93 protein-coding genes and 2 pseudogenes are annotated in these 105108 nt (G+C 60.8%); 47 read left to right on the forward strand and 48 right to left on the reverse strand.

The annotated features are described in order from the left end of the window. The first annotated feature begins 165 nt into the window (after positions 1-165). From AC1DVH_RS00005 to selO, 3 genes are read left to right on the forward strand one after another with little or no spacing between them, the layout of a single operon-like run. Positions 166-1908, forward strand: a complete 1743-nt coding sequence (locus tag AC1DVH_RS00005) for a potassium/proton antiporter (protein WP_477752130.1) — start codon at positions 166-168, stop codon at positions 1906-1908. 34 nt (positions 1909-1942) lie between these two features. After that, a complete protein-coding gene (mscK, locus tag AC1DVH_RS00010; protein WP_477752131.1) occupies positions 1943-5293 on the forward strand; it encodes a mechanosensitive channel MscK in 3351 nt (1116 codons plus the stop codon). 48 nt (positions 5294-5341) lie between these two features. Continuing rightward, complete coding sequence (selO, locus tag AC1DVH_RS00015) at positions 5342-6805, forward strand: protein adenylyltransferase SelO (RefSeq protein ID WP_477752132.1); 1464 nt, start codon at positions 5342-5344, stop codon at positions 6803-6805. 6 nt (positions 6806-6811) lie between these two features. Here the strand turns inward: selO and AC1DVH_RS00020 are convergent, their stop codons facing one another. Next, positions 6812-7213, reverse strand: coding sequence for a helix-turn-helix domain-containing protein (locus AC1DVH_RS00020; protein WP_477752133.1), 402 nt, complete (start codon positions 7211-7213; stop codon positions 6812-6814). Then, entirely contained in the window at positions 7210-7506 is a 297-nt protein-coding gene (locus tag AC1DVH_RS00025; RefSeq protein WP_108216275.1) for a type II toxin-antitoxin system HigB family toxin, read from the reverse strand. Before AC1DVH_RS00025 ends, AC1DVH_RS00020 begins: the two co-directional genes overlap by 4 nt. Before the next feature lie 194 nt (positions 7507-7700). Between AC1DVH_RS00025 and trxC the strand changes: the two genes are divergently transcribed. Further along, on the forward strand, positions 7701-8135 hold the full coding sequence (trxC, locus tag AC1DVH_RS00030) for a thioredoxin TrxC (protein ID WP_477752134.1): 435 nt from the start codon (positions 7701-7703) through the stop codon (positions 8133-8135). A 110-nt stretch (positions 8136-8245) separates the two neighbouring features. Here trxC and AC1DVH_RS00035 read toward each other — a convergent pair whose 3' ends face one another. Continuing rightward, the gene (locus tag AC1DVH_RS00035; RefSeq protein WP_477752135.1) at positions 8246-9016 is read right to left on the reverse strand and encodes a ParA family protein; all 771 of its coding nucleotides are present in this window, start codon (positions 9014-9016) and stop codon (positions 8246-8248) included. Positions 9017-9373: 357 nt separating this feature from the next. Here AC1DVH_RS00035 and AC1DVH_RS00040 point away from each other — a divergent pair, with 357 nt between their 5' ends. The 20 genes from AC1DVH_RS00040 to AC1DVH_RS00135 are packed head-to-tail and all read left to right on the forward strand — an operon-like array spanning position 9374 to position 27571. After that, on the forward strand, positions 9374-10099 hold the full coding sequence (locus tag AC1DVH_RS00040; RefSeq protein WP_477752136.1) for a beta-ketoacyl synthase chain length factor: 726 nt from the start codon (positions 9374-9376) through the stop codon (positions 10097-10099). Continuing rightward, the gene (locus AC1DVH_RS00045) at positions 10075-10884 is read left to right on the forward strand and encodes a lysophospholipid acyltransferase family protein (protein WP_477752137.1); all 810 of its coding nucleotides are present in this window, start codon (positions 10075-10077) and stop codon (positions 10882-10884) included. Before AC1DVH_RS00040 ends, AC1DVH_RS00045 begins: the two co-directional genes overlap by 25 nt. Next, the gene (locus AC1DVH_RS00050; RefSeq protein WP_095943238.1) at positions 10865-11125 is read left to right on the forward strand and encodes a phosphopantetheine-binding protein; all 261 of its coding nucleotides are present in this window, start codon (positions 10865-10867) and stop codon (positions 11123-11125) included. The genes AC1DVH_RS00045 and AC1DVH_RS00050 overlap by 20 nt, the downstream gene beginning before the upstream one ends. A gap of 9 nt (positions 11126-11134) precedes the next feature. Then, positions 11135-11389, forward strand: a complete 255-nt coding sequence (locus AC1DVH_RS00055) for an acyl carrier protein (protein WP_007992314.1) — start codon at positions 11135-11137, stop codon at positions 11387-11389. Further along, on the forward strand, positions 11386-11931 hold the full coding sequence (locus AC1DVH_RS00060; protein WP_477752138.1) for a COG4648 family protein: 546 nt from the start codon (positions 11386-11388) through the stop codon (positions 11929-11931). Before AC1DVH_RS00055 ends, AC1DVH_RS00060 begins: the two co-directional genes overlap by 4 nt. Continuing rightward, the gene (locus AC1DVH_RS00065; RefSeq protein ID WP_477752139.1) at positions 11928-13607 is read left to right on the forward strand and encodes an ApeI family dehydratase; all 1680 of its coding nucleotides are present in this window, start codon (positions 11928-11930) and stop codon (positions 13605-13607) included. The genes AC1DVH_RS00060 and AC1DVH_RS00065 overlap by 4 nt, the downstream gene beginning before the upstream one ends. Then, positions 13600-14334, forward strand: a complete 735-nt coding sequence (locus tag AC1DVH_RS00070) for a glycosyltransferase family 2 protein (protein ID WP_477752140.1) — start codon at positions 13600-13602, stop codon at positions 14332-14334. Before AC1DVH_RS00065 ends, AC1DVH_RS00070 begins: the two co-directional genes overlap by 8 nt. Beyond that, positions 14331-15272: an LpxL/LpxP family acyltransferase gene (locus AC1DVH_RS00075; protein WP_477752141.1), complete on the forward strand. Its 942-nt coding sequence runs from the start codon at positions 14331-14333 to the stop codon at positions 15270-15272. The genes AC1DVH_RS00070 and AC1DVH_RS00075 overlap by 4 nt, the downstream gene beginning before the upstream one ends. After that, a complete protein-coding gene (locus AC1DVH_RS00080) occupies positions 15253-16797 on the forward strand; it encodes an HAL/PAL/TAL family ammonia-lyase (RefSeq protein ID WP_477752142.1) in 1545 nt (514 codons plus the stop codon). The genes AC1DVH_RS00075 and AC1DVH_RS00080 overlap by 20 nt, the downstream gene beginning before the upstream one ends. After that, positions 16790-17215, forward strand: coding sequence for an acyl-CoA thioesterase (locus AC1DVH_RS00085; protein WP_477752143.1), 426 nt, complete (start codon positions 16790-16792; stop codon positions 17213-17215). The genes AC1DVH_RS00080 and AC1DVH_RS00085 overlap by 8 nt, the downstream gene beginning before the upstream one ends. After that, positions 17212-17916: an outer membrane lipoprotein carrier protein LolA gene (locus AC1DVH_RS00090; protein ID WP_477752144.1), complete on the forward strand. Its 705-nt coding sequence runs from the start codon at positions 17212-17214 to the stop codon at positions 17914-17916. Before AC1DVH_RS00085 ends, AC1DVH_RS00090 begins: the two co-directional genes overlap by 4 nt. Further along, on the forward strand, positions 17900-20239 hold the full coding sequence (locus AC1DVH_RS00095; protein ID WP_477752145.1) for an MMPL family transporter: 2340 nt from the start codon (positions 17900-17902) through the stop codon (positions 20237-20239). Before AC1DVH_RS00090 ends, AC1DVH_RS00095 begins: the two co-directional genes overlap by 17 nt. Next, positions 20239-21396, forward strand: coding sequence for a sodium:proton antiporter (locus AC1DVH_RS00100; protein WP_477752204.1), 1158 nt, complete (start codon positions 20239-20241; stop codon positions 21394-21396). Before AC1DVH_RS00095 ends, AC1DVH_RS00100 begins: the two co-directional genes overlap by 1 nt. Further along, positions 21383-22630 (forward strand): NAD(P)/FAD-dependent oxidoreductase, encoded by a 1248-nt coding sequence (locus AC1DVH_RS00105; RefSeq protein WP_477752146.1) that lies wholly within the window; start codon positions 21383-21385, stop codon positions 22628-22630. The genes AC1DVH_RS00100 and AC1DVH_RS00105 overlap by 14 nt, the downstream gene beginning before the upstream one ends. Continuing rightward, entirely contained in the window at positions 22627-23352 is a 726-nt protein-coding gene (locus AC1DVH_RS00110; RefSeq protein ID WP_477752147.1) for a class I SAM-dependent methyltransferase, read from the forward strand. The genes AC1DVH_RS00105 and AC1DVH_RS00110 overlap by 4 nt, the downstream gene beginning before the upstream one ends. Beyond that, positions 23352-23969: a hypothetical protein gene (locus AC1DVH_RS00115; RefSeq protein WP_477752148.1), complete on the forward strand. Its 618-nt coding sequence runs from the start codon at positions 23352-23354 to the stop codon at positions 23967-23969. The genes AC1DVH_RS00110 and AC1DVH_RS00115 overlap by 1 nt, the downstream gene beginning before the upstream one ends. Next, entirely contained in the window at positions 23966-25162 is a 1197-nt protein-coding gene (locus AC1DVH_RS00120; RefSeq protein ID WP_477752149.1) for a beta-ketoacyl-[acyl-carrier-protein] synthase family protein, read from the forward strand. Before AC1DVH_RS00115 ends, AC1DVH_RS00120 begins: the two co-directional genes overlap by 4 nt. Then, on the forward strand, positions 25159-25617 hold the full coding sequence (locus AC1DVH_RS00125; protein ID WP_223447458.1) for a hotdog family protein: 459 nt from the start codon (positions 25159-25161) through the stop codon (positions 25615-25617). The genes AC1DVH_RS00120 and AC1DVH_RS00125 overlap by 4 nt, the downstream gene beginning before the upstream one ends. Next, complete coding sequence (fabG, locus tag AC1DVH_RS00130) at positions 25617-26345, forward strand: 3-oxoacyl-ACP reductase FabG (RefSeq protein ID WP_095943253.1); 729 nt, start codon at positions 25617-25619, stop codon at positions 26343-26345. Before AC1DVH_RS00125 ends, fabG begins: the two co-directional genes overlap by 1 nt. After that, on the forward strand, positions 26345-27571 hold the full coding sequence (locus tag AC1DVH_RS00135) for a beta-ketoacyl-ACP synthase (RefSeq protein WP_477752150.1): 1227 nt from the start codon (positions 26345-26347) through the stop codon (positions 27569-27571). Before fabG ends, AC1DVH_RS00135 begins: the two co-directional genes overlap by 1 nt. Before the next feature lie 253 nt (positions 27572-27824). On the opposite strand, the gene AC1DVH_RS00140 is transcribed toward AC1DVH_RS00135, so the two are convergent. The 4 genes from AC1DVH_RS00140 to AC1DVH_RS00155 all read right to left on the reverse strand — a co-directional run bounded on the left by AC1DVH_RS00140 (position 27825) and on the right by AC1DVH_RS00155 (position 31993). Further along, positions 27825-28091 (reverse strand): DUF6124 family protein, encoded by a 267-nt coding sequence (locus tag AC1DVH_RS00140; protein WP_477752151.1) that lies wholly within the window; start codon positions 28089-28091, stop codon positions 27825-27827. A gap of 904 nt (positions 28092-28995) precedes the next feature. Further along, positions 28996-30072, reverse strand: coding sequence for a type II toxin-antitoxin system antitoxin DNA ADP-ribosyl glycohydrolase DarG (darG, locus tag AC1DVH_RS00145; RefSeq protein WP_477752152.1), 1077 nt, complete (start codon positions 30070-30072; stop codon positions 28996-28998). Between the two features lies 1 nt (position 30073). Beyond that, entirely contained in the window at positions 30074-30694 is a 621-nt protein-coding gene (gene darT, locus AC1DVH_RS00150) for a type II toxin-antitoxin system toxin DNA ADP-ribosyl transferase DarT (protein ID WP_477752153.1), read from the reverse strand. 402 nt (positions 30695-31096) lie between these two features. Further along, positions 31097-31993, reverse strand: a complete 897-nt coding sequence (locus tag AC1DVH_RS00155; protein WP_477752154.1) for a LysR family transcriptional regulator — start codon at positions 31991-31993, stop codon at positions 31097-31099. A 73-nt stretch (positions 31994-32066) separates the two neighbouring features. Here AC1DVH_RS00155 and AC1DVH_RS00160 point away from each other — a divergent pair, with 73 nt between their 5' ends. After that, positions 32067-33392: an MFS transporter gene (locus AC1DVH_RS00160; protein ID WP_477752155.1), complete on the forward strand. Its 1326-nt coding sequence runs from the start codon at positions 32067-32069 to the stop codon at positions 33390-33392. Here AC1DVH_RS00160 and gspM read toward each other — a convergent pair. From gspM to AC1DVH_RS00275, 23 genes are all read right to left on the reverse strand, one after another. After that, complete coding sequence (gene gspM, locus AC1DVH_RS00165) at positions 33385-33816, reverse strand: type II secretion system protein GspM (RefSeq protein WP_477752156.1); 432 nt, start codon at positions 33814-33816, stop codon at positions 33385-33387. The genes AC1DVH_RS00160 and gspM overlap by 8 nt on opposite strands. Beyond that, complete coding sequence (gene gspL / locus AC1DVH_RS00170; RefSeq protein WP_477752157.1) at positions 33813-34919, reverse strand: type II secretion system protein GspL; 1107 nt, start codon at positions 34917-34919, stop codon at positions 33813-33815. The genes gspM and gspL overlap by 4 nt, the downstream gene beginning before the upstream one ends. Beyond that, entirely contained in the window at positions 34916-35767 is an 852-nt protein-coding gene (locus AC1DVH_RS00175) for a type II secretion system protein GspK (RefSeq protein ID WP_477752158.1), read from the reverse strand. The genes gspL and AC1DVH_RS00175 overlap by 4 nt, the downstream gene beginning before the upstream one ends. Beyond that, complete coding sequence (locus AC1DVH_RS00180) at positions 35764-36306, reverse strand: type II secretion system protein GspJ (RefSeq protein ID WP_477752159.1); 543 nt, start codon at positions 36304-36306, stop codon at positions 35764-35766. Before AC1DVH_RS00180 ends, AC1DVH_RS00175 begins: the two co-directional genes overlap by 4 nt. Beyond that, on the reverse strand, positions 36299-36682 hold the full coding sequence (gene gspI / locus AC1DVH_RS00185; RefSeq protein WP_477752160.1) for a type II secretion system minor pseudopilin GspI: 384 nt from the start codon (positions 36680-36682) through the stop codon (positions 36299-36301). The genes AC1DVH_RS00180 and gspI overlap by 8 nt, the downstream gene beginning before the upstream one ends. Next, entirely contained in the window at positions 36675-37142 is a 468-nt protein-coding gene (gene gspH / locus AC1DVH_RS00190) for a type II secretion system minor pseudopilin GspH (RefSeq protein ID WP_477752161.1), read from the reverse strand. Before gspH ends, gspI begins: the two co-directional genes overlap by 8 nt. A 3-nt stretch (positions 37143-37145) precedes the next feature. Then, entirely contained in the window at positions 37146-37601 is a 456-nt protein-coding gene (gene gspG, locus AC1DVH_RS00195) for a type II secretion system major pseudopilin GspG (protein ID WP_477752162.1), read from the reverse strand. A gap of 3 nt (positions 37602-37604) precedes the next feature. Then, positions 37605-38813 (reverse strand): type II secretion system inner membrane protein GspF, encoded by a 1209-nt coding sequence (gene gspF / locus AC1DVH_RS00200; RefSeq protein WP_477752163.1) that lies wholly within the window; start codon positions 38811-38813, stop codon positions 37605-37607. A 3-nt stretch (positions 38814-38816) separates the two neighbouring features. Next, the gene (gene gspE / locus AC1DVH_RS00205; protein WP_477752164.1) at positions 38817-40289 is read right to left on the reverse strand and encodes a type II secretion system ATPase GspE; all 1473 of its coding nucleotides are present in this window, start codon (positions 40287-40289) and stop codon (positions 38817-38819) included. A gap of 3 nt (positions 40290-40292) precedes the next feature. Beyond that, complete coding sequence (gspD, locus tag AC1DVH_RS00210) at positions 40293-42209, reverse strand: type II secretion system secretin GspD (protein WP_477752165.1); 1917 nt, start codon at positions 42207-42209, stop codon at positions 40293-40295. An 8-nt stretch (positions 42210-42217) separates the two neighbouring features. Then, a complete protein-coding gene (locus AC1DVH_RS00215) occupies positions 42218-42787 on the reverse strand; it encodes a type II secretion system protein N (protein WP_477752166.1) in 570 nt (189 codons plus the stop codon). Positions 42788-42845: 58 nt separating this feature from the next. Then, the gene (gene gbpA, locus AC1DVH_RS00220; protein WP_477752167.1) at positions 42846-44312 is read right to left on the reverse strand and encodes an N-acetylglucosamine-binding protein GbpA; all 1467 of its coding nucleotides are present in this window, start codon (positions 44310-44312) and stop codon (positions 42846-42848) included. A gap of 290 nt (positions 44313-44602) precedes the next feature. Then, the gene (gene hemE / locus AC1DVH_RS00225; RefSeq protein ID WP_477752168.1) at positions 44603-45670 is read right to left on the reverse strand and encodes a uroporphyrinogen decarboxylase; all 1068 of its coding nucleotides are present in this window, start codon (positions 45668-45670) and stop codon (positions 44603-44605) included. 253 nt (positions 45671-45923) lie between these two features. After that, positions 45924-47342 carry an FAD-dependent oxidoreductase gene (locus AC1DVH_RS00230; RefSeq protein WP_477752169.1) on the reverse strand — a complete coding sequence of 473 codons (1419 nt, stop codon included), beginning with the start codon at positions 47340-47342 and terminating at the stop codon, positions 45924-45926. 32 nt (positions 47343-47374) lie between these two features. Beyond that, positions 47375-51820, reverse strand: a complete 4446-nt coding sequence (gene gltB / locus AC1DVH_RS00235; protein ID WP_477752170.1) for a glutamate synthase large subunit — start codon at positions 51818-51820, stop codon at positions 47375-47377. 351 nt (positions 51821-52171) lie between these two features. Next, a complete protein-coding gene (locus AC1DVH_RS00240) occupies positions 52172-53764 on the reverse strand; it encodes an ExeA family protein (RefSeq protein ID WP_477752171.1) in 1593 nt (530 codons plus the stop codon). A gap of 10 nt (positions 53765-53774) precedes the next feature. After that, the gene (aroB, locus tag AC1DVH_RS00245) at positions 53775-54875 is read right to left on the reverse strand and encodes a 3-dehydroquinate synthase (RefSeq protein ID WP_007975598.1); all 1101 of its coding nucleotides are present in this window, start codon (positions 54873-54875) and stop codon (positions 53775-53777) included. 150 nt (positions 54876-55025) lie between these two features. After that, positions 55026-55544, reverse strand: coding sequence for a shikimate kinase AroK (aroK, locus tag AC1DVH_RS00250; protein WP_015093141.1), 519 nt, complete (start codon positions 55542-55544; stop codon positions 55026-55028). A gap of 4 nt (positions 55545-55548) precedes the next feature. After that, a complete protein-coding gene (locus AC1DVH_RS00255; RefSeq protein ID WP_477752172.1) occupies positions 55549-57621 on the reverse strand; it encodes a type IV pilus secretin PilQ in 2073 nt (690 codons plus the stop codon). Between the two features lie 13 nt (positions 57622-57634). Further along, positions 57635-58162, reverse strand: a complete 528-nt coding sequence (locus AC1DVH_RS00260; RefSeq protein WP_477752173.1) for a pilus assembly protein PilP — start codon at positions 58160-58162, stop codon at positions 57635-57637. Beyond that, complete coding sequence (locus AC1DVH_RS00265; protein WP_477752174.1) at positions 58159-58782, reverse strand: type IV pilus inner membrane component PilO; 624 nt, start codon at positions 58780-58782, stop codon at positions 58159-58161. The genes AC1DVH_RS00260 and AC1DVH_RS00265 overlap by 4 nt, the downstream gene beginning before the upstream one ends. Beyond that, entirely contained in the window at positions 58779-59345 is a 567-nt protein-coding gene (locus AC1DVH_RS00270; RefSeq protein ID WP_477752175.1) for a PilN domain-containing protein, read from the reverse strand. The genes AC1DVH_RS00265 and AC1DVH_RS00270 overlap by 4 nt, the downstream gene beginning before the upstream one ends. Then, positions 59345-60409 (reverse strand): pilus assembly protein PilM, encoded by a 1065-nt coding sequence (locus tag AC1DVH_RS00275; RefSeq protein ID WP_477752176.1) that lies wholly within the window; start codon positions 60407-60409, stop codon positions 59345-59347. Before AC1DVH_RS00275 ends, AC1DVH_RS00270 begins: the two co-directional genes overlap by 1 nt. 217 nt (positions 60410-60626) lie before the next feature. Between AC1DVH_RS00275 and AC1DVH_RS00280 the strand changes: the two genes are divergently transcribed. Then, on the forward strand, positions 60627-63068 hold the full coding sequence (locus tag AC1DVH_RS00280; RefSeq protein WP_477752205.1) for a penicillin-binding protein 1A: 2442 nt from the start codon (positions 60627-60629) through the stop codon (positions 63066-63068). A gap of 234 nt (positions 63069-63302) precedes the next feature. Here AC1DVH_RS00280 and AC1DVH_RS00285 read toward each other — a convergent pair whose 3' ends face one another. The 3 genes from AC1DVH_RS00285 to rpmE all read right to left on the reverse strand — a co-directional run bounded on the left by AC1DVH_RS00285 (position 63303) and on the right by rpmE (position 65796). Further along, positions 63303-64571 carry a malic enzyme-like NAD(P)-binding protein gene (locus AC1DVH_RS00285; protein ID WP_053153375.1) on the reverse strand — a complete coding sequence of 423 codons (1269 nt, stop codon included), beginning with the start codon at positions 64569-64571 and terminating at the stop codon, positions 63303-63305. Between the two features lie 182 nt (positions 64572-64753). After that, on the reverse strand, positions 64754-65542 hold the full coding sequence (locus AC1DVH_RS00290; RefSeq protein ID WP_477752177.1) for a thermonuclease family protein: 789 nt from the start codon (positions 65540-65542) through the stop codon (positions 64754-64756). 35 nt (positions 65543-65577) lie between these two features. Beyond that, entirely contained in the window at positions 65578-65796 is a 219-nt protein-coding gene (gene rpmE, locus AC1DVH_RS00295; RefSeq protein WP_007975586.1) for a 50S ribosomal protein L31, read from the reverse strand. A 292-nt stretch (positions 65797-66088) separates the two neighbouring features. Here rpmE and AC1DVH_RS00300 point away from each other — a divergent pair, with 292 nt between their 5' ends. The 10 genes from AC1DVH_RS00300 to AC1DVH_RS00345 all read left to right on the forward strand — a co-directional run bounded on the left by AC1DVH_RS00300 (position 66089) and on the right by AC1DVH_RS00345 (position 79080). Then, positions 66089-68308, forward strand: a complete 2220-nt coding sequence (locus AC1DVH_RS00300; protein WP_477752178.1) for a primosomal protein N' — start codon at positions 66089-66091, stop codon at positions 68306-68308. Between the two features lie 209 nt (positions 68309-68517). Continuing rightward, positions 68518-70254: an arginine--tRNA ligase gene (gene argS, locus AC1DVH_RS00305; protein ID WP_477752179.1), complete on the forward strand. Its 1737-nt coding sequence runs from the start codon at positions 68518-68520 to the stop codon at positions 70252-70254. Between the two features lies 1 nt (position 70255). Beyond that, entirely contained in the window at positions 70256-70969 is a 714-nt protein-coding gene (locus AC1DVH_RS00310) for an SPOR domain-containing protein (RefSeq protein WP_007975583.1), read from the forward strand. A gap of 232 nt (positions 70970-71201) precedes the next feature. Next, positions 71202-71732 (forward strand): ATP-dependent protease subunit HslV, encoded by a 531-nt coding sequence (hslV, locus tag AC1DVH_RS00315; RefSeq protein ID WP_046031180.1) that lies wholly within the window; start codon positions 71202-71204, stop codon positions 71730-71732. Between the two features lie 55 nt (positions 71733-71787). After that, on the forward strand, positions 71788-73125 hold the full coding sequence (hslU, locus tag AC1DVH_RS00320; RefSeq protein ID WP_477752180.1) for an HslU--HslV peptidase ATPase subunit: 1338 nt from the start codon (positions 71788-71790) through the stop codon (positions 73123-73125). A 143-nt stretch (positions 73126-73268) separates the two neighbouring features. Further along, a complete protein-coding gene (locus AC1DVH_RS00325) occupies positions 73269-73646 on the forward strand; it encodes a gamma-butyrobetaine hydroxylase family protein (protein ID WP_477752181.1) in 378 nt (125 codons plus the stop codon). A 259-nt stretch (positions 73647-73905) separates the two neighbouring features. Beyond that, positions 73906-75585 carry a class II poly(R)-hydroxyalkanoic acid synthase gene (gene phaC / locus AC1DVH_RS00330; RefSeq protein WP_477752182.1) on the forward strand — a complete coding sequence of 560 codons (1680 nt, stop codon included), beginning with the start codon at positions 73906-73908 and terminating at the stop codon, positions 75583-75585. Positions 75586-75747: 162 nt separating this feature from the next. Continuing rightward, positions 75748-76602: a poly(3-hydroxyalkanoate) depolymerase gene (gene phaZ / locus AC1DVH_RS00335; RefSeq protein WP_347910147.1), complete on the forward strand. Its 855-nt coding sequence runs from the start codon at positions 75748-75750 to the stop codon at positions 76600-76602. Positions 76603-76717: 115 nt separating this feature from the next. Beyond that, positions 76718-78400: a class II poly(R)-hydroxyalkanoic acid synthase gene (gene phaC / locus AC1DVH_RS00340; RefSeq protein WP_477752183.1), complete on the forward strand. Its 1683-nt coding sequence runs from the start codon at positions 76718-76720 to the stop codon at positions 78398-78400. A gap of 59 nt (positions 78401-78459) precedes the next feature. Next, positions 78460-79080 (forward strand): TetR/AcrR family transcriptional regulator, encoded by a 621-nt coding sequence (locus AC1DVH_RS00345; protein WP_477752184.1) that lies wholly within the window; start codon positions 78460-78462, stop codon positions 79078-79080. Between the two features lie 193 nt (positions 79081-79273). On the opposite strand, the gene AC1DVH_RS00350 is transcribed toward AC1DVH_RS00345, so the two are convergent. The 3 genes from AC1DVH_RS00350 to AC1DVH_RS00360 form a co-directional block, all read right to left on the reverse strand. After that, complete coding sequence (locus tag AC1DVH_RS00350) at positions 79274-80095, reverse strand: phasin family protein (RefSeq protein WP_477752185.1); 822 nt, start codon at positions 80093-80095, stop codon at positions 79274-79276. A 10-nt stretch (positions 80096-80105) separates the two neighbouring features. After that, complete coding sequence (locus AC1DVH_RS00355) at positions 80106-80528, reverse strand: phasin family protein (protein WP_477752186.1); 423 nt, start codon at positions 80526-80528, stop codon at positions 80106-80108. Positions 80529-80774: 246 nt separating this feature from the next. Then, complete coding sequence (locus tag AC1DVH_RS00360) at positions 80775-81050, reverse strand: polyhydroxyalkanoic acid system family protein (RefSeq protein WP_429560593.1); 276 nt, start codon at positions 81048-81050, stop codon at positions 80775-80777. 155 nt (positions 81051-81205) lie between these two features. Here AC1DVH_RS00360 and ubiE point away from each other — a divergent pair, with 155 nt between their 5' ends. From ubiE to AC1DVH_RS00415, 11 genes and pseudogenes are all read left to right on the forward strand, one after another. Further along, positions 81206-81976: a bifunctional demethylmenaquinone methyltransferase/2-methoxy-6-polyprenyl-1,4-benzoquinol methylase UbiE gene (gene ubiE / locus AC1DVH_RS00365; RefSeq protein WP_477752187.1), complete on the forward strand. Its 771-nt coding sequence runs from the start codon at positions 81206-81208 to the stop codon at positions 81974-81976. Then, positions 81976-82599 (forward strand): ubiquinone biosynthesis accessory factor UbiJ, encoded by a 624-nt coding sequence (locus AC1DVH_RS00370; RefSeq protein ID WP_223457570.1) that lies wholly within the window; start codon positions 81976-81978, stop codon positions 82597-82599. Before ubiE ends, AC1DVH_RS00370 begins: the two co-directional genes overlap by 1 nt. Further along, the gene (ubiB, locus tag AC1DVH_RS00375; protein WP_477752188.1) at positions 82596-84200 is read left to right on the forward strand and encodes a ubiquinone biosynthesis regulatory protein kinase UbiB; all 1605 of its coding nucleotides are present in this window, start codon (positions 82596-82598) and stop codon (positions 84198-84200) included. Before AC1DVH_RS00370 ends, ubiB begins: the two co-directional genes overlap by 4 nt. An 81-nt stretch (positions 84201-84281) precedes the next feature. After that, entirely contained in the window at positions 84282-84683 is a 402-nt protein-coding gene (gene hisI / locus AC1DVH_RS00380) for a phosphoribosyl-AMP cyclohydrolase (RefSeq protein ID WP_477752189.1), read from the forward strand. Further along, positions 84676-85008 (forward strand): phosphoribosyl-ATP diphosphatase, encoded by a 333-nt coding sequence (locus AC1DVH_RS00385; RefSeq protein ID WP_007975564.1) that lies wholly within the window; start codon positions 84676-84678, stop codon positions 85006-85008. The genes hisI and AC1DVH_RS00385 overlap by 8 nt, the downstream gene beginning before the upstream one ends. Positions 85009-85033: 25 nt before the next feature. Next, positions 85034-85306 carry a twin-arginine translocase TatA/TatE family subunit gene (locus tag AC1DVH_RS00390; protein ID WP_108216223.1) on the forward strand — a complete coding sequence of 91 codons (273 nt, stop codon included), beginning with the start codon at positions 85034-85036 and terminating at the stop codon, positions 85304-85306. A gap of 10 nt (positions 85307-85316) precedes the next feature. Then, positions 85317-85769 (forward strand): Sec-independent protein translocase protein TatB, encoded by a 453-nt coding sequence (gene tatB, locus AC1DVH_RS00395; RefSeq protein WP_477752190.1) that lies wholly within the window; start codon positions 85317-85319, stop codon positions 85767-85769. Beyond that, the gene (gene tatC / locus AC1DVH_RS00400; protein WP_477752191.1) at positions 85766-86560 is read left to right on the forward strand and encodes a twin-arginine translocase subunit TatC; all 795 of its coding nucleotides are present in this window, start codon (positions 85766-85768) and stop codon (positions 86558-86560) included. The genes tatB and tatC overlap by 4 nt, the downstream gene beginning before the upstream one ends. Further along, positions 86557-87264 (forward strand): 16S rRNA (uracil(1498)-N(3))-methyltransferase, encoded by a 708-nt coding sequence (locus tag AC1DVH_RS00405; RefSeq protein WP_477752192.1) that lies wholly within the window; start codon positions 86557-86559, stop codon positions 87262-87264. Before tatC ends, AC1DVH_RS00405 begins: the two co-directional genes overlap by 4 nt. A 225-nt stretch (positions 87265-87489) precedes the next feature. Continuing rightward, a pseudogene (locus AC1DVH_RS00410) lies at positions 87490-88551 on the forward strand (methyl-accepting chemotaxis protein); the annotation flags it as partial. A 141-nt stretch (positions 88552-88692) separates the two neighbouring features. Then, entirely contained in the window at positions 88693-89406 is a 714-nt protein-coding gene (locus AC1DVH_RS00415) for a methyl-accepting chemotaxis protein (protein WP_477752206.1), read from the forward strand. A gap of 161 nt (positions 89407-89567) precedes the next feature. Here AC1DVH_RS00415 and mdoH read toward each other — a convergent pair whose 3' ends face one another. From mdoH to AC1DVH_RS00475, 12 genes and pseudogenes are all read right to left on the reverse strand, one after another. Then, a complete protein-coding gene (mdoH, locus tag AC1DVH_RS00420; protein ID WP_477752193.1) occupies positions 89568-92138 on the reverse strand; it encodes a glucans biosynthesis glucosyltransferase MdoH in 2571 nt (856 codons plus the stop codon). Beyond that, positions 92131-93945, reverse strand: a complete 1815-nt coding sequence (locus AC1DVH_RS00425) for a glucan biosynthesis protein (RefSeq protein WP_477752194.1) — start codon at positions 93943-93945, stop codon at positions 92131-92133. The genes mdoH and AC1DVH_RS00425 overlap by 8 nt, the downstream gene beginning before the upstream one ends. Positions 93946-94266: 321 nt before the next feature. Continuing rightward, positions 94267-94704 (reverse strand): D-aminoacyl-tRNA deacylase, encoded by a 438-nt coding sequence (dtd, locus tag AC1DVH_RS00430; RefSeq protein WP_477752195.1) that lies wholly within the window; start codon positions 94702-94704, stop codon positions 94267-94269. Continuing rightward, complete coding sequence (pip, locus tag AC1DVH_RS00435) at positions 94701-95672, reverse strand: prolyl aminopeptidase (protein WP_477752196.1); 972 nt, start codon at positions 95670-95672, stop codon at positions 94701-94703. Before pip ends, dtd begins: the two co-directional genes overlap by 4 nt. Positions 95673-95776: 104 nt before the next feature. Further along, on the reverse strand, positions 95777-96682 hold the full coding sequence (locus tag AC1DVH_RS00440; protein WP_477752197.1) for an alpha/beta hydrolase: 906 nt from the start codon (positions 96680-96682) through the stop codon (positions 95777-95779). A gap of 154 nt (positions 96683-96836) precedes the next feature. Further along, positions 96837-97793: a choline ABC transporter substrate-binding protein gene (locus AC1DVH_RS00445; protein WP_477752198.1), complete on the reverse strand. Its 957-nt coding sequence runs from the start codon at positions 97791-97793 to the stop codon at positions 96837-96839. Between the two features lie 264 nt (positions 97794-98057). Continuing rightward, the gene (gene hutG, locus AC1DVH_RS00450; protein ID WP_477752199.1) at positions 98058-98861 is read right to left on the reverse strand and encodes an N-formylglutamate deformylase; all 804 of its coding nucleotides are present in this window, start codon (positions 98859-98861) and stop codon (positions 98058-98060) included. A 10-nt stretch (positions 98862-98871) separates the two neighbouring features. Next, positions 98872-100077: an imidazolonepropionase gene (hutI, locus tag AC1DVH_RS00455; protein ID WP_477752200.1), complete on the reverse strand. Its 1206-nt coding sequence runs from the start codon at positions 100075-100077 to the stop codon at positions 98872-98874. Between the two features lie 17 nt (positions 100078-100094). Further along, a complete protein-coding gene (locus AC1DVH_RS00460) occupies positions 100095-101504 on the reverse strand; it encodes an amino acid permease (RefSeq protein WP_477752201.1) in 1410 nt (469 codons plus the stop codon). Positions 101505-101613: 109 nt separating this feature from the next. After that, the gene (hutH, locus tag AC1DVH_RS00465; RefSeq protein ID WP_477752202.1) at positions 101614-103146 is read right to left on the reverse strand and encodes a histidine ammonia-lyase; all 1533 of its coding nucleotides are present in this window, start codon (positions 103144-103146) and stop codon (positions 101614-101616) included. A 118-nt stretch (positions 103147-103264) separates the two neighbouring features. Continuing rightward, on the reverse strand, positions 103265-104788 hold the full coding sequence (gene hutH / locus AC1DVH_RS00470) for a histidine ammonia-lyase (protein WP_477752203.1): 1524 nt from the start codon (positions 104786-104788) through the stop codon (positions 103265-103267). Between the two features lie 150 nt (positions 104789-104938). Further along, positions 104939-105108: pseudogene (locus tag AC1DVH_RS00475) on the reverse strand (glycine betaine/L-proline ABC transporter ATP-binding protein); the annotation flags it as partial.

The following is a 105108-nucleotide window of genomic DNA, read 5'->3' on the forward strand; positions in this document are numbered from 1 at the left end:
CCCCTACACAGGGATGTGTGTTTTCCTGTAGGAGCTGCCGCAGGCTGCGATCTTTTGAGCAGCAAAAGCTTTTTGACAGCATCACATTTCAACAGGTTAGAATCGCTGGCACGCAGACTGCATGGTCAGTTTGCGCCCGCCTTTCAGCTTTCTGGAGTACTGCCTTTGAATGCGACGACCATCAACAGCCTGTTCTTGATCGGCGCGTTGCTGGTAGGTGCGAGCATTCTGGTGAGCTCACTTTCGTCCCGTCTCGGCATCCCGATTCTGGTGATTATCCTGGCCGTCGGCATGGCGGCCGGTGTCGATGGCGCCGGCATTCTTTTTGATAACTACCCCACGGCCTATCTGGTCGGTAACCTCGCGCTGGCGGTGATCCTGCTCGACGGCGGCCTGCGCACCCGGGTGTCGAGTTTCCGCGTGGCGTTATGGCCGGCGCTCTCGCTGGCCACGGTCGGCGTGTTGATTACCACCGGGCTGACCGGCATGGCGGCCGCCTGGCTGTTCAACCTGAACCTGATCCAGGGCCTGCTGATCGGCGCCATCGTCGGCTCCACCGATGCCGCGGCGGTGTTCTCGCTATTGGGCGGTAAAGGCCTGAACGAACGGGTAACCGCCAGCCTTGAAATCGAATCCGGCAGCAACGACCCGATGGCGGTGTTCCTCACCGTTACCCTGATCGACATGCTCGCCAGCGGCCAGACCGGCCTGCACTGGAGCCTGCTGACCCACCTGTTGCGCGAATTCGGCATCGGTGGCGTCATCGGCCTGGGCGGCGGCTGGCTCATGCTGCAACTGGTCAACCGCATCAACCTGGCCACCGGCCTGTATCCGATTCTGGTCATCGCCGGTGGCCTGGTGGTGTTTGCCCTGACCAACGCCCTGCACGGCAGCGGCTTCCTCGCCGTGTACCTGTGTGGATTGATGATCGGCAACCGCCCGGTGCGCAGCCGCCACGGCATCCTGCATATGCTCGACGGCATGGCCTGGCTGGCGCAGATCGGCATGTTCCTGGTGCTGGGGCTGCTGGTGACGCCTCACGATCTGCTGCCTATCGCCTTGCCAGCACTGGCCCTGGCGCTGTGGATGATTCTGTTTGCCCGGCCATTCTCAGTGATGGTTGGCCTGTTGCCGTTCAAGGCGTTCCATGGTCGCGAAAAAGCGTTCATTTCCTGGGTCGGCCTGCGCGGCGCGGTCCCGATCATTCTCGCGGTGTTCCCGCTGATGGCCGGCCTGCCCAACGCCCAGCTGTACTTCAACCTCGCCTTTTTTATCGTGCTGGTGTCGCTGCTGGTTCAGGGCACGAGCCTGCCGTGGGTCGCCAAGCTGCTGAAGGTGACGGTGCCCCCGGAGCCTGCGCCCATCTCCCGCTCGGCCCTGGAAGTGCATGTCACCAGTGAGTGGGAGCTGTTCGTTTATCGCCTCGGCGCGGAAAAATGGTGCATCGGTTCGCCCCTGCGCGAGCTGAAAATGCCCGAAGGCACCCGTATCGCCGCCCTGTTTCGTGGCCAACAATTGCTCCATCCGTCGGGTAGTACGGTGCTCGAAGTCGATGATTTGCTGTGTGTTATCGGCCATGAACACAACCTGCCGGCCCTCGGAAAACTCTTCAGCCAGGCGCCACAACGGGGCCTCGATCTGCGCTTCTTCGGCGACTTCGTACTCGAAGGAGACGCCCAGCTGGCCGCGGTTGCGGCCCTCTATGGCCTGAAGGTCGAAGGCATCGATCCGGACATGTCCCTGGGCCACTTCATTGCCCATAAGGTCGGCGGCGCGCCGGTGGTGGGTGACCAGGTTGAATGGAACAACACCATCTGGACCGTGGCGGTCATGGACGGGAACAAGATCGGCAAAGTGGGCGTCAGATTCCCCGAAGGAAGTCGCCCGGGTCCCGGACTCTTCCTCTAAACTGCTTCCACTATCACTTGCTTGACCGGTCTTTATGCCTAATCTGCGCTCCATCTTCGCCATCGCCCTGCTGGGTTTGAGTCTCTCTGTCAGTACTTTGCAAGCGGCCGAACCGCCTTCCAGCGAAGCCGTGCAGGCGAGCCTGGACAAGATCGCCGACCGCAAACTGCCGGAAGCCGATCAGAAGGCCCTGCAAACCGTCCTGCAAAGCACGCTGAACCAGCTCAACAACAAGCGTGACTACGAGCAGAAACTGACCGCGCTCAAGCAGCAATTGAACAATGCGCCCAAACAGACCGTCGAGAACCAGCGGGAACTGACCCGCCTCAAAGCCAGTAACGTGGTGCCGGTGGCGCAGCGATTCGCCAAAGAACCGATCCAGCAGCTTGAGCAAATGCTCACCGAGCGTTCCACCCAGCAAAGCGACCTGCAAAAAGCCCTGGCCGATGCCAACAGCCTGATCATCACCGCCCAGACCCGCCCCGAGCGCGCCCAGGCGGAGATCTCCAGCAGCCAGACGCGCATTCAGCAGATCAATACCATCCTCAAGAACGGCAAGGACGGCGGCAAGGCCTTGAGCGCCGAGCAGCGCGACCAGCTCAATGCCGAGCTTGCAGCGCTGAACGCCCTGATCCCGCTACGGCGCCAGGAACTGGCCGGCAATACCCAATTGCAGGACCTCGGCAACAGCCAGCACGACCTGTTGTCGGAGCGATCCGACCGCCTGGATCGGGAAATCCAGGAACTGCAAACCCTGATCAACCAGAAGCGTCTGGCGTTGTCCCAGGAAACGGTCACCCAGCAATCCATCGAAGCGCAGAAGGCCGGCGGCAGCAGCCTGCTGGCCACCGAAAGCGCGACCAACCTGAAACTTTCGGACTACCTGCTCAAAAGCACCGACCGTCTCAACGAAGTCACCCAGCAAAACCTGCAGACCAAGCAACAGCTGGACAGCCTGACCCAGAGCGACTCGGCCCTGGACGAGCAAATCAACGTGCTCAAAGGCAGCCTGCTGCTCTCGAAGATTCTCTACAAACAGAAACAGGCGTTGCCGCGCCTGCGGCTCGACCGCAACCTGGCCGATCAGATCGCCGACATTCGCCTGTACCAATTCGAAGTCAGCCAGCAACGGGAGTTGCTGAGCAATCCGACCACCTATGTCGAAAACCTGCTGTCGACCCAGCCGCCCGAGCAAGTCACGCCACAACTGCGCAAAAGCCTGATGGAGCTGGCCACCACCCGCACCGACCTGCTGGAACGCCTCAATCGCGAACTGAGCGCGGTGCTCAATGAATCCATCACCCTGCAACTGAACCAGAAACAACTGCTCAGCACGGCGCAAAGCCTGCGGGCGACGCTCGATGAGCAAATGTTCTGGATTCCCAGCAACAAGCCGCTGGAGCTGGAGTGGATCAGCAGTGTGCCGGATCGCCTCCAGCGGCAACTCGATTCACTACCGGTTCTTTCAAGCCTGAGCGAACTGACCGACGGCCTGACCCAGCGCCCGCTGCTGTTCCTGCCGCTGGCCCTGCTGATCGGCGCACTGCTGTGGCGGCGCAAGAATCTGTACGCGCGACTGAACAAGGTTCACCAGGACATCGGTCACTTCAAACGCGATAGCCAGTGGCACACGCCGCAGGCGATTCTGATCAATATTCTGCTGGCGATGCCGGTTTCCCTGGGCCTCGCCTTGTGCGGGCTGGCCCTGCGAATCGACGCCCGTGGGCAGAACGCCAATATGGGCGCGGCGCTGCTGCAAATGGCCGGGGCCTGGCTGGTGTTCTACACCGCCTACCGGATCCTCGCACCGGGTGGTGTGGCAGAACTGCATTTCCGCTGGGAAAAACCCCAGGTGGAATTCCTGCGCAGATGGGTCCGCCGCCTCGGCATAGTGGTGATGGCACTGGTGACCGTAGTCGCCGTTGCCGAACAGCAACCGGCGGCGCTGGCCGATGACGTGATCGGCATGCCGGTGGTGCTCATCTGCTACGCCTTGATGACCTTGCTGCTCAGCCGCTTGCTCATCAGCAGCCCGACCCACGAGAACGCCTCGCTGTTCCGCAAACTGGTGGGGATCCTGTTCACCGCCCTACCCGTCGCGTTGTTCGTGGCCGTGTGCTTCGGCTACTACTACACCGCGCTCAAGCTCAGCGACCGCTTGATCAACACCCTGTACCTGCTGATGTTCTGGCTGGTGATCGAAGCCACTTTCGTGCGCGGCCTCAGCGTGGCGGCCAGGCGTCTGGCCTACCAGCGCGCCCGGGCCAAACGACTGGCCGCCAAGGAGGCCGGCGATGGCGAAGCCGTGATCGAAGAACCGACGATGGACATCGAGAAGGTCAACGAACAGTCCCTGCGCCTGATCCGCCTGGCGTTGCTCGGTGGCTTCATGGCGGCACTGTATTGGGTCTGGGCCGACCTGATCACGGTGTTCTCGTACCTGGACAATGTCACGCTCTACGAATACACCAGCGGCACCGGCGCTAATATGAGCATGGTGCCGATCAGCATCGGCGACATGCTCGGCGCGCTGATCATCATCGGTATCACCTTCGCCCTGGCGCGCAACCTGCCCGGTCTGCTGGAAGTGTTCGTGCTGTCGAAACTCAACCTGGCCCAGGGCAGCGCCTACGCGACCACCACATTGCTGTCCTACGTGATCGCCGGCGTCGGTTTCGTCTCGACGCTGTCGACCCTCGGCGTAAGCTGGGACAAGTTGCAATGGCTGGTGGCGGCACTGTCGGTCGGTCTCGGTTTCGGCATGCAGGAGATCTTCGCCAACTTCATTTCCGGCATCATGATCCTGTTCGAACGCCCGGTGCGGATCGGTGACACCATCACCATCGGCAACCTGTCGGGGACCGTAAGCAAGATCCGCATCCGTGCTACGACCATCACCGACTTCGACCGCAAGGACATCATTGTCCCGAACAAGACGTTCATTACCGGGCAACTGATCAACTGGTCGCTGACCGACACCATCACCCGGGTGACCCTCAAGCTCGGTGTCGACTACGGCTCGGACCTGGACCTGGTGAAAGAGCTGTTGCTCAAGGCCGCGCGCGATAACCCGCGCGTCCTGAAAGACCCGGAGCCACACGTGTACTTCCTGAATTTCGGCGAAAGCACCCTCGACCACGAGTTGCGCATGCACGTGCGCGACCTCGGCGACCGCAACCCGGTACTCGACGAGGTCAACCGCTTCATCAACCGCGAGTTCAAGAAGCAGCACATCAACATCTCGTTCCGGCAGATGGAGGTCTACCTCAAGAACCTCCACGGCCAGGAATACAAGATGGTGCCGATCGAGCCGGAAGCGAAGACCATCGTGCCGTTGGTCGACGGCAAGGCATCGAAAGAGCCGCCCGCCGCCGAACTCGACTAACCGGCCTTTCCCCAGCAGAATGCTCGGACATTCTGCTGGAGCCGGCCCTTGAAAGCCCTCGACGAACTCACTTTCGATAATCGCTTCGACCGCCTGGGCGATGCGTTTTCCGCCCATGTGCTGCCCGAGCCCATCGATAATCCGCGCCTGGTCGTGGCCAGCCCCGCCTCCATGGCGCTGCTGGACCTTGACCCGGCCGAGGCCGAAACCCCGGAGTTCGCCGAACTGTTCAGCGGCCATAAGCTCTGGGCCGACGCGATCCCGAGGGCGATGGTCTATTCCGGGCATCAGTTCGGTTCCTACAACCCGCAACTGGGCGACGGTCGCGGCCTGTTGCTCGGCGAGGTGTACAACGAGGCCGGCGAACATTGGGACCTGCACCTCAAGGGCGCCGGCCAGACGCCATTTTCACGCATGGGCGATGGCAGGGCGGTACTGCGTTCGTCGATCCGCGAATTCCTCGCTTCCGAAGCCCTGAACGCCCTGAACATCCCGACCACCCGCGCCTTGTGCGTAATCGGCTCCGATACCCCGGTGTGGCGCGAAAAGCAGGAGCGCGCGGCCATGGTCCTGCGCCTGGCGCCGAGCCATGTGCGCTTCGGGCACTTCGAATATTTCTACTACACCAAGCGCCCGGAGCAGCAGAAAGAGCTCGGTGATCACGTGCTGGCCATGCACTTCCCGGAGTGCCTGGAACAACCAGAGCCGTACCTGGCGATGTTCCGCGAAGTGGTCGAGCGCAATGCCGAACTGATCGCCAAATGGCAGGCCTATGGCTTCTGCCACGGGGTGATGAACACCGACAACATGTCGATCCTCGGGATTACTTTCGACTTCGGCCCGTTCGCCTTCCTCGACGACTTCGACGCCAACTTCATCTGCAATCACTCCGACGACCAGGGCCGCTACTCCTTCAGCAACCAGGTGCCGATAGGCCAGTGGAACCTCAGCGCGTTGGCCCAGGCCCTGACGCCGTTCATCAGCGTCGAAGCCCTGCGCGAAACCCTCGGCCTGTACCTGCCGCTGTTCCAGGCCCATTACCTGGACCTGATGCGCCGCCGCCTCGGCCTGACCACTGCTGAAGACGACGACCAGAAGTTGCTGGAGGGCCTGCTGCAACTGATGCAAAACAGCGGCGTCGACTACAGCCTGTTTTTCCGTCGCCTGGGTGATGAAGCACCGCAACAGGCCATCACCCGCTTGCGTGACGACTTCGTCGACCTCAAGGGCTTTGATGCCTGGGGCGAACTCTACGTCGCCCGGGTGGCCCGTGAAGGCACGCTTGATCAACATCAGCGCAGCCAGCGGATGCACGCGGTCAACCCGCTGTACATCCTGCGCAACTACCTGGCGCAAAAGGCCATCGAGGCGGCGCAGAACGGCGACTACTCGGAAGTCCGCCGACTGCACGCGGTGCTGAGCAATCCGTTCGTGGAACAACCGGGGATGGAAAGTTATGCCGAGCGACCACCGGAGTGGGGCAAGCATCTGGAGATCAGTTGTTCGTCGTGATGCGGGTCAGATAAAGACCTCTGCCGACACACCAAAGCGCTCGGCCAGCCAGCGGATCTGTCGCAGGTTGAGCTGGCGCTTGCCACTCAGGATCTCGGAAACCACAGACTGAGGGCCGATGCCAGGCAGGTCACTCTGACTCAGGCCGTGTTCACGCATCAAGTAGCCAAGAACCTCGACCCCGCCAGGCTTCGGCATCGGGTGATGCTTATGGTCCCACTCCTCAATCCAGTCACCGATGATATCCACCAGACTCATCAGCGGGTGGGACTCATCATCGCCGGTCATCTCGAGCAACTCGTCCAGCGCATGCGCCAGCAGGTCATAGTCATCTTCGCTTTTCGGCTTTCGAAGCAGCGGTGAGACGAATTCCCAGTGCTCGGCAGCTCTTTTGATCAGGACACTCATGCTCTTTCCTCCTTCCATTTGCCGCGGTCATATTCGCGGTGATCCAGCACATGCTTGATATAAAGCTTTTGCGATCGATATCTGACAAAAGCTATCAGCCGCAACTTGTTACCACCGATATCGAAAACATGAAACTCACCTACCTTGTCGACAGCAGGGAATGTGGCTCTCATCGCTGCAAAATCCGGCGGTTTGCTTCCTTTGGCTAATTGATACCAATGATCCAGCGCGTTGGCTGCCATTGGCCATTTGGCCTTGGCTTCACGTACTCTTTTTTCGGTGAGAACATGCATGCAACATCCTTATCGCACTTTGCTATGGGGAGTTAATCACAGATCAAAAATATCGCAAGTTGCGATAATCCTTGGCAGACCAGCGGTGTGGCTTAGCACGACTCAGCCTAGTTTTATCGCCTGTCGCTGCACGATTGAAAATATGAGCAAACGTCTCCAACTAGGTGTTATCAGCTTCCCATTGGATCTTGCTCATGACCGACCCACTCCTCATCCCCTGCCCTCACTGCAACGGCCTCAACCGCATTCCCGCCGAGCGCCTCAATGACCACCCGAAATGCGGGCGCTGCAAGGCCGAAGTCCTGCTGAGCAAACCGTTCGAATTGAAGCAAGGCGACTACGCCAGCCAGATCAAGGGCGATCTGCCGCTGCTGGTGGACGTGTGGGCGGACTGGTGCGGGCCGTGCAAGTCGTTTGCGCCGGTGTTCGAGCAGGCAGCCGGGCAACTGGAGGGCAAGTGTCGGCTGGCCAAACTGGACAGCGAGGCGAACCAGCAGTTGTCGGCGCAATTGGGGATTCGCTCGATTCCGAGCCTGATCCTGTTCAAGAACGGCCGGGAAGTCGCCCGGCAGAGCGGGGCTTTCCCGTTACCGCAACTGATGGGCTGGTTGCGTAGCCAGGGGATCTGAAGCACCACAGACCCTGTGGGAGCGAGCTTGCTCGCGATGAGGGCTTCATATTCAACATCTCTGTTGACTGATAAACCGCTATCGCGAGCAAGCTCGCTCCCACAGGTTTTTCAGGCGTTTTCCAGCAAGTTGTGCAGCTCAACGAATTGCTGGGTCAGCTTGTGCCGCGGGTCGAGATGGATCAGCGGCGTGTTGGCCTGGTGGGATTCGCGCATGCGTACCGAGCTGGCCAGGTACACCGGCAACACCGGCAGGCCTTCGGCGATCAGTTCGTCGAGGATTTGCTGGGGCAGGCTGGCGCGGGCCTGGAACTGGTTGACGACGATGCCTTCGACTTCCAGGCCTTCGTTATGGTCGTCCTTCAACTCTTCGATTTCGGCCATCAGGCCGTACAGTGCCTGGCGTGAAAAACTGTCGCAATCGAAGGGAATCAACACACGATCGGCGGCAATCAACGCTGAAACCGCATAGAAATTCAGCGCGGGCGGAGTATCGAGGTAAATCCGGTCGTAGTCTTCGCCCAGTTCTTCAAGCAACTTACGCAGCTTGTTGATCTTGTGCTTGGCCTCAAGCTTTGGCTGCAAGTCCGCCAGCTCGGCGGTGGCGGTAATGACATGGAGGTTATCGAACGGGGTTTCGTAGATGTCGACCTGATTCTTTTTGGAGAACGGCCCGGAAGACAGCGTCTGCTTGAAGAAGTCGGCGATGCCCATCGGGATATCGTTACCGGTGAGCCCCGTCAGGTATTGAGTGGAGTTGGCCTGGGCATCGAGATCCACCAACAAGGTGCGAAAACCCTCGCTGGCACTGACCGCCGCCAGATTACAGGCAATACTGGATTTGCCAACGCCACCTTTCTGATTGAACACCACGCGCCGCATGTCAAAACCTCCGTGTACCAAAGAATGACCGAGTGTAGTGGTCCACCGCGTTGCTTCGCTACCTTGTCGGCACAGGGACTACACAGTCAGTTGCCTTCTCTTGCTTGAAAAGCCCTGAACGGCTCGGTGATTCGACGCCAGAACCGACAGACGGAGCAAAAAACCTTGTGAATAATTACCAATCGTTCAATTTTTTCGAGTCAGCCGCTTCATCTTATTGAGCAAAATGTAACCAGCATTTGCTACACGTTCCCGGCACCGGGATAATGCGCGCCACTCGGCGCCAAACGCCACGCAGGGTAAGTCTCGGCCCTCGGCCACTCCCCCGCGTCAAGTAAGCCCGTGAGGGTGGGATGAATGTCTGTGATCAACTTCAACATCGCCCAATGGCGCGCCTGGGCCCCAGGGCTTGAAAGCGTGAGCGATTGGCAGGCCTGGAGCCGACAACCGGCCGTGCTGCCGGACAGCGATGCCGCTCCCGACGTTTCTTTTCTGCCGGCCATGCAGCGCCGCCGGCTCAGCCGCCTGGCGCGGATGGCCTTCAGCGTCGGCTGGCCATTGGCCGAAGGTCGGCAGGATCTGCCATTGGTCTTTGTTTCCCGTCACGGCGAAACGCCCCGCACCGTCGACATTCTCAGTGATCTGGCCGCCGATCAGCCGCTGTCGCCGACCCGGTTCAGCTTGTCTGTGCATAACGCGATTATTGGCTTGTGGTCGATCATGCGCGGTGAAACCAGTGAAATGACGGCCCTGGCCGCCGCAGGTGATGGCCTGGAACACGGCATGCTGGAAGCTGCCGCGCTGCTGGCTGAAGGCGCTCGCGCGGTACTGCTGGTGGTCACCGAAGAGCAGCCGCCCGAGGCTTACTCAACCTGGATCGACGACGTGCCGTTCCCTTATGCCGTCGGCCTGCTGATCACCCCCGGTACCGACTGGCAGTTGTCCCTGAACAGCCCCTCGGATGTGTTGTCCAAATCCCGCTGGCCACACGCGCTGAATCTGTTGCGTATGCTGCTCGGCCAGCAAACCACCTGCCAACATGCCTGGAAAAATCGTGTATGGACCTGGCAACGCAACCCGTGACCGAGAAAAACCGCGACGCCTATTACTGGCGTTTGCTGGCCACCGCCGCGAGCTTTGCCCTGTTCGGGCTGGGCGGGCTGTGCCTGCGCCTGGTGATTTTCCCTGTGCTGAACTGCCTGCCGGGCGACGCCCGGACCCATCGGCTGCGGGCCCGGCAAACGGTCAGCCGCTGTTTCTGGATTTTCGTGCGTTTCATGGCCCGCACCGGCGTACTGACCTACACCATTGAAGGCGCGGAAAAACTCGGTCGCCCCGGGCAAATGATCATTGCCAATCACCCGTCGCTGATCGACGTGGTGTTTCTGATCGGCCTGGTGCGTCACGCCAACTGCGTGGTCAAGCAAAGCCTCTGGGAAAACCCTTTCACCCGCGGACCGCTGCGCTGCACCGAATACATCAGCAACGACGGCAGCATGGACATGCTCGACGCCGCTGCCGACGCGCTGAAAGACGGCCAGACCCTGATCATTTTCCCGGAAGGTACGCGCACCCAACCCGGCCAGGCGCCGGCCTTTCATCGGGGCGCCGCGGCAATCGCCCTGCGGGGTGCGAAAATCCTCACCCCGGTCATTATCAAGGTCAACCCGACCACATTGACCAAGGCCGAGCCCTGGTATCGCATCCCCAAGCGGCGCGTGCACTTCAGTTTCCGGGTCGGTGCCGATATAGATCCACAGACTTTCGCCACGCAGGGGCCGGCTCCGCAAGCCTCGCGCAAGCTCAACGATTATCTACATTCTTACTTTATTAAGGAGCTCGCCGAAGATGAGCGATCTGCACCGTGATATCAAAATGCTTATCATCGACGCCCTTGGCCTGGAAGACATCAGCGCCGAAGACATCGGCAACGAACAGACGCTGTTCGGCGAAGGCCTGGGCCTGGACTCGGTGGACGCACTGGAACTGGGCCTGGCCATCCAGAAAAAGTACGGCATCAAGATCGACGCCGATGCCAAGGACACACGTAATCACTTCAGTAACGTGGCGAGCCTTGCGGCGTTCGTCACCGCAAAACAGGCAGCTTGAGACCGGACCATGCAAACTCGTGACGACATTTTCAACACCCTGCGCGATGCCCTGGTCGAGCTTTTCGAACTGGACCCTGAGCGTGTGAGCCTGGAATCCAACCTGTATCAGGACCTGGAAATCGACAGCATCGATGCGGTCGACCTGATTGATCACATCAAACGTCAGACCGGCAAGAAAATCGCCGCCGAAGAATTCAAATCGGTGCGTACCGTCAGTGACGTGGTCGAGGCGGTCTACCGTCTGGTTCAACCGGCCGCATGAATCGACTGATTGGCCTCGGCCTGCTGCTGGCAGGCCTTTTGTATCCCTTTGCGGTGTATTTCGGCATGGAGCATTTCGCCCCGTGGCAGTTCGGTCTGCTGCTGGGCGGACTGTGGCTGGCCCGGGCACTGACCGGCAAACGTCGGCCTGGCAGYCTGTGGATGGCCACGGTGGCCATTGTGTTCTGCCTGTTGCTGGCACTGTTCGACAGCCCGGCGCTGTTGCGTTGGTATCCGGTGTTGATCAGCGCCTTCATGTTGGCGCTGTTCGGATCGAGCCTGACATTCGGCCCACCGATCGTTGAACGCCTGGCCCGGGTACGCGAGCCGCAATTGCCGGCCGAGGGCATTCGCTATACCCGTCAGGTAACCATCGCCTGGAGCGTTTTTTTTCTCTGCAACGGTGTGTGCGCCGCCGCCCTGACCCTCTGGGCGCCGCTGAGCTGGTGGACGCTGTACACCGGCCTGATTTCCTACGGATTGATAGGCCTGATGTTTGCCATTGAATGGCTGATAAGACTAAGGGTACGAGGCCGCCCATGAATTGGATAAAACTTGAGCACCTGCTGCTCAAGGCTCCGCCGGAGCGCGCCGTAGCGACCGCTCCGGCACTGGATCACGCCCAACTGTGCGAACAGGCGCTGCGCCTGGCCGCCGGCCTGCAAGCCCGGGGTGTCCGGCAGATGGCCGTGCACCTCGAGGATGCCGCCGATCTGGCGATCGCGTTGCTTGGCGCCTGGCGTGCCGGGGTCAGTGTGTTGCTGCCGTCTGACCTGCAACCGCAGACTCGCCAACGTTGGTCAGATGATGTCGATCTGTGGCTGACCGATCAGCCCGGCGATGCGCACCTTGGTGATTTCCAACAGCCGCCGCTCAGTGCCGCCGCGCTGGATCTCGATCAATGCAAACTCAGCCTGTGCACGTCGGGCTCCAGTGGCGAACCCAAGCGCATCGAAAAAAAACTGCGCCAACTGGCCAATGAAGTCGAAGCCCTGGAACAGCTGTGGGGCGCCGACCTGGGCCCGGCGTGCATCATTGGCAGCGTCGCCACCCAGCACATCTACGGTCTGCTGTTTCGGGTGCTGTGGCCGCTGTGCGCCGGGCGCCCGTTCGTACGTCGGCAGCTGGCCTTTCCGGAAGACCTGCAACGCGCCAGCCGCGAGTACCCGGCCTTCGCCTGGGTGGCCAGCCCGGCGTTGCTCAAGCGCATGGGCGACAACCTCGACTGGCCTGCCTTGAGCTCAGTGCGCCGGGTTTTTTCCTCCGGCGGTGCATTGCCGGTCGAGGCCGCACAGAGCCTTCACGAACGTCTGGGGCAATGGCCAACGGAAATTTTCGGCAGTTCGGAAACCGGCGGAATCGCCTGGCGTCAGGGCGCTGAACTCTGGCGGCCCTTTGCCGAAGTCACGCTGACTCAAGACAGTGATGGCGCGCTGTTGATCGCTTCGCCCTACTTGCCTGGCGGTCATGTCGAACAGACTGCCGATTCAGCACGCATCGCCGTCGATGGGCGCTTCGAATTGCTTGGGCGACTTGACCGGATCGTCAAGCTGGAAGAAAAACGCATCTCGCTGCCGACGCTGGAACAGGCTCTGACAGCCCATGAATGGGTCGTCGAAGCGCGGCTCGGTGTCATTCAGGAAAACCGTGCCTCCCTGGGAGCGTTGCTGGTGCTGAGCGATGCCGGTTTGCATGTGCTGCGCAATCAGGGTCGACGCAGTCTCACCGAGCAACTGCGCCAGCACCTGAGCCAACACTGCGAAGCCCTGGCCTTGCCAAGGCGCTGGCGTCTGCTGCGGCATCTGCCGCTGAACACTCAGGGCAAACTGCCCCAGGCCGACGTCAATGCCTTGCTGTTGGCACCGCGCCCCAAAGCGCCTGAGGTGCTGGAGCAAGTCGAAAGCCATGGCGAGTGGAGCCTGCAACTGGCCGTGCCACCGGACCTGGCCTATTTCAGCGGTCATTTCCCCACGGCGCCGGTATTGCCTGGCGTGGTGCAGGTGGACTGGGCGCTGAGTCTGGGCCAGCAACTGATGAACCTGCCGAAAAAATTCGCCGGCATGGAAGTCTTGAAGTTCCAGCAACTGGTGCGCCCGGGCGATGAGATCCAGCTGCACCTGCGCTTTGACCCGGTACGCGGCAAACTGTACTTCGCCTATCGCAACGAAACCGCCACTTGCTCAAGCGGGCGGATCTTGCTGGAGGTGGCGCATGCATAGCCCCTGCGCCATCATCCCGGTGTACAACCACGAAGACGCAATCACCACGGTGGTCGATGCCCTGATCGCCAGCCATCTGCCGTGCATTCTGGTGGACGATGCCAGCAGCCCGCGCTGCGCCCGGGTGCTGGATCGCCTGGCCCAGCGTGAAATGGTTTACCTGATCCGCCTCGCCGAAAACCAGGGCAAGGGTGGCGCGGTCATGACCGGCTTGCGCGAAGCTTCGCGCCTGGGTTTCAGCCATGCCTTGCAGGTGGATGCCGATGGTCAGCACGACTTGCAGGACGTCAAACGCTTCATCGAACAATCACGCCGCTACCCACAGGCGGTGATTTGCGGTTATCCGCTATATGACGCCAGCGTGCCGAAAGGCCGTTTATATGCGCGCTACCTGACCCACGTCATGGTCTGGATCAACACCCTGTCGTTGCAGATTCGCGACTCCATGTGCGGTTTCCGGGTCTACCCATTGCCACCGGTTCTGGCGTTGATCGAGTCAGCGAAAATCGGCAAGCGCATGGACTTCGACTCGGACATCCTGGTGCGCCTGGCTTGGCGCAATCTGCCGATGCAATGGCTGCAAACCAAAGTCCATTACCCGCTGGACGGCGTTTCGCATTTTCGGATGTTCCACGACAACGTGCTGATTTCCAGCATGCACACGCGGCTGTTCTTTGGCATGTTGCTGCGGGCGCCAGTGATCCTCTGGCGACGGTGGCGGGCATGAGCGCAGACAAACAACACTGGGCCGACCGCGAAGAACGAGGCAGTTTCTGGCTGATGAAGCTCACCGCCTTCGGCGCCAAAGTGCTGGGCCGTCGGGTACTGAGCCCCGTGTTGTACGGCATCGTCTTGTATTTTTTCCTGTTCGGTCGCAGCGCACGCAAAAGTGCCTGGCAATATCAACAACGCCTGGCCGACTGGAGCGGACGCAGCGAGCTACGCCCGAGCCATTGGCGGGTATTCGGCCAGTTCATGGCTTTCGCCGACTCCATGCTCGACAAACTCGACGTCTGGAACGGCAAGCTGAGCATCGAACAAATCGAAATCATCGACCCGGCGCTGCTGCGTGACCAGTTGCGCGGTGCCCGCGGGCAGATGCTGGTGGGCGCGCACCTGGGCAATCTGGAAGTCTGCCGCGCACTGGCGGAAATCGGCGAGAAGGTCACGATGAACGTGCTGGTGCACACCAAGCACGCCGAACAGTTCAACCGTTTGCTGGGCGAAGCCGGGGCGACCAATTTGCGCCTGATCCAGGTCAGCGAGCTCGACCCCGGGATCATGCTGCAACTGAGCGAGCGCCTGGAGCGTGGCGAGTGGCTGGCGATTGCCGGCGACCGCGTGCCGCTGCATGGCGGACGCAGCGTGACCGTGGACTTCCTCGGTCATCCGGCCAGGTTCCCCCAGGGCTCGTGGCTGCTGGCCGGTTTGCTGAAATGCCCGGTCAACCTGCTGCTGTGCCTGAAAAAGCCCGACGGCGATTATCGACTGAGCATTGAGCCGTTCGCTGAGGCAATCACCTGGAAACGCAGCGACCGCGAACAGGTCATTCATCAGTGGGCCTCCCGCTACGCCGAACGCTTGGGTCACTATTGCCTCGAAGCGCCCCAACAATGGTTCAACTTTTACCCTTTCTGGAAGACCGATGACGACGCCAACGCTTGAGCCGGTAACCTTCGGCGAACGCCCTTTGCGCATTGAAGATGTGCTGGCACTGGCCAACCGCAAGGTGCCGACGCAGTTGCAAAGCGATCCCGCCTACCGCGAGCGCATCGCCAAGGGCGCGCGTTTTCTGGACTCTCTGCTGGACAAGGAAGGCGTGATCTACGGCGTGACCACCGGTTACGGCGATTCCTGCGTGGTCGCGGTGCCACTGCATCACGTCGAGGCGCTGCCCCGTCATCTGTACACCTTCCACGGCTGCGGCCTGGGCAAACTGCTCGACGCCCAGGCCACTCGCGCGGTACTGGCGGCGCGTTTGCAGTCGTTGTGCCACGGTGTGTCCGGGGTGCGCGTGGAGTTGCTGGAGCGCCTGCAGGCGTTCCTTGAACACGACATCCTGCCGCTGATTCCGGAAGAAGGTTCGGTGGGCGCCAGTGGTGATCTGACGCCGCTTTCGTACGTTGCCGCCACGCTGTCCGGCGAACGCGAAGTGATGTTCCGCGGCGAGCGCCGGCAGGCCGCCGATGTCCACCGCGAACTCGGCTGGCAACCACTGGTGTTGCGTCCGAAAGAAGCCCTGGCGTTGATGAACGGTACCGCGGTGATGACCGGTCTGGCCTGCCTGGCGTACGCCCGCGCCGATTACCTGCTGCAACTGGCCACGCGCATCACCGCGCTGAACGTGGTCGCCCTGCAGGGTAACCCGGAGCACTTCGACGAGCGCCTGTTCGCCGCCAAGCCACACCCGGGGCAGATGCAAGTCGCCGCGTGGTTGCGCAAGGATCTGGCCATCGACGCGCCGACCGCCCCCTTGCATCGCCTGCAAGACCGTTATTCCCTGCGCTGCGCACCCCATGTGCTGGGCGTGCTGGCCGACAGCCTGAACTGGCTGCGTTCGTTCATCGAGATCGAGCTCAACAGCGCCAACGACAACCCGATCATCGACGCTGAGGCTGAGCGTGTGCTGCACGGTGGGCACTTCTACGGCGGCCACATCGCGTTCGCCATGGACAGCCTGAAAAACCTCGTGGCCAACGTCGCCGACCTGCTGGACCGGCAACTCGCGCTGCTGGTGGACGAGCGCTATAACCATGGCTTGCCGAGCAACCTGTCCGGCGCCACGGCTGACCGCGCCATGCTCAACCATGGTTTCAAGGCGGTGCAGATCGGCACCAGTGCCTGGACCGCCGAAGCGCTGAAAAACACCATGCCGGCCAGTGTCTTTTCGCGCTCCACCGAATGCCACAACCAGGACAAAGTGAGCATGGGCACCATTGCCGCCAGGGATGCGATCCGCGTGCTGGAGCTCACTGAACAGGTGGCGGCCGCCACGCTGCTGGCGGCCAATCAGGGTGTCTGGCTGCGCGGTCAGGCTGAAGATGCACGACCACTGCCACCCGCATTGGCCGCCATGCATGAAGCCTTGGCCAAGGACTTCCCACCGGTCATCGAAGACCGCGCGCTGGAAGGCGAATTGCGCCTGTGCCTGCTACGCATCRCCGAACAACACTGGAGGCTGCATGCGTAGCAAGGGATTTCTCTACACCGACACGGAAATCGTCGTACCGTTCTTTGACGTCGACAGCATGCACGTGGTCTGGCACGGCCATTACGTCAAATACCTGGAAGTCGCCCGCTGTGCGCTGCTGGACAAGATCGGCCACAACTACACGGCGATGAACGAGTCAGGCTACGCGTGGCCGGTGATCGACCTGCAATTGCGCTACGTGCGCGGTGCGGTGTTCGGCCAGACACTCAACGTGCGCGCCAACCTTGTGGAGTGGGAGAACCGCTTGAAGATCAACTACCTGATCAGCGACCTGCAAACCGGCGAACGTTTGACCCGGGCCATGTCGGTACAAGTCGCCGTCGACCTCGCCAGCCGCGAGATGCAACTGGCCTCGCCGACAGTGTTCACCGACGCCGTAGAGAGAGCTCTGCGATGATTTTCTACCCCTCCCGCTTCCCTGTAGGAGCGAGCTTGCTCGCGATGGTCGTTAACGATGACGCCGGGCACCTGACAGTCCGCGGCGCCCTCAGGTTTTTCGCGAGCAAGCTCGCTCCTACAGTGTTCTGCGTGCTACTGGGCATTCCTGGACTAGCCCATGCCTTCGACCTGCAACAACTCAGCGATCAACTGGCCAGGCCCGAGGTGATCCACGGCAGTTTCACCCAGGAAAAACACCTGCGCGCCCTGCCCCAGCCGCTGGTCAGCAAGGGCACGTTCGTCCTGGCAAAAAACCACGGCTTGTTGTGGTTGCTGAAAACGCCACTGCAACAGGACTATCGCATCACCGCCAAAGGCATTGCCCGGCGTGACGGCATTGTTTGGCAAATGCTGCCGGGCAAAAGCGCCGGTGCCGAGCAGAACCGTTTGTTCCTGGCCGTGCTGCAAGGTGACAGCAGCGGCCTGCAACGGGATTTCGAATTGTCCCTGAGCGGCGACGCACAGAACTGGAAGCTCACGCTGTTGCCGCGCTCAATGCTGCTCAAGCAGGTGTTCAACCAGATCAACATAACCGGCGCGGAACTGGTGCACAGCATCGAACTGCTCGAAACCCAGGGCGACAGCACGTTGTTGCGCATGCAGGACAGCACCGGCACCCAACCCTTGAGCGATGCGGAGCAACATGACTTTGCCGAGTGAACGGTGGTTGCCACGGCTGTTTCTGCTCCTGCTGCTGGCCGTACTGGCGCTCGCCGGTTGGCAATGGCGTGACGGCGCGCCACTGTCGGCCAACCTGATGGAACTGGTACCCGGCACGGCGCCCGATGCTCTGGAACTGCGCGCCGAACAACGCATGCAGGAACCGCTGAACCGCGAAATGCTGGTGCTGGTCGGCCACACCGATCGCCAGCAGGCCGTCGCCATGGCGCAGACCCTCGGCGAGCAATGGCAGGCCAGCGGACTGTTCGAAAAGGTCCAGTGGACCCTGCAAGCCGACTTGCCGGCGCTGCGCACGCAGTTGCTGCAAGGTCGCCTGGCGATGCTCCAGGCGGCGGACCGACAACTGCTGATCGAGCACCCCGGCACCTTTATCCAGCAACGGGTGCAGGCCTTGTTCGACCCGTTCAACGGTTACAGCCTGGTGCCGAGCCAGGACGACTGGCTGGGCCTGACCGGGCGCATCCAGAACAGCCAGCCACAACGCGGTTCGGTGCAACTGGACATCGGCAGCGGCGCCCTGGTCGCCGATGCCGATGGCAAGAGCTGGGTATTGCTGCGCGCGCGCACCACCGGCAACGCCTTCGACATGAACCTGCCGCTGCAAGTGGCCGACTTGCTCGAGCACAGTCGCGAAGAAGCCGCCCGGCACGACGTGCAACTGCTCGCCGCTAGCGGCTTGTTGTACGCAGCCAACGGGCAACAGCAGGCTGCCCGGGAGATGACCTGGGTCGGGGGCGGTGCCACCGTCGGGATTTTGCTGTTGCTGTTGTTGGCCTTCCGGCGCTGGCGCGTCTTGCTGGCGTTCGTGCCGGTAGTGGTGGGCATGCTCTTCGGTGCGGTGGCCTGCGTGGCGTTGTTCGGCCATATGCACGTGATGACGCTGGTGCTGGGCTCGAGCCTGATCGGTGTCGCGGTCGATTATCCGCTGCATTACCTGTCCAAGAGTTGGAGCCTGAAACCCTGGCACAGCTGGCCTGCCCTGCGCATGACCTTGCCCGGATTGACCCTGAGCCTGATCACCAGCGGTATCGGCTATCTGGCCCTGGCCTGGACCCCCTTCCCGGCGCTGACCCAGATTGCCGCGTTCTCTGCCGCCGGTTTGCTCGGCGCCTATCTGTCCGCGGTGTGCCTGCTGCCGGCATTGCTCAAGGGCGTAGACCTGCGCCCGGCGCAGTGGCCATTGCGTGTTTGCGAGCTGTTGCTGGACTGTCGTGAAGCGCTGCTCAAACAGGCGAAAACACCCGTCTTGCTGGCGCTGCTGATCGCCTTTTGCGTGGGCGGACTGTTACAGCTCGGCAGCAAAAACGACATCCGCCAGTGGATCAGCGCGCCGCAACAATTGACCGACGAAGCCCAGACCATTGCCCGGATCACCGGCTATCAACCCACCAGCCAGTTCTTCCTGATACGCGCCGCCAATCAGCAGCAGTTGCTCGAACGCCAAACCGCCCTGAGAGAGCGACTGGATCAATTGATTGGCCTGGAAAAGCTCCAGGGCTATCTGTCGCTCAATCAACTGGTCAGCCCGCCGAACGAACAGCAACAGGTGCGCGCAGCATTGAGCAAACTGCCGTCGTTCTGGCAACCGTTGCTCGACATCGGCATACCGGCTGAGGCGCTGCAAGCCGAGCTAACGAAGTTACAGGCATTGCCTGTCGAGGACATCGACGCCGCGCTGGCCGGCCCGTTGGCAGAACCCTACCGGGCCCTGTGGCTGGGGCCGACCGATGATGGCGTGGCGGCGATGGTCAGCCTGCAAGGTATCAACAACCCCGCCTTGCTGCGGCTCCAGGGTGAGGATTTACCCGGCGTGACACTGGTGGATCGACTGGGTGAATTGAACAATGTGTTCGCGGCCACCCAAATCAGTGCCGCGGAACTGAAACTCGCCTCCTGCGTGCTGATCGTGCTGGTGCTGATCCTGCCCTTCGGCCTCGGCGGCGCGTTGCGCATCGTGTCCCTGCCACTGCTGGCAGCGCTGTGCAGCCTGGCCAGCCTCGGCTGGCTGGGGCAGCCGTTGACCCTGTTCAGTCTGTTCGGCCTGCTGCTGGTGACGGCGATCAGTGTCGATTACGCGATCCTGATGCGCGAACAGGTCGGCGGCGCGGCCGTGAGCCTGCTGGGCACCCTGCTGGCGGCGTTGACCACCTGGCTGTCCTTCGGTTTGCTGGCGGTGTCGAGCACCCCGGCGGTGAGTAACTTCGGACTGTCGGTGAGCCTCGGCCTGATCTTCAGCTTCCTGCTCGCGCCGTGGGCCGGTCAACAGGTGCATGAGCCCACGGCCGTGGAGCGGGCAGCGTGATGGTCGTGCTGTTCTGGGCGATGGCGCTGGCGTTGTTCGCGGTGGCGACCCGTGTCGGCCGGCATTTCGGCCTGATTCCCATCGTCAGCCAGTTGTTGCTGGCGACCCTCGGCTTGCCACTGTTGATGTATTTCTGGATCGAGCCCCAATGGCAATTGAGCGGTGCGCTGCTGGTGTCGCCGGGCTGGCTGAAGAACCTCTACAGCCTGAGCTTTGCCCTGTTGCTGGGCTACATCCTCAGCGATGTGATCGACCTGCAACTGGATCGCCAGAGCCTGAAAATCGCCCTGCCCAGCTTTTGCCTTCCGTTTGCCTGCGGCCTGGCCACGGCGGTCTGGTTGTTGCCGGCGCAACCGTGGATCAGTTCGCTGGCCGTCGGCCTGTTGTTCGCCATCACCGCGATTCCGGTGTTGTACCTGTACCTGCGGCACATCGATTACCCACCCGCCGCCACCCGGCGACTGGTGCAAACCGCGATCCTCATCGACCTCGCCTGCTGGACCCTGTTCGGCATCGCCCAAGGCAGCCTGCACCTGAGCAGCCTGTTGCTGCCGCTGGCCGGCGCGTGCCTGCCGGTGCTGCTGCGGTTGCTCGGCTTGCGCCAGACATGGCTTTACAGCCTGAGCTTTTTCGCCCTGCTGGTCTTCGCCGAACACTTCAAGCTCAATGCGCTGATTTTCGGCATCGGCTATGTGTTGATCATGGCCGCACTGAAAGCGCCGCTGGTGCTGCCGTTGCCGGCCTTGTGGATGATCCGGTTGCAGACGTACATCGCCATCCCGCTGATCCTCACGTTCGGCATCGTGCAGATCAACGTGCACAGCGCGATCGACAGCCTCGGCTGGGGGCAACTGCTGGCCCTGCTGCTGTTGCCGATGCTGAGCAAACTGCTGGGTAACTGGCTCGGCCTCGGCTGGGCCGGAGCCTCGTTCCAGGGCGCCAGCCGTTGGCGGGAAAGTGTGCTGCTGAACATCCGCGGCTTGAGTGAGATCGTCTTTCTCAACCTGCTGCTGCAACAGCAACTCATCAGCCCGCCGCTGTACTTTGCCCTGATGCTGATGGGCCTGATCGCTACACTGCTGCCTGCCCTGACCGGCATGCACCGAATCCCCCTGAAAGCCGCTGTCCCGGCAAGGAGCCCCCATGCCAACCGTTGAAATGGAATGTCGCCAGGTCGTGGTCATCGGCGCCGGCCCTTCCGGTGCCATCGCCGCCGCGTTGCTCAAGCGCAAGGGCCACGATGTGCTGGTGATCGAGCGTCAGCATTTCCCACGGTTCTCCATCGGTGAAAGCCTGTTGGCCCATTGCCTGGATTTCGTCGAAGAAGCGGGCATGCTCGACGCCGTCAACGCGGCCGGTTTCCAGGTGAAAACCGGTGCCGCGTTTGCCTGGGGCGAGCGCTACAGCGCATTCGACTTCGGCGAGACGTTCAGCCACGGCAAATCGACGACGTATCAGGTCCAGCGCGCCGATTTCGATAAGCTGCTGGCCGATCAGGCCGCGCTGCAAGGCGTGGAGATTCGCTATGGCGAAACCATCGTCAGCGTCAACAATGCCCCGGAAAAACCGCAGCTCGGCGTGCGCCGCGAAGACGGTAGCGAATACCGCATCGAGGCTGATTTCCTGCTCGATGCCAGTGGTTACGGCCGCGTGCTGCCGCGCTTGCTCGACCTCGAGGCACCGTCGAATTTCCCGGTGCGTCAGGCCGTGTTCACTCACGTCGAAGACCGTATCGACCTCCCGGCCTTCGACCGCAGCAAGATCCTGGTGACCACTCATCCGTCCCAGCGCGACGTGTGGTTCTGGACCATCCCGTTCAGCAATGGGCGCTGCTCGGTCGGCGTGGTCGCCGCCGAGGAACGTTTCGCCGGCCGCAGCGACAATCTGGACGAGTGTCTGCGCGGCTTTATCGCCGAGACGCCAAGCCTGGCCAGTGTGTTGCAAAATGCGCAGTGGGACACCGAGGCCCGGACCATCGGCGGTTACTCGGCCAACGTCAAAACCCTGCACGGCCCGGGTTTCGCGCTGCTGGGAAATGCCGCGGAATTCCTCGACCCGGTGTTTTCCTCCGGCGTGACTATTGCCATGCGTTCGGCAAGCATGGCCGCCGGGGTGTTGCACCGTCAGTTGCAAGGCGAAGCCGTCGACTGGCAAACCGAGTTCGCCGAACCGCTCAAGCGCGGCGTCGACACGTTCCGTTGCTATGTCGAAGGCTGGTACGCCGGGACTTTCCAGGATGTGATCTTCCATGAGGGCAGTTCGCCTGAAATCCGCGGGATGATCAGCTCCATTCTTGCCGGGTACGCCTGGGACCGACGCAACCCGTTCGTCAGCGAAGCCAGGCGCCGGTTGAAGGTGATATCGGAGTTCTGTGCGATGGATGCGTCATGAACTACTTGAGCGACCACTACGTCGAAGAAACCCGTTTCGGTTTGTGGTTCCTGCGCAGCCGGATCTGGCAACACTATGTGCTGCGGTTGGCGATCGACGATTTGCGCAACCTGTTCAGCGAAGCGCTACCGGTTAGCCCGGTGTTGCTGGATGCCGGTTGCGGCCAGGGCAAGTCATTCCCGCTACTGCACCAGGCCTTTGCGCCCGGTCGTCTGATTGGCGTCGATGCTGATCCCCAGAGCCTGGACCAGAGCCGCGCAGAAGCGGCCCGCCAGGGCATGGCAGTGGAGTTGATCGGCAGTGACTGCGCCAGCCTCAACCTGCCGGACGCCTGTATCGACCTGCTGTTCTGTCACCAGACCTTCCATCATCTGGTGGAGCAGGAACAGGCACTGGCCGAGTTCTATCGCGTGCTCAAACCCGGCGGTTATTTGCTGTTCGCCGAATCCACCGAGGCTTACATTGATACCTGGGTGATCCGCTGGTTGTTCCGCCACCCCATGCATGTGCAGAAAAGCGCCCCGCAGTATCTGCAAATGATTCGCCAGCAGGGTTTCGAATTTACCGAGAAAAACGTGTCTTATCCGTACCTGTGGTGGAGTCGCGCCAAGGATTTCGGCCTGCTCGAACTATTGGGTGTGTGCAAGCCAAAGCCCTTTGGCCAACGGGAAGAAACCCTGGTCAATGTGGTGGCGCGCAAACCTTTTGAAGGAACTGTGTGATGTTCATTGCCAGCCGCTTGAAACACCAAACCTGTGGGAGCGGGCTTGCTCGCGATAGCGGTGGGTCAGCCAACGGATATGCCGGATTTGCCGCCGCCATCGCGAGCAAGCTCGCTCCCACAGGGGTAACCAGCATTCTGCGATTTCTGTTGGTCGCCGTGGTTGTGTTGCTGAGCGCCTGCGCCGGCCGGGCGCCGCTGCCCGAAAAAAATCCGGATCTGCCGTTGCCGCTGCAACTGCACATCCAGCTCTTACAGCCCGACGATCGCCAGGACTGGATACTGGTGATCCAGCGTGAAGAGGCGGGTATTCGCTGGTCGATGATGGACCTGCTGGGCATTCCCCAGGCCCGCCAGAAATTGGTCGATAAAACCTGGGAGTCCGATGGTTTCTTGCCACCCAATCCGCGAGCCCGCGAGCTGTTCGCGGCGCTGCTGTTTGCGCTGACGCCGAAAGACGAACTGGCGGCCAACTATCCCGACGCCTGGCAGCACGGCAGACAACGGTCCCTGCCCGAGCGCTGGGACATTCGCTACGCACAACCGCAGAATTTTGAATTGAAGTTTCCAAGTGGTCCGACCTATCAAGTCACGCCCCTGACGGGTGAAACGCCATGACGGCTTACCTCAATGCCCTCGGATTGGTCTGCGCGCTGGGCCGCGACAAGCAGGAAGTGGCCAACAAGCTCTTTGCCGGCGACTGCGGCGGCATGCGCGAACAGACCGGGTGGGTGCCTGAACGCACGCTGCCGGTCGGCGCGGTCCAGGGCAAACTGGCAAGCATTCCAACCGACATGTCACGCCATCACAGTCGCAACAATCAGTTGTTGCTGGAAGCCACGCTGCAAATCCGCGCGGACATCGACAGCGCGATCCAGACCTACGGCCGCGACCGCATCGGCGTCGTGCTGGGCACCAGCACCTCGGGCATCGACGAGGCCAGCCAGGGCCTGGCGCATTACCTGCGCGAAAAGCAGTTCCCTGCCGAGTACGACTATCAGCAACAGGAACTCGGGGCACCGGCGAACTTCCTCGCCGAGTGGCTGCAATTGAGCGGGCCGGCCTATGTCATTTCCACGGCCTGCACTTCCAGCGCCCGAGCCTTGATGAGCGCCCAGCGCCTGTTGGACCTGGGCATTTGCGACGCGGTGCTGTGTGGCGGTGTCGACACCTTGTGCAAACTGACCCTCAACGGTTTCTCGGCGCTGGAAGCGGTCTCGGAACAACGCTGCAATCCGTTTTCGGTGAACCGCAATGGCATCAACATTGGCGAAGCGGCGGTGCTGTTCCTGATGACCAAGCGTGCAGGCGACAGCCAACCGATTGCCCTGCTCGGCAGCGGCGCCAGTTCCGATGCGCATCACATATCCGCCCCAGAGCCGAGCGGGCGTGGCGCCCTGCAAGCCATGCGCAAAGCCTTGGGCCGCGCCAACCTGCAACCGGAGCAGATCGCTTATCTGAACCTGCACGGCACCGCCACCCAGCACAACGACGCCATGGAAAGCCAGGCCGTGGCGACACTGTTCCCGGCCGGCGTGCCCTGTTCGTCGAGCAAGCCCATGACCGGCCACACCCTCGGTGCAGCCGGCGCGCTGGAAGCGGCGTTCTGCTGGTTGAGCCTTTGCGCAATCAATCGCGAGCATGCCCTGCCGCCCCATGTCTGGGACGGGCAGCCCGACCCCGAACTGCCGCCGCTGCAATGGGTGACCTCGGCTACGCGCCTGACGTCCATTGCACCCCGCTACCTGATGAGCAATTCCTTTGCCTTCGGTGGCAACAACGTCAGCCTGATTATCGGAGACGCCCCATGATTGACTGGCCGCTCGCCGAACTGCTGCCCCACGCTGGCGACATGATCCTTATCGATCGGATCCTGGCGTTCGATGAAGAGCAGATTCACACGCGCCTGACCGTCAAGCCCGATGGCCTGTTCAACCTCCCCGACGGCAGCCTGCCGGCCTGGGTCGGCATCGAACTGATGGCCCAGAGCGTGGCCGCCTTCGCCGGTTGCCATGCGCGCCAGCGTGGCGATGCGGTGGAATTGGGCTTCCTGCTCGGCAGCCGAAAGTTCGAATGCAACGTCGAAAGTTTTCCGGCCGGCACCGAGTTGACCATCCACGGGATTCGCTCCCTGGAAGACGATAACGGCATGGGCGTGTTCGAGTGCCACATCAACGCCCCCGGCATTCACGTCACCGCTCGTCTGAATGTGTTCCGCCCTCCCCAGGCCGCTCAATATCTCCATGAACCCGAAGGAGTCCAGTGATGACTGAATCCGTACTGGTCACCGGTTCCAGCCGTGGCATCGGCCGCGCCATCGCCTTGCGCCTGGCCCAGGCCGGGCACGACATCGTGTTGCATTGCCGCAGCGGCCTGGCGGACGCAGAAGCCGTCAAGGCCGAAGTCGAGGCCTTGGGCCGTCGTGCGCGCATCCTGCAGTTCGACGTCTCCGACCGCGCCCGCTGCAAAGAAATTCTCGAAGCCGACGTGGAAACCCACGGCGCCTATTACGGCGTGGTGCTCAATGCCGGCCTGACCCGCGACGGAGCCTTTCCGGCCCTCAGCGAGGAGGATTGGGATGTGGTGATGCGCACCAATCTCGACGGTTTCTACAACGTGCTGCACCCGGTGATGATGCCGATGATCCGTCGTCGCGCCGCCGGACGGATTGTCTGCATCACCTCGGTGTCGGGGCTGATCGGCAACCGTGGCCAGGTCAACTACAGTGCCTCCAAGGCCGGTTTGATCGGCGCGGCCAAGGCATTGGCGATCGAGTTGGGCAAGCGCAAAATCACCGTTAACTGTGTCGCACCCGGCCTGATCGACACAGCCATGCTCGACGAAAACGTGCCGGTGGAAGAACTGATGAAAATGATCCCCGCACAACGCATGGGCACCCCTGAAGAGGTGGCCGGCGCGGTGAATTTCCTGATGTCGGCGGAAGCCTCGTACATCACCCGGCAGGTTCTGGCCGTCAACGGAGGCCTGTGCTGATGAAGCGCGTCGTCGTCACCGGCATGGCCGGCATTACCTCACTGGGCAGCGACTGGGAGACCATCGCCGGCAACTTCGCGGCCAACCGCAGCGGCATCCGCCGGATGGACGAGTGGGATCGTTTTACCGAGCTCAACACGCGCCTGGCTGGCCCCATCGATGACTTCAAGGTGCCGAGCCACTGGACCCGCAAGCAACTGCGCAGCATGGGCCGGGTTTCGCGGCTTGCTGTGGGTGCGTCGGAACTGGCACTGGCCGACGCCGGCCTGTTGGGCGACGAGTCGATCAAGGACGGGCGCATGGGCGTCGCCTGCGGCTCCTCCACCGGCAGCACCGACGAGATCAAGGCGTTCGGCAACATGCTGCTCAACTCAGTGGCCGAGGGCCTGAACGCCAACTCCTACGTGCGCATGATGCCGCACACCACGGCAGCCAATATCAGCATCTTCTTCGGCCTCACCGGCCGCCTGATCCCGACGTCCAGCGCCTGCACCAGCGGCAGCCAAGGCATCGGCTATGCCTACGAGGCGATCAAGTTCGGGCGCCTGCCACTGATGCTCGCCGGCGGTGCCGAGGAACTGTGCCCGACCGAAGCCATGGTCTTCGACGCGCTTTACGCCACCAGCCTGAAAAACGACACCCCACAACGCAGCCCGCGCCCTTACGACTCCGCACGCGATGGCCTGGTGATCGGCGAAGGCGGCGGCATGCTGGTGCTCGAAGAACTGGAACACGCCCTGGCCCGCGGCGCCCACATCCATGCCGAGATCGTCGGTTTCGGCAGCAACGCCGACGGCCAGCACACCACCCGTCCCGAACAAATCACCATGCGCCGGGCCATGGAACTGGCCCTGGAAGACGCCGGGCTGAAACCTTCGGACATCGGCTACGTCAACGGCCACGGCACCGCCACCGAACAGGGCGACATCGCCGAAACCCTGGCCACCAGCAGCCTGTTCGGCGAACACATGCCGATCAGCTCGCAGAAAAGCTTCCTCGGCCACACCCTCGGCGCCTGCGGTGCGTTGGAGTCCTGGTTCAGCATCGAAATGATGAACCGCGACCTGTACGCCCACACCTTCAACCTCGACGAAGTCGACCCGCACTGCGGCAAGCTCGACTACCTGCGCGGCGAGTTTCGGCAGATGAGCAATCGGTATGTGATGAATAACAACTTTGCGTTTGGCGGGGTGAATACTTCGCTGATTTTCAAGCGCTGGCCGTAACAAGGCAATTTGAAGAATTACCGGTAAGCAATGAATAACCTGTGGCGAGGGAGCTTGCTCCCGCTGGACTGCGCAGCAGTCCCCTTTTGGGGCCGCTACGCGACCCAGCGGGAGCAAGCTCCCTCGCCACAATAGGGTCTTTCTCAAACAGGTCGACTCAGCATCGACCTGTCTGGCTCTGCGATGGCTGGTTGCCCAGGATCCTCAGAGTCTCACAAGCCCCTTTCGGGAACGATCAGTTACCCGTGATTTACTAGCGCGAGTCGAGGTTATCCAACACCCGATTCACCGCCAGCTCCCCCAACATGATCGACTGCTGAATCCCCAACAATGTATTGCTCTGCGCTCCGTTCAGATTCCTCGCGAAATCACTCGCCATGGCATTGGCTGATGCCAGCGACACACAGGCGTATTCCAGTAGGGTGTGGTTGTCGATGTCGGGGGCTATGAGGAAGAGGGTACTAGGTTGGTGTGGAGCGTCCGGATCGGTATCCGGTGAATTTTGAGTCGTTTTGTCCATTTCCTGAATACCAAGTTATGCCGACCACTCCCAAGCTACTAAACAAGGGGGTGGTAGCTGTACGCAGGTTAGTAGACCGGGGAATCAGGAAGCCGGCGCGCCCAAAAGCGCCCTACGCACAGCCACCATAAAGTGCAGGAACTGAATACCTGACAGTCTGATGCGCCATACGCCCTGAAACCACGGGCTACTAAACCCGATCACTGACAATCAGTGACGCGATTCAAGTTACTGGCAGCCCCAAAGACGCACAAGCCGGCGAATTCTGACGTAGTTGTAGGCAACACCGCAAGGTGCTGTAGCCTCGCGGAAAGATGACATCTTTGCTCTTTAACATTGATTACCGGAGTCCATAGAAACCGACGTATACCGAACAATTACGCACACCGATCGATACCAATGCGCGCAACCGCGGCCTTCGCCGAAGACTGAAAGTCCGCTAACTCCTTCCCCTTCGAAATATCCTGAACTAAGAGGAAAACGGAACGAGATATTTCGGAAATCTCCCACAGTCAGCGCTGAATTTTCGTCGCACGCATACTCCCAACACACTTAAATTTGGCACGGAAGCTTGCTCGCGGTAAAAATATGTCTCGCYCTACCGTATTGCTCTTTCGGATCCGTTCCCTGCTCGCAAAGCCAAAGTCTATTTTTTTGTTCCCATGAGACTCGAAGCCACCTGCGACGCCCTAGACGTTCGGCTAACACATTTTTCGGGGGGGGGGGGGGTGAAGGAGCTAAACTTCCATGTGGCCAGCATGGCCACCTTAGCCAAGCTAGTTGAACCTAGGATTTAAGCAAACGAACAATGCCCCGTAGGTTACACAACTACGGGGCTTTCAATCGTTTGACTTGAGAGCGCAAAATGAAGAAATCTTGCGCTATATTAAGGTATCGATAGACACTAACTTATAGATGCACTGCTTCTCGATTCACTATCCCAATTCAGTTTTTTGAGTCGATTCCATGCACGTTTCAGATGTTCAGGTTTCATCTGAGATTTTTTTCGAGAACTCCAATCCTGCACCGCCCTGACCGCGACATCCGGATCATTATTGGCCGATGGCGTATGGCACATTACCCAATGAACAGTGCTTAGCAACTCCATACCATACGGATCTTCGAACCCTTCAATTAGCTTTGCAACTCGCTCCATTTTATTGTGGGTATCGACATCGTTTTTCAAAAACTCAACAGCCTCGGAAACCGCCTCTGGTTTTAGCTCAAGTGGTTTAGTTGGGGCGTCCTTACCATCGCCATAACCATAAATGAAGTGGCCATCAATCTTTATCAATACTTGACGCAAGTTTTTTGCATAAGGGCCAAACGGCTTCTGTTCGAACTGAAGTCGTAATGGTTTTCCGCTTTCTTGCAAAAAATACATAAGCTTATGCACTTCTAATAGACTGACGCAAGGATCCAAAAAACCCTTCAAGTACTGTTGCATCAGCACTACAAGAGCTGCTCGACCATCGGTCATTTTTGGACGCTCCGTTGCATTCAGCATTTCCTTAGCCGCAGGCGCACCGTTTGGCGGGTACAGTAAAACCTGAACTTCCGGCACAGTTGCAAACGCCTGCTCAATCGTTGGTTTCACTTCGCTCCAATCTAAACCGCCCAATCCACAGCCTAACGGCGGAATAGCTATAGATTTGATATGTAAGTCATTCACTGTCCGTACCAAATCTTCCAGCCCGAGCTGAATGCTTTCCAGCTTACTTTTTGACCGCCAATGACCCTTAGTTGGAAAATTAATAATCCACCGCGGCCCACCAACCAACCCACCTAAATCATAGACATGTACCTTTCCAAGTATGACTGTCTGATCCTTGCAAGCCTGCTGGTAGCTTTTATACATTTCAGGAAAAGCTTGCTTGAATTGCAACGCTATTCCTTTGCCCATCACGCCTTCGGTGTTGACTGTATTCACCAAAGCTTCCGCAGGCGCCTTGAGAAGATTGCCTTTGCTAAGTTTGATCATGTCAGTAGTACCAGTCATTTTTCACCTTTACTTCCGGCCGGTGGGCAGAGCGCTGCAAAATCGCACCTACCCGCTGCGCTACCTCTGCGTTATGACAACCGATGCCATGAAAGCGGTTCCATTGAAAGTGCTCCTCAACCAGAAACTCTGCCTGCTTCTCATGGGTCCTACCTTGCCAAAATCTGGCATTAATCGCTGACCAATCTAGGTCTACCATTGAGGTCAAGTCATCATAAAAAGAGGTATGGCATGCTCCTGCATTACCATCGCTGAAGGCCCAATCACGATCATCAGGCAACGCATTTCCAACAGTACTCACCAGATGGAGAATCTCTGTTTGGCAGCCCGCAGCCCTACCTGTATTACCAAGATTTATAGTGTAGAGCATAGGAGAGCGCGGACAAAAATAGAAAGGGACGAACTGCCCCACGTATTTTGAGTCGCAGCAATCCACCGTTAAGACTTCAAGTCTTCGCTGCTTGATGTGGGGATAGCCGATTATTTCATGCCCACCTCGGGCTGCCATGACAGCATCAGAAAGCAACCCAGACTCCATGATAGCTGAGAGGTTTGTGATGTCCGTGATGTGATAAATCAATTTTTCATGCGGATTGAATGTCATCAACAATCGCCTGTGCCTAGCATTTTAAAAGGCTTGACCTTCCCATCGTGAGCGCGAGACGAGGGGGCATAGTGTGCGGTGTCGTCGGTGCAGATACCTAATGATATGTGATACCTGTCAGACATGCGCTAGGGTATTTAATGGACACATTGTCATGCGAACAATACCGAGTGCAAAATGCCACCTCCGGCAGCTTCCTTCCTCTCTATAAGCGGAAATCGGACCCAGCAACAAAAAATCAGGCATGGCAGAGCACGACCATTTCGTCAGACGAACGGCCACGACAATGCATAGCGTACCTACCGCTCAACCCCACCATCTACACTCGCTCAAAAAAGCTGAATCCAAATCGCTTAATGGCGAGCGCCCATCAGGTGAGCACCAAGCTTTTCGTATTAACGATTATTTCCCCTCAACCTTCCGCGTCAACAACTCCACAAACGCCCTCGCCATCGCCGACTTCTGATCCTTGCGCTGCACCAGCCACACCGCCGACACTGCCGCCGGATCGAGCAGCGAGCGGTAGACCACACCGTCGATGCGCATCCGCTGATAAGACGCCGGCAGCACCGATACACCAAGACCTGCGGCCACAAGCCCAATGATGGTCATCGCCTCACCGGCCTCCTGGGCGAAGTGTGGACTGAAACCGGAGTCCCGGGCCAGGCTGAGCAACTGCGCATACAGACCACTGCCGTAGCTACGCGGAAAAAACACAAAGGGCTCAAGCGCCAGGGCTGACAGAAACAAGCCCTCCTCGCTACCCACTACCAACGGGTGCTTGGAGTTGAGCACTGCAACCAGCGGCTCGCGCATCAATTCGACCACGCTGAGGCAGTCCGGCAGCCCGAGCGGGCGCATGATCCCGACTTCAATCGATTCGTCCACCAGCGCATCGGCCACCTGGGTGCTGCTCATCTCCCGCAGGTTCAGATGCACCGCCGGGAAGCGCTGGCGGAAAGTGAAAATCGCCTGGGGAATCGTCGAGTTGAAGGGTGCCGACGAGGTGAAGCCGATTTTCAGCTCACCCAACTCGCCCAGTTGCGCCCGTCGCGCGACATCCGCCGCTTTGTCGACCTGTGCCAGCACCAGCCGCGCCTCTTGCAGAAACAGCCGACCGGCTTCGCTCAGCTCGACCCGACGATTGGTACGTTCGAACAGCCGTGCGCCGACTTCCTGTTCCAGCGCCTGAATTTGCTGGCTCAGCGGCGGCTGGGAGATGCCCAGTACCTGTGCGGCGCGGCCAAAGTGCAGTTCTTCGGCGACGGCGATGAAGTAGCGCAGATGTCGCAATTCCATGGAAACCCCATTAGGTCRTAAAAGCTATCAAATAGGTCGAACAATATATTGGATTGAATCATTAGCCAGCTATATGATTTTTTCATTGCCTGACCGGCTGCGTCCTCCGAGGTCCAACGTGAAAACTGCTGTCGCCCCACTCGCCCATGAAGTTCCTCCCGCAGCGCCGGACGCTATCGCCGCTGAGCTGGCGGAAATCCACATCGAAAAAGGCACCCCGGCGTTCATGCGCACGGTGTTGGCGTTGTTCTGCGGCGGCTTCGCGACTTTCGCCCTGCTCTACTGCGTGCAGCCGATGATGCCGCTGCTGTCCCACGAGTATTCCATCAACGCGGCGCAGAGCAGCCTGATCCTGTCTATCGCCACCGGCATGCTTGCCATCGGCCTGCTGATCACTGGCCCGATTTCCGACCGTATCGGGCGTAAACCGGTGATGGTGGCAGCACTGTTCGCCGCTGCGCTGTGCACCATGGCCAGTGCGATGATGCCGAGCTGGCACGGTGTGCTGCTGATGCGTGCGCTGATTGGATTGTCGTTGAGCGGTCTGGCTGCGGTTGCGATGACTTACTTGAGCGAAGAGATCCACCCACAGCACATCGGCCTCGCCATGGGTTTGTACATCGGCGGCAACGCGATTGGCGGGATGAGCGGACGCTTGATCACCGGGGTTTTGATCGACTTCGTCAGCTGGCACACGGCGATGCTGGTGATCGGTGGCCTGGCGCTGATTGCCGCGGCGGTGTTCTGGAAAATCCTCCCGGAATCTCGCAACTTCCGTGCCCGCTCGCTGCACCCGCGCAGCCTGCTCGACGGTTTCACCATGCACTTTCGCGACGCCGGCCTGCCGCTGCTGTTTCTTGAAGCCTTTGTGTTGATGGGCGCGTTCGTCACGCTGTTCAACTACATCGGCTATCGCCTGCTGGCCGCGCCGTACCACATGGAACAGGCCTTCGTCGGGTTGCTGTCGGTGGTGTACCTGTCGGGCATCTACAGCTCAGCGAAAATCGGCTCGCTGGCCGACAGACTCGGTCGCCGCAAAGTGCTCTGGAGCACCATCGCGCTGATGATCGCTGGCCTCGCTTTGACGATGTTCACGCCGCTGCCGCTGGTGATCATCGGCATGCTGGTGTTTACCTTCGGCTTCTTTGGCGCCCACTCGGTGGCCAGCAGCTGGATCGGCCGCCGCGCCACCAGGGCCAAGGGGCAGGCATCGTCGCTGTACTTGTTCAGCTATTACGCCGGTGGGAGCATCGCCGGAACGGCAGGCGGCGTGTTCTGGCATATGGGCGGGTGGAACGGGATCGGGTTGTTCATCGGTTCGCTGCTGGTGATTGCGCTGCTGATCGCGTTGAAGCTGGCGAAGTTGCCGTTGTTGCCGCAGAACACCTCGCCTATCTGAGCACCAGCCGCGCCTCCAGGGCATCGTCACGCTTCTCCAGCGTCAGGGATTGCAGCGCGACTCCACCGCGCTCGATCCCATCGAGCCACTGCATCAAGGGCTGCGCATTGCCATTGAGGGTCACGCGCAGCAGATCGCTGTCGCTCTCCATCTGACGGATTTCCAGCCCCGCCGCCGTGGCGCTTTCGCTGATGCGCAGTGACAGCGGTTGATCGGTGTCGACGGGGACATGGCTGCGCGGTAACGCCCGCTGCAGTTGCGCGGCCAGCCCCGCCTGCTGTTGGTATTGTCGCTCGACTGTTTCCAGCCTCTGCCGGGTCGGTTGCCAGATCAGGCTGAAAGCCACAACCGCCAGCAAAAAAGCCCCCAACACCTGCAACAGCCGTTGTTCGCGCACAGAAATGCGCCGCCATGCCTGCTTCATGCCTCGTCCTCCACGGTGAGGGTGGCAAGCACCCGGTCAGCGGCTTTGTTCGCGCTATCGAGACGGACGGGCATGCCTTGTTGTCGTCCGCGTTCACGCAATTGCTCCAGCTCGGTAAAGCCGCTGGCGGTCAGCTGGATTTTCCAGCCTTCGCCTGCTCGAAACTCGATGCGTTGGACCTCGACCGGACTGGCGCCGATCACCTGGTCAATCAACTGGACCAGCCCTGCAATGCGGGTGTTTTGCGAATCCACAGGCTGGCTTTGCAGGGCCTTGAGTTGCGCTGCCATATCGACGATGCGGCCTTGCTCAGGGTAAAGCGCCTTGAATCGCAGTTCATTCTGGGTGGTGAGACGGAGAGCTTCGCTGTCGAGGAAGCGGATCCGCGTTTCACTGGCACCCCAGGTCAACAGCGCCAGCATCAACAGCGCCCACCCGCCGGCACGCCAGGGCAGACGCTTGCCGCGCGGGGTGAACACGCCTTGCAGCAGGTTGATGGCCCGGGTTGGACGGTGGGTCAGGCATTGGTCGATGACAGCGGGGGCCTCACGCTCGTCCAGCCATTGCATGTCCTTGGGTAATAACCGGGCGAGCAGCGCCAGGTGGTCTTGCGACAATGCCAGGCGCGCAGGCAAGCCTGCACCCAACAACCAACGACCGAACCACCATGCACCGCATGGCTGATCGCCGGACAACACATCGGCATCGACGAACACCCCGCGCACCTCAATACCCGCCTCACGCAGCAAGTCGAGCACGGCGGCCAACCTTTCCCGGCCAATGACCATGACCGGGAAGCAGCCGTCACGATCACGAGCGCCGACGCTCAGATGCACAACTTCCAGCACTTCACCCAGTTGATCTTCGACGGCGTAGGCGATGGCCTGCGCCTCGGGTCTGCGCCGTGCCGGCCATGGCTCGCTGCGTAGCCAACTGCACATTTCCATGGGCAGTAGCACATCGACCGCCTGCCCCTGCAATGCCGAGGCCGCCTGATTCAGAGGCATCGGCAGGCGTTGACCGGTTGGCGACCACAGGACGCAGGGCCACAGGCCCGATGGCGCGTCCTGCCCCTCGGCGGTCAGGTAAAGCCAAGTGCTCATCGCTGCCTCTCGTGGCTATTCATGGGAAGAAAACGTCGTTGCAGCACCGTCAGTTTTCGAGTCTTGGAGTCGTGCCCGACATCCGTAGCCAGGTGCAGTTCGCGCCCGTCGCGGCTCACCTGCACGCTGATCCGATACCAGCGGCTATGGGTGCCAAGTCCGTGACTGCTCAAGCCCTGCCCGGAGAGCAATGGGTCCTGGGTAAACGCCTGGACACTCGCCCAAGGCGTTTTTGCGGCCTGAATCGCCAGCGCATCGGCGGTCGCGGCATCCACCTCGCCGAGCGTTCTCAACTGCAGCGCCGGTGCGGTGTTGATGTTCAAGGCTGTGTCGGTGGGCAGCAGCGCCACCCAGGGCTCCAGCCGCTGCAGCAAGCGAGCGTCAATGCCGGGCAGCAAGCGCAGCTGGCTGAGTTCCCGCAGCGGCCCGACCTGGCTCAGTTGCACAGGAGGCAGTTCGAGCAGCTCGAGCAGGCGCGCCCAACGGTTGAGGGTGACCTGATCCACCTGCCCCTGGCGTAACAACGCATTGAGATTGAAGCGCCCGGCGAGGTCATCGATATCGATGCGGATCTGCGCATCTTCAACCTCGAAACCTGGCGCCATGGCCATCCAGCCTTGAATCCGCTCGACGGGTTTTTTCGTGTCCTGTAACGCGTCGCGCAACAGCAACAACGCCCAGGTTTCCCCGCCCGATGCAAGTTGCCGTAGCTGTATCTGCTGCAACTGTTGCCCACTGCTTTGCAGCGACAGGTGATGGCTGCGCAACAAGCCACCGGTGATCAGCAGTGCCAGGCTCATGACCAGCAATACACTGATCAACGCAATGCCGCGTTGGTGCCCGTTCATGGCAATGCACCCGGCATTGGCAACACCCGACGGATCGATTCGAAGCGCCCGACAGAGACTTGCAACTCCAGCGCCAAGGGCGCCTTTGCATCCTCCCCGGCCGGCCAAAGGGCGACCCAGCCGGACGGGTTGTCGAACAGACGCCAGCTCAACTCGCGCACACCTTCCAGCAGTTTTTGCCGCTGCACGAACTCCGTACCTTCGCCCTGGCTTTCGCGCCACAGCACGCCGCCATCGAGTCGATAGGTCAGCGCCTGACGCTCACTGCGCGGTTGGTCCAGAGGATTGCGCCAGTGACTGCGCTGGAACTGCAAAAGCGCCGGTGCGAGCACCATCGGCTGTACGGTGATGTGCAGCAGATCCCGCTCGATCACCGCCACGGCCCGTTGCAGGCTCCTCAGTTCTCGCTCGTGAGCCGTCGCGCCCTGTTGCACTCGCAGCACGCTATCGAACAAGCCCCAGCTGGCCAGCCCCAGCACGGCGAAGATGGCCATGGCGATGACCAGCTCCAGCAAGGTGAACCCACGCTGCTTATTCATGAACCGCGAGTATCCAGCCGCTGGCACGATGCAAGGCGTGTGCACTGTTCGCCGGGCTGACCTGAATGTCGACCTGGAGCAAACGCGGATCGCGGGTGGCGCTGATGTGCTGTTGCAGCACCCAGTCGCGCTGATCCATCGACACGATCTGTTGTAGTTGGCCGGCCGCCAGGCCGGATTGCAGGCGCAATTCGTTCAACCGGTTATCCGCCAGCCACGCCGCGAACAGTCGCGCCTCAACGGCGCCGCGCTGCTTCACCGCGTATTGACTGGCCGACAGAACGGCTGCCGCCAATGTCGCGAAGACCGCCAACGCCACCATGATTTCCAGCAGCGTGAAACCGCCCATGGCGGATCGGGATCGCGGGCTAACCATCGATCGTTACCTCGCCGAGGCCATCGCCAGACAGGCTCAGCCAGGCCCTGTTGCCGGACTCGAATGTCAGGGTGAAGGCACTGGTTTCATCGTTGCTGAGTATCAGCAACTGCGGCGGTCCTTCGTCAGCGTCCAGCGCTACCGCATAGCCATCCTGCTGAAAACGTACGCGCACGTTCAGGGGCCAGCGAGAAAGCGCCGCCACCGGCTCCCACCCGCGCACTTCCAGGCGCATCGCCCGGTAGCCATCGGTACTGAGCCTTAGGCCGTACTCTTGACCTTCGAACACGGCGCGCTGACGCAACTGATGGATCACCTGCATCATCACCTCGGCTTCCTGCTTCACCTCACGCGCGGGACTGCCCCCACCGGCAAGGCTCACCATGCCCAGTAAGACGCCGACCACGACAATCACGACCATCAATTCCAGCAAGGTAAACCCTCGGCAGCGGTAGCCCACGGATCAATGGCCCCAATTGCCGATTTCGGCTGCAAACCCTTCGCCGCCCGCAACGCCATCAGCGCCCAGGGAAAAAAGGTCGTAAGTGCCATCTGCCGATCGCACACCCGGATTGAGGTACTGATAAGGCGTGCTCCACGGGTCGACCGGCATGCTCTTGAGGTAACCCTGAGGGTTCCAGCCCCGTGCCGCGGGCAGTCCGGAGGGACGCTTGACCAACGCTTCCAGGCCTTGCTGGGTCGAAGGGTAATGGGCGTTGTCGAGGCGATACATTTCCAGGGCGGTGGCGATGGCCTGGATATCGATTCTGGCGGCGGTGACCTTGGCTTGATCGGGGCGACTCATGAACTGCGGCACCACAATGGCCCCCAGCACGCCGATGATGACCACCACCACCATGATTTCGATCAGGGTAAAACCGCGTTGCGCGCGGGAAAGGTTTCTGCGGACAGTTTGCATGGGTCAATTCACCAATTGGTTGAGGCTGAGAATCGGCAGCAGGATGGCCATGACGATCAGCAGCACGACGCCGCCCATCAGCACCAGCATGGCCGGCTCGAAGAGGCTCACCACCAGCGCAATGCGCGCGGCGAGGCTGCTTTCCTGTTGTTCGGCGGCTCGGGCCAGCATGCGGTCGAGTTCGCCGGCACGTTCGCCGCTGGCGATCATGTGCAGCATCATCGGCGGGATGTCGCCGCTCAGTTCCAGGCCACGGGTCAGCGTTCCGCCTTCGCGGACGGAGCGGGCGACATCGACCATCCGCGCGCGGATGGTCAGGTTGCCGATGACCGCGGCGGCAATCTCCAGTGCGTCCACCAACGGCACGGCACTTTTGCCGAGGATTGCCAGGGTGCTGGCAAACCGCGCGGCTTCCATGGCACGCAGCACTTCACCGATGACTGGCGCACTCAGCACCCAGCGATGCCAGCGCAGGCGCCACTGCGGCTGCTGCCAGCTCCAGCGCCACAGGCCGAACAGCGTCGCCAGCACGCTCATCAACAACAGGAAATGGTTGCGCAGGCCGTTGCTCACGCCGATCAGCGCCCGGGTCAGCCAGGGCAACGGCTGGCCGCTGTCGACGAAAATCTTCACCACATCCGGCACCACATAACCGAGCAGAAAACCGACGATTGCCAGGCTGGCCAACATCAGGATCAACGGGTACACCAGGGCCATCTGGATCTTTTGCCGCGAGGCCTGGCGGGCCTGGGTGTAGGCCGCCAGTTGCTCCAGCACATGGCCCAGATGCCCCGAGCGTTCTCCAGCGGCCACGGTGGCGCGGAACAACTCGGGGAAGGCCCGGGGAAATTGCCCCAGCGCCGAGGCCAGGGCGTGGCCTTCCATCACCCGGCTCCTGACCGCCGAGAGCAAGCTCGCCACCTTGCGCTTTGAGCTCTGCTTCGCCACCGCATCGAGCGCTTCCTCAAGGGGCAGTCCGGCCTGGACCAGCGTTGACAGTTGCAACGTCAACAGCGCCAGATCAGCTGCGCTCAGGCTTCCTCTGCGAGGCTGCCTGCCAGTGCCACTGCCGACCCGGACTTCGGTCAACACACGTGGCCACAAGCCGCGCTCACGCAACAACTGTCGCGCATGGCGGGGTCCATCGGCCTCCAGTCGCCCCTTGCAGGAGCGTCCCAGGGAATCGTGGGCGCGGTAGTCGAAGGTCGGCACCGGTCAGTCCTCCTGCGTCACACGCAGCAACTCATCGAGGCTGGTCAATCCTTCCTGCACCCGCTGACGCCCGTCCTGGAACAGGCTGCGCGAGACCTTGCGCGTTTCGTCGATGAGGATTTGCTCACTGGCGCCCTGATGGATCAGCGCCGAGACAGCGGGGGTCACGTTGACCAGTTCGTAAATGCCGATGCGCCCCTTATAGCCATGCTGGCACTGTTCACATCCCGAGGCTTTGAACAGGGTGTGCGGCGTGGCCGTGTCGAGCCCCAGCCGTTGGCAGGCCGCCGCGTCGGCGATGTACGAAACCTTGCAATGGGGGCACAAGGTGCGCAGCAGGCGCTGGGCCAGAATGCCCACCAGTGAGGACGCCAGCAGATAGGCATCGACGCCCATGTCTACCAGCCGCGTGACCGCGCCGGCCGCGCTGTTGGTGTGCAGGGTCGAGAGCACCAGATGCCCGGTCAAGGAAGCCTGGACAGCGATCTCGGCGGTTTCACGGTCACGGATTTCGCCAACCATCACCACGTCCGGGTCCTGGCGCAAAATCGCCCGCAGGCCCCGGGCGAAGGTCATGTCGACCTTCGGATTGACCGGCATCTGGCCGACACCCGGCAGGTGATATTCGATCGGGTCTTCGACCGTGAGAATATTGCGGGTCTGGTCATTCAGACTGCTCAGCGCGGCGTACAGGCTGGTGGTCTTGCCGGAACCGGTCGGCCCGGTCACCAACAGGATGCCGTGGGGTCTGCCGAGCAACTGGCGCAGGGCCGCGAGGGTATCGTCCGGCATGCCCAGCCGATGCAGGTCCAGGCGCCCGGCCTGCTTGTCGAGCAGGCGCAGCACCACCCGTTCGCCATGGGCCGAAGGCAGCGTCGAGACCCGCACATCGACTTCATGCCCGGCCAGGCGCAAGGCCATTCGCCCATCCTGGGGCACGCGTTTTTCCGCGATGTCCAGGCGCGCCATGACCTTGATCCGCGACACCAGCAGCGTCGCCAGTTCGCGCTTGGGCCTGAGCATTTCACGCAGTTGGCCATCCACCCGCATGCGCACCGACAGGTACTGCTCGAAGGTTTCCAGGTGCACGTCCGAGGCGTGCTCACGCACCGCTTCACCGAGCAGCGCGTTGATCAGGCGAATAATCGGCGCATCGCCCTGTTGTTCCAGCAGATCGGCGGTTTGCGGGACCTGATCGACCAGGCTGAGCAAGTCCAGTTCTTCGTCCAGCCCTTGGGCTACCTGCTCCACCGCGCTTTGCCCCTCGCGATAGGCTGCCGCCAGGCGTGAGGCGTAATCTTCGACATCGACGATGACAAACGGCAGCGTCGGCCCGCACACCCGGCGCGCTTCAGCCAAGGCGGTGAGCGGCGCGTCGTTGCGCAGGACAAGGCGCAGGTCGTCGCCGTCATGCTCCAGCAACACACCAAAACGCCGGGCGAAGCTGAAGGGCAATTGCTCGCAAAGTTCGCTCATGAATTACTGCGCCTTGCCGCGCAAATCGAACACTGGCGCATCGGCGGCCGGTTCGAACAACCCGCGCGCTTCGGATGGCAGCAACAACGAGTTGTTTTCCCCCGCCCCTGGTTTGCTCAAGTCACGCAGCGCGTTGTATCGCTGCTGGCTGACCTGAGACAGGTCCTCCTTGCTGCGCACAATGGTCGGGCGCAAGAACACCATCAGGTTGCTTTTGGTCTGGGTGTCGCGGCTCCAGCGGAACAACGCGCCGAGGTAGGGAATGTCACGCAGCAGCGGCACGCCGCTTTTCTGGGTACGCACGCTGTCCCTGATCAGGCCGCCGATCACGATGATTTCGCCATCGTCGGCGAGGATGGTGCTTTTGAGCGCTCGCTTGTTGGTGATCAGGTCCGAGGAATCAATGCCCGACACCGAGGGTGCGATGTCCGACACTTCCTGCTCGACCTCCAGGCGCAACGTCGAGCCTTCGTTGATGTAAGGCTTGATTTTCAGGCTGATGCCGACGTCCTTGCGCTCGACGGTGGTGAACGGATTCTCCGCACCGTTGCTGTTGGTGGCGTAGGAACCGGTCTTGAACGGCACGTTCTGGCCGACGATGATTTCGGCTTCCTGATTGTCCAGGGTCAACAGGCTCGGTGTGGACAGGAGGTTGCTATGGGTGTTGCTGGCCAGGGCCGAAATCAGCGCGCCGAAGCGGTCACTGCCCAATTGCAGGATCGCCCCTTCCGGCGCCGATCTTTTCTCGTCGAACCTCAGCCCACCGACGATCGGAATGTCGGTGCCTGGAAAGTTGATGAAGCCCTTGGCATCGCCCGTGTTGAGGTTCCACTGCACACCGACGGCCTCGGCGATATCGCCGGAGATTTCGACGATGGCGGCATGGATCAACACCTGGGCCCGTGGCTGGTCCAGCTGACGCACGATGTTTTCGATGGTCCGCACCTGCGCCGGTTCAGCAATCAGCACCAGCGCGTTCTGGCTTTCGTCGGCCTTGATCATGAAGGCTGCACCGCCAGACGTGTCCTTGGCGCTGCCGATGGTGGACGCCTGTTTTCTGCCCTGCCCCATCGACTCCAGAATCTCGGCCAATTGCTTGGCATCGCTGTGACGCAGGCGAATCACCCGGGCATTGTCGAGCGTCGTGGTGGCCGGCGTATCGAGACCTCGGGCCAATTCGATCAAGCGCTGGCGAACGACCGGCGGGCCAATGAAAATGAGGCGATTGGTCCTGGTGTCAGCCAGTACCTGAATCGCTGACTCGGCATTGCGCTTGCCCATGGACGCCTCGATCACCGGTGCGACGTCGCCCGCCTGGGCGTGGTTGAGCTGAACCACCGCGTGCAGATTGTTTTGACCAGAGTCCAGTTCGCGGATCACCCTGGCGATACGTTTCACATTGGCGGCTGTATCAGTCAACACCAAGGCGTTGGCCGACACCGAAGGGCCGACATAACCATTGGCAGACACCAGCGGCCGCACCAGCCCGGCAATATCGGAGGCACTGCTGGTGTTCAAGCCAATGACTTCGGTCACGAACTGCGACGCCGTGGTGGTTTTAACCGTGCCCTGGCCGGCTCGGGTCCTGGCCTCGGCAACCGGGGTGATGAGGATCCGGTCGCCCTCATCGATCACCGTGAAGTTGTGGGCATCGAGCACCGAATAGAACAACCGGYGCACCCCTTCACGATCGAGGGCCTGCCGGGACATGACCGTGACTCGACCGGAGACTTTGGGGTCCAGCACCACGGTGGTCCCGAGAATGTTGGAGATCTCTTCGACGATATCGCGCAGCTCTGCGTTGTTCATCGCCAGCTGCCATTTTTCTTCGGCGCGAAGCGTGCCCGAAAAGGCTGCAGCCGCCAAAACGGCAAGCAGAAGCATGGAGCGCAACCAATACGCGCCGACGAAGCTGTTCATGAAATTCATCACTCTGGTTGCCCGCTGAGCGGGCGTAAAAAACGCGTGGCCGTTGTAACCGGTTGAGAATCGACGGATGATTCGAGTCCCTTCAGAAAACGTGCGCCAGAGGGTGCGAGCGTCAGCAGCTCTTCTCGCCCCTTGTTCCACAGTGCAACCTGGTGGGTCTCGATACGACGCAAGACGCTGCCGCCAGGCAAGCGCTCACCCACCTGATAGAGACGAGAGCCTTGTGCATTGGCCAGCAGTGCCTTGGATAATCCGTTGCTGACAAAGCTCGCCTGCAAAGTCAGCGGTTCGGCGCTGGGCTGCGGCGTGGCCTCTGTCGTCAGGCCGAACACGATGGCAATCGATGCTGTTTCGAGCGGCTCACGTTCGAGCGGCTCACGTACAGGCACCGTCACCAGGGTTGCAATGTCGGACGACTGCGAAACCAGATGCTCGCGAAATTCCCTTTCCTGCCACACCAGAAACACCGCGTAACCCACTGGCAACGCGAGCCAACAAACGCTGTTCAGGCATGCCCGAAAGCGTTGTCCGGAGAACTTCGAAACCTTCATTTTCAGCTCGATACTCAACAGAGGCGCCTGGCTTCAGGCGACCTTTTCGAGGCCGCCTGAAGCCAGTTGCGAGGGCTTACAACTTGTCCCACGCCATGTGCCAGTGAGCACCGACACCCGGTTCAAAACCGTTGGCAGTCGGGCTGTACTGCTTGCAGTAACCCGACTCGGGGAATGGCTTGCACTCAAAGACTTCGTTGGTCTTCGGTTGCAGCACCTTGGTACCGGCGGTGTAGCCGCTGAGGCCTTCAGGGAAGACGAAGTCGTATTCGATGCCTGCGCCTTCACCGGTCAGTTGGGAGGTCTGGGTGTCCTGACGGGTGGTGCGGCCATCCAGGGTGGTGCCGACCAGGGTCAGGGTGTGCGCGCCCGGGTTGCTGCGCACATCCATGGACAGCGAGGCGGAGCCACTGGTCACTTGTGCCGAGGTGGTGCCTACCGGTTTGTTGTTCTGGTCGAGCAAGGTGGCTTCGACGTTCATCGGGCGGTTCGCTAGCATGCTGAAGTCGACCTTGGCCCGGCCTTTATCCAGAACGTATTCGGCTTGTTGCGAGGACACCGACATGCGCGCAGCGGTGTCTTCCTTCATGTCCAGCTGCACTTCGTAGCGGACTACCCCGCTTTCTTTTTGTGCGTAGAGGCTGTTGGTGCCTTTGACCGGTTCGACATTGCCGCTCTCGTCGCGGATGCCGGCGCGAACGAGGGTGTGGGTCGCGTTGATTTTTTCCGCCAGCTTGAACGACCAGTTTTGCGGCGTCCCGTCTTCAGCGTTATCGATGCTGATTTCAACGCTGTAGTCCGGGCTCTCGCCATTGGCGGTAAACGCGCGGGCCTTGACCTTGTCGCCCACCAGCAACGCAGTCGAAGGTGCAATGTTGCCTACGGAGGACCAGCCGCCCGGCAGCTCCGGTTCGGCCAGGATGTTCACGTCTGCCGCGTTGTAGAACGCTGCATCGGTATCACCGACGGTCCAGATGGCCAGGATGACGTGGTGACCGGATTTGTCCGCGGGAATAGTGCAGTTGTGTTTGTCGCYGTTGGACGGCAACTTGTTACCGCCGTCGACGGTGCAGAACGAAGTACTTTCGAAAGTGGCTCGTTTCAGAGTTTCGTTCGGATTCCAGCCATTGCGGGTAATGAAATACTCGTGCTTGGTAGCCGGGTGGGCCGCGGTGTAACGCCATTGGAAATCGATATTGCGATCCTTGATTTCCGTCAGGTGCCAGCGGGCGGCGGACTGTGCGTCCATGGCGGAGAACAGCGCGAGACCGCCGCTGGCGATCTTGCCATCGACCGGCCCCTGCAACGGTGCACCGCCGACGCCTGCCGGAAAGCCCTTGAAGGTTTCACCGACACTCTGCGGCTCGTACTGCGCGCCACCGCAATTGGTGTTCAAGCCTGTCTGACACGCCAATGCACGCGAAGGCGGCACTTCCAGATAGCCATGGGCGGAAACGGTTTGAGAGGCCAGCATTGCCGATAACAGGATCATCGATGAAGTGCAGGCCGTTAAAGCACTTCTTTTATCAAATGTAATTTTCATGATGTATTCCAGACTGCTTATCGAAAACAACGCACCTTGCAGGCGGCGATGTTCCCTTCGTTATTGTTCAGCGCTGCGCTGAACAGGGGTCTGGAACCTTACGGGGATAACGAAGAGTTCTATGTAGGAGTAATCATCGAGCCAGGCGGGAATAGTCTGTGTATTCGATTTTCCGACAAAGAAAGAAAACATTCTTACAGCAAGTGATGCTTTATCGATTGAGCTTTTAAACGGCACAAAAAAACCTGTCCGGCACGAGGCGGGACAGGTTTTGTCGAAACTGGCAATCGCTATTCGTGGTACTGCGCTGACAGCTCATGTACCGCACGCAGGAACGCACCAGCATGTTCCGGATCGACTTCCGGCGTGATGCCATGGCCGAGGTTGAACACGTGGCCGCTGCCCTTGCCGTAGCTGGCCAGGATGCGCCCGACTTCAGCGCGAATCGCTTCCGGCTTGGCGTAGAGCACGGTCGGGTCCATATTGCCTTGCAGTGCGACCTTGTCGCCAACACGGGCGCGGGCATTGCCGATGTCGCAGGTCCAATCCAGACCCAACGCATCGGCGTCAGCCTCGGCAATGCTCTCCAGCCACAGGCCGCCATTCTTGGTGAACAGGATCACCGGCACCTTGCGACCTTCGTGCTCGCGGATCAGGCCGCTGACGATTTTGCGCATGTAGGCCAGGGAGAATTCCTGGTACGCCGCCGCCGACAGGTTGCCGCCCCAGGTGTCGAAGATCTGCACGGCCTGTGCACCGGCCATGATCTGGCCGTTGAGGTAGCTGGTGACCGACTGCGCGAGTTTATCGAGCAGCAGGTGCATGGCTTGCGGGTTGTCGTAGAGCATGGCCTTGGTCTTGCGGAAGTCTTTCGACGAGCCGCCTTCGACCATGTAGGTCGCCAGGGTCCACGGGCTGCCGGAGAAACCGATCAACGGCACACGGCCGTTCAGTTCGCGGCGGATGGTGCTGACCGCGTCCATCACGTAGCCCAGGTCTTTCTGTGGGTCAGGAATCGGCAGGGCTTCGATGTCGGCCAGGGTGCTGACGACTTTCCTGAAGCGCGGACCTTCACCGGTTTCGAAGTACAGGCCCTGGCCCATGGCATCGGGGATGGTCAGGATGTCGGAAAAGAGGATCGCCGCATCCAGCTGTGGATAACGGTCGAGCGGCTGCATCGTGACTTCGCAAGCGAACGCCGGGTTCATGCACAGGCTCATGAAGTCGCCGGCCTTGGCACGGCTGGCGCGGTATTCAGGCAGGTAGCGACCGGCCTGACGCATCATCCACACTGGGGTGACGTCTACGGGTTGCTTGAGCAGGGCGCGCAGGAAACGGTCGTTCTTCAGGGCAGTCATGTCGGCATCCGGAAAAAAAGTGCGGTCATTTTCTCAGAGCCGGGCGCAAAAGGCACGGCAAGAGCGGAGGCTTTTGTCTATCGGGTCAATTTGTCGCAATGAAATACAGAGTTTAGCAACACCGCGAAACAACTGTGGGAGCGAGCTTGCTCGCGATGGCGGCGTCACATTCGACATTTCTGTCGACTGATCCACCGCYATCGCGAGCAAGCTCGCTCCCACAGGGGTATTGCATTTGGCTCTGGATCGGGGGTTACACGCCCAGGTAATCCAGGATCCCTTCCGCGGCATTACGGCCTTCGAAAATCGCCGTCACCACCAGGTCGGAACCGCGCACCATGTCGCCACCGGCGAAGATTTTCGGGTTGCTGGTCTGGTGTTTGTACTGACCTTGTTCCGGCGCCACTACGCGGCCCTGGCTGTCGGTCTGGATGCTGAACTGCTCGAACCATGGCGCCGGGCTCGGGCGGAAACCGAAGGCGATGACCACGGCGTCGGCCGGGATGATCTCTTCGGAACCCGGGATCGGTTCGGGGCTGCGACGGCCACGGGCGTCCGGTTCGCCGAGACGGGTCTCGACCACCTTCACGCCTTCGACCTTGTCTTCACCGACAATGGCGATCGGCTGGCGGTTGTAGAGGAATTTCACGCCTTCTTCCTTAGCGTTCTTCACCTCTTTGCGCGAGCCTGGCATGTTCGCTTCGTCACGACGATAAGCGCAGGTCACTGACTTGGCGCCTTGGCGGATCGAGGTCCGGTTGCAGTCCATCGCCGTGTCGCCACCGCCGAGTACCACGACCTTCTTGCCTTTCATGTCGACGAAATCTTCCGGCGACTTTTCAAAGCCCAGGTTACGGTTGACGTTGGCGATCAGGAAGTCCAGCGCGTCATACACGCCCGGCAGGTCTTCACCGGCAAAACCGCCCTTCATGTAGGTGTAGGTGCCCATGCCCATGAATACCGCATCGTATTCTTCGAGCAGTTGCTCCATGGTCACGTCCTTGCCCACCTCGGTGTTGAGGCGGAATTCGATGCCCATGCCGCTGAAGACTTCGCGACGATTGCTCAGCACGGTCTTTTCCAGCTTGAACTCGGGGATGCCGAAGGTCAGCAGGCCACCGATTTCCGGGTTCTTGTCGAACACCACCGGGGTCACGCCGCCACGCACCAGCACGTCGGCACAGCCCAGGCCAGCAGGCCCGGCACCGATGATCGCGACACGCTTGCCGGTCGGCTTGACCTTGGACATGTCCGGGCGCCAGCCCATCGCGAACGCGGTGTCGGTGATGTACTTCTCCACCGAACCGATGGTCACCGCGCCGAAGCCGTCGTTAAGGGTGCAGGCACCCTCGCACAGACGGTCCTGCGGGCACACCCGGCCGCAGACTTCCGGCAGGGTGTTGGTCTGGTGCGACAGTTCGGCGGCCTGGAGGATGTTGCCCTCGGCCACCAGTTTCAGCCAGTTGGGAATGAAGTTGTGCACCGGGCACTTCCATTCGCAATACGGGTTACCGCAACCCAGGCAGCGGTGGGCCTGGTCGGCCGACTGCTGGGGTTTGAAGGGTTCGTAGATTTCCACGAACTCTTTCTTGCGTTGACGCAACAGTTTCTTCTTCGGATCCTTGCGCCCGACCTCGATGAACTGGAAGTCATTATTCAGACGTTCAGCCATTTTAAAACCTCATCAAACTCTTCAGGCGCATATCACTGCGGGTTGGCACGGGTGCTGGAAAGCAACGATTTCAGGTTGGCAGCCTTGGGCTTGACCAGCCAGAAACGGCGCAAGTAGTCATCGAGGTTTTCGGCGAGTTCACGACCCCACTCGCTGTCGGTTTCCGCGACGTACTCGTTCAGCACGTTCTGCAGGTGGCTGCGATAGGCTTCCATCGCCTCGCCGCTGATCCGCTGGATTTCCACCAGTTCGTGGTTGACCCGGTCAACAAAGGAGTTGTCCTGGTCGAGCACGTAGGCGAAACCGCCGGTCATGCCAGAGCCGAAGTTGTAACCGGTCTTGCCCAATACGCAGACAAAACCACCGGTCATGTACTCGCAGCAGTGATCGCCAGTGCCTTCCACGACGGTGTGGGCACCGGAGTTACGCACGGCGAAACGCTCGCCCGCGGTGCCGGCGGCGAACAGCTTGCCGCCGGTGGCGCCGTACAGGCAGGTGTTGCCGATGATGGCACTGTCCTGTGTCCGGTAGACGCTGCCCTTCGGAGGAACGATCACCAGCTTGCCGCCGGTCATGCCCTTGCCGACGTAGTCGTTGGCGTCACCTTCCAGGTACATGTTCAGGCCGCCGGCGTTCCACACGCCGAAACTCTGCCCGGCCGTGCCTTTGAAACGGAACGTGATCGGTGCGTTGGCCATGCCCTGGTTGCCGTGCTTGCGCGCGATTTCGCCGGAGATCCGTGCACCGATGGAACGGTCGCAGTTGCAGATTTCCAGGGCGAACTCGGCGCCGCTCAGGTCATTGATCGCCGAGGTGGCCATAGTGACCATTTTCTCGGCCAGCAGGCCCTTGTCGAACGGCGGGTTGCGCTCCACGCCACAGAACTGCGGCTTGTCCGCCGGCACGTGGTCGCTGCCCAGCAACGGGGTCAGGTCCAGGTGATGTTGCTTGGCGGTCTGGCCTTCGAGGACTTCCAGCAGATCGGTACGGCCGATCAGCTCTTCGAGGGAGCGCACGCCCAGCTTGGCCAGCCACTCACGGGTCTCGGTGGCGACGTAGGTGAAGAAATTCACCACCATGTCGACGGTACCGATGTAGTGATCCTTGCGCAGCTTCTCGTTCTGCGTCGCGACGCCGGTGGCGCAGTTGTTCAGGTGGCAGATGCGCAGGTATTTGCAGCCCAGAGCAATCATTGGCGCGGTGCCGAAGCCGAAGCTTTCAGCGCCGAGGATCGCCGCCTTGATTACGTCGAGGCCGGTTTTCAGGCCGCCGTCGGTCTGTACCCGGACCTTGCCGCGCAGGTCGTTGCCGCGCAGGGTCTGGTGGGTTTCGGCCAGGCCCAGCTCCCACGGAGCGCCCGCGTATTTGATCGAGGTCAGCGGCGATGCACCGGTGCCGCCGTCGTAGCCGGAGATGGTGATCAAGTCCGCGTAGGCCTTGGCCACACCGGCAGCGATGGTGCCGACGCCCGCTTCCGCTACCAGCTTCACCGAGACCAGCGCCTGCGGGTTGACCTGTTTCAGGTCGAAAATCAGCTGCGACAAGTCTTCGATCGAGTAGATGTCGTGGTGCGGCGGTGGCGAAATCAGGGTCACGCCCGGTACTGCATAACGCAGCTTGGCGATCAGACCGTTGACCTTGCCGCCCGGCAGCTGACCACCTTCGCCAGGCTTGGCGCCTTGGGCGACCTTGATCTGTAGCACTTCAGCGTTGACCAGGTATTCCGGGGTTACACCGAAACGGCCGGTCGCCACTTGCTTGATTTTCGAGCTCTTGATGGTGCCGTAGCGCGCCGGGTCTTCGCCGCCTTCGCCGGAGTTGGAACGCGCACCGAGGCGGTTCATGGCTTCGGCCAGGGCTTCGTGAGCTTCCGGCGACAGGGCGCCCAACGAGATACCGGCGGAGTCGAAGCGCTTGAGCACCGATTCCAGCGGTTCGATTTCGCTGATATCCAGCGGTGTGTCGAGGGTTTTGACTTTCAGCAGGTCGCGGATCATCGACACCGGGCGGTTATCCACCAGCGACGTGTATTCCTTGAATTTGCTGTAGTCGCCCTGCTGCACGGCGGCCTGCAGGGTGTTGACCACGTCCGGGTTGTACGCGTGATATTCGCCACCGTGGACGAACTTCAGCAAACCACCTTGCTGGATCGGCTTGCGCGGACTCCAGGCTTCGGTAGCGAGGGCTTTCTGCTCGGCTTCGATGTCGACGAAACGCGCACCCTTGATACGGCTTGGCACGCCACGGAAGCTCAGGTTGCAGACTTCCTCGGACAGGCCGATGGCCTCGAACAACTGCGCACCACGGTACGAAGTAATGGTCGAGATGCCCATCTTCGACAGGATCTTGAGCAAGCCCTTGGTGATGCCTTTACGGTAGTTCTTGAACACCTCGTAGAGGTCGCCCAGGACTTCACCGGTACGGATCAGGTCACCCAGCACTTCATAGGCCAGGAACGGGTAAACGGCAGAGGCGCCGAAACCGATCAACACGGCGAAGTGATGCGGATCGCGAGCGGTCGCGGTTTCCACCAGGATGTTGGAGTCGCAACGCAGGCCTTTTTCGGTCAGGCGGTGGTGCACCGCGCCAGTAGCCAGGGACGCGTGGATCGGCAGCTTGCCCGGAGCAATGTGACGGTCACTCAGCACGACCTGGGTACGACCGGCGCGCACGGCTTCTTCAGCCTGATCGGCAACGTTGCGGATCGCCGCTTCGAGGCCGACGCTTTCGTCGTAGTTGAGGTCGATGATCGCGCGCTCGAAGCCCGGACGATCGAGGTTCATCAGCGAGCGCCACTTGGCCGGGGAAATGACCGGCGAGCTGAGGATCACGCGCGAAGCGTGTTCCGGCGACTCCTGGAAAATGTTGCGCTCGGCACCGAGGCAGATTTCCAGCGACATGACGATGGCTTCACGCAGTGGGTCGATCGGCGGGTTGGTCACCTGGGCGAACTGCTGGCGGAAATAGTCGTACGGCGTGCGCACACGCTGGGACAGCACGGCCATCGGCGTATCGTCGCCCATCGAGCCCACGGCTTCGTAGCCCTGTTCGCCCAGTGGACGCAGCACCTGGTCGCGCTCTTCGAATGTGACCTGGTACATCTTCATGTATTGCTTGAGCTGATCGACGTCGTAGAACGCCGAACCGTGGTCGTTGTCTTCCATGGTCGCCTGAATGCGCAGGGCATTCTTGCGCAGCCATTGCTTGTACGGATGACGGGACTTCAGGCGGTTGTCGATCGCATCGGTGTCGAGGATCTGACCGGTTTCGGTGTCCACGGCAAAGATCTGGCCCGGGCCCACACGGCCCTTGGCGATCACGTCTTCAGGCTGGTAGTTCCAGACACCGATTTCCGAGGCCAGGGTGATGAAACCGTTCTTGGTGGTGACCCAACGCGCCGGACGCAGACCGTTACGGTCGAGCAGGCACACCGCGTAGCGACCGTCGGTCATTACCACGCCGGCCGGGCCGTCCCACGGTTCCATGTGCATCGAGTTGTATTCGTAGAACGCACGCAGGTCCGGGTCCATGGTCTCGACGTTCTGCCACGCAGGCGGAATGATCATCCGCACGCCACGGAACAGGTCGATGCCACCGGTGACCATCAGCTCGAGCATGTTGTCCATGCTCGAGGAGTCGGAACCGACGCGGTTGACCAGCGGGCCGAGTTCTTCCAGGTCCATCAGATCGTTGGTGAACTTGGTGCGACGGGCCACGGCCCAGTTGCGGTTGCCGGTGATGGTGTTGATCTCGCCGTTGTGCGCCAGGAAGCGGAACGGTTGGGCCAGCGGCCATTTCGGCAGGGTGTTGGTGGAGAAGCGCTGGTGGAACACGCAAATCGAAGTTTGCAGGCGCTCATCGCTCAGGTCTGGATAGAAGGCGGTCAAGTCCGCCGGCATCATCAGGCCTTTGTAAATGATGGTCTTGTGCGAAAAGCTGCAGACGTAGTGGTCGGTGTCAGCGGCGTTGGCCACGGACGAGCGACGACGGGAGGTGAACAGCTTGACGGCCATGTCCTGATCGCTCAGGCCTTCACCGCCGATGAACACTTGCTCGATCTGCGGCAGGCGCTCAAGGGCCAGGCGGCCGAGAACGCTGGTGTCGATCGGCACTTTGCGCCAGCCGACCAGTTGCAGGCCAGCGGCCAGGATCTCGCGGTTCATGTTCTCGCGAGCGGCTTCGGCTTTGACCGGGTCCTGGTTGAAGAAGACCATGCCCACGGCGTATTGCTTGGGCATTTCGACGCCGAAGGTTTCCTGGGCGATGGCTCGCAGGAACACGTCCGGCTTTTGAATCAGCAGACCGCAACCGTCACCGGTCTTGCCGTCGGCATTAATCCCACCGCGGTGGGTCATGCAGGTCAGGGCCTCGATGGCCGTTTGCAAAAGGGTATGACTGGGCTCGCCCTGCATATGGGCTATCAGGCCGAAACCGCAGTTATCCTTGAATTCATCTGGTTGGTACAGACCTGCTTTCATAGACACTTTCTCACCAGGCTGCCTCTGATCGAGGCAAATTTCTTTTCAATTCAACCACTTGCCATCCACGCCGAACGCACGCCAGCTTTGCGGGGGCAAAAGGGAGGTCATTGTACACACCGACACTTGGCCTCACAAATTTGACGACGAAATGTCGCAAATCTATGTCGCATTTGTGAAAGGTTTAAAGCGATCTGCTGTGCTAGTCAAAACTTTTTTTAATTTTGACCGCAACGACTCAAAGACTACTGTGACGCAGACACCACAAGGCACGCAGTCTGTAGAGACGGCGCGCACTTGTAGAAATTTTGAGGTGCTTGGAGAGGCGGCCTGGGTAAGGCCGCCGAATCTTCAGCGAGTTGTTGCCAGTTCCTGTTGGACGCTGGCGACAGTGCGAGGCCAAGGTTTACCAGCCTGAACCTTCGCTGGCAAGGCCTTGATGGCGGAAACGGCTGCATCACGATTGGCGAAGTTGCCGTAGGTGATCACGTAAAGCGGCTTGCCGTTGAGGACTTTCTTGAAGTAACGGTACTCGCCACCCTGCTCCTTGACGAAGTTTTGTGCGGACGCTTCGGAGCTGGTGCCGAGGATCTGCACCACGTAGTTGCCCGGTGCTTGCCCTGCGTACCAGGTGCCGCCAGCCGCCTTGGCCACCGGGGCTGGTTTCTCTGCAGGCTTGGCCGCAGCAGCAACGGCTGGCTTGGCCGGTGCTGGAGCAGGTTTAGCCACTGGAGCAGGCGCTGGCTTGGCACTGGCGACCTGAGTCGGCGCAGGGGTAGGCTTGGCGGCTGGCGTCGGCGCAGGACCGGCAGGAACACCCACAGGCGGCGCGGTTGTGGTGACGGTCGGCGGCGTAGCGCTGGAACCTTCGACCGGCACGCCATCGTCGCCTTCGGTGATGCCGCCTGCGGCTTCAGCCAGCGGACCTCGCATGACCGGCTGCGAATTGCCGACCAACGGCAATGGCATCGGCTGCGTGTTGCCGGCGAATTCGACGGCTGGAGCACCGCCACTATTCGCTGTTGGCTGGCCCTGACCAAGCGGCAGTTGCGCCTGTTCGTTGGCCGGTGTACCCGTGGTCGGTGCCTTGTTGCGACCCGGCATCAACCAGGCGGCAGCTACCGCGACCACGACCACGGCGGAAATCGCCAATACGTGTTTCTTCGGCATATTGAACCCCATTTTTGGACGCTTGACCGCTGAGCGGCTGGCGATCATGGCTTCGATCATTGCATCGCGGGCGACCTGATTGATGCTGCCAGGCCAACCTTCGGAGCTTTCGTGAATATCAGAGATCTGATCTGCGGTGAAAAGTTCGATACCGCGACCAGCGCCTTCAAGCCGCTGCTCCAGATATTCGCGAGTTTCTTCTTCGGTGTAGGGCTGTAGTTCGATGACGTGGAAACGCTCTTCCTCGAGATGCAAAGCCTCAAGCTGAGCAATCAGCGAGGTTTCACCGAACAGGAACACATGCGGGCGGCCTTCAGGCGCGCCGGCAGCGAGGATCATCAGCGCCTCAAGGGCGGACTCGTCCAGTTGTTCGGCGTCATCGACCAGCAGATAGACTTCCTGCCCGGTCAGTGCAAGCTGCACCACCTGGGCCAGAATAGCGTCGGCATCAGCCTGGGCAACGTTCAGCGCCTGGGCCACCTGACGCAACACTCCGGCCGCATCGCCGGCGCCACGGGCGGACACCACCAGACTTTGTACCGATTGCTTGTTGGTACTGGCGACCAGGGCCTGGCGCAACAGGGTCTTGCCACTGCCCTCAGGACCGGTGACCACCAGCAGTAACTGGCTGTAACGCGCCAGGTGATGCAGTTGTCCCAGCACGGGCTTGCGCTGGGCCGGGAAAAACTTGAAGCCAGGCACCCGCGGAGCAAAAGGGTCATGACTCAACTGGTAATGGCCGAGGAAAGCCTCGTCGGCATGCAAACTAGTCATTGTGTTCTTATTAACCTTTAAGCTGGGCCAGGGCGCGGTAGTCTGCCCCCAGCGTGGCCTGTAGAACCTCTTTCGGATAATCGTCGGTCACCACCGCTTCACCCATGTGGCGCAGTAGCACCAGGCGCAAACGACCGTCGATCACTTTTTTATCAATGGACATGTGTTCGAGGAAATCGGCTTCTGTCATCTCTTCTGGCGGTATGACCGGCAGCCCCGCACGCTGGAACAGGCGAATGCCGCGATCGCGCTCTTGCTCGCTGATCCAGCCCAGTCGCGCGGACATTTCCAGCGCCATTACGGTGCCAGCAGCCACTGCTTCACCATGAAGCCATACACCATAGCCCATGTGGGTTTCGATGGCGTGGCCAAAAGTGTGGCCCAGGTTCAACGTGGCACGAACGCCCGTCTCCTTCTCATCGGCACCGACCACCGCTGCCTTGGCCGCGCAGGAGCGCTCGATGGCATAAGTCAGGGCTTGTTGATCCAGATTGCGCAGACGGTCGACGTTGTCTTCGAGCCAGGTCAGGAACGGCTCATCGCAGATCAGCCCGTACTTGATGACTTCGGCCAACCCGGCGGACAGCTCGCGCGCCGGCAGGGTATTGAGGCTGGCGGTATCGATCAGCACCACGTTCGGCTGATAGAAGGCGCCGACCATGTTCTTGCCCAGCGGATGGTTGATCCCGGTCTTGCCGCCCACCGAAGAGTCGACTTGCGACAACAGTGTGGTCGGAACCTGAATGAAATCGACGCCGCGCTGGTAGCAGGCGGCGGCAAAGCCGGCCATGTCACCGATCACACCGCCACCGAGGGCGATCACTGTGGTGCGGCGGTCATGCCGGGCGGTCAGCAGGCCGTCGAAAATCAGTTGCAGGGTTTCCCAGGTCTTGAAGGCCTCGCCGTCGGGCAGCACCACGGAAATCACCGAGAACTGCGCCAGGCTGCGGGTCAGACGCTCGAGATAGAGCGGCGCAACAGTCTCGTTGGAGATGATCGCTACTTGCCGTCCGCGAATGTGCGGGGCCAGCAGCTCAGGCTGATCCAATAAACCTTCGCCAATATGAATCGGGTAGCTGCGCTCGCCTAGATCGACCTTGAGTGTCTGCATGTGTCCCCACAGTGAAGATGAATCAGGCATCCTGCCCTGAGTTTACGGATATCCACGGCCTCTGCTGGTGTGACGCCGTTCGCAAGCCATCCGCCACAACCTTGAGCGGTCATGGCGCGACGTCGAGGATAGCGCATTTCGCGCGGCGCTTTAACGGGGTGGCAACTGCTGCAAGCGCTCTAGAATGTCGAGTACGACCATTCGTGGCGGTCGCTCATCGGTTTCGACCACCAGGTCGGCAATTTCCCGATAAAGCGGATCGCGGATCGCCAACAGATCCCGAAGGGTCTTGGCCGGATCGGCAGTACGCAATAATGGCCGATTGCGGTCGCGGGCCGTGCGGCCGACCTGCTGTTCGACAGACGCATGCAGATAAACCACCCGCCCACCGGCATGCAGTGCCCGGCGATTGGCTTCGCGCATGACCGCGCCCCCGCCTGTCGCCAGCACCACACCGTCGTAATCGCACAGCTCGGCAATCATTGCCTGCTCGCGATCGCGAAAGCCCGGTTCGCCTTCTTTATCGAAGATCCAAGGGATATTGGCGCCCGTGCGCAATTCAATTTCCTTATCGGAATCTTTGAATGGCAGGCGCAGCTCTTTGGCCAGCAACCGGCCGATGGTGCTTTTTCCAGCACCCATCGGTCCAACAAGAATCAAATTTCGCACAGAATCAATGACTCACAGCAATCGCCTGGTTATTCATGATACGCGGAGTGAGGAATACCAACAGCTCGGATTTTTTCTCCGAAACCACATCACGCCGGAAAAGGCGGCCAAGATACGGCACATCGCCAAGAAATGGCACCTTATCTACGACCTTGCTCTGAGTATTTGAGAAAACGCCGCCAATGACGATGGTCTCGCCATCGTTGACCAGGACCTTGGCGTTGACTTCGTTTTTCTTGATGGGCGGCACATCCTGGACCTTGTTCAGGAAGTCCGGTTCGTCCTTGGTCACCTTGACCTCCATGATGATCCGGTTGTCGGGCGTGATCTGCGGCGTCACCTCCAGCGACAGCGAAGCCTCCTTGAACGACACCGAAGTCGCGCCACTGGAACTGGCTTCCTGATAGGGAATCTCGGTGCCTTTGAGGATTTTGGCGGTTTCCTTGTCTGACGTGACCACCTTGGGTTGCGAGACGATTTCCCCGTTGCCGGTTTTCTCCATGGCTGTCAGTTCCAGGTCCAGCAGGACGTTATCGGTGATGAACGCGATGCCGATTCCCGAGGTGTTATTGACCGCGCCCATGTCGACGAACGGTGAATTGGTGCTGGTACTGCCGGGCGTGCCAATGGTCGACGACCCATTGACCCCGTTACTGACACCGGAGGTGTTCCAGTTGCCCTTGTTCTGTATCGAACCGCCCCAGCGCACCCCGAGACTTTTGTCATAGTCGACGTTGGCTTCGACAATGCGCGCCTCGATCATGACTTGACGCACAGGGATATCCAGTTGCGTGACAATCCTGCGCAACTCATCAAGCCGGTCCTGGGTCTGGTAGGCAATGATGTTGTTGGTGCGCTCGTCGACGGTGATAGACCCCCGTTCGTCGGATTTCGCTTCGGCACTGGTCACCGACTGGAAGAGCTTGGCGATGTCCGCCGCCTTGGCGTAGTTGACCCGCAACAGCTCCCGACGCAATGGCGCCAGATCGGCAATCTGCTTCTGTGATTCCAGCTCCTGGCGCTCACGAGCAGCAATTTCATCGGCCGGTGCAACAAGCAGGACATTGCCGACCTTGCGCTTATCCAGCCCCTTGGTTTTCAGCACCAGATCCAGCGCCTGGTCCCACGGCACGTTCTGCAAGCGCAAAGTGATGCCACCCTGCACCGTGTCGCTGGCCACCAGATTGAGGTTGGTGAAATCAGCGATCAGTTGCAGCACCGAACGTACATCGATGTCCTGGAAATTCAGCGAAAGCTTCTCGCCGCTGTAGGCGTGTTGCCCGGCATTGCGCTTTTGCGGGTCGTCGACCGTCGCCGGGCGAACGCTGACCGTGAGCTTGCTGTCGGTCTGATAGGTCGAGTAATCGAACCTGCCACCGGGCTCAATGCTGATGGTGGCTCGATCGCCGCTGGCGCTGGCATTGACGAACTGCACTGGCGTGGCGAAATCCTTCACATCCAGACGCACGCGCAACGGCTCGGGCAATCGGGTTTTGGCAAATCCGACGATGATCTTGCCCTCGCGCTCTTGTATGTCGGGCGCCATCGATGGATCCGACAAGTCGATCACCACGTTGCCTTCACCCTGGGTTCCCCGTTGGAAATCCACACCGCGGATGGCCTTGCCTGCCGGCGCAGCGGCTCGTGCCGGAACTGGCATTGCTGCTGTAGCCGCCGGCCTGGATGTCGACGGCTTGACACCCTGCCCGACAACTACCAGCAAATTGTTGCCTTCAATTCGCGAGTCGTACGGGGCCGGCTGGGTCAGGTTGATGATCAATCGTGTACGGTCACGGGCTTCCACTACCGTTGCACTACGGGCATTTCCACTGCCGAGATCGCGAGTCTTGCTGGCCAGCTGACTGGCGACACCCGGCAAATCCAGGGCAATCCGGGCCGGCGACTCCGTTGTGTAGCCGCGGGGCACCGGGGGCGGCTCATCGAACGTCAACTTCAACTCGACACGGTCTCCCGGCAGCGTAGCGACATCCAGCGTCTTGAGATTGGCCGCTTGTACCATCGGCGACAACAGCGCTATCCATAGCGAAAGGCCGAAGGTTGAGAAAATCCGGTTCATTATTCGAGTTCCACTATGAGTGCTCTTTCAAAGGGATGGTCCGGGGACGCTCCAGCCACGCGCCCTGACCATCAGGGACAATTTCAACCACTTCGACTTGCGAGCCATTGATTGCAACGATCCGTCCGTCGTTACGCCCCAGGTAATCGCCGACTTTCATCCGATGGACCCCACCCGCCCCTCGCAGCAAGGCATAAGAGCCCGTTACATTGGAAAGGGTGCCGACCATCTCAAACTGCTCGATGTTGAAACCTTCGAGGTATTGCTTGACCCGACCAGGGTCGGGTTTGACGTTACGTGAACCCCGCCGCTGAGCCGCCAGATCAGTGCTGATCTGCGGCGAAAACGGGCTGCGCAGATTCGCCGCGTTGTAGGTGAATGTCGGGTAAGACCGGAATACCGGCGCTGGCTCAATCCTGCCCGGCCCACGCAGGCGCATTTCGTTCATGTACGCGTCCAGATCGTTGTAGTCATCGCCTGCGCCACAACCGGACAGGGCAGACAGCACCACCACTACCGAAAAACACTGCGCCGGTCTCATCGATGCTGTCCCTTGTCGTTGTAGCGGTAGGTCTTGGCGAGGATGCTCAAGCGCAGTTTCGGACCACCCTGGGGGCTGAGGGGGGCAAGGTCGAAATCGTGCAAGGTGACGATTCGCGGCAATCCGGCCACACCACTGACGAAGGTGGCCAGGTCGTGGTAATCCCCGGTGACCGTGATCTGGATCGGCAGTTCGATGTAGAACGGCTGGGCGACCTCCGGCAGCAGCTTGATCTCTTCGAACTCCAGGCCACTGCCGAGGCCCGTACGCGTGATGTCTTCCAGCAAGCCGGGCACTTCGGTGTCGCCGGGCAGTTGCCGCAACAGCACGCCGAAGGCGTTCTCCATCTCCTTCAACTGCCGGGTGTAGAGATCCAGATTCGCCGCCATGCGGGCTTTGTCGGCGAACTGCTCCTTGAGTGTAGACTCTTCCTCGCGCTTGAGATCGAGCTGGCTCACAAGGTCGCGGGTGGAAAAGCTATAGCCAAAGGCCAGCACCAGAAGCACGAGCAAACCAGCCACCAGAAACTTGATCGGCGGCGGCCAGGAGCCCATGTTGCTGGTATCCAGCTCATTGATGTCGATCTTGCGCAGCCCTTCGAACCATTCGGATGGACTCATTTGCCCCCCTCCGGTGCTGCGGGTTGAGTCTGGCGAACGGTCAACTGGAAGACGTTGGCCGGCTCCACCTGGCCGGCAGCTGTGGCCTTGACTTCGGTCAGGCTCGGCGCATCGAACCAGTCTGATGCCTCAAGGTTGCGCATCAATTCTGAAACACGGTTGTTGGATTGCGCAGCGCCGGTGATGGACAAGGTCTTTGCGGTCATTTTCACTTCGGTGAAATACACGCCGTCAGGCAGTGCTCGCGCCAACTGGTCAAATATTCGCCCGCTGATTTGGCGATTGCCCTGCAGGTCCTGGATGATGCGCATGCGCTCGACCAGTTGCTGACGGCGCGCCTTGAGATCATTGATCTGTTTGATCCGCTCATCGACCACGGCGACTTGCTTGCCGATGTAGTCGTTACGGGCGACTTGCCGGTCGATGGCACCGCTGATGGCCTGGTTCGCGACCAGTACCGCGCCCATCGTGCCCACCATCACGGCCACCAGGACCAGCAGGAAGCGCTTGCGGCGGGCTTCACGCCGCTCCTCGCGCCAAGGTAAAAGGTTGATCCGTGCCATCAGTCGAAGCTCCTGAGGGCCAGACCACAGGCGATCATCAACGCCGGGGCATCACTCGCCAGAGCAGCACCATTGACCTTGCTGCCCAGAGTCATTTCGCAAAAAGGATTCGCAACCTGGGTCGGCGTGCCCAATTGCTGCTCGATCAAACGGTCCAGCCCCGGGATCGACGCGGTACCGCCGACCAACAGGACATGGTCGACGACGCTGTACTGGCCTGAGGCGAAGAAGAATTGCAACGAGCGCGACACCTGCTGCACCAGCGCCTCTCGAAATGGTTGCAAGACCTCACCGGCATAGTCATCCGGCAGACCGCCCTTCTTTTGCGCCAGCCCCGCCTGCTCCAGCGTCAAGCCATAGCGACGCTGGATTTCCTCGGTCAGTTGCCGACCGCCGAACAGTTGTTCGCGGGTGTAGATAATCCGCCCGTTGCGCAGCACGCTCAGGGTGGTCATGGTGGCGCCGATGTCCACCACTGCGACCGTCGAAGACTCCCCGGAAACCGCGAGACGGCTGGCCAGCAATTCGAATGAACGCTCCAGCGCGTAGGCCTCGACCTCGACCACGCGGGCGGTCAGCCCCGCCAGGGTCAGGGCTGCCTCGCGGACTTCGACGTTTTCCTTGCGGCAAGCGGCTAGCAACACGTTGACGCGATCCGGATTGCGCACGGAGGTGCCCTGGACTTCAAAGTCGATCGCGACTTCGTCCAGCGGATAAGGAATGTACTGATCAGCCTCGATCTTCAGCTGGCTTTCCATCTCGTCCTCGGAAAGACCTGCATCCATCTCGATGGTCTTGGTGATCACCGCCGAGCCTGCCACGGCCACGGCCACGTTCTTGAGGCCGGTTCTGGCCCTGATCAGCACGCGCGTGAGGGCCAACCCCACGCTTTCGAGTTCAGCGATGTTCTTTTCGATCACCGCGCCGACCGGCAATGGCTCGACCGCATAGGCTTCGACCCGGTAGCGCTCGCCCTGACGGCTCAACTCCAGAAGTTTCACCGCGGTGGAGCTGATGTCGATTCCCAAGAGCGTATTGGATTTTTTGTTGAAGAGTCCTGGCACTACCAATTCCCTATGACTTTCCGTGAGTTACGGACTCTGCAATATCCATTGCGTTCAATCCACCCGTCTTGACAGCAGCGTCAACCACGCTCCCGGTCAGAAAAATGCTTATAATGCCCAGCGTTTTTTTTCCGCATTTGCTCAAGCGCGGGTCGTTCTCATTTAGCCTGAACCCTGTTGCCCAATTCATTTTTGCCCTGGATATCCAAAAGCCTTGATTCGTCTGCTGAAGTTTTTCGGTTGGTCCATCGTCGCGGTTTTCTGCGGACTCCTTCTGGGTCTGAGCGGGGCGTACCTCTACCTTAGTCCCGGGCTGCCGTCCGTGGAGGCGCTGAGAAGCATCCAGTTGCAGATCCCTTTGCGGGTCTACAGCAGCGATAACAAGTTGATCGCAGAATTTGGTGAAATGCGCCGCACGCCGATCCGTTTCGCCGACATTCCCCCCAATTTCATCAATGCGTTACTAAGTGCTGAAGACGACAATTTCGCCAACCACTACGGCGTCGATCCGAGCAGCCTGATGCGTGCCGCGACCCAGTTGGTCAAAAGCGGACACATCCAGTCCGGCGGCAGCACGATCACCATGCAGGTGGCGAAGAACTTCTTCCTGAGCAGCGAACGCAGCTTTTCGCGCAAGACCACCGAGATCCTGCTGGCCCTGCAGATCGAACGGCAGCTGACCAAGGACGAGATCCTCGAGCTGTACGTCAACAAAATCTATCTGGGTAACCGTGCCTATGGCATCGAGGCGGCGGCGCAGGTCTATTACGGCAAATCGATCCGCGATGTCAGCCTGGCGCAGATGGCGATGATTGCCGGTCTGCCCAAGGCGCCGTCGCGCTTCAACCCGCTGGCCAACCCGGCGCGCAGCAAGGAGCGTCGCGACTGGATCCTGGGGCGCATGTACAAGCTCGGAAAAATCAGCGAGGCCGACTACACCACTGCGGTCAACGAGCCGCTGAACGCCAGCTATCACGTGCCGACTCCAGAAGTGAATGCCCCGTACATCGCCGAAATGGCCCGTGCCGAAATGGTTGGGCGTTATGGCAGCGACGCGTATACCGAAGGCTTCCGCGTCACCACCACGGTGCCGAGCAACCTCCAGGAGCTGGCCAACACCGCGGTCCACGAAGGCCTGATGACCTACGATCAGCGCCACGGCTATCGCGGACCCGAGTCGCGGCTGCCGGGCAAGACTCGCGAAGCCTGGGCCACCGAGCTGACCAAACAACGCACCATCAGCGGCCTGGAACCAGCCATCGTGACCCTGGTCGACAAGAACGGCCTGCAAGTGCTGACCCGCACCGGCCAGGAACACGTGAGCTGGGACACCATGAAATGGGCCCGCCCGTTCCTCAATACCAACAGCATGGGCGCCAATCCGAAGCAACCTTCGGACGTGGCTCAAGTGGGCGATCTGATTCGCGTGCAGCGTCAGCCGGACAATTCGCTGAAATTCAGCCAGATCCCGCAGGCCCAGGGCGCGCTGGTGTCCCTGGACCCGCAGAACGGCGCCATTCGTTCGCTGGTCGGCGGTTTCGCCTTCGAACAGAGCAACTACAATCGCGCATTGCAGGCCAAGCGCCAGCCGGGTTCGAGCTTCAAGCCGTTCGTCTACGCCGCCGCACTGGATAGCGGCTACACCGCCTCCAGCCTGGTGAACGACGCACCGATCGTGTTCGTCGACGAGTACCTGGACAAGGTCTGGCGCCCGAAGAACGACACCAATACCTTCCTCGGCCCGATTCGCCTGCGCGAAGCGCTGTACAAGTCGCGCAACCTGGTGTCGATCCGCTTGCTGCAAGCGATGGGCGTAGGCAAGACCATCGATTACATCACTCGCTTCGGCTTCAACAAACAGGACCTGCCACCCAACCTTTCCCTGGCGCTGGGCACCGCGACCCTGACGCCTATGGAAATCGCCACCGGCTGGAGCGCCTTCGCCAACGGCGGCTACAAGATCACCCCGTACATCATCGACAAGATCGAAAGCCGCAACGGCGACACACTGTTCGTCGCCAACCCACCAAGCGTGCCTCAGGGCGGTGCTGCCAGCGATGGCATTGCCGCGCCAACCGCCCCTCAAGCCTTCACAGTCAACGCAACGGTGGGCGAAGCCCCAGGCACTACGTCGACGCCACAAGCACCCGCCGTGGCTGAACGCATCATTGACGGGCGCACCACGTACATCCTCAACAGCATGCTTGAGGACGTGATCAAGCTCGGCACCGGTCGCCGCGCACTGGCCCTGGGCCGCCCGGACATTGCCGGCAAGACCGGCACGACCAACGAATCCAAGGACGCCTGGTTCTCCGGTTACAACGCCGATTACGTGACGACCGTGTGGACCGGTTTCGATCAACCGGAAAGCCTGGGCCGCAAGGAATTCGGCGGCACCGTCGCGCTGCCGATCTGGATGAACTACATGGGCCCCGCGCTCAAAGGCAAACCGCCACATACGCAGCCGGAGCCGGAAGGCATACTCAGCCTGCGAGTCGATCCGATCAGCGGCCGCGCGGCCAGCCCGGGCACCCCGGGGGCCTACTTCGAGCTGTTCAAGGTCGAAGATACGCCACCGTCGGGGAACGAACTGGGCAACGGCCTGGCACCTGGCAGCCCGCTGCCAGCGGATGAAGCGGCGCCGATCGATTTGTTCTGATTGGATGACGCAAGGCAAAAAGCCCCGCTCTTCGTTGGAAGGCGGGGCTTTTTGATATCCGGGTTTCTTGTAACACCACCATCGCGAGCAAGCTCGCTCCTACAGGGAGTACGCATTCCAAGGTAGGAGCGAGCCTGCTCGCGATAGCAACCTGAAAGCCAACCCAAAACCCTCAGGCACAAAAAAGCCCCGACTCTCACAAGCCGGGGCTTTTCGTTGAAGCGCTACAACAGCTTAGCCGTTGAACACGTCATCCACGCTTTTCAGCGGGTAGTTCTTCGGATACGGCAGGGTCGCCACACCGGTCTCGATCGCGGCTTTGGCCACGGCATCGGAGATCAGGGTGATCAGGCGGGCATCCATTGGCTTCGGAATGATGTACTCACGACCGAATTCCAGCTTGATGCCGCCGTAGGCGTCGCACACTTCCTGAGGCACCGGCAACTTGGCCAGTTCGCGCAGGGCGTTGGCCGCAGCCACTTTCATTTCTTCGTTGATGCGCTTGGCGCGAACGTCCAGGGCACCACGGAAGATGAACGGGAAGCCCAGTACGTTGTTGACCTGGTTCGGGTAGTCGGAACGACCGGTAGCCATGATCACGTCGTTACGAGTGGCGTGCGCCAGTTCCGGGGAGATTTCCGGATCAGGGTTGGAGCAGGCGAACACGATCGGGTTAGGCGCCATCGACAGCAGGCCTTCAGCGCTCAGCAGGTTCGGACCGGACAGGCCTACAAACACGTCAGCGCCTTGCAGGGCGTCAGCCAGGGTGCGCTTGTCGGTCGCGTGAGCGAACACAGCCTTGTACTGGTTCAGGTCGTCACGGCCGGAGTGGATCACGCCGGTACGGTCGACCATGTAGATGTTTTCGATGTTGGCGCCCATGCTCACCAGCAATTTCATGCAGGAGATGGCGGCAGCGCCGGCGCCCAGGCAGACGATCTTGGCATCAGCCAGGGTTTTGCCAGCGATTTCCAGGGCGTTGATCATGCCAGCGGCGGTCACGATAGCGGTGCCGTGCTGGTCATCGTGGAATACCGGAATATCGCACTGCTCGATCAGAGCGCGTTCGATTTCAAAGCACTCTGGTGCCTTGATGTCTTCCAGGTTGATGCCACCGAAGGTGATGGAGATGCGCTTGACGGTGTCGATGAAGGCTTGCGGGCTTTCGGAGTCGACTTCGATGTCGAAAACGTCGATGCCGGCGAAGCGCTTGAACAGTACGCCTTTACCTTCCATCACTGGCTTGGAAGCCAATGGGCCGAGGTTACCCAGGCCGAGAATCGCGGTGCCATCGGAAATGACTGCAACCAGGTTGCCTTTGCCGGTGTACTTGTAGGCCAGTTCAGGATCGCGGGCGATCTCGCGGACTGGTTCGGCTACGCCCGGGCTGTAGGCCAGCGACAGGTCGCGAGCGGTAGCAGTGGCCTTGGTGAGCTCGACACTCAGCTTCCCTGGACGAGGATTGGCGTGATATTCGAGAGCGGCAGTTTTCAGATCAGACATTTTGGCATTCCGCTTTTACTGTTGGACAGACTGGTCAGCGAGGATACGCGCCTCGCAAAGTCCCCACAAGACTGACCGGTCACCCCTGTCAAGCGCCCGGCCCTACGACTTTGGACCAAGAGCCACGGAACACAAGGGATAGACTGTTCACAATCGACAGAAAAAATGTCTACAATTTTTTATCACTGTGCCGCTTGAAGCATCGCCGGATCGGTCAAGGGCAACATCCAGCGCGCCTGGCCATCCTTGAGACCGCCTTTGCGCGAGCGATCCAGCACCCAGCCGCGCGCCTCGACCTGCTTGCCCTTGAGGCTTTCCAGCGAAATCACATCGAAACGCGCCAACAGATTGGGTGCAACGCGTAATACAACAGAATCCTGTAACTCGATCCAAACTCCGCCGCGATTGCGCTGCACCTTGCTCACACGACCGCTGAGCACGGCAAAACCGGAAGTGCTGATCTGCTCCGCTTTCAGTACAGGCGACTGGCGCCACACACCGAGCCCGGCCTGTCGAGCGTTGCGCTCTGCGGCTTGCTGACAGGCGACCAGATCGACATTCGGTGCCACGGCCACCAGAAAACCCAGGCCCTCGGCGAGCATCTGCGCTTCGAGGTTGGCGCCATCGGCACCGTAGACATGGGCCAGGGTGCGGCCATAATGGTCCTTGCTTTCTTTGCCAGGCACCAACCCAACCCGCCCGTCACTCGCCGCCACCAGAGCTTCGAGGCGTTTGCGCGCGGCCACGGCGAACGGTTCGTCGGAACGGCCTTTCTTGCCCAGTTCCGGCGTGTTCAAGCCGATCATGCGCACGCTGCGGCCATCGCTCAGGCGCAGGGTGTCGCCGTCCACTACCCGCTGCACCGCTACGGGCGTCAGGCCGCTTGGCGCCGGGCAAAAGGCTTGGGCGCCAGACAGCCAAATCGCGGACATAAAAAAGGCGCCCGCCAGGGACGCCTTCTTCATCAGCATGGAAAAACCGTAGCGGCTTCCCAAGTTGATCGGCCTTAGGCCTTTTTCGCGCCGAAAGCACCGAAACGGTCGGCGAACTTCTGTACGCGACCACCGGTGTCCAGAGTCTTCTGCTTACCGGTGTAGAACGGGTGGCATTCGTTGCAAACGTCGATCGCCAGGGCTTTGCCGAAGGTCGAACGGGTTTCGAACTTGTTGCCGCAGCTGCAGGTAACAGCAACTGCCGGGTATTCTGGATGGATATCAGCTTTCATGGTGTCTTCCTCAGGCTAGCGTGCCGCCACCCAACACTATTGTTGAATACCGCACGTAATTAGGCCGCGGATTCTACCAGACAATCCTGATCACGCAAGCTGTCCCTGAAACCAGTCGTCTGCTAGGCTCCCGGCCCAATACGCGATCCCTGTAGGAGCGWGCTTGCTCGCGATGAGGGCGTGTCAGTCAGCATATGTGTTGCCTGACACGGCGCTATCGCGAGCAAGCTCGCTCCTACAGGGGGACATGCAACCCCCCGCTTTTATCTTCCGCCGACCGAGATCCCCCCGCGTGCCCAACGCCATTCTGCGCCTCGCCCTGCCTTCGCCGCTGCGCCGCCTGTTCGACTACCGCGCTCCGGCCGGCGTCCTGCGCGCCCAGTTGCACCCTGGCATGCGCCTGCGGGTACCGTTCGGCCGGCGCGAGATGATCGGGATTCTGGTGGAAGTCACCGACACCAGCGAAGTGCCGGCCGAGAAACTCAAGCCGGCCCTGGCACTGCTCGACGCTACGCCACCACTACCGCCCGCGTTGTTCAAGCTGTGCTTGTGGACCTCCCAGTATTACCAGCACAGCCTCGGCGACACCTTGAGCTGGGCGCTGCCGGTGTTGCTGCGCCAGGGTGAGCTGGCCGAAACGCGCCAGGAACGTTTCTGGTCCGCCGCGCCGGGCGCCAGCCTCGATGATCCGCGCATCGCCCGCGCCCCGCGCCAGCGCGAAGCCCTGGCCACGCTGGCCCAGCATCCCCACGGCGTCGCTCATCAGTTGCTGAGCAAGCTGATGCTGAGCAAGGACAGCCTGGATTTGCTGCTGACCAAGGAGCTGGTGCAGGTCGAGATCCGCCGCCACGCCCCGGGCGTACGCCACGAACACTGGCTGGCGCAACCGGAACTGCCGCTGAACCCGGAGCAACGCGCCGCCTATGAGGCGATTCGCGCCGGCTTCGACAGTTATCACGCGTTCCTGCTGGCCGGCGTCACCGGCAGCGGCAAGACCGAAGTCTATTTACAGTTGATTCGCGAAACCCTTGAGGCCGGCAAGCAAGCACTGGTGCTGATCCCGGAAATCAACCTGGGTCCGCAGACCCTGGCGCGCTTCGAACAGCGTTTCAATGCCCGTATCGCGCTGATCCATTCGGCGGTCAATGACCGCGAACGCCTCGAGGCCTGGCTGGCCGCCCGGGACGGTGAGGCCGACATTATTATCGGCACCCGCTCGGCCCTGTTCACGCCGATGAAGAACCCCGGCCTGATCATCATCGACGAAGAACACGACGGTTCCTATAAACAGCAGGAAGGCTTGCGCTACCACGCCCGTGATCTGGCATTGGTGCGGGCTCGCCAGGAAAACATCCCGATTGTCCTCGGCTCCGCCACCCCTTCGCTGGAAAGCCTGCACAATGCCTACACCGGCCGCTACGGGCTGCTGCGCTTGAACGAGCGAGCCGGCGGCGCCAAACAGCCGCGCTTCCTGCGTCTGGATGTCAAAAGCCGCCCGCTGGACAGCGGTATTTCCGGGCCGATGCAACAAGCCATCGGCCAGACCCTGGCCGCCGGGCAGCAGGTACTGGTGTTCCTCAACCGCCGCGGCTTCGCCCCGACCCTGCTGTGCCATGACTGCGGCTGGATGTCCGAATGCCAGCGTTGCGATGCGCGGATGACCGTGCATCAGCGTCACGGCGAGTTGCGCTGCCACCATTGCGGCTACGTCGAACGCGTGCCGCGCCAGTGCCCGAAGTGCAACAAGGTCGATCTGCGCCCCGTGGGCGCCGGCACCGAACGGGCCGAGGAGCGCCTGGCGATTCTGTTCCCGGACTATCCGGTGCTGCGGGTCGACCGCGACAGCACATCGCGCAAGGACGCGATGAACCAGTTGTTCGCAACCATTCAAAAAGGTCAGCCGTGCATTTTGATCGGCACGCAAATGCTTGCCAAAGGCCACCACTTTCCACGGGTGACACTGGTGTCGATCCTTGACGCCGACGGTGGCCTGTTCTCCGGCGACTTCCGCGCCAGCGAGCGCATGGCTCAGCTGATCGTCCAGGTCGCCGGCCGCGCAGGTCGCGCCGAAGAGCCGGGCAAAGTGATTATCCAGACGCACCTGGCCGACCATCCGCTGCTGGTGCAATTGACCGAGCAAGGCTATTTCGCCTTTGCCGAACAGGCCTTGAGCGAACGCCGTGCGGCCGGATTGCCGCCGTTTGCGCACTTGGCGCTGCTGCGGGCCGAGGCGCATAAACCGGGTCAGGCCGAAGGCTTCCTGGATGAAGCCTGCAGCGAGGCCGAACGTTTGCTGGCCGAACAGGGTCTGACCGGCATTGAATTGCTGGGACCGGTGCCGGCGCCAATGGAGCGACGGGCCGGGCGTTATCGTGCGCAGCTGTTGTTGCAGGCTACGGCCCGGGCGCCGTTGCATCGATTGCTGGCCAGTTGGCTGTTGGTGCTGGAGCAGATGCCGAGCGGGCGGGCGGTGCGTTGGTCTTTGGATGTTGATCCTGTGGACTTGTATTAAACGCTCAAAAGATCGCAGCCTTCGGCAGCTCCTACAGAAACGCGCAATCCGTGCAGGAGTTGCCGAAGGCTGCGATCTTTGCCTCTTTTGTCACCACACATCCATATCCTGCCTGCTAAGGTTGGCAAGCCCGTCTTCGCAACGGATAATGCCCAGTTTTTCCACCAGCGCATGATGCGCCGCCGCGCCTGCGGTCGAAAGAGAAGACCATGAAAGACACCATTCGCCAGCTGATCCAACAAGCCATCACCCAACTCGTCAACGAAGGTGTGTTGCCTGAAGGCCTGTCGCCGGCGATCCAGGTGGAAAACTCCCGCGACAAGAAGAACGGCGACTTCGCCAGCAACATCGCCATGATGCTGGCCAAGCCGGCCGGCATGAAGCCCCGCGATCTGGCGGAAAAAATCATCGCCGCGCTGCCGGCTGACGAAAATGTCGCCAAGACCGAAATCGCAGGTCCAGGCTTCCTGAACTTCTTCCAGAACACCGACGCCCTGGCGACCCGCCTGGACGCTGCCCTGGCCGATGCCCACATCGGCGTGCGCAAGGCCGGCCCGGTGCAGCGCACCGTGGTCGACCTGTCGGCACCGAACCTGGCCAAAGAGATGCACGTCGGCCACCTGCGCTCGACCATCATCGGCGACGGCGTGGCCCGCGTGCTGGAATTCCTCGGCGACACCGTGATCCGTCAGAACCACGTCGGCGACTGGGGCACCCAGTTCGGCATGCTGATGGCGTATCTGCAGGAAAACCCGATCACCAGCGACGAGCTGTCGGACCTGGAAAACTTCTACCGCGCCGCCAAGCAACGCTTCGACGAATCCGCAGAGTTCGCCGACCGCGCCCGTGGCCTGGTGGTCAAGTTGCAGGCCGGCGATGCTGACTGCCTGGCGTTGTGGACCAAGTTCAAGGACATCTCGCTGTCCCACTGCCAGAAGATCTACGAACTGCTTAACGTCAAACTGACCATGGCCGACGTAATGGGCGAAAGCGCCTACAACGACGACCTGATCAACGTGGTCAATGATTTGAAGGCGGCAGGCATGCTGGTCGAGAGCAACGGCGCCCAGTGCGTGTTCCTCGACGAGTTCAAGAACGCCGATGGCGACCCGCTGCCGGTGATCATCGTCAAGGCTGACGGCGGCTACCTCTACGCCACCACCGACCTGGCGGCCGTGCGCTACCGCAGCGGCAAGCTCAAGGCCGATCGTGCGCTGTACTTCGTCGACCAGCGTCAGGCCCTGCACTTCCAGCAAGTGTTCGCCGTGGCGCACAAGGCCGGTTTCGTGACCCATCCGATGGAAATGGAACACATGGGCTTCGGCACCATGAACGGCGCTGACGGCCGTCCGTTCAAGACCCGTGATGGCGGCACCGTGAAGCTGATCGACCTGCTGACCGAAGCCCAGGAACGCGCCTACACCCTGGTCAAGGACAAGAACCCTACACTTGCCGAAGCCGAGTTGCGCAACATCGCCAAGGTCGTGGGCATCGGCGCAGTGAAATACGCCGACCTGTCCAAGCACCGCACCAGTGACTACAGCTTCAACTTCGACCTGATGCTCAACTTCGAAGGCAACACCGCGCCGTACCTGCTGTACGCCTACACCCGTGTGGCCGGCGTGTTCCGCAAACTCGGCAAGGACTTCAGCGAAGTCGACGGCCAGATCGTTCTGGAAGCGGCGCACGAACACGAACTGGCGGCGAAACTCGCGCAATTCGGTGAAATTCTGAACAACGTGTCCGAAAAAGGCACCCCGCACATCCTCTGCACCTATCTGTACGACGTCGCCGGCCTGTTCTCCAGCTTCTACGAGAACTGCCCGATCCTCGCCGCCGATACCCCGGCACAAATGCAGAGCCGCCTGCGCCTCGCCGCGCTGACCGGACGCACCCTCAAGCAAGGCCTGGAACTCTTGGGCCTGGAAACTCTGGAGCGTATGTAAGTTGGCTGCCAAGAAAAAACCTGCACCCAAGCGTGGTGCCAGCCGTTACCAGGCTCCTGCAAAGCAACCGATCCCGGGTTGGTTGTGGATGGCCATCGGCCTGACGGTCGGCGCCTTCATCGTATTTCTGATGAAGCTGGAACCGGGCAAGGGCAGCGACACGGTCAAGCGTGAAAAGGTCGAACAACAGCAACAGCAGAAAGCCAGCAAGATCGCCGAGGCCAACAAGACCCCGCCGAGCCCGACGCAGCCGGTGAAGCCGAAGTACGACTTCTACACCTTGCTGCCGGAATCGGAAGTCATCGTGCCGCCGGATGCCGTGCCGGAAAAAACCCTGCCGACGCCGCAAGTACCGGCCATCCCGACCACGCCGGTCACCCCGGCCGAAGCGGCGAAGATCGATACCGCCCGCGCCCAGGCAGCTTTGGCCGGGATTACTCCGCCACCTGCGCCACCGGTCAAGGCTGCGCCTGTGACGAAGTTTTTCCTGCAGGCTGGCTCGTTCCGCAAAGAGACTGATGCGGACAAGGTGCGGGCGCAGATCATTCTGCTGGGCCAGGCCGTGGCGGTTGAGTCCGGCACGGTGAAGGACGAAACCTGGTATCGGGTTCTGGTCGGTCCGTTCAGCAACCGCGAACAACTGACCACTGCGCAGAAACAACTGGCCGGTGCCGGTTTCAGCAATTTGTTGTTACAACAACGCCAGAGCCGCTGATCCCGTCAGGGCCACTGCGTCATCGTTCTTCGCTGGCAAGCCAGCTCCTACAGAATATTCGACAAACCCTGTAGGAGCTGGCTTGCCAGCGAATGCGCCTGAAAGGGCACTATATCCAGAACTCGATTCGCACCATTCGTCCCTCGTCTCGCCCCACAGTTGAAATCCACTCCAGCACCCCCATATGAATGGGCATAAGGCATTTTCGCCCCGCAGCGTGGAGACTCTTCCCTTGACCACCATCGTTTCAGTTCGCCGCCACGGCAAAGTCGTCATGGGCGGCGACGGCCAGGTTTCCCTTGGTAATACCGTGATGAAAGGCAACGCGAAAAAAGTTCGCCGCCTGTACCACGGCCAGGTCATCGCCGGTTTTGCCGGTGCCACCGCTGACGCCTTTACCCTCTTCGAACGCTTCGAAGGCCAGCTTGAAAAACACCAGGGTCACCTGGTGCGCGCCGCCGTCGAACTCGCCAAAGAATGGCGCACCGACCGCTCCCTGAGCCGCCTCGAAGCCATGCTCGCGGTCGCCAACAAAGACGCCTCCCTGATCATCACCGGCAACGGCGATGTAGTTGAACCCGAAGAAGGCCTGATCGCCATGGGTTCCGGCGGCGGTTACGCCCAGGCCGCTGCCAGTGCGCTGCTGAAGAAAACCGATCTGTCGGCCCGGGAAATCGTCGAAACCGCCCTCGGCATCGCCGCCGACATCTGCGTATTCACCAATCACACCCAGACCATTGAGGAGCAGGACTGCGCCGAGTAAGCCCGTGTTGGCCTTCGCGCCACGGCTCATTCTTGCTTGAGGTCCGCTAAATACTATGTCCATGACTCCCCGTGAAATCGTCCACGAACTCAACCGCCACATCATCGGCCAGGACGATGCCAAGCGCGCCGTCGCCATTGCCCTGCGCAACCGCTGGCGCCGCATGCAGCTGCCTGAAGAGCTGCGCGTTGAAGTCACGCCAAAGAACATCCTGATGATCGGCCCGACCGGTGTCGGTAAAACCGAGATCGCCCGTCGCCTGGCGAAACTGGCCAACGCACCGTTCATCAAGGTCGAAGCGACCAAGTTCACCGAAGTCGGCTATGTCGGCCGCGACGTCGAATCGATCATTCGTGACCTGGCCGATGCCGCGATCAAGCTGCTGCGCGAGCAGGAAATCGTCAAGGTTCGCCACCGCGCCGAAGACGCTGCAGAAGAGCGCATCCTCGACGCACTGCTGCCACCGGCACGCATGGGTTTCAGCAGCGACGACGCCCCGACTGCCGACTCCAACACCCGCCAGCTGTTCCGCAAGCGCCTGCGCGAAGGTCAGCTGGACGACAAGGAGATCGAAATCGAAGTCGCCGAAATGGCCGGCGTCGATATCTCCGCGCCACCGGGCATGGAAGAAATGACCAACCAGCTGCAAAGCCTGTTCGCCAACATGGGCAAGGGCAAGCGCAAGAGCCGCAAGCTCAAGGTCAAGGAAGCGCTCAAGCTGGTTCGCGACGAAGAAGCCAGCCGCCTGGTCAACGATGAAGAGTTGAAGGCCAAGGCCCTGGAAGCGGTCGAGCAGCACGGCATCGTGTTCATCGACGAAATCGACAAGGTCGCCAAGCGTGGCAATTCCGGCGGCGTCGATGTGTCCCGCGAAGGCGTGCAGCGTGACTTGCTGCCGCTGATCGAAGGCTGCACCGTCAACACCAAGCTGGGCATGGTCAAGACCGACCACATCCTGTTCATTGCTTCCGGTGCGTTCCACCTGAGCAAGCCAAGCGACCTGGTGCCAGAACTGCAAGGTCGTCTGCCGATTCGTGTTGAACTCAAGGCCCTGAGCCCGGAAGATTTCGAGCGCATCCTCAGCGAACCGCACGCCTCGCTCACCGAGCAATATTGCGCACTGCTGAAAACCGAAGGCCTGGACATCGAGTTCCAGCCGAGCGGCATCAAGCGCATCGCGGAGATCGCCTGGCAGGTCAACGAGAAAACCGAAAACATCGGTGCCCGTCGACTGCACACCCTGCTCGAGCGCCTGCTCGAAGAGGTGTCGTTCAGCGCCGGCGACCTGGCCAGCGTCCATGACGGCAAGGTGATCCAGATCGACGCCGACTACGTCAACAGCCACTTGGGCGAATTGGCGCAGAACGAAGACCTGTCCCGTTATATCCTGTAGGTCACCTACTCTCCTGTGAGAACGAAACACTTGTAGGAGCTGCCGCAGGCTGCGATCTWTTGATCTKGTTTTWRAARCMAGATCAAWAGATCGCAGCCTGCGGCAGCTCCTACAGAACGTTCCACATAGACGGACGACCCGCCATGACCCAACTCCCCACCGACATCAAGCTGCACAAAGCCTCGAAAACCCTGACGCTCAAATACGCGTCCGGCGAGGAATACACCCTGCCCGCCGAGTTCCTGCGCGTGCACTCGCCTTCCGCCGAGGTCCAGGGCCACGGCAAACCCATCCTGCAATTTGGCAAGATCAACGTCGGCCTGACCAAGGTAGAACCGGCCGGTCAGTACGCACTGAAACTGACCTTCGATGACGGTCACGACAGTGGCCTGTTCACCTGGGAATACCTCTACGAGCTGGGGCGACGTTATGACGCACTCTGGGAAGATTATCTGGCCGAGCTCAAAGCCGCCGGAAAAACCCGCGACCCGAACGAATCCGTCGTCAAGCTGATGCTCTAATCCGAGCCTCTTGCTCTTTAGAGGGCATTTTCTAATTTCATCTGTTTGAATGCTCCGCTTCAGGGCCACCGACTGGCCTGCTTGCGAAAAAAATTAAACTCGGGTAACCAATGGAACTGGCAAGTTCCCTGCAGTGCTCTCTGCATTAAAAAAGCAGCAATGCAGTATTAACGGTCACCCCGAGCAGTAGTACCTGGCATTGGCTGTGTGACTACACAGCAGGACCCGGTACTCGTCTCAGGACAATGGAGCGTCGTAGATGAGTAAACAGAATAACGATGACTTGAAGTATCAGGCCTCGGAAAACACCTTGGGGCTGAATCCTGTCGTTGGGCTGCGTGGAAAGGATCTACTGGCATCTGCTCGCATGGTACTCAGGCAGGCCATCAGGCAACCAGTGCACAGCGCGAAGCATGTTGCGCATTTCGGCCTTGAACTCAAGAACGTACTGTTCGGCAAATCCGAGCTGCAACCGACCAGCGATGACCGTCGCTTCGCGGATCCGGCCTGGAGCCAGAACCCGCTCTACAAACGTTATCTGCAAACCTACCTGGCGTGGCGCAAGGAACTCCACGACTGGATCGACGACAGTAACCTGCCAGCCAAGGATGTCAGTCGCGGGCACTTCGTGATCAACCTCATGACCGAAGCTTTCGCGCCGACCAACACGGCGGCCAACCCCGCGGCGGTCAAGCGCTTCTTCGAAACCGGCGGTAAAAGCCTGCTCGATGGTCTCTCGCACCTGGCCAAGGACCTGGTGCACAACGGCGGCATGCCGAGCCAGGTCAACATGGGCGCCTTCGAGGTCGGCAAGACCCTTGGCGTGACCGAGGGTGCGGTGGTCTTTCGCAACGACGTGCTGGAGCTGATCCAGTACAAGCCGATCACCGAGCAGGTGCATGAACGCCCACTGCTGGTGGTACCGCCGCAGATCAACAAGTTCTACGTGTTCGACCTGAGCCCGGACAAGAGCCTGGCGCGGTTCTGCCTGCGCAACAACGTGCAGACCTTCATCGTCAGCTGGCGCAACCCGACCAAGGAGCAGCGTGAGTGGGGCCTGTCGACCTATATCGAAGCGCTCAAGGAAGCGGTCGATGTGGTCACCGCCATTACCGGCAGCAAAGACGTGAACATGCTCGGCGCCTGCTCTGGTGGCATCACCTGCACCGCACTGCTGGGCCACTACGCGGCAATCGGCGAGAACAAGGTCAATGCCCTGACCCTGCTGGTCAGCGTGCTCGACACCACCCTGGACAGCGACGTGGCCCTGTTCGTCGACGAGAAAACCCTCGAAGCTGCCAAGCGCCACTCCTACCAGGCCGGCGTCCTCGAAGGCCGCGACATGGCGAAAATCTTCGCCTGGATGCGCCCCAACGACCTGATCTGGAACTACTGGGTCAACAACTACCTGTTGGGCAATGAACCGCCGGTGTTCGACATTCTGTTCTGGAACAACGACACCACCCGATTACCCGCCGCGTTCCACGGCGACCTGATCGAGATGTTCAAAAGTAACCCGTTGACCCGTGCCGATGCACTGGAAGTGTGCGGCACGCCGATCGACCTGAAGAAAGTCACCGCCGACATCTTCTCGCTGGCTGGCACCAACGACCACATCACCCCGTGGCGTTCCTGCTACAAGTCGGCGCAACTGTTCGGCGGCAATGTTGAATTCGTGCTGTCCAGCAGCGGGCACATCCAGAGCATTCTGAACCCGCCGGGCAATCCGAAATCGCGTTACATGACCAGCACCGAAATGCCCACCAATGCCGATGACTGGCAGGAAGAGTCGACCAAGCATGCCGACTCCTGGTGGCTGCACTGGCAGGCATGGCAGGCGCAGCGTTCGGGCAACCTGAAAAAGGCTCCGCTGAAACTGGGCAACAAGGCCTATCCAGCGGGTGAAGCGGCGCCAGGCACCTATGTGCATGAGCGGTAACTGATACACCCCGCCCCTGTAGGAGCGAGCTTGCTCGCGATGGACGTTAACGATAACGCGTGCTGCTTGGATAACGCGTTGCCCTCACGTTTTTCGCGAGCAAGCTCGCTCCTACAGGGGATCAGGGAAGAATTCAAGAAAGCGACCCACAGGGCCAGAAGCATGCCGCAACCCTTCATATTCCGTACCGTCGATCTGGATGGCCAGACGCTCCGCACGGCGGTACGCCCCGGCAAGCCTCACTTGACGCCCCTGCTGATTTTCAACGGTATCGGCGCCAACCTGGAGCTGGTGTTCCCGTTCATCGCGGCGCTGGATCCGGACCTGGAAGTCATCGCCTTCGACGTACCCGGTGTCGGTGGTTCGTCGACGCCGAACCGGCCGTATCGTTTTCCGGGGCTGGCGAAACTCACGGCGCGGATGCTCGACTATCTCGACTACGGGCAGGTCAACGTCATCGGCGTGTCCTGGGGTGGCGCCCTGGCCCAACAATTCGCCTACGACTATCCGGAGCGCTGCAAGAAACTCGTACTGGCGGCGACGGCGGCGGGTGCGGTGATGGTGCCGGGCAAGCCGAAAGTGCTGTGGATGATGGCCAGCCCTCGACGTTACATCCAGCCATCCCACGTGATCCGCATTGCGCCGATGATCTACGGCGGCGCGTTCCGTCGCGACCCGACGCTGGCCGCGAGCCATGCGGCCAAGGTGCGTTCGGCGGGCAAGCTCGGTTACTACTGGCAGCTGTTCGCCGGCCTCGGCTGGACCAGCATTCACTGGTTGCACAAGATCCGCCAACCGACCCTGGTACTGGCCGGCGACGATGACCCACTGATCCCGTTGGTCAACATGCGCTTGCTGGCCTGGCGGATTCCCAACGCCCAGCTGCACATCATCGATGACGGGCATTTGTTCCTGATTACCCGGGCCGAAGCGGTGGCCCCGATCATCATGAAATTCCTGGAAGAGGAGCGCCAGCGCGCGGTGATGCATCCGCGTCCGGCGCCATTGGGCGGCTAAACCACTGCCTCAGCGGTCGGCAGGACGCCACACCGCGCAACAACCCGTTACAGCGTCTATGGTGTTCTGGTTCGGTGTATTTGTTTTTGGCCTGAAGACGAAGGAGTGTTGACTCATGCGCGAGAAACCAGCGAGGGATTCCCTACCGACTCCCGCCGCGTTCATCAATGCACAGAGTGCGATTACCGGCCTGCGCGGCCGGGATCTGTTGTCGACCCTGCGCAGGGTGGCCGCCCATGGCTTGCGCAATCCGGTGCACAGCGCCCGACATGCCCTCAAGCTCGGTGGTCAGCTTGGCCGTGTGCTGCTGGGTGAAACCCTGCACCCGACCAACCCGCAGGACGCTCGCTTCGCCGACCCGGCGTGGAGCCTCAACCCATTTTATCGCCGCAGCCTGCAGGCCTATTTGAGCTGGCAGAAACAGGTCAAGAGCTGGATCGACGAGAGCAACATGAGCCCGGACGACCGCGCCCGCGCCCACTTCGCTTTCGCCCTGCTCAACGACGCCGTATCGCCCTCCAACACCCTGCTCAATCCACTGGCGGTCAAGGAGCTCTTCAATTCCGGCGGTAACAGCCTGGTGCGTGGCATCAGTCATTTGGTGGACGATCTGCTGCACAACGATGGCCTGCCACGGCAAGTCACCAAGCAAGCGTTCGAGGTTGGCAAGACGGTCGCCACCACCACCGGTGCCGTGGTGTTTCGCAACGAGCTGCTGGAGCTGATCCAGTACAAGCCGATGAGCGAAAAGCAGTATTCCAAGCCCCTGCTGGTAGTACCGCCGCAAATCAACAAGTACTACATTTTCGACCTGAGCCCGCACAACAGCTTCGTCCAGTACGCCCTCAAAAACGGCCTGCAAACCTTCATGATCAGTTGGCGCAATCCGGATGTGCGTCACCGCGAATGGGGGCTCTCGACCTACGTGGAAGCCGTGGAAGAGGCCTTGAATGTCTGCCGGGCGATCACCGGCGCACGCGAGGTCAACCTGATGGGCGCCTGCGCCGGCGGGCTGACCATTGCCGCGTTGCAAGGTCACTTGCAGGCCAAGCGGCAGCTGCGCAGGGTGTCCAGCGCGACCTATCTGGTGAGCCTGCTCGACAGCCAGCTGGACAGCCCCGTTTCGCTGTTCGCCGACGAACAGACTCTGGAGGCAGCCAAGCGCCGCTCCTATCAGAAAGGTGTGCTGGACGGCCGCGACATGGCCAAGGTCTTCGCCTGGATGCGCCCCAATGATTTGATCTGGAGCTACTTCGTCAACAACTACCTGCTGGGCAAGGAGCCACCGGCGTTCGACATCCTCTACTGGAACAACGACAACACGCGTTTGCCGGCCGCCCTGCATGGCGACCTGCTGGACTTCTTCAAGCACAACCCGCTGACCCACCCGGGCGGGCTGGAAGTGTGTGGCACGCCGATCGATTTGCAGAAGGTCACCGTCGACAGCTTCAGCGTCGCTGGCATCAACGATCACATCACACCGTGGGATGCGGTGTATCGCTCAACGCTGTTGCTGGGTGGCGAGCGGCGCTTCGTGCTGTCCAACAGCGGACATGTGCAGAGCATCCTCAACCCGCCGAGCAACCCGAAAGCCAACTACGTCGAGAACGGCAAACTGAGCAGCGATCCCCGCGCCTGGTACTACGACGCCAAGCATGTCGACGGCAGTTGGTGGACCCAATGGCTGAGCTGGATTCAGGAACGTTCCGGCGCGCAGAAGGAAACCCACATGGCGCTCGGCAACCAGAACTATCCACCGATGGAGGCAGCACCCGGTACTTATGTGCGCGTGCGCTGACGTTCAACGCGCCACGGCCTCTGCCGGCCGTGGCAAGACCCGATCATTAAGAAGACTGGATGAAAACCCGCGACCGGATCCTCGAATGTGCCCTGCAGTTGTTCAATCAAAAGGGCGAACCGAATGTCTCCACCATGGAAGTTGCCAATGAAATGGGCATCAGCCCGGGCAACCTCTACTACCACTTCCACGGCAAGGAACCGTTGATTCTCGGGCTGTTCGAGCGCTTTCAGGGCGAATTGACCCCCTTGCTCGACCCACCGGCCGATGTCGAACTGGCACCGGAAGACTACTGGCTGTTCCTACACCTGATCGTCGAACGCCTGTCCCACTACCGGTTTCTCTTCCAGGACCTGTCGAACCTCGCCGGACGCCTGCCGAAACTGGCCAAGGGCATTCGCAACCTGCTCAATGCACTCAAGCGCACACTGGCGTCGTTGCTGGCGCGACTGAAGGCACAAGGACTGCTGGTCAGCGATACCCAGGCACTGGGGCAATTGGTGGAGCAGATCACCCTGACGCTGCTGTTCTCACTGGATTACCAGCGGATTCTCGATCGCGAAGGCGAGGTGCGGCTGGTGGTTTACCAGATCATGATGCTGGTGGCGCCACACTTGCTGCCACCGATCAAGGTCGCGACTGAGCAGATGGCGATGGAGTACCTGGAAGAGCACGAGTAACCCTGAGCACATTGAACCCCTGTGGGAGCGAGCTTGCTCGCGATGGCGGTGGACCAGCCAACATCAATGTTGAATGTGGTGGCCTCATCGCGAGCAAGCTCGCTCCCACAGTGGGCTTGTGTCGCTCAGAGATTCGCGCACAAACAAAAACGCCCGACCTTCACAGGCCGGGCGTTTTCTAGAGCCCTGAGAATCAGGATTGACTGGTTGGCGTCGATGGAGCTGGCGCGGTAGTCGGGGTGACAGCAGGGGTTGGCGCGGCAGCGGAGTTCGATGCGCTGACCAGAGCTGCCGGCGTTGCCGGTTTGGCAGCTGCCACTGCTGGTTTTGGCGCGGCGGCTTTTGGAGCTGCCGGCTTTTTCACTGCAGGTTTTCTCGCCGCAGCGGGTTTGGCCGCTGGCTTGGCAGCAGCTGGTTTTGCTGCAGGCTTGGCAGCCGGTTTAGCGGCTGGTTTGGCTGCTGGCTTGGCCGCTGCAGGTTTGGCTGCCGCGGTTTTAGCAGCAGGCTTGGCCGCTGCTTTTGCCAGTGGCTTGGCTGCGGTTTTGGCGGCCGGCTTGGCAGCAGGTTTGGCCGCCGCGGTTTTCGCCGCAACAGGCGCAACCTTGGCACCGGTCAGTTTTTCGATTTGCTTGGTCAGTGTTTCGACCTTGCTGTGCAGTGCCTTCACTTCGTTGCGGCTCGGTACGCCCAGACGCGAAATGGCGCTGTTCAGACGCTTGTCAAAGGCGCCTTCCAGCTCATCCCATTTGCCCAGTGCGCGATCTTTCACGCCGCTGATGCGCGACTTGGCCGAGGAAGCAGAGTCCTTGGCGGCGTCGACTGTCTTGCCAACAGCGCTCTTGGTGAGCTTCTCGGCTTTCTCGCCGTCCTTAACCAATGCATCGAAGAGCTTGCTGCCGTCAGTGTCGATCTTCGAGTACACGCCTAAACCAGCCAGCCAGATTTTTCGGGAGTAATCTTCAACCTTCCCGATCCACGAGCTGCCTTCTTTTTCGGTTTTCTTTTTAACAGCCATCCCGTTCTCCTTAAGATTTACGCGCGACACGTTCGAGCAATGCCGTCAGCTCATCGAGCTTAGCAGAGAGTGTCTCAACGTCATGTTTAGACGGAATGCCGATACGATTCAAGGCACTTGCGACACGCGTGTCGAACGCCTTCTCGACCTTCTCGAGTTGAACTTCGACGCGGCCTTTGAAAGTGCTGACTTCACTCTTGGCTTCATCGATTTCGGCATTGGCCGCTTCCAGTTTCTCGGCGACTACTTTTTTGCCTTTCTTTTCAACAACCTGACCAGCCTTGATCAACTCTTGAAAGTATTCGCTGCCCTCTTGACCGACCTTGGCGTAGGCGCCCAGGCCTGCCAGCCAGATCTTGCGGGCATAGGATTTGACGTCGCTCAGCGTGCCGGTCGACGGGTCGGTTTTTTTCTTCAAAATAACTTTGGCCATGGTGCACCTCACGCGCAGAAGGTTTGAGGAACTGCCCGGATAAGTGTCGGGCTCTGGCACAAAGTAGGGAGAAAAATTAGAAACGGCACCCTAACAAATGACATGAAAGGTCAGGTGCACCACAAAACAAATGTGGGAGCGAGCTTGCTCGCGATAGCGATTGATCAGTCGAAATCAATGTCGGCTGACACTCCGTCATCGCGAGCAAGCTCGCTCCCACAGGGGGATCTCGTTTCAGCCAGAAAATCAGACCAAGACCTTATCCAGCGCCTTTTCGATTTCCGCTTTGATCATGCCACTCATGGCCGACATCATCAGGCCCAGTTCCACGTCGACCTTGATCGAATCTTCACTGACATGCACCGCGCCCTTCACACCCGAGCGCTTGAGATTCAGGGTATCGCCGGACCACTGCGGCTCCAGGCCATACTGATCGGAAAGTTTCTGCGCCAGCTTGTCGGCCTTCTCGCGAGCCGCTTCCTTACCCAGGCCATGGGCACGTTCAACACTAATACGGGCCATCAAATGACTCCTGCTTTATGGATGCTTTCCCGAGGCATCTTGACCCCTGCTGCGTCAAAACGTCCCGATGGTTACCCATCTTACCTTCAGCCTTGCCAAGACAAAGCATGCCTTGGGGATTAGAATGTCGCGCATTCTCTTTTGGTGACAGCGATATGACTGATCAGCGCAAAGGCAGCGATGCCGAACCCACCACTCACTTCGGCTTCAAAAACGTTCCGGAAAGCCAGAAAGCGGAAAAAGTCGCTGAGGTTTTCCACTCGGTAGCCGCCAAATATGACCTGATGAACGACCTTCTGTCGGGCGGCATGCACCGTCTGTGGAAGCGTTTCGCGATCGAACTGTCGGGCGTGCGCAYCGGCAACCGCGTGCTGGATATCGCCGGCGGTACCGGCGACCTGACCCGCAAGTTCTCGCATCTGGTAGGCCCGACCGGCCAGGTCGTGTTGGCCGATATCAACGAATCCATGCTCAAGGTCGGTCGTGACCGCCTGCTGGACCTCGGTGTGGCCGGCAACGTCGAATTCGTCCAGGCCGATGCGGAAAAACTGCCGTTCCCGGACAACCATTTCGACTGCGTGACCATCGCCTTCGGCCTGCGCAACGTGACCCACAAGGAAGATGCCCTGCGCTCGATGCTGCGTGTGCTCAAGCCTGGCGGCCGTTTGCTGGTGCTGGAATTCTCCAAGCCGACCAACGCGCTGATGTCCAAGGCCTACGACGCCTACTCGTTCGCCTTCATGCCGCTGATGGGCAAGCTGATCACCAACGACTCGGAAAGCTATCGCTACCTGGCCGAATCGATCCGCATGCACCCGAACCAGGAAACCCTGAAGTCGATGATGGTCGAGGCCGGTTTCGACCGCGTGACCTACCACAACATGACCGCAGGCATCGTTGCCCTGCACCGCGGCATCAAGCCCTGATGCTGCTCGCCGGCCTGCTCGCCAGCGTTGAACTCGGCCTGAACCGGGTGCTGCGTCTCGACAGCACGGCGCTGCCGCGGCTGGCGCATTTGAGCGGCAGAGTGATTGCCGTCGACTGTCGCAGCCCGGCGCTGCAACTGTTCATCCTGCCCAGCGACGAAGGCCTGATGCTCGCTTCCCAGTGGGAAACCGGCGCCGACTGCACYTTGCGTGCACCGGCCTCGAGCCTGTTGAAACTGGCCATGAGCAAGGACAAGACTTCTGTTCTGCACGCCCCTGAAGTCGAACTCGACGGCGACAGCGGCGTGCTTCTGGAACTGGCGGCGATCCTCCAGGACCTGGAGCTGGACTGGGAGTACGAACTCTCGCGCTGGCTGGGGCCGGTGGCCACGCAACTGCTCGGCGGTCACCTGCGCAGCCGCGCCCGCTGGTATCAGCAAGGTTTTGCCAGCCTGGGCCAGAACCTGGGCGAATACCTGGCAGAAGAATCGCGCACCCTCGTCGGCCAGCGCGAAGCCGAAGCCCGATTCAGTGAGCTGGACCAGATCAAGCTCGATCTGGAACGTCTCGAGGCGCGTTTCGAGCGCCTTTCCCGATCCCTCGACCCAAGCGATAACGCATGAAGCTGCTTGCCGTCCGCCGTTTGTTGCGCATCCAGCGCGTCGTGATCCGCTACCGCCTCGATGACCTGCTGTTCGCCCTGCCACTGCCCTGGTTCCTGCGGGCGCTGCGTTATGTCCTGCCGTGGCGCTGGTTCCCGCGCAAGACCCTGGACCTCAGCCGTGGCGCGCGCTTGCGCCTGGCGTTGCAGGACCTGGGGCCGATTTTCATCAAGTTCGGGCAGATCCTGTCCACCCGCCGCGATCTGTTGCCCGAAGACATCGCCGACGAACTGATGAAGCTGCAGGACCGCGTTCCGCCGTTCGACTCGCAAGTGTCGATCAAGCTGATCGAAGAACAGCTGGGCAAGAAAATCAGCGACGTGTTCAGCCGTTTCGACGTCGAACCGCTGGCCTCGGCCTCAGTGGCGCAGGTGCATGCCGCGCAACTGAAAACCGGTGAAGAAGTGGTGGTCAAGGTGATCCGCCCTGGCCTTAAACCGGTGATCGCCCAAGACCTGGCGTGGCTGTTCATCCTCGCTCGCGCCGCCGAAAAACTCTCGGCCGATGCGCGCCTGCTGCACCCGGTGGACGTGGTCAGCGATTACGAAAAAACCATCTACGACGAACTCGACCTGCTGCGCGAGGCGGCCAACGCCAGCCAGTTGAAGCGCAACTTCGACGGTTCGCCGCTGCTGTACGTGCCGCAAGTCTATTGGGACTGGTGCCGGCCGAAAGTGCTGGTGATGGAGCGCATCTACGGTATTCAGGTTACCGATCTGGCGACCCTGGCCGACCAGCGCACGGACATGAAAATGCTCGCCGAGCGTGGTGTGGAGATTTTCTTCACCCAGGTGTTCCGTGACAGCTTCTTCCACGCCGACATGCACCCCGGCAACATTTTCGTCAGCACCGTGAATCCGTGGAGCCCGCAGTACATTGCGATCGACTGCGGCATCGTCGGCAGCCTGACCCCGGAGGACCAGGATTACCTGGCGCGCAACCTGTTCGCCTTCTTCAAGCGCGATTACCGTCGCGTGGCGCAGTTGCACATCGATTCGGGCTGGGTGCCGGCGGAAACCAAACTCAACGAATTCGAAGCAGCGATCCGTACCGTGTGCGAGCCGATCTTCGAAAAACCGCTGAAGGATATCTCCTTCGGCCAGGTGCTGATGCGCCTGTTCCAGACTGCGCGCCGCTTCAACATGGAAGTGCAGCCGCAGTTGGTCCTGCTGCAAAAAACCCTGCTGAACATCGAAGGCCTGGGCCGCCAGCTGTACCCGGACCTCGACCTGTGGAACACCGCGCAGCCGTTCCTCGAACGCTGGATGCGCGAGCGCGTCAGCCCCAAAGCCCTGCTCGGCAACGTGCACAGCCAGTTCGAACAGATCCCGCACCTGGCCAACATGGCCCGCGACCTGCTCGAACGCATGTCCCAACCCCACGCCTACGACCCGCCGCCAGCGTGGCACCGACGCCGCGATGACTGGTTCCTGCGCCTGCTCGGCACGGCGCACCTGGCCGGGGGCGCCATCCTTGCTGCTGGCGGCCCGCTGAACCAGTTGGCTTACTGGCCGGCCGGCATCATGATGGCGGTCGGCTTGTATCTGGTCGTGCGCCGATAGCCAGTTGGCTGAACGACTGGCACACTGTTTCAACGCCTGAGCTCGACTATTGAAGTGTCGAGCCCGCTGTCGGAGTCGAAGATGAAAAACTGGCTGGACGAGATCAAGTGGGACGCCGACGGCCTGGTGCCGGCGATTGCCCAGGATCACAAGACCGGGCGCGTCCTGATGATGGCCTGGATGAACCGCGAAGCACTGGAACTGACCGCTGCCGAGAACCGCGCAATCTACTGGTCGCGCTCCCGTGGCAAGCTGTGGCGCAAGGGCGAAGAGTCTGGCCATGTGCAAACCCTGCACGAGATGCGTCTGGACTGCGACGCCGACGTCATCATCCTGATGGTCGAGCAGGTCGGCGACATCGCCTGCCATACCGGCCGCCAGAGCTGCTTCTACCGCGTTTTTGAAAACGGCGACTGGACAACGGTCGACCCGGTGCTCAAAGATCCGCACGCCATCTACTGCGCAGGGCACACACATGAGTGACACACTGACCCGTCTGGCCGAAGTACTGGAAGAGCGCAAAGGCGCCGCCGCCGACAGCTCGTATGTCGCCAGCCTGTATCACAAGGGTTTGAACAAGATTCTGGAAAAAGTCGGCGAAGAGTCGGTCGAAACCATCATTGCCGCCAAGGATGCCGCCGTCAGCGGCGACTGCAGCGATGTGATCTACGAAACCGCCGATTTGTGGTTCCACAGCATGGTCATGCTCGCCCAATTGGGGCAGCATCCACAGGCTGTACTCGATGAACTGGACCGTCGCTTCGGTCTCTCCGGACACGCCGAGAAAGCCTCGCGCCCGTCCGCCTGAATAACTATTAGAGAGGAGCAGCAGCATGGGCATTTTTGACTGGAAACACTGGATCGTCATCCTGGTTGTCGTGGTACTGGTGTTCGGCACCAAGAAACTGAAAAACCTCGGCACTGACGTCGGCGAATCGATCAAGGGCTTCAAGAAAGCCATGAACGACGACGAAAAACCGGCTGACCCGAATGCGAACCCGGCCCAACCGGTGCCACCGGTACAGCCACAGGCCTCGGTGAACCAGCCGCACACCATCGACGTGCAGGCACAGAAAGTCGAAGAGCCGATCCGCAAAGACGTGTGAGCACTGACTAATGTTTGGTATCAGCTTCTCTGAACTGCTGCTCGTCGGCCTCGTCGCCCTGCTGGTGCTGGGCCCCGAGCGTTTGCCGGGCGCTGCGCGCACCGCTGGCCTGTGGGTCGGGCGTCTGAAGCGCAGCTTCAACGCGATCAAACAGGAAGTTGAACGTGAAATCGGTGCCGACGAGATTCGTCGGCAACTGCACAACGAGCACATCCTGTCGCTTGAGCAGGAGGCGCGGAAAATCTTCACCCCGACCCAGCAGGAGCCGACGCCGGTGGAGCATGTGGGAGAGCAGACGATTCATGCGCCTGCCGCTGCCGCCGCGACAGCACCTGCACCTGCTGTTTCGGCCGCGCAACCCGCGCCCGTTGTGGCAGCGACTCCGGTTGAACCCGTTGCTCCAGCCGCTGCGCCGACAACGACGGCGCCTAACGACACCACTTTGCCGCCGCGAGCCCCATGAGCGATCTCCCTGAAAACGACCAGCACATGCCGCTGGTTTCGCACCTCACCGAGTTGCGTACCCGTCTGCTGCGCTGCGTAGCGGCGATCTTCATCATTTTTGCCGGGCTGTTCGCCTTCACCCAGCAGATCTACACCTTCGTCTCGACGCCACTGCGCGCGTACCTGCCCGCCGGCGCCACGATGATTGCCACCGATGTGTCGTCGCCGTTCCTGACGCCACTGAAGTTGACGATGATGGTCTCGCTGTTCCTTGCAATCCCGGTGATCCTGCACCAGATCTGGGGTTTCATCGCCCCGGGCCTGTACAAGCATGAAAAACGCATTGCTGTGCCGTTGCTGATGTCCAGCATCGTGTTGTTCTATGCCGGCATGGCGTTCGCCTACTACCTGGTGTTCCCGCTGATCTTCAAGTTCTTCGCCGCTGCCACCCCGGCCGGCGTGGAAATGATGACCGACATCACCAGCTACCTCGATTTCGTCATGACGCTGTTCTTCGCTTTTGGCGTGGCGTTCGAAATCCCGGTGGCCGTGGTGCTGCTGGTGTGGATCGGCGTAGTCGACGTCAAATACCTGAAGAAAATCCGCCCGTACGTGGTCATCGGCTGCTTCGTGGTCGGCATGATCCTGACGCCGCCGGACATCTTCTCGCAGACCCTTCTAGCCGTGCCGATGTGGTTGCTGTTCGAAATCGGCATCCTGTTTGGCAGCCTGATCAGCGAGCGTGGCGAGCACCCGGACGACCAGCCGGCTGACGACAACAACGACCAGCCGCCAGCGACTCAACCGTGAACCTGCTGCTGCTCGAAGAAGCCGATTTCATTGCGGCCGACCGGGTGATCCTGCGTGATCGCCGGTTGACCCACATGCAGGAAGTCCACCGCTGCGAAGTGGGCGACAGCATGCGTGTCGGGCGGATCGGCGGGCTGATGGGCTCGGCCGAAGTGCTGCGCCTGGACACCGGCGAAGCGGAATTGCGCGTCACCCTCGACCAGCCACCACCAGCCAAGCTGCCATTGACCCTGGTATTGGCCCTGCCACGCCCCAAGATGCTGCGCAGGGTGTTCCAGACCGTGGCGGCCATGGGTGTGCCGCGGATCGTGCTGGTCAACAGCTATCGCGTCGAGAAGAGCTTCTGGCAGACCCCGTTCCTGGAGCCCGAGGCGATTCGCGAGCAGTTGATCCTCGGCCTCGAACAGGCCCGGGACAGCGTGCTGCCGCAAGTCGTCATCGAGAAGCGCTTCAAGCCGTTCGTCGAAGACCGTTTGCCGGCGATTACCGAGGGCACCCTCGGCCTGGTGGGGCATCCGGGCAATTACCCGCCCTGCCCTCGCGCACTCAGCGAACCGGTGACCCTGGCCATCGGCCCCGAGGGTGGCTGGATTCCCTACGAGATCGACCTGCTGGGCAAATCCGGCCTGCAACCGGTGCAACTGGGCGAGCGCATCTTGCGCGTTGAAACCGCCGTGACCGCGCTGCTGGCACGCCTTTTCTAATCCCCGGACACAACCCCCTGTGGGAGCGAGCTTGCTCGCGATAGCGGCGTGTCAGTCAACAATGAAGTGGCTGATACACCGTCATCGCGAGCAAGCTCGCTCCCACAGGTTCATCATCTGCCCCGAAAAACTCAGTTGTCCGTACATCGAGTAGTGTCTACTGATTCAGGCTCCCCTGCCGATACGCCCCCCATAAAACCAAAATGTGGTCCGGGGAGTTTCAGCATGTACCAATGGCTAGCCGAGAATCTGGGAAACGTCAGCGTCAAACGCAAGCTGGGGATCGGCTTCGGCCTGGTGCTGTTACTGACCCTGCTGATCACCTTCACGGGCTGGAGTGGCCTGAGCGGTGTGACCAGCCGTGGCGATAAACTGGGGTTCATCGCCAGTCTCAACGACCTGACCAAGGACCTGCGCATTGCTCGCCTGGATTACGAGATGCGTCGCGGCGAACAAGGCCCCGGCGCCGTCAACGAGCTGTTGGGTAAACTCGAAAGCGGCCTGCAGACCGCCCGCGGCCTGATCGAGCAACCGGCTGATACGGCCATGGTCGATCAACAACTGGCCGCTGTCGCCGAATACCGCCGTGCCTTCAGCGACATGACCCAGGCCGGCGCCCAGCGTGAAGACGCCCGCAGCAAACTCGGCGCCACCGCCGACAATGCCGTGGCCCGCGTCGCCGAAGTGGAAAAATCCATGCTGCAAGGTGACAGCGTGACCGCCTTCAATAGCGTGATCGACCTGAGCAAACTGATCCAGCAGGCGCGTTTCCAGGTTCGCGGCTACACCTACAGCGGCAAGAGCGAAGCCGAACAGCCAGCCCTCGACGCGATCGACAACGCCCTGAAGAACCTCGAGAGCCTGCCGGCCAAACTGCCTGAAGAACACATCGCCAACCTGCAACAGGCGACTGATTCACTGAAGGCCTACCGCGCCGCCGTCAGCCAGTTCCGCGACTCCCAGGTGGCCAGCGCCAAGGCTCTGGTACGCATGTCTGCCCAAGGCGACATCCTGTTGGGCATGAGTCAGAAACTCACCGTCTCGCAAACCGTCGTGCGTGACACCGACGCCGCCCATGCCAAGAACATGCTGACCCTCGCCACTGTACTGGCCATCGCCTTCGGCCTGCTGGCCGCCTGGGCGATCACCCGGCAGATCATCATTCCATTGAACCAGACCCTGGCCGTCGCCGAGCGCGTCGCCAGTGGCGACCTGACCCACAACCTGACGTCGCAGCGCCGCGACGAACTCGGCCAGTTGCAGCGCGCCATGCAGAGCATGACCCAAGGCCTGCGCGAACTGATTGGCGGCATCAGCGATGGCGTCACGCAGATCGCCAGCGCCGCCGAAGAACTGTCTGCGGTCACCGAGCAGACCAGCGCCGGGGTCAACAGCCAGAAGGTCGAGACCGATCAGGTCGCCACCGCCATGAACGAAATGGCCGCCACCGTGCAGGAAGTCGCGCGCAACGCCGAAGAAGCCTCCGAAGCTGCCGTCGCCGCCGACCAGCAGGCCCGCGAGGGCGACAAAGTGGTGGGTGAAGCCATCGCCCAGATCGAACGCCTGGCCGCGCAAGTCGGTCACTCCACCGAGGCCATGGGCGAACTCAAGCGCGAAAGCGACAAGATCGGCAGCGTGCTCGACGTGATCAAATCCGTGGCCCAGCAAACCAACCTGCTGGCCCTCAACGCGGCGATTGAAGCCGCCCGCGCCGGTGAAGCCGGGCGTGGTTTTGCCGTGGTGGCAGACGAAGTCCGCAGCCTGGCCCAGCGCACCCAGAAGTCCACCGAAGAGATCGAAGAGCTGATCGTCGGCCTGCAAAGCGGCACGCAACAAGTGGCGACCATCATGGACAACAGCCGCAACCTGACTGACAGCAGTGTCGAACTGACCCGCCGCGCCGGCGGCTCACTGGAAAGCATCACCCGCACCGTCTCGGCGATTCAGGCGATGAACCAGCAGATCGCCACTGCCGCCGAACAACAAAGCGCCGTGGCCGAAGAGATCAACCGCAGTGTGCTCAATGTGCGAGATGTGTCGGATCAAACGTCGGCGGCAAGTGAAGAGACGGCGGCGTCCAGCGTTGAGCTGGCGCGGTTGGGGACGCATTTGCAGATGCTCGTGGGCAGGTTCAAGGTATGAGTGAAACCCCATCGCGGGCAGGCTCGCTCCCACACTGACCGGCTCAGACACAACGCCTGTGCCAGGCGCCGGCCCTGTGGGAGCGAGCCTGCTCGCGATTGGAACGACGCGGTGTAACTTTGAACCCCCCAAAAAAAACCCGCTTTCGCGGGTTTTTTTCATCATGCCAACTGAGGCTGTTCGCTCATCGGTTTGAGCGGCAGCAGCGGCGCGTGGGGATCGGCCTTGACCGATTTGCGCCATGCGCCCAGCCACTCCGCATGGCCCTCGCTCCAGACCTGCTCATGCAAGCGAGCCAAGGCCACCGGGTCGCTCAACAGTTGCACACGCTCGTTGTTGGTCAGGCCTTCAGGTCCAACCTTCATCGCGTGTCGCACCCGCTCGACCCGCAGCCATTCGATCGGCTCGGCCTGACGGTGACGGGAGGTCGCCAGCGAGCACGCCAAGGCGTTCTGCTGTGGATCGACCACCGAACGGACGAAGCCGTCGTTCAGCGCATGCCAGCGGTTTTCGTGGGTGTACTGGTCGGTGGCCAGCAACGCCTGCGGCGGATTGTATTCCTCAGGGATCAGGAACAGGCTCTCGTCACGGGACTTCAGACCCAGGCCGACACGGCTGGAGATCACCGACACCGGGATCGACAGCATCAACGAGCCGACGATCGGCACCAGCCACCACAGGAAGCTCGGGTTCAGCCAGATCACCAGCATGGCCCAGAAGAAGCCCAGCAAGGTCTGCGGACCGTGGCGCTTGACCGCTTCGCTCCACGGCGTGGAGTCGTCGTCACGTTGCGGCGAGTTCCAGGTCGCGGCCCAGCCGAGGAACGCGGCGAGGACGAAACGGGTGTGGAAGATCATCCGCACCGGCGCCAGCAGCATGGAGAACAGCATCTCCAGCAGCATCGACAGGGTCACCTTGAACTTGCCGCCGAACTCTTTCGCACCCTTGGCCCAGATCAGGATGATGCTCAACAGTTTCGGCAGGAACAGCAGCACGATGGTGGTCGAGAACAGCGCAATCGCCTTGTCCGGGTGCCATTGTGGCCACAGCGGATAGAGCTGGCGCGGTTCGAGGAAGTACTGCGGCTCCATCAGCGTATTGACCGCCAGCAGCGCGGTCGACAGCACCAGGAAGAAGAACCACAACGGCGCCGACAGGTAGGACATCACGCCGGTCAGGAACACCGCGCGGTGCACCGGGTGCATGCCCTTGACCAGGAACAGGCGGAAGTTCATCAGGTTACCGTGGCACCAGCGACGGTCACGCTTGAGTTCGTCCAGCAGGTTTGGCGGCAGTTCTTCATAGCTGCCCGGCAGATCGTAGGCAATCCACACGCCCCAGCCGGCACGGCGCATCAACGCGGCTTCAACGAAGTCGTGGGACAGGATCGAGCCGGAGAACGCGCCTTTACCCGGCAACGGCGCCAGGGCGCAGTGGTCGATGAACGGCTTCATGCGGATGATCGCGTTGTGGCCCCAGTAGTGCGACTCGCCCAGTTGCCAGAAGTGCAGGCCGGCGGTGAACAGCGGGCCGTACACGCGAGTGGCGAACTGCTGCATGCGCGCATACAGGGTGTCCATGCCCGACGCACGTGGCGCGGTCTGGATGATCCCGGCGTCCGGCGTGGCTTCCATCAGGCGCACCAGACTGGTCAGGCACTCGCCGCTCATCACGGAGTCGGCGTCGAGTACGACCATGTACTTGTAGTCACCGCCCCAGCGACGGCAGAAGTCGTCGAGGTTGCCGCTTTTACGTTTTACGCGACGACGACGACGGCGGTAGAAGATCTTGCCGAAGCCCCCGGCTTCACGGCAGACGTCCAGCCAGGCCTGTTGCTCGGCGACACAGATATCGGCGTCGTTACTGTCGCTGAGGACGAAGAAGTCGAAGCGGTCCAGGTCACCCGTGGCCGCTACCGACTCGAAGGTCGCCCGCAGGCCGGCGAATACCCGTGGCACGTCTTCGTTGCAGATCGGCATCACCAGTGCGGTGCGCGCATCCTTTGGAATCGGCTCGTTGCCGGCACTTTTACCGGAGATACGGTATTTATCGTGACCGGTCAGCAATTCGAGGAAGCCCATCAGCGCGGTCCAGAAACCGGCCGATACCCAGCAGAACAGTATCCCGAACAGGATCAGGATGCTGGTCTGCAAGGCATACGGCAGCACTTGCGTGGCGGTTTGCAGCAGCGGTTGGTGCAGCACTTCGTTGAGGTCGACGAACGACCAGCCCTGGTACGGCATGATGCCTTTCATGTACCAGCCGGCGACGATGGTCTGGCCGAGCATCAGCAGCAACAGAATGTAGCGACGGATCGAACCCACGGTACGCCAGCGCGCCGCCGGCAGGACACGTTCGTCCTTCGGCGGCGCCGGCGGGTTGGTACGACCGGTCATCCGACGCCAGCCACGCACCAGAATGTTGGTGCGCCACGGCTCCGGCACGACCTTGGTCCGCCGAATCGGCGGGGTCGCCTTGAGGCAAACCCGGCCGTTGGCGTCGAGCGCCAGCATTTCCGCGTCCTGCAACTCTTCGGCGGTGCTCAGGGTCAGGCGTTTGCCGACCGAAGCCTGGGCGGCTTCGGTCGGGGCGTCGAACGTCGATGACGACAGGCGTTCGTGCAATTCGCTGAAAGACTGGCAGCCCGCGAGTTCCGCGCGCTGCTGGTCGGTCATCGGCAGATGCGCCAGATACTCGGAGAGAGTTTCTGGCCGTACTTGAGAGTTACTCATCGGCAGGCAACTGATAGCTCCAGGTCTCGGTCAGGACTTCTTCAGTCGGGGCCGATTCCGGTGTGGCTGGGGCCGCGTCGGCAGCGGCAGGCTGCTTGGCGTCTTTATTGGCCTTGTCCTTGGCATCTGCAACAGGCTTCGCTTCAGCCTGCTTGGCCTCCGCTTGCCTGGCTTCCTTGTCCGCTTTCTCTTGTTGCTTGGCGGCAACCTTGTCGGCCTTGGCAACCGACGAGTTCGACGCTGGAATCGAAGTCTTGGCCAGATCCGCCGGCACGATGTTCTGTACCAGTGCGGCACGCATCTCGGTGGACTTGCCCGGGTCCTTGATCTTCATCCGCAGGGTCAGGCGCCAGCCCTTGGTTTCAGGGTTATAGCGCACGCTGTTTTCCACCAGCTCGGCATTGTCGCCGACGCTGACCTGGCTGCGAACGTCCGTATCGGCCGGCAATGCCGCCAGGGATGGGCCTTCGAAGTCCACCAGGTAGGCAACGCTGCCGTCCGGCTGACGAATCAGGTTGGACTGTTTGACGTCACCAGTGGAACGCAGGGTCTGTTTGACCCAGGCGCTGTCCGGTGCGTGAATCGAGTCTTCATCCATGGTCCAGTGCATACGATAAGCGACATCGAGCGGCTGGCCAGGTTCCGGCAATTTTTCCGGATTCCAGAAGGCTACGATGTTGTCGTTGGTTTCGTCGGCGGTCGGAATCTCGACCAGGTCGACAGTGCCCTTGCCCCAGTCACCCTTCGGCTCGATCCAGGCGCTTGGGCGCTTGTCGTAACGATCGTCGAGGTCTTCGTAGTGGCTGAAGTCGCGGCCACGTTGCAGCAGACCGAATCCGCGCGGGTTTTCCACGCTGAAGTTGCTCACAGCCAGGTGTTTCGGGTTGTTCAGCGGACGCCAGATCCACTCGCCGTTGCCGGCATGGATCGCCAGACCGCTGGAGTCGTGCAGTTCGCGACGGTAGTTCAGTACCTTCGACGGCTGGTTGGCGCCGAACAGGTACATGCTGGTCAACGGGGCGATACCCAGTTTGCCGACCTTGTCACGCAGGAACATCTGCGCCTTGACGTCGACGATGGTGTCGCTGCCCGGACGCAGGGTCAGGCGATAGGCGCCGGTGGCACGAGGTGAGTCCAGCAGGGCGAAGATCACCAGGTGCTTGTCGCCTGGCTTGGGCTGCTGAATCCAGAACTCGCGGAAACGCGGGAATTCTTCGCCGGATGGCAATGCGGTATCAAGTGCCATGCCGCGAGCGGACAAACCATAGACGTGACCCTTGCCGACGACGCGGAAGTAGCTCGCGCCGAGCATGGTCATGATTTCGTCTTGCTTATCAGCCTTGTTGATCGGGTACAGCACACGGAAACCGGCATAACCCAGTTGTTCGGTGGCCTTGGGATCGACCTGCATGTCGCCGAAGTCGAAGCGACTCGGGTCGTATTTGATCTCTTCGACGTTGTTCGCGGTGATTTCGTTGATTTTCACCGGCGTATCGAAATGCATGCCCTGGTGATAGAAGGACAGCTTGAACGGCGTCTTCTGATCAGCCCACTCGGCTTTTTCCGTCAGAAAGCGAATTTTCTGATAGTCCGCGAATTTCATGTCGCGGAACTCGTTCGGCAGGTTACTGCGCGGCGCTTCGTATTTCTGCCCGGCCAGCTCTTTTGCCTTGGCCGATACATCATCCAGACTAAATGCCCAAAGCTGGCCGGCGCTGAGCAGGCAGAGCAATGCAGAGCCCGCTACCAGGGCGCTGCGTAGCCGTTTGGCAGACAATTTTGGTGCGTTACAGGGACTAACAATCACGAGCAACCCTCGCCGAAAACAGATCAAAAAACCAACGGCCAGTTAAAGGGTCTGCTCGGTGTACGGTATGAAAAAACCGCCCTTGCAAACCACTCTTGCCAAGTTGGCGAGCATTGTTCCGACTCCGCTGGGGCGAAATGATTCCCCAATCGGATCCGGACAAGTCTCTACCTAAGTCAAAATGGACCAACGAACGCTGATCCCCGTAGCGCGCGATTATCTAGTAGGCCGCGTTACAACGCATCAGGGGTAACAAAGTATTTATCGCGAAAAAGTCCTGTTTTCAGTCGAATTGAGCGTAAAAACTTGTTTCAAACGCTTTCAGGCCTGTAACAGGAAGGTTACCGGGCCATCATTGACCAGGTGCACCTGCATATCCGCGCCGAATCTACCTGATGCCACAGTGCCATGCACCTGTTTCGCTTTGCTTAATAAATAGTCGAATAGCTCCTCGCCCAGCGCCGGAGGGGCCGCGGTCGAAAAACTCGGACGCAGCCCGCTTTTGGTATCGGCAGCCAGAGTGAACTGAGAGACCAGCAGCAGCCCGCCACCCACATCCGCCAAGGACAGATTCATCTTGCCCTCAGCGTCACTGAACACCCGATAGTTAAGCAGCTTATTGAGAAGTTTGTCGGCGCTGGCCCGCGTGTCGTCGGGCTCGACGGCCACCAGGACCAGCAACCCCTGATCGACGGCACCTACGACTTCGCCCGCGACCTCGACCCGCGCGCCACGCACCCGTTGCAACAGGCCCTTCATGCTTCTTCAGGCGGCAGGTCAAGCAGTCGCCGGGCCATCAGATTGGCGGCGCGCACCAGCGCGTCGGTGATGCCCGGCTCGGAAGCGGCATGACCGGCGTCGCGGATGACCTGCAGTTCGCTGTTCGGCCAGGCTTGATGCAGTTCCCAGGCGTTATCCAGCGGGCAGATCACGTCATAGCGACCATGGATGATCACACCGGGCAAATGGGCGATCTTGCCCATGTTGCGGATCAACTGGTTCTGCTCCAGGAAGGCGTGGTTGCTGAAGTAGTGGCATTCGATGCGGGCAATCGACAATGCACGCTGTGGCTCGGAGAAGCGATCGACCACCAGCGGGTTAGGACGCAGGGTCGCGGTGCGGCCCTCCCATGTGGACCAGGCCTTGGCCGCGTGCATCTGGGCAATCTGGTCGTTGCCGACCAGACGCTTGTGGAACGCGGCAAGCAAGTCATCGCGCTCGTCCAGAGGGATCGGCGCGATGTAGTCCTGCCAGTAATCGGGGAACAGGCGGCTGGCGCCGGCCTGGTAGAACCATTCGATTTCCTGCGGACGGCAGAGAAAGATCCCGCGCAGGATCAGACCGTGTACACGTTCAGGATGGGTTTGTGCGTAGGCCAGCGCCAGGGTCGAACCCCATGAGCCGCCAAACAGCACCCATTTGTCGATGCCCAGGTGCTGGCGAATCCGCTCAAGGTCGGCGACCAGATCCCAGGTGGTGTTGTTTTCCAGGCTGGCGTGGGGGGTGGAGCGACCGCAACCACGCTGATCGAACGTGACAATGCGATAGAGATTGGGATCGAAGAAGCAACGACTCTGGGCATCACATCCGGCACCGGGACCACCATGGATGAACACCACGGGCAAACCTTCCGGTGAACCGCTTTCGTCGACATACAGCGTGTGAGTCTCGTCGACGGCCAGATCGTGCCGGGCGTGGGGTTTGATCTGCGGGTACAAAGTCTGCATTGCGCACTCCGTAAGGGGTCAAGGTCATCCCTGGGGGGACTTCTATTATTCTGCCGTCCGGCATCATAAACCCGAATTACGTCAATGAGCATGCCCGTGCGAAGTCAGAGTTTCGCCGCCAGATATCCGAACAAGGTTTTGTACAGCGCATCGACCTCGTCCGCCTGCCCTCGGGCCCGCAAACAGCCATGAATCAAACCCTCGCCGACATACAGCGTGGCAGCCACGCCCGCAGCCTTCAGTCGCTCGGCATACAGCACGCCGTCATCGCGCAACGGGTCGAATTGCGCCACCGCGATCCATGCCGGTGGCAGACCGCTGAAATCCGTGGCGAGCAATGGCATCGCGTAGGCGTTCGGGTGGCGGGCGCCTTGCAGGTAAAGCGCGTGATAGCAATCGACGTCACTGCTGCTGAGTAACGGCGCGTCGATGCACTCACTGCGCGACGGCAGGCGGTGATCGCCGCCCAACCCCGGATAAATCAGAACCTGCGCGCACGGCAGCGACTCGCCGGCATCGCGCAGCGCCAGGCACAACGCCGCCGCAAGATTGCCACCGGCACTGTCGCCGACCACCAGCATGCGCTCCGGATCGAGTTGAAACGCCCCGGTGCGCAGTGCCCGCCAGACCTTCAGGCAATCATCGAACGCAGCGGGAAACGGATACTCCGGTGCCCGGCGGTAATCGACGGCGATCACCCGTACACCGAGTGTCGATGCCAATTCGGCGCAGATGAAGTCGTGGGAATCGAGGCCCCCCACCACCCAGCCACCGCCATGCAGGTAAACGATGCACGACGCACCACTGGCCGGTGGTTGATAGGAACGAACAGCAACACCGGCCAACTCGAAATCAATCACAGACAACCCGGCGGGGCGCGCCGGGGTAAACGCCCGGCACATCTCGCTGTAGGCCTGGCGCAACCCGGTGATACTGCTGTCAGTGCTGTTGAAACTCAGGGTTTTGTCGACGAATGCTGTCATTTGCCTGGAAAGCGGGTATTGAGCCATGAGCCGGGTGCCCGTTCAGGGAAATGTGTGGGACCCACCCTGTGGGAGCGAGCTTGCTCGCGATGGCGGCGTGTCAGTCGACATCAATTCTGAATGTCCTACCGCTATCGCGAGCAAGCTCGCTCCCACAGGTCTTGCACAGAGCAGACGGGGGTCAGTTCTTCAGGCTGGCCTGAACCGTGGCTACGCCATCCTTGCCATCAAAGCTACTGACACCGGCCAGCCAGCGCTGCAAGTCCTCCGGATGGTCACGCAGCCATTTTTTCGCGACATCCTGAGCCGTTTGGCGCTCCATGATCGGCACCATCAACTGGCTTTCCTGGGCGGCGCTGAACGTGAGGTTCTCCAGCAGGCGATTGACGTTCGGGCAACGCTGGGCGTAATCCGGCGCGGTCACGCTGGAGACCGTCGCGGCGCCTTCATTCGGCCCGTAGACGTCTTCGCTGCCGGTCAGGTAGTCGATCTTCATGTTGATGTTCATTGGGTGCGGGGTCCAGCCGACAAACACCACGAACTCCTTGCGGTTCACGGCGCGCTGAACGGCGGCCAGCATCCCGGCCTCACCGGACTCGATCAGTTTGAAATCCTTCAGGCCGAAGTGATTGGTCTCGATCATGGTCTTGATCGTGGTGTTCGCGCCGCTGCCCGGCTCGATGCCGTAGATCTTGCCGCCGAGCTGATCCTTGAATCTGGCGATGTCGGCGAAGGTTTTCAGCCCGGCCGCTGCCACATAGTCCGGGACCGCGAGGGTGGCCTGGGCATCGGCCAGGCTCGGTTTGTCCATGACCTTGACCTGATTGGCAGCCACGAAGGGTGCAATGTTTTTATCCATCGCCGGTTTCCAGTAACCGAGGAAGATGTCCAGGCGCCTGTCGCGGATGCCCGCGAAGATGATTTGCTGCACGGCGCTGGTTTGCTTGCTTTCGTAGCCGAGACCGTTGAGCAGCACATCGGCCATTCCGCTGGTGGCGATCACGTCGGTCCAGTTGACCACGCCCATGCGCACGGTTTTACAGGAAGCGTCGTCCGCGGCCATGACGCCGGCGCTCAACAGAGCAGTGCCGCAGAAGATTGAGAGACAGCGGGTGAACAGACCTTTGGGGCTTGTCATAGAGAGCATTCTCGTGCGGCAGCGGATTATTGTCGGGGCGGTGTCTTTGTGCACCGTGGCCAGAACATTACGCAGCAGACGAGCAGTGAAAGCGAACTGTGGCGACCGTGTTTTGCACGGTGGCGACTGTCATGAGCAGATATTGAGGCATATGAAAACCTGTGGGAGCGAGCTTGCTCGCGATGAGGCCATGACATTCAACATTGATGTTGCCTGCCAGTCCGCCATCGCGAGCAAGCTCGCTCCCACAGGTTATGCGGCAGGTTAGCGCTTGTAGTGTTTTTCACCCCAGGCCAACAAGCCTTGCAGCAACTCCTTGAGCACCACCCGCGTCGGTTCTGCCAGATCCGGGCGATAACGGAACGGCTCGAATTCTTCCATGTAGGTGCACTGCCCCAGCTCAAGTTGCACCGCATGGATGTTCTCGGCCGGATTACCGTAATGGCGGGTGATGTGCCCGCCCTTGAAGCGCCCGTTGAGCACATGGATGTAATCCGGGTGCCCGGCGCAAATCGCTTCCAGTTGGGCCGCAAGCTGTGGATCGCAACTGGCGCCATTGAAGGTACCAAGGTTGAAATCCGGCAACTTGCCATCGAACAGGTGCGGGATGATCGAGCGGATCGAGTGCGCATCGAACAGCAGCGCGTAGCCGAACTCGGCCTTCAATCGCGCCAGTTCCTGCTGCAAGGTACTGTGATACGGCGTCCAGATCTGCTCCAGATAAGTTGCCCGCTCTTGTTTCGAAGGCTCCAGCCCTTCGCGGAACAACGGCACGCCGTCGAACAACGTGGCCGGGTACAGGCCAGTGGTCGCGCCCACGTACAGCGGCTTATCGTCGGAAGGCCGGTTAAGGTCGATGACGAACCGCGAATACTCGGCGGCCAGGGTGCTGGCGCCCAGTTCCGCGGCGAAATCGTACAGCTGCGGGATATGCCAGTCGGTGTCCGGCAGGCTTTTCGCCTGCGGGATCAACCCGGCCTCGACTGCCGGAGTCAGGCGCACACCGGCGTGGGGCATGCTGATCAGCAGCGGTACGCGGCCTTGTTTGAAGTTCAGAACCTTATCCACAACAGATCTCCTACAGACTTGATTCGACGCCGTGGCGCACGACGCGTTTTTCCAGATCGCCGCCCAGCCAGTAACAGAGGTCGGCCGGACGATCAATTTGCCAGGCGACGAAATCCGCGACCTTGCCGGCTTCCAGCGAACCATGGGTTTCAGCCATGCCCAGCGCGGTGGCGGCGTGAATCGTCGCGCCCGCCAGGGCTTCTTCCGGGGTCATGCGGAAACAGGTGCAAGCCATGTTCAGCATCAGGCGCAACGACAGTGCCGGCGAGGTGCCCGGATTGAGGTCGCTGGCGATGGCGATTTTCACGCCGTGCTTGCGCAAGGCATCCATCGGCGGCAATTGGGTTTCGCGCAGGAAGTAATAGGCGCCGGGCAACAGCACCGCAACCGTGCCGGACTTGGCCATGGCAATGGCGTCATCCTCGGTCATGAACTCCAGGTGATCGGCGGACAACGCGTGATAACGCGCCGCCAGGCTCGAGCCGTGCAGCGACGACAATTGCTCGGCATGCAGCTTCACTGGCAAGCCCAGTTCCTGGGCGGTGATGAATACACGCTCCACCTGCGCAGGCGAGAACGCCAGGTATTCACAGAAGGCATCCACCGCGTCGACCAGCCCTTCGGCGGCCAAGGCCGGGAGCATATCGGCGCAGATGTGATCGATGTAGTCGTCGGCGCGATCGGCGTATTCCGGCGGCAAGGCGTGAGCCGCCAGACAGGTGCTGCGCACGCTGACCGGCAGTTCGGCACCGAGGCGACGGGCCACACGCAGCATCTTGCGCTCGTTGGCCAGGTCCAGGCCGTAGCCGGACTTGATTTCGATGCTGGTGACGCCATCGCGCATCAGGCTTTTCAGGCGTTTGGCGGCGCTGGCGAACAGTTCATCTTCGCTGGCGGCGCGGGTAGCGCGCACGGTGCTGGCGATGCCGCCACCGCTGGCGGCGATTTCCGCGTAGCTGACGCCTTGCAGGCGCTGCTCGAATTCGCCGCTGCGGTTACCGCCGAACACCGTATGGGTATGGCAGTCAATCAGGCCCGGTGTGACCCAGGCCCCTTGCAAATCGTTGACCACCGAGTACTCGCCCGCCGGCAGGTCAGCGCGCTGGCCGACCCACTCAATGAGCGCACCTGACGTCACGATGGCCGCGTCCTCGATGATCGAGTAGACGCCTTGCGCCATGGTTGCGACGTGGCAGTGTTGCCAGAGAGTTTTCATCCGTGGCCTCCGTTAGGTTATCGATGAGAAAAAGAAGGTTCCTGCTCTACCAGTGCCGCCTGCCCCGCCGCAGGCTTCACCCAGGTCAGGTAGGCAAGCACCAGCAATACAATCCATACCACGCCGACGATCAGAGCCGCCTGGGTGTCCGGGAAATAGCCCAGCACGCCGAAGATAAACAGCATGAAGGCAATCGCCGCCATCGGCGCATAGGGCCAGAACGGTACCGGGAACTTCAACTGTGCGACCTGTTCACTGCTCATGGAACGACGCATGGCCACTTGGGTGAACAAAATCATCAACCAGACCCACACCGTGGCAAAGGTCGCGATGGAGGCTATCAGCAGAAACACGTTTTCCGGAATCAGGTAGTTCAGCAACACGCCCAGCAGCAGCGCGGCGCTCATCACCACCACGGTCATCCATGGCACACCGTTGCGCGACAAACGCGCGAAGCCCTTGGGTGCGTGGCCCTGCTGAGCCAGGCCGTACATCATCCGGCCTGCGCCGAAGATATCGCTGTTGATGGCCGAGATCGCCGCCGAGATCACCACGATATTGAGGATGGTCGCCGCCGAGCTGATGCCCAGATTGTCGAAAATCTGCACGAAAGGACTGCCCTGGCTGCCGATCTGCTGCCATGGAAAGATCGACATCAGCACGAACATGGTCAGCACGTAGAACAGCAGGATGCGCAACGGCACGGCATTGATCGCCCGAGGCAGCACATGCTGCGGGTCTTTGGCTTCACCAGCCGTCACACCGATGATTTCAATCCCGCCGAACGCGAACATCACCACCGCGAACGAGGCGATCAGGCCACCCACGCCATTGGGCATGAAACCGCCATGGCTCCAGAGGTTGCTGATATCTGTTGCTTGGGCGCCGGGGGCCGTGCTGATGCCGAACAGCATGATGCCGAAGCCACCCAGGATCATCGCGACAATGGCCGCGACCTTGAGCAGCGACAGCCAGAACTCCATTTCACCGAAGACTTTGACGTTGCACAGGTTCAAGCCGCCGACCACCGAGACGATGCCCAGCACCCAGATCCAGCGCGCGACTTCCGGAAACCAGAAGCCCATGTAAATACCGAACGCGGTGACATCGGCCATGCCGACGATGACCATTTCGAATGCGTAGGTCCAACCGAGGATGAAGCCCGCCATCGGCCCAAGATAGGTACTGGCGTATTGGCCAAAGGAACCGGCCACCGGGTTGTGCACCGCCATCTCACCGAGGGCGCGCATGACCATGAACACCGCCGCGCCACCGATCAGGTACGCGAGCAATACCGCAGGCCCGGCCATTTGAATGGCCGAGGCAGAACCGTAAAACAGCCCGGTGCCGATCGCCGACCCCAGTGCCATGAAGCGAATATGTCGGGCAGAGAGCCCGCGTTTCAAACCTTTTTCTGGCTGTTGCATTTCTCGTCCCTAATTATTGTTATTCGACGCAAAATCGAATCGCCGGCAAGCCGGCTCCTACAGGTTCATGCGACCCCCCTGTAGGAGCTGGCTTGCCAGCGAGGGGTCCTTAAAGGCTCGGCAAAAGCTTCGTCGTCACCAGTTCGTTCAGGCAACGCGAGGCCAACAGCTCGGTTGCGGCGTTGATATCCGGCGCAAAGAAACGGTCCTTCTCATAGAAAGGCACTTCGTTACGCAGAATGGCACGGGCCTTTTCCAGTTTTGGCGAGGTCTTCAGACCATTGCGCAGGTCCAGACCCTGAGCCGCCGCCAGCCATTCTACGGCGAGAATCCCGCGGGTGTTCTCGGCCATTTCCCACAGACGCTTGCCAGCCGCCGGAGCCATCGATACGTGGTCTTCCTGGTTGGCGGAAGTCGGCAGGCTGTCCACCGAATGCGGATGGGACAACGCCTTGTTCTCGCTGGCCAGTGCCGCTGCGGTCACCTGGGCGATCATGAAGCCGGAGTTCACGCCACCGTTGGCCACCAGGAACGGCGGCAATTGCGACATGTGCTTGTCCATCATCAGCGAGATACGGCGTTCGCTCAGGGAGCCGATTTCAGCGATGGCCAGTGCCATGTTGTCAGCGGCCATGGCCACCGGCTCGGCGTGGAAGTTACCACCGGATATCACGTCACCTTCAGCGGCGAACACCAACGGGTTGTCCGATACGGCGTTGGCTTCGATGGCCAGCACTTCGGCGGCCTGACGGAACTGGGTCAGGCAGGCGCCCATGACTTGTGGCTGGCAACGCAGGGAGTATGGATCCTGGACCTTTTCGCAGTTTTCGTGGGAGTCGGAGACTTCGCTACGCTCGCCCAGCAGATCACGGTAAGCGGACGCGGCGTCGATCTGGCCTTTCTGGCCACGGGCAGCGTGGATGCGTGCGTCGAACGGCGAGCGCGAACCCAGCACCGCTTCAACGGTCAGGCCGCCCAGCGCCAAGGCACCGGCGAACAGGTCTTCACCTTCGAACAGGCCACGCAGGGCAAAAGCGGTGGAGACTTGAGTGCCGTTGAGCAGCGCCAAACCTTCTTTGGCGGCCAGGGTCAGCGGAGTCAGACCGGCGACTTTCAGCGCTTCGGTGGCTTCCATCCACTCGCCTTTGTAGCGCGCCTTGCCTTCACCCAGCAGCACCAGCGACATGTGCGCCAAAGGCGCCAGGTCACCGGAGGCACCGACCGAACCTTTCAATGGAATATGCGGGTAAACCTCAGCGTTGATCAGGGCGATCAGCGCATCGATCACCACACGACGGATGCCGGAGAAGCCACGGCTCAGGCTGTTGACCTTGAGCACCATGATCAAACGCACCAGGGCGTCGCTGATCGGCTGACCGACACCGGCGGCGTGGGACAGCACCAGCGAGCGCTGCAGGTTTTCCAGGTCTTCGCTGGCGATACGGGTCGACGCCAGCAGGCCGAAACCGGTGTTGATGCCGTAGGCGGTGCGATTCTCGGCGAGGATCTGCTCCACGCAGGCAACACTGGCTTCGATCTGGGCCGAGGCGCTGTTGTCGAGGGTGATTTTTACCGGCTGCTGATAAACATCACGCAGTTGGGCCAGGCTCAGTTGACCGGGAATCAGGTTTAGAGAAGTCATTTTGTGCTCCTTTTGAGAGTTAGCTATTAACTAACCAGACGCTCCGGAGATGTCCGTTGTCCGTCGCTTCCCCCTTTTTGAGGGGGTGGCGCCTTGGCACGCTGGTTTTGTAGGGAAATCAGTTCAAATTCGGTAAGACTTTTTGCAGCAAAACAGGGTCTTTCAAAACACTGGCAGCGGCGGCAATGTCCGGTGCCAACCAACGATCCTGATCGTAGGCCGGAACATGTTCACGCAGCAGGCGCCAGGCCGCATCGGTGCCTGCGCCGAAGCGTTGTTCCTTGAGGAATTCGAACGCCTGGGCGGCCAGCAAATACTCGATGGCAAGGATTTGCGTGCAGTTTTCCAGCGCACGATGCAGCTTCAGCGCGGCGTTGGTGCCCAGGCTCAGGTGATCTTCCTGCAGGCCCGACGTCACGTAGTTATCCAACACTGCCGGTTGCGCCAGTTGACGGTTTTCCGCGCACAGCGAAGCGGCGACGTATTGCACGATCATCATCCCGGAGTTCACACCCGGGTTGGCCACCAGAAAGGCCGGCAGGCCGCTGACGTGCGGGTTGATCAAACGGTCCAGGCGACGCTCGGCGATGGAGCCGATTTCCGCCATGGCAATCGCCAGCAGATCCGCCGCCATTGCCACGGACTGGCCATGGGGGTTGGCCTGAGACACCACGCGGTATTTGTCTGCGGTGCCCAGCACCAGCGGGTTGTCGGTGGCGCCGTTGAGTTCGGTTTCGATCTGTTTGGTCGCATGCACCAGTTGATCGCGTGCGGCGCCGTGCACCTGCGGAATCGAGCGGATGCTCAGGGCATCTTGCGTACGAATGCCTTTGCTCTGGGCAATCACTTCGCTGCCGTCGAGCAGTGCGCGCAGGTTGATTCCGACCTGTTGCATACCCGGGTGCGGCTTGAGCGCGATGATCTCGGCGTCGAAAGCGTCGATTTGCCCGCGTTGGGCTTCGAAGCTCATGGCGCTGATCACGTCGGCCCATTCCAGCAGGCGCGTAGCATCGGCAATGGCCAGGCAGCTCAGGCCAGTCATGCACGGTGTGCCGTTGACCAGGCACAAACCGTCCTTGGCACCGAGCTTGACCGGTTGCAGGCCTTCCTCGGCCAGTGCTTGCTGCGCGGAAACGATCTGACCGCGATAGCTGACATTGCCGACGCCCAGCAGCGCGATGCCGATGTGGGCCATGTGGGTCAGGTAGCCCACGGAACCCTGGGACGGCACTTGCGGGGTGATGCCACGGTTGAGCAGTGCCAGCAGCGCTTCGACGACCTGACGGTGCAGGCCGGATTTGCCGTGGCTGTAGTTGACGACGGCGGCGCACATGATCGAGCGGGTCTGCTCGTTGCTCAGCGCTGCACCCACGCCGCAAGCGTGGCTGAGCAAGGTGTTACGCGACAACTGGCTGAGTTGTTCGTCCTGCAGCGAGACGTTGCACAGCGCGCCCAGGCCGGTGTTGATGCCATAAGCACGTTCGCCGCTGGTGACGATGCGCTGGACGATGGCCTGCGCGTTTTCGATGCGCGCCCAGATCGGCGCCGACAGCTCAAGCTGTGCGCCATGACGGGCCACGGCGACCACGTCCTGCCAGGTTACCTGCGCTTCGGTGATAACGATTTTTTCAGCCTGGGACATCTTCAACCTCGTGCTTACAACCTGAATATTGATGCAGCTTTACCGGCCTCATCGCGAGCAAGCTCGCTCCCACAGTGGGTCCCCGGTGTTCACAAAACCTGTGGGAGCGAGCTTGCTCGCGATGAGGCCAGCACAGCCGGCACAAACCTCTTAAACCACCGCCGCCCGACGCTGTACAAAGCGGTCGACATATTCATCCGCAGGCGAGTGCAGGATCTCTCTCGGCGTGCCGACCTGGATCAGGCGGCCATCCTTGAGGATCGCGATACGGTTGCCGATGCGCACGGCCTCGTCGAGGTCGTGGGTGATAAAGACGATGG

The sequence above is a fragment of the Pseudomonas sp. P4_C3 genome (assembly GCF_056402075.1).

Excerpts from the sequence above, each read along its gene's own strand:
- mscK (WP_477752131.1), top strand. The coding sequence starts at position 1,943 with ATGCCTAATCTGCGCTCCATCTTCGCCATCGCCCTGCTGGGTTTGAGT.
- AC1DVH_RS00020 (WP_477752133.1), bottom strand. The coding sequence starts at position 7,213 with ATGAGTGTCCTGATCAAAAGAGCTGCCGAGCACTGGGAATTCGTCTCA.
- AC1DVH_RS00025 (WP_108216275.1), bottom strand. The coding sequence starts at position 7,506 with ATGCATGTTCTCACCGAAAAAAGAGTACGTGAAGCCAAGGCCAAATGG.
- trxC (WP_477752134.1), top strand. The coding sequence starts at position 7,701 with ATGACCGACCCACTCCTCATCCCCTGCCCTCACTGCAACGGCCTCAAC.
- AC1DVH_RS00035 (WP_477752135.1), bottom strand. The coding sequence starts at position 9,016 with ATGCGGCGCGTGGTGTTCAATCAGAAAGGTGGCGTTGGCAAATCCAGT.
- AC1DVH_RS00040 (WP_477752136.1), top strand. The coding sequence starts at position 9,374 with ATGTCTGTGATCAACTTCAACATCGCCCAATGGCGCGCCTGGGCCCCA.
- AC1DVH_RS00045 (WP_477752137.1), top strand. The coding sequence starts at position 10,075 with ATGGACCTGGCAACGCAACCCGTGACCGAGAAAAACCGCGACGCCTAT.
- AC1DVH_RS00050 (WP_095943238.1), top strand. The coding sequence starts at position 10,865 with ATGAGCGATCTGCACCGTGATATCAAAATGCTTATCATCGACGCCCTT.
- AC1DVH_RS00055 (WP_007992314.1), top strand. The coding sequence starts at position 11,135 with ATGCAAACTCGTGACGACATTTTCAACACCCTGCGCGATGCCCTGGTC.
- AC1DVH_RS00065 (WP_477752139.1), top strand. The coding sequence starts at position 11,928 with ATGAATTGGATAAAACTTGAGCACCTGCTGCTCAAGGCTCCGCCGGAG.
- AC1DVH_RS00070 (WP_477752140.1), top strand. The coding sequence starts at position 13,600 with ATGCATAGCCCCTGCGCCATCATCCCGGTGTACAACCACGAAGACGCA.
- AC1DVH_RS00075 (WP_477752141.1), top strand. The coding sequence starts at position 14,331 with ATGAGCGCAGACAAACAACACTGGGCCGACCGCGAAGAACGAGGCAGT.
- AC1DVH_RS00085 (WP_477752143.1), top strand. The coding sequence starts at position 16,790 with ATGCGTAGCAAGGGATTTCTCTACACCGACACGGAAATCGTCGTACCG.
- AC1DVH_RS00090 (WP_477752144.1), top strand. The coding sequence starts at position 17,212 with ATGATTTTCTACCCCTCCCGCTTCCCTGTAGGAGCGAGCTTGCTCGCG.
- AC1DVH_RS00095 (WP_477752145.1), top strand. The coding sequence starts at position 17,900 with ATGACTTTGCCGAGTGAACGGTGGTTGCCACGGCTGTTTCTGCTCCTG.
- AC1DVH_RS00100 (WP_477752204.1), top strand. The coding sequence starts at position 20,239 with ATGGTCGTGCTGTTCTGGGCGATGGCGCTGGCGTTGTTCGCGGTGGCG.
- AC1DVH_RS00105 (WP_477752146.1), top strand. The coding sequence starts at position 21,383 with ATGCCAACCGTTGAAATGGAATGTCGCCAGGTCGTGGTCATCGGCGCC.
- AC1DVH_RS00110 (WP_477752147.1), top strand. The coding sequence starts at position 22,627 with ATGAACTACTTGAGCGACCACTACGTCGAAGAAACCCGTTTCGGTTTG.
- AC1DVH_RS00115 (WP_477752148.1), top strand. The coding sequence starts at position 23,352 with ATGTTCATTGCCAGCCGCTTGAAACACCAAACCTGTGGGAGCGGGCTT.
- AC1DVH_RS00120 (WP_477752149.1), top strand. The coding sequence starts at position 23,966 with ATGACGGCTTACCTCAATGCCCTCGGATTGGTCTGCGCGCTGGGCCGC.
- AC1DVH_RS00125 (WP_223447458.1), top strand. The coding sequence starts at position 25,159 with ATGATTGACTGGCCGCTCGCCGAACTGCTGCCCCACGCTGGCGACATG.
- fabG (WP_095943253.1), top strand. The coding sequence starts at position 25,617 with ATGACTGAATCCGTACTGGTCACCGGTTCCAGCCGTGGCATCGGCCGC.
- AC1DVH_RS00135 (WP_477752150.1), top strand. The coding sequence starts at position 26,345 with ATGAAGCGCGTCGTCGTCACCGGCATGGCCGGCATTACCTCACTGGGC.
- AC1DVH_RS00140 (WP_477752151.1), bottom strand. The coding sequence starts at position 28,091 with ATGGACAAAACGACTCAAAATTCACCGGATACCGATCCGGACGCTCCA.
- darG (WP_477752152.1), bottom strand. The coding sequence starts at position 30,072 with ATGATCAAACTTAGCAAAGGCAATCTTCTCAAGGCGCCTGCGGAAGCT.
- darT (WP_477752153.1), bottom strand. The coding sequence starts at position 30,694 with ATGACATTCAATCCGCATGAAAAATTGATTTATCACATCACGGACATC.
- AC1DVH_RS00155 (WP_477752154.1), bottom strand. The coding sequence starts at position 31,993 with ATGGAATTGCGACATCTGCGCTACTTCATCGCCGTCGCCGAAGAACTG.
- AC1DVH_RS00160 (WP_477752155.1), top strand. The coding sequence starts at position 32,067 with ATGATTTTTTCATTGCCTGACCGGCTGCGTCCTCCGAGGTCCAACGTG.
- gspM (WP_477752156.1), bottom strand. The coding sequence starts at position 33,816 with ATGAAGCAGGCATGGCGGCGCATTTCTGTGCGCGAACAACGGCTGTTG.
- gspL (WP_477752157.1), bottom strand. The coding sequence starts at position 34,919 with ATGAGCACTTGGCTTTACCTGACCGCCGAGGGGCAGGACGCGCCATCG.
- AC1DVH_RS00175 (WP_477752158.1), bottom strand. The coding sequence starts at position 35,767 with ATGAACGGGCACCAACGCGGCATTGCGTTGATCAGTGTATTGCTGGTC.
- AC1DVH_RS00180 (WP_477752159.1), bottom strand. The coding sequence starts at position 36,306 with ATGAATAAGCAGCGTGGGTTCACCTTGCTGGAGCTGGTCATCGCCATG.
- gspI (WP_477752160.1), bottom strand. The coding sequence starts at position 36,682 with ATGGTTAGCCCGCGATCCCGATCCGCCATGGGCGGTTTCACGCTGCTG.
- gspG (WP_477752162.1), bottom strand. The coding sequence starts at position 37,601 with ATGCAAACTGTCCGCAGAAACCTTTCCCGCGCGCAACGCGGTTTTACC.
- gspE (WP_477752164.1), bottom strand. The coding sequence starts at position 40,289 with ATGAGCGAACTTTGCGAGCAATTGCCCTTCAGCTTCGCCCGGCGTTTT.
- hemE (WP_477752168.1), bottom strand. The coding sequence starts at position 45,670 with ATGACTGCCCTGAAGAACGACCGTTTCCTGCGCGCCCTGCTCAAGCAA.
- AC1DVH_RS00230 (WP_477752169.1), bottom strand. The coding sequence starts at position 47,342 with ATGGCTGAACGTCTGAATAATGACTTCCAGTTCATCGAGGTCGGGCGC.
- gltB (WP_477752170.1), bottom strand. The coding sequence starts at position 51,820 with ATGAAAGCAGGTCTGTACCAACCAGATGAATTCAAGGATAACTGCGGT.
- AC1DVH_RS00240 (WP_477752171.1), bottom strand. The coding sequence starts at position 53,764 with ATGACTAGTTTGCATGCCGACGAGGCTTTCCTCGGCCATTACCAGTTG.
- aroB (WP_007975598.1), bottom strand. The coding sequence starts at position 54,875 with ATGCAGACACTCAAGGTCGATCTAGGCGAGCGCAGCTACCCGATTCAT.
- AC1DVH_RS00255 (WP_477752172.1), bottom strand. The coding sequence starts at position 57,621 with ATGAACCGGATTTTCTCAACCTTCGGCCTTTCGCTATGGATAGCGCTG.
- AC1DVH_RS00260 (WP_477752173.1), bottom strand. The coding sequence starts at position 58,162 with ATGAGACCGGCGCAGTGTTTTTCGGTAGTGGTGGTGCTGTCTGCCCTG.
- AC1DVH_RS00265 (WP_477752174.1), bottom strand. The coding sequence starts at position 58,782 with ATGAGTCCATCCGAATGGTTCGAAGGGCTGCGCAAGATCGACATCAAT.
- AC1DVH_RS00270 (WP_477752175.1), bottom strand. The coding sequence starts at position 59,345 with ATGGCACGGATCAACCTTTTACCTTGGCGCGAGGAGCGGCGTGAAGCC.
- AC1DVH_RS00285 (WP_053153375.1), bottom strand. The coding sequence starts at position 64,571 with ATGTCTGATCTGAAAACTGCCGCTCTCGAATATCACGCCAATCCTCGT.
- AC1DVH_RS00290 (WP_477752177.1), bottom strand. The coding sequence starts at position 65,542 with ATGCTGATGAAGAAGGCGTCCCTGGCGGGCGCCTTTTTTATGTCCGCG.
- rpmE (WP_007975586.1), bottom strand. The coding sequence starts at position 65,796 with ATGAAAGCTGATATCCATCCAGAATACCCGGCAGTTGCTGTTACCTGC.
- argS (WP_477752179.1), top strand. The coding sequence starts at position 68,518 with ATGAAAGACACCATTCGCCAGCTGATCCAACAAGCCATCACCCAACTC.
- hslU (WP_477752180.1), top strand. The coding sequence starts at position 71,788 with ATGTCCATGACTCCCCGTGAAATCGTCCACGAACTCAACCGCCACATC.
- AC1DVH_RS00325 (WP_477752181.1), top strand. The coding sequence starts at position 73,269 with ATGACCCAACTCCCCACCGACATCAAGCTGCACAAAGCCTCGAAAACC.
- phaC (WP_477752182.1), top strand. The coding sequence starts at position 73,906 with ATGAGTAAACAGAATAACGATGACTTGAAGTATCAGGCCTCGGAAAAC.
- phaZ (WP_347910147.1), top strand. The coding sequence starts at position 75,748 with ATGCCGCAACCCTTCATATTCCGTACCGTCGATCTGGATGGCCAGACG.
- phaC (WP_477752183.1), top strand. The coding sequence starts at position 76,718 with ATGCGCGAGAAACCAGCGAGGGATTCCCTACCGACTCCCGCCGCGTTC.
- AC1DVH_RS00345 (WP_477752184.1), top strand. The coding sequence starts at position 78,460 with ATGAAAACCCGCGACCGGATCCTCGAATGTGCCCTGCAGTTGTTCAAT.
- AC1DVH_RS00350 (WP_477752185.1), bottom strand. The coding sequence starts at position 80,095 with ATGGCTGTTAAAAAGAAAACCGAAAAAGAAGGCAGCTCGTGGATCGGG.
- AC1DVH_RS00355 (WP_477752186.1), bottom strand. The coding sequence starts at position 80,528 with ATGGCCAAAGTTATTTTGAAGAAAAAAACCGACCCGTCGACCGGCACG.
- AC1DVH_RS00360 (WP_429560593.1), bottom strand. The coding sequence starts at position 81,050 with ATGGCCCGTATTAGTGTTGAACGTGCCCATGGCCTGGGTAAGGAAGCG.
- ubiB (WP_477752188.1), top strand. The coding sequence starts at position 82,596 with ATGAAGCTGCTTGCCGTCCGCCGTTTGTTGCGCATCCAGCGCGTCGTG.
- hisI (WP_477752189.1), top strand. The coding sequence starts at position 84,282 with ATGAAAAACTGGCTGGACGAGATCAAGTGGGACGCCGACGGCCTGGTG.
- AC1DVH_RS00385 (WP_007975564.1), top strand. The coding sequence starts at position 84,676 with ATGAGTGACACACTGACCCGTCTGGCCGAAGTACTGGAAGAGCGCAAA.
- AC1DVH_RS00390 (WP_108216223.1), top strand. The coding sequence starts at position 85,034 with ATGGGCATTTTTGACTGGAAACACTGGATCGTCATCCTGGTTGTCGTG.
- tatB (WP_477752190.1), top strand. The coding sequence starts at position 85,317 with ATGTTTGGTATCAGCTTCTCTGAACTGCTGCTCGTCGGCCTCGTCGCC.
- tatC (WP_477752191.1), top strand. The coding sequence starts at position 85,766 with ATGAGCGATCTCCCTGAAAACGACCAGCACATGCCGCTGGTTTCGCAC.
- AC1DVH_RS00415 (WP_477752206.1), top strand. The coding sequence starts at position 88,693 with ATGAACGAAATGGCCGCCACCGTGCAGGAAGTCGCGCGCAACGCCGAA.
- mdoH (WP_477752193.1), bottom strand. The coding sequence starts at position 92,138 with ATGAGTAACTCTCAAGTACGGCCAGAAACTCTCTCCGAGTATCTGGCG.
- dtd (WP_477752195.1), bottom strand. The coding sequence starts at position 94,704 with ATGAAGGGCCTGTTGCAACGGGTGCGTGGCGCGCGGGTCGAGGTCGCG.
- pip (WP_477752196.1), bottom strand. The coding sequence starts at position 95,672 with ATGCAGACTTTGTACCCGCAGATCAAACCCCACGCCCGGCACGATCTG.
- AC1DVH_RS00440 (WP_477752197.1), bottom strand. The coding sequence starts at position 96,682 with ATGGCTCAATACCCGCTTTCCAGGCAAATGACAGCATTCGTCGACAAA.
- AC1DVH_RS00445 (WP_477752198.1), bottom strand. The coding sequence starts at position 97,793 with ATGACAAGCCCCAAAGGTCTGTTCACCCGCTGTCTCTCAATCTTCTGC.
- hutI (WP_477752200.1), bottom strand. The coding sequence starts at position 100,077 with ATGAAAACTCTCTGGCAACACTGCCACGTCGCAACCATGGCGCAAGGC.
- AC1DVH_RS00460 (WP_477752201.1), bottom strand. The coding sequence starts at position 101,504 with ATGCAACAGCCAGAAAAAGGTTTGAAACGCGGGCTCTCTGCCCGACAT.
- hutH (WP_477752202.1), bottom strand. The coding sequence starts at position 103,146 with ATGACTTCTCTAAACCTGATTCCCGGTCAACTGAGCCTGGCCCAACTG.
- hutH (WP_477752203.1), bottom strand. The coding sequence starts at position 104,788 with ATGTCCCAGGCTGAAAAAATCGTTATCACCGAAGCGCAGGTAACCTGG.